The 115,343-nt window shown below is 56.5% G+C and carries 104 protein-coding genes and 2 pseudogenes (2 of these 106 only partly in view); 44 read left to right on the forward strand and 62 right to left on the reverse strand.

The annotated features are described in order from the left end of the window. Positions 1-691: the 5' end (the start) of an aldehyde dehydrogenase family protein gene (locus E4T21_RS09605; RefSeq protein ID WP_205423483.1), read on the reverse strand. The gene continues 776 nt to the left of window position 1, outside the view; 691 of the gene's 1,467 nt are visible here — the first part of the coding sequence; it begins with the start codon at positions 689-691; the stop codon falls past the left edge of the window. 264 nt (positions 692-955) lie between these two features. Here E4T21_RS09605 and E4T21_RS09610 point away from each other — a divergent pair, with 264 nt between their 5' ends. Both E4T21_RS09610 and E4T21_RS09615 read left to right on the forward strand, forming a co-directional pair. Beyond that, positions 956-1,657: an FCD domain-containing protein gene (locus E4T21_RS09610; protein ID WP_205423484.1), complete on the forward strand. Its 702-nt coding sequence runs from the start codon at positions 956-958 to the stop codon at positions 1,655-1,657. Positions 1,658-1,673: 16 nt separating this feature from the next. Next, complete coding sequence (locus tag E4T21_RS09615; RefSeq protein ID WP_149284784.1) at positions 1,674-3,371, forward strand: GMC family oxidoreductase; 1,698 nt, start codon at positions 1,674-1,676, stop codon at positions 3,369-3,371. 5 nt (positions 3,372-3,376) lie between these two features. On the opposite strand, the gene E4T21_RS09620 is transcribed toward E4T21_RS09615, so the two are convergent. Further along, complete coding sequence (locus E4T21_RS09620; RefSeq protein ID WP_149284785.1) at positions 3,377-4,006, reverse strand: TetR/AcrR family transcriptional regulator; 630 nt, start codon at positions 4,004-4,006, stop codon at positions 3,377-3,379. 134 nt (positions 4,007-4,140) lie between these two features. On the opposite strand from E4T21_RS09620, the gene E4T21_RS09625 reads away from it, so the two are divergent. After that, complete coding sequence (locus tag E4T21_RS09625) at positions 4,141-4,881, forward strand: SDR family NAD(P)-dependent oxidoreductase (RefSeq protein WP_149284786.1); 741 nt, start codon at positions 4,141-4,143, stop codon at positions 4,879-4,881. 87 nt (positions 4,882-4,968) lie between these two features. On the opposite strand, the gene E4T21_RS09630 is transcribed toward E4T21_RS09625, so the two are convergent. Continuing rightward, complete coding sequence (locus E4T21_RS09630; RefSeq protein WP_149284787.1) at positions 4,969-6,585, reverse strand: acyl-CoA dehydrogenase family protein; 1,617 nt, start codon at positions 6,583-6,585, stop codon at positions 4,969-4,971. 222 nt (positions 6,586-6,807) lie between these two features. Between E4T21_RS09630 and E4T21_RS09635 the strand changes: the two genes are divergently transcribed. The 6 genes from E4T21_RS09635 (at position 6,808) to E4T21_RS09660 (ending at position 13,812) form a co-directional block, all read left to right on the forward strand. After that, positions 6,808-8,484 carry a GMC family oxidoreductase gene (locus tag E4T21_RS09635; RefSeq protein WP_149284788.1) on the forward strand — a complete coding sequence of 559 codons (1,677 nt, stop codon included), beginning with the start codon at positions 6,808-6,810 and terminating at the stop codon, positions 8,482-8,484. Next, the gene (locus tag E4T21_RS09640) at positions 8,469-10,097 is read left to right on the forward strand and encodes a long-chain fatty acid--CoA ligase (protein WP_149284789.1); all 1,629 of its coding nucleotides are present in this window, start codon (positions 8,469-8,471) and stop codon (positions 10,095-10,097) included. The genes E4T21_RS09635 and E4T21_RS09640 overlap by 16 nt, the downstream gene beginning before the upstream one ends. Continuing rightward, positions 10,094-11,830, forward strand: a complete 1,737-nt coding sequence (locus E4T21_RS09645; RefSeq protein WP_205423485.1) for an aldehyde dehydrogenase family protein — start codon at positions 10,094-10,096, stop codon at positions 11,828-11,830. The genes E4T21_RS09640 and E4T21_RS09645 overlap by 4 nt, the downstream gene beginning before the upstream one ends. Before the next feature lie 71 nt (positions 11,831-11,901). Beyond that, on the forward strand, positions 11,902-12,555 hold the full coding sequence (locus E4T21_RS09650; protein ID WP_149284790.1) for a TetR/AcrR family transcriptional regulator: 654 nt from the start codon (positions 11,902-11,904) through the stop codon (positions 12,553-12,555). Between the two features lie 178 nt (positions 12,556-12,733). Continuing rightward, positions 12,734-13,162, forward strand: a complete 429-nt coding sequence (locus tag E4T21_RS09655) for a SufE family protein (RefSeq protein WP_149284791.1) — start codon at positions 12,734-12,736, stop codon at positions 13,160-13,162. A 77-nt stretch (positions 13,163-13,239) separates the two neighbouring features. Beyond that, complete coding sequence (locus E4T21_RS09660; RefSeq protein WP_149284792.1) at positions 13,240-13,812, forward strand: GNAT family N-acetyltransferase; 573 nt, start codon at positions 13,240-13,242, stop codon at positions 13,810-13,812. Between the two features lie 5 nt (positions 13,813-13,817). Here E4T21_RS09660 and yidD read toward each other — a convergent pair whose 3' ends face one another. The 7 genes from yidD to E4T21_RS09690 form a co-directional block, all read right to left on the reverse strand. After that, positions 13,818-14,231, reverse strand: a complete 414-nt coding sequence (yidD, locus tag E4T21_RS09665) for a membrane protein insertion efficiency factor YidD (RefSeq protein WP_149284793.1) — start codon at positions 14,229-14,231, stop codon at positions 13,818-13,820. A gap of 19 nt (positions 14,232-14,250) precedes the next feature. Further along, positions 14,251-14,463, reverse strand: coding sequence for a pentapeptide repeat-containing protein (locus E4T21_RS21650; protein WP_149284794.1), 213 nt, complete (start codon positions 14,461-14,463; stop codon positions 14,251-14,253). Then, the gene (hisI, locus tag E4T21_RS09670; RefSeq protein ID WP_149284795.1) at positions 14,399-14,872 is read right to left on the reverse strand and encodes a phosphoribosyl-AMP cyclohydrolase; all 474 of its coding nucleotides are present in this window, start codon (positions 14,870-14,872) and stop codon (positions 14,399-14,401) included. Before hisI ends, E4T21_RS21650 begins: the two co-directional genes overlap by 65 nt. A 96-nt stretch (positions 14,873-14,968) precedes the next feature. Then, positions 14,969-15,415: a transcriptional repressor gene (locus tag E4T21_RS09675; protein ID WP_149284796.1), complete on the reverse strand. Its 447-nt coding sequence runs from the start codon at positions 15,413-15,415 to the stop codon at positions 14,969-14,971. A gap of 64 nt (positions 15,416-15,479) precedes the next feature. Continuing rightward, positions 15,480-16,466, reverse strand: coding sequence for an alpha-L-glutamate ligase-like protein (locus tag E4T21_RS09680; RefSeq protein ID WP_149284797.1), 987 nt, complete (start codon positions 16,464-16,466; stop codon positions 15,480-15,482). Positions 16,467-16,491: 25 nt separating this feature from the next. Beyond that, the gene (locus E4T21_RS09685) at positions 16,492-18,006 is read right to left on the reverse strand and encodes a UUP1 family membrane protein (protein WP_149284798.1); all 1,515 of its coding nucleotides are present in this window, start codon (positions 18,004-18,006) and stop codon (positions 16,492-16,494) included. A gap of 61 nt (positions 18,007-18,067) precedes the next feature. Next, positions 18,068-18,922, reverse strand: coding sequence for an ATP-dependent zinc protease family protein (locus E4T21_RS09690; protein WP_149284799.1), 855 nt, complete (start codon positions 18,920-18,922; stop codon positions 18,068-18,070). 503 nt (positions 18,923-19,425) lie between these two features. Here E4T21_RS09690 and E4T21_RS09695 point away from each other — a divergent pair. From E4T21_RS09695 to E4T21_RS09710, 4 genes are all read left to right on the forward strand, one after another. Then, positions 19,426-20,310: a sugar phosphate isomerase/epimerase family protein gene (locus E4T21_RS09695; RefSeq protein ID WP_149284800.1), complete on the forward strand. Its 885-nt coding sequence runs from the start codon at positions 19,426-19,428 to the stop codon at positions 20,308-20,310. A 63-nt stretch (positions 20,311-20,373) separates the two neighbouring features. Next, positions 20,374-22,059 (forward strand): GMC oxidoreductase, encoded by a 1,686-nt coding sequence (locus E4T21_RS09700; RefSeq protein ID WP_149284801.1) that lies wholly within the window; start codon positions 20,374-20,376, stop codon positions 22,057-22,059. Beyond that, positions 22,059-22,640 (forward strand): gluconate 2-dehydrogenase subunit 3 family protein, encoded by a 582-nt coding sequence (locus E4T21_RS09705; protein WP_149284802.1) that lies wholly within the window; start codon positions 22,059-22,061, stop codon positions 22,638-22,640. Before E4T21_RS09700 ends, E4T21_RS09705 begins: the two co-directional genes overlap by 1 nt. Positions 22,641-22,830: 190 nt before the next feature. Continuing rightward, positions 22,831-23,595: a 3-keto-disaccharide hydrolase gene (locus tag E4T21_RS09710; RefSeq protein WP_149284803.1), complete on the forward strand. Its 765-nt coding sequence runs from the start codon at positions 22,831-22,833 to the stop codon at positions 23,593-23,595. Between the two features lie 91 nt (positions 23,596-23,686). Here the strand turns inward: E4T21_RS09710 and nhaC are convergent, their stop codons facing one another. Next, complete coding sequence (nhaC, locus tag E4T21_RS09715) at positions 23,687-25,180, reverse strand: Na+/H+ antiporter NhaC (protein ID WP_149284804.1); 1,494 nt, start codon at positions 25,178-25,180, stop codon at positions 23,687-23,689. Positions 25,181-25,200: 20 nt separating this feature from the next. Beyond that, a complete protein-coding gene (locus tag E4T21_RS09720; RefSeq protein WP_149284805.1) occupies positions 25,201-26,340 on the reverse strand; it encodes a trans-sulfuration enzyme family protein in 1,140 nt (379 codons plus the stop codon). 159 nt (positions 26,341-26,499) lie between these two features. On the opposite strand from E4T21_RS09720, the gene E4T21_RS09725 reads away from it, so the two are divergent. Continuing rightward, the gene (locus E4T21_RS09725) at positions 26,500-27,174 is read left to right on the forward strand and encodes a FadR/GntR family transcriptional regulator (RefSeq protein WP_187775141.1); all 675 of its coding nucleotides are present in this window, start codon (positions 26,500-26,502) and stop codon (positions 27,172-27,174) included. Positions 27,175-27,323: 149 nt separating this feature from the next. Here E4T21_RS09725 and fabF read toward each other — a convergent pair whose 3' ends face one another. Further along, the gene (fabF, locus tag E4T21_RS09730) at positions 27,324-28,592 is read right to left on the reverse strand and encodes a beta-ketoacyl-ACP synthase II (RefSeq protein ID WP_149284807.1); all 1,269 of its coding nucleotides are present in this window, start codon (positions 28,590-28,592) and stop codon (positions 27,324-27,326) included. Positions 28,593-28,741: 149 nt separating this feature from the next. Here fabF and E4T21_RS09735 point away from each other — a divergent pair, with 149 nt between their 5' ends. From E4T21_RS09735 to E4T21_RS09770, 8 genes and pseudogenes are all read left to right on the forward strand, one after another. Continuing rightward, positions 28,742-29,389, forward strand: a complete 648-nt coding sequence (locus E4T21_RS09735; RefSeq protein WP_149284808.1) for a TetR/AcrR family transcriptional regulator — start codon at positions 28,742-28,744, stop codon at positions 29,387-29,389. Positions 29,390-29,480: 91 nt separating this feature from the next. Further along, a pseudogene (locus E4T21_RS09740) lies at positions 29,481-29,947 on the forward strand (GFA family protein). 49 nt (positions 29,948-29,996) lie between these two features. Further along, positions 29,997-30,551 (forward strand): nucleotidyltransferase family protein, encoded by a 555-nt coding sequence (locus E4T21_RS09745; protein WP_240349348.1) that lies wholly within the window; start codon positions 29,997-29,999, stop codon positions 30,549-30,551. Positions 30,552-30,686: 135 nt separating this feature from the next. Beyond that, positions 30,687-31,199 carry a hypothetical protein gene (locus E4T21_RS09750; RefSeq protein ID WP_149284810.1) on the forward strand — a complete coding sequence of 171 codons (513 nt, stop codon included), beginning with the start codon at positions 30,687-30,689 and terminating at the stop codon, positions 31,197-31,199. 57 nt (positions 31,200-31,256) lie between these two features. Beyond that, positions 31,257-31,901: an OmpA family protein gene (locus E4T21_RS09755; RefSeq protein WP_187775142.1), complete on the forward strand. Its 645-nt coding sequence runs from the start codon at positions 31,257-31,259 to the stop codon at positions 31,899-31,901. A 25-nt stretch (positions 31,902-31,926) separates the two neighbouring features. After that, positions 31,927-32,229 (forward strand): antibiotic biosynthesis monooxygenase family protein, encoded by a 303-nt coding sequence (locus tag E4T21_RS09760; protein ID WP_149284812.1) that lies wholly within the window; start codon positions 31,927-31,929, stop codon positions 32,227-32,229. Continuing rightward, on the forward strand, positions 32,226-32,618 hold the full coding sequence (locus E4T21_RS09765) for a TfoX/Sxy family protein (RefSeq protein WP_149284813.1): 393 nt from the start codon (positions 32,226-32,228) through the stop codon (positions 32,616-32,618). Before E4T21_RS09760 ends, E4T21_RS09765 begins: the two co-directional genes overlap by 4 nt. 3 nt (positions 32,619-32,621) lie before the next feature. Continuing rightward, positions 32,622-33,350, forward strand: coding sequence for a class I SAM-dependent methyltransferase (locus E4T21_RS09770; protein WP_149284814.1), 729 nt, complete (start codon positions 32,622-32,624; stop codon positions 33,348-33,350). 41 nt (positions 33,351-33,391) lie between these two features. Here E4T21_RS09770 and E4T21_RS09775 read toward each other — a convergent pair whose 3' ends face one another. Next, complete coding sequence (locus E4T21_RS09775; RefSeq protein ID WP_205423486.1) at positions 33,392-35,530, reverse strand: protein-disulfide reductase DsbD family protein; 2,139 nt, start codon at positions 35,528-35,530, stop codon at positions 33,392-33,394. Between the two features lie 91 nt (positions 35,531-35,621). Next, the gene (locus E4T21_RS09780) at positions 35,622-36,722 is read right to left on the reverse strand and encodes a TlpA family protein disulfide reductase (RefSeq protein ID WP_187775143.1); all 1,101 of its coding nucleotides are present in this window, start codon (positions 36,720-36,722) and stop codon (positions 35,622-35,624) included. A gap of 194 nt (positions 36,723-36,916) precedes the next feature. On the opposite strand from E4T21_RS09780, the gene pdxR reads away from it, so the two are divergent. After that, positions 36,917-38,344 (forward strand): MocR-like pyridoxine biosynthesis transcription factor PdxR, encoded by a 1,428-nt coding sequence (pdxR, locus tag E4T21_RS09785; protein ID WP_149284816.1) that lies wholly within the window; start codon positions 36,917-36,919, stop codon positions 38,342-38,344. A 37-nt stretch (positions 38,345-38,381) separates the two neighbouring features. Next, entirely contained in the window at positions 38,382-38,918 is a 537-nt protein-coding gene (locus tag E4T21_RS09790; RefSeq protein WP_149284817.1) for a GNAT family N-acetyltransferase, read from the forward strand. Between the two features lie 236 nt (positions 38,919-39,154). Here the strand turns inward: E4T21_RS09790 and E4T21_RS09795 are convergent, their stop codons facing one another. Both E4T21_RS09795 and yefM read right to left on the reverse strand, forming a co-directional pair. Then, complete coding sequence (locus E4T21_RS09795; protein ID WP_149284818.1) at positions 39,155-39,409, reverse strand: Txe/YoeB family addiction module toxin; 255 nt, start codon at positions 39,407-39,409, stop codon at positions 39,155-39,157. Continuing rightward, entirely contained in the window at positions 39,406-39,657 is a 252-nt protein-coding gene (gene yefM / locus E4T21_RS09800) for a YoeB-YefM toxin-antitoxin system antitoxin YefM (protein WP_149284819.1), read from the reverse strand. Before yefM ends, E4T21_RS09795 begins: the two co-directional genes overlap by 4 nt. 137 nt (positions 39,658-39,794) lie before the next feature. Here yefM and E4T21_RS21545 point away from each other — a divergent pair, with 137 nt between their 5' ends. Next, on the forward strand, positions 39,795-39,923 hold the full coding sequence (locus E4T21_RS21545) for a hypothetical protein (RefSeq protein ID WP_275898223.1): 129 nt from the start codon (positions 39,795-39,797) through the stop codon (positions 39,921-39,923). A gap of 60 nt (positions 39,924-39,983) precedes the next feature. On the opposite strand, the gene E4T21_RS09805 is transcribed toward E4T21_RS21545, so the two are convergent. Further along, a complete protein-coding gene (locus E4T21_RS09805; RefSeq protein ID WP_205423487.1) occupies positions 39,984-41,324 on the reverse strand; it encodes an aspartate aminotransferase family protein in 1,341 nt (446 codons plus the stop codon). A gap of 273 nt (positions 41,325-41,597) precedes the next feature. On the opposite strand from E4T21_RS09805, the gene E4T21_RS09810 reads away from it, so the two are divergent. Continuing rightward, positions 41,598-43,010 carry an APC family permease gene (locus E4T21_RS09810; RefSeq protein ID WP_149284821.1) on the forward strand — a complete coding sequence of 471 codons (1,413 nt, stop codon included), beginning with the start codon at positions 41,598-41,600 and terminating at the stop codon, positions 43,008-43,010. Between the two features lie 114 nt (positions 43,011-43,124). Continuing rightward, positions 43,125-44,579, forward strand: a complete 1,455-nt coding sequence (locus E4T21_RS09815; protein ID WP_149284822.1) for a benzaldehyde dehydrogenase — start codon at positions 43,125-43,127, stop codon at positions 44,577-44,579. 108 nt (positions 44,580-44,687) lie between these two features. Here E4T21_RS09815 and E4T21_RS09820 read toward each other — a convergent pair whose 3' ends face one another. Together E4T21_RS09820 and E4T21_RS09825 are read right to left on the reverse strand one after the other, a co-directional pair. Further along, entirely contained in the window at positions 44,688-45,857 is a 1,170-nt protein-coding gene (locus E4T21_RS09820) for a class II histone deacetylase (RefSeq protein WP_240349349.1), read from the reverse strand. Positions 45,858-46,248: 391 nt separating this feature from the next. Next, positions 46,249-47,175 (reverse strand): LysR family transcriptional regulator, encoded by a 927-nt coding sequence (locus E4T21_RS09825; protein WP_205423488.1) that lies wholly within the window; start codon positions 47,173-47,175, stop codon positions 46,249-46,251. Positions 47,176-47,649: 474 nt separating this feature from the next. Here E4T21_RS09825 and E4T21_RS09830 point away from each other — a divergent pair, with 474 nt between their 5' ends. Continuing rightward, positions 47,650-48,120 carry a GNAT family N-acetyltransferase gene (locus tag E4T21_RS09830; RefSeq protein WP_149284824.1) on the forward strand — a complete coding sequence of 157 codons (471 nt, stop codon included), beginning with the start codon at positions 47,650-47,652 and terminating at the stop codon, positions 48,118-48,120. A 16-nt stretch (positions 48,121-48,136) separates the two neighbouring features. On the opposite strand, the gene E4T21_RS09835 is transcribed toward E4T21_RS09830, so the two are convergent. After that, complete coding sequence (locus E4T21_RS09835) at positions 48,137-49,387, reverse strand: DUF1835 domain-containing protein (RefSeq protein WP_187775144.1); 1,251 nt, start codon at positions 49,385-49,387, stop codon at positions 48,137-48,139. Positions 49,388-49,507: 120 nt separating this feature from the next. On the opposite strand from E4T21_RS09835, the gene E4T21_RS09840 reads away from it, so the two are divergent. Beyond that, on the forward strand, positions 49,508-50,680 hold the full coding sequence (locus tag E4T21_RS09840) for an MFS transporter (protein WP_149284826.1): 1,173 nt from the start codon (positions 49,508-49,510) through the stop codon (positions 50,678-50,680). A gap of 30 nt (positions 50,681-50,710) precedes the next feature. On the opposite strand, the gene E4T21_RS09845 is transcribed toward E4T21_RS09840, so the two are convergent. From E4T21_RS09845 to gorA, 10 genes are all read right to left on the reverse strand, one after another. Further along, a complete protein-coding gene (locus E4T21_RS09845; protein WP_205423489.1) occupies positions 50,711-53,683 on the reverse strand; it encodes an autotransporter outer membrane beta-barrel domain-containing protein in 2,973 nt (990 codons plus the stop codon). A 593-nt stretch (positions 53,684-54,276) separates the two neighbouring features. Then, the gene (locus E4T21_RS09850) at positions 54,277-55,035 is read right to left on the reverse strand and encodes a FadR/GntR family transcriptional regulator (RefSeq protein ID WP_149284827.1); all 759 of its coding nucleotides are present in this window, start codon (positions 55,033-55,035) and stop codon (positions 54,277-54,279) included. Between the two features lie 137 nt (positions 55,036-55,172). Then, positions 55,173-55,973 carry an NAD-dependent epimerase/dehydratase family protein gene (locus E4T21_RS09855; protein WP_149284828.1) on the reverse strand — a complete coding sequence of 267 codons (801 nt, stop codon included), beginning with the start codon at positions 55,971-55,973 and terminating at the stop codon, positions 55,173-55,175. 59 nt (positions 55,974-56,032) lie between these two features. After that, complete coding sequence (locus E4T21_RS09860; protein WP_149284829.1) at positions 56,033-57,313, reverse strand: TRAP transporter large permease; 1,281 nt, start codon at positions 57,311-57,313, stop codon at positions 56,033-56,035. Positions 57,314-57,315: 2 nt separating this feature from the next. Next, the gene (locus E4T21_RS09865; RefSeq protein WP_240349350.1) at positions 57,316-57,936 is read right to left on the reverse strand and encodes a TRAP transporter small permease; all 621 of its coding nucleotides are present in this window, start codon (positions 57,934-57,936) and stop codon (positions 57,316-57,318) included. A gap of 63 nt (positions 57,937-57,999) precedes the next feature. Then, positions 58,000-58,932, reverse strand: coding sequence for a TRAP transporter substrate-binding protein (locus E4T21_RS09870; protein WP_240349351.1), 933 nt, complete (start codon positions 58,930-58,932; stop codon positions 58,000-58,002). 413 nt (positions 58,933-59,345) lie between these two features. Next, positions 59,346-59,738, reverse strand: coding sequence for an ectoine synthase (locus E4T21_RS09875; RefSeq protein ID WP_149284831.1), 393 nt, complete (start codon positions 59,736-59,738; stop codon positions 59,346-59,348). 38 nt (positions 59,739-59,776) lie between these two features. Further along, positions 59,777-61,042, reverse strand: coding sequence for a diaminobutyrate--2-oxoglutarate transaminase (ectB, locus tag E4T21_RS09880; protein WP_149284832.1), 1,266 nt, complete (start codon positions 61,040-61,042; stop codon positions 59,777-59,779). A gap of 152 nt (positions 61,043-61,194) precedes the next feature. Further along, on the reverse strand, positions 61,195-61,782 hold the full coding sequence (gene ectA / locus E4T21_RS09885) for a diaminobutyrate acetyltransferase (RefSeq protein WP_149284833.1): 588 nt from the start codon (positions 61,780-61,782) through the stop codon (positions 61,195-61,197). A 256-nt stretch (positions 61,783-62,038) separates the two neighbouring features. After that, positions 62,039-63,418, reverse strand: a complete 1,380-nt coding sequence (gorA, locus tag E4T21_RS09890) for a glutathione-disulfide reductase (RefSeq protein ID WP_149284834.1) — start codon at positions 63,416-63,418, stop codon at positions 62,039-62,041. A gap of 209 nt (positions 63,419-63,627) precedes the next feature. On the opposite strand from gorA, the gene can reads away from it, so the two are divergent. The 8 genes from can to E4T21_RS09930 all read left to right on the forward strand — a co-directional run bounded on the left by can (position 63,628) and on the right by E4T21_RS09930 (position 72,495). Next, on the forward strand, positions 63,628-64,275 hold the full coding sequence (gene can, locus E4T21_RS09895; protein WP_149284835.1) for a carbonate dehydratase: 648 nt from the start codon (positions 63,628-63,630) through the stop codon (positions 64,273-64,275). Between the two features lie 241 nt (positions 64,276-64,516). Then, a complete protein-coding gene (locus E4T21_RS09900) occupies positions 64,517-66,085 on the forward strand; it encodes an ABC transporter substrate-binding protein (protein WP_149284836.1) in 1,569 nt (522 codons plus the stop codon). Between the two features lie 105 nt (positions 66,086-66,190). Further along, entirely contained in the window at positions 66,191-67,237 is a 1,047-nt protein-coding gene (locus tag E4T21_RS09905) for an ABC transporter permease (protein WP_149284837.1), read from the forward strand. Next, positions 67,234-68,199 carry an ABC transporter permease gene (locus E4T21_RS09910; protein ID WP_149284838.1) on the forward strand — a complete coding sequence of 322 codons (966 nt, stop codon included), beginning with the start codon at positions 67,234-67,236 and terminating at the stop codon, positions 68,197-68,199. Before E4T21_RS09905 ends, E4T21_RS09910 begins: the two co-directional genes overlap by 4 nt. 19 nt (positions 68,200-68,218) lie before the next feature. Further along, complete coding sequence (locus tag E4T21_RS09915; protein ID WP_149284839.1) at positions 68,219-69,241, forward strand: ABC transporter ATP-binding protein; 1,023 nt, start codon at positions 68,219-68,221, stop codon at positions 69,239-69,241. After that, complete coding sequence (locus E4T21_RS09920; RefSeq protein ID WP_149284840.1) at positions 69,238-70,317, forward strand: ABC transporter ATP-binding protein; 1,080 nt, start codon at positions 69,238-69,240, stop codon at positions 70,315-70,317. The genes E4T21_RS09915 and E4T21_RS09920 overlap by 4 nt, the downstream gene beginning before the upstream one ends. 135 nt (positions 70,318-70,452) lie before the next feature. Next, positions 70,453-71,385, forward strand: a complete 933-nt coding sequence (locus E4T21_RS09925; RefSeq protein WP_149284841.1) for a LysR family transcriptional regulator — start codon at positions 70,453-70,455, stop codon at positions 71,383-71,385. Between the two features lie 138 nt (positions 71,386-71,523). Then, a complete protein-coding gene (locus tag E4T21_RS09930; protein WP_149284842.1) occupies positions 71,524-72,495 on the forward strand; it encodes a GlxA family transcriptional regulator in 972 nt (323 codons plus the stop codon). 42 nt (positions 72,496-72,537) lie between these two features. Here the strand turns inward: E4T21_RS09930 and E4T21_RS09935 are convergent, their stop codons facing one another. The 6 genes from E4T21_RS09935 to E4T21_RS09960 form a co-directional block, all read right to left on the reverse strand. Continuing rightward, positions 72,538-74,097 (reverse strand): BCCT family transporter, encoded by a 1,560-nt coding sequence (locus E4T21_RS09935; protein ID WP_240349352.1) that lies wholly within the window; start codon positions 74,095-74,097, stop codon positions 72,538-72,540. A 286-nt stretch (positions 74,098-74,383) separates the two neighbouring features. Next, complete coding sequence (locus tag E4T21_RS09940) at positions 74,384-75,793, reverse strand: BCCT family transporter (protein ID WP_149284844.1); 1,410 nt, start codon at positions 75,791-75,793, stop codon at positions 74,384-74,386. A 179-nt stretch (positions 75,794-75,972) separates the two neighbouring features. Continuing rightward, positions 75,973-76,887 (reverse strand): alpha/beta hydrolase fold domain-containing protein, encoded by a 915-nt coding sequence (locus E4T21_RS09945; protein WP_149284845.1) that lies wholly within the window; start codon positions 76,885-76,887, stop codon positions 75,973-75,975. Between the two features lie 88 nt (positions 76,888-76,975). Then, on the reverse strand, positions 76,976-77,431 hold the full coding sequence (locus E4T21_RS09950; RefSeq protein WP_149284846.1) for a thioesterase family protein: 456 nt from the start codon (positions 77,429-77,431) through the stop codon (positions 76,976-76,978). Further along, on the reverse strand, positions 77,431-78,384 hold the full coding sequence (locus tag E4T21_RS09955; RefSeq protein WP_149284847.1) for an L-carnitine dehydrogenase: 954 nt from the start codon (positions 78,382-78,384) through the stop codon (positions 77,431-77,433). The genes E4T21_RS09950 and E4T21_RS09955 overlap by 1 nt, the downstream gene beginning before the upstream one ends. Beyond that, entirely contained in the window at positions 78,381-79,289 is a 909-nt protein-coding gene (locus E4T21_RS09960; protein ID WP_149284848.1) for a beta-keto acid cleavage family enzyme, read from the reverse strand. The genes E4T21_RS09955 and E4T21_RS09960 overlap by 4 nt, the downstream gene beginning before the upstream one ends. 186 nt (positions 79,290-79,475) lie before the next feature. Here E4T21_RS09960 and E4T21_RS09965 point away from each other — a divergent pair, with 186 nt between their 5' ends. After that, on the forward strand, positions 79,476-80,084 hold the full coding sequence (locus tag E4T21_RS09965; RefSeq protein WP_149284849.1) for a hypothetical protein: 609 nt from the start codon (positions 79,476-79,478) through the stop codon (positions 80,082-80,084). A gap of 462 nt (positions 80,085-80,546) precedes the next feature. On the opposite strand, the gene E4T21_RS09970 is transcribed toward E4T21_RS09965, so the two are convergent. Next, positions 80,547-81,233: a dihydrofolate reductase family protein gene (locus tag E4T21_RS09970; RefSeq protein WP_149284850.1), complete on the reverse strand. Its 687-nt coding sequence runs from the start codon at positions 81,231-81,233 to the stop codon at positions 80,547-80,549. A 797-nt stretch (positions 81,234-82,030) separates the two neighbouring features. On the opposite strand from E4T21_RS09970, the gene E4T21_RS09975 reads away from it, so the two are divergent. Next, a complete protein-coding gene (locus tag E4T21_RS09975; RefSeq protein WP_149284851.1) occupies positions 82,031-82,471 on the forward strand; it encodes a DUF302 domain-containing protein in 441 nt (146 codons plus the stop codon). 138 nt (positions 82,472-82,609) lie between these two features. Here the strand turns inward: E4T21_RS09975 and E4T21_RS09980 are convergent, their stop codons facing one another. The 7 genes from E4T21_RS09980 to rhmD all read right to left on the reverse strand — a co-directional run bounded on the left by E4T21_RS09980 (position 82,610) and on the right by rhmD (position 89,897). After that, entirely contained in the window at positions 82,610-83,965 is a 1,356-nt protein-coding gene (locus E4T21_RS09980) for a GntP family permease (RefSeq protein WP_240349353.1), read from the reverse strand. A 174-nt stretch (positions 83,966-84,139) separates the two neighbouring features. Then, positions 84,140-85,576, reverse strand: a complete 1,437-nt coding sequence (gene aldA, locus E4T21_RS09985; protein WP_149284853.1) for an aldehyde dehydrogenase — start codon at positions 85,574-85,576, stop codon at positions 84,140-84,142. Positions 85,577-85,643: 67 nt separating this feature from the next. Further along, positions 85,644-86,447 carry an aldolase/citrate lyase family protein gene (locus E4T21_RS09990; RefSeq protein ID WP_149284854.1) on the reverse strand — a complete coding sequence of 268 codons (804 nt, stop codon included), beginning with the start codon at positions 86,445-86,447 and terminating at the stop codon, positions 85,644-85,646. A gap of 68 nt (positions 86,448-86,515) precedes the next feature. After that, positions 86,516-87,286, reverse strand: a complete 771-nt coding sequence (locus E4T21_RS09995) for an L-rhamnose 1-dehydrogenase Lra1 (RefSeq protein WP_149284855.1) — start codon at positions 87,284-87,286, stop codon at positions 86,516-86,518. A gap of 38 nt (positions 87,287-87,324) precedes the next feature. Then, positions 87,325-88,224 carry an amidohydrolase family protein gene (locus tag E4T21_RS10000; protein ID WP_149284856.1) on the reverse strand — a complete coding sequence of 300 codons (900 nt, stop codon included), beginning with the start codon at positions 88,222-88,224 and terminating at the stop codon, positions 87,325-87,327. Next, positions 88,221-88,550 carry an L-rhamnose mutarotase gene (rhaM, locus tag E4T21_RS10005; RefSeq protein WP_149284857.1) on the reverse strand — a complete coding sequence of 110 codons (330 nt, stop codon included), beginning with the start codon at positions 88,548-88,550 and terminating at the stop codon, positions 88,221-88,223. The genes E4T21_RS10000 and rhaM overlap by 4 nt, the downstream gene beginning before the upstream one ends. A gap of 162 nt (positions 88,551-88,712) precedes the next feature. Next, a complete protein-coding gene (rhmD, locus tag E4T21_RS10010; RefSeq protein ID WP_149284858.1) occupies positions 88,713-89,897 on the reverse strand; it encodes an L-rhamnonate dehydratase in 1,185 nt (394 codons plus the stop codon). A 277-nt stretch (positions 89,898-90,174) separates the two neighbouring features. Here rhmD and E4T21_RS10015 point away from each other — a divergent pair, with 277 nt between their 5' ends. Continuing rightward, the gene (locus E4T21_RS10015; protein ID WP_149284859.1) at positions 90,175-91,122 is read left to right on the forward strand and encodes a LysR substrate-binding domain-containing protein; all 948 of its coding nucleotides are present in this window, start codon (positions 90,175-90,177) and stop codon (positions 91,120-91,122) included. Positions 91,123-91,412: 290 nt separating this feature from the next. Here the strand turns inward: E4T21_RS10015 and tamB are convergent, their stop codons facing one another. The 3 genes from tamB to E4T21_RS10030 all read right to left on the reverse strand — a co-directional run bounded on the left by tamB (position 91,413) and on the right by E4T21_RS10030 (position 98,356). Beyond that, positions 91,413-95,498, reverse strand: a complete 4,086-nt coding sequence (gene tamB, locus E4T21_RS10020) for an autotransporter assembly complex protein TamB (protein WP_149284860.1) — start codon at positions 95,496-95,498, stop codon at positions 91,413-91,415. Positions 95,499-95,550: 52 nt separating this feature from the next. After that, a complete protein-coding gene (tamA, locus tag E4T21_RS10025; protein ID WP_149284861.1) occupies positions 95,551-97,419 on the reverse strand; it encodes an autotransporter assembly complex protein TamA in 1,869 nt (622 codons plus the stop codon). 88 nt (positions 97,420-97,507) lie between these two features. Continuing rightward, entirely contained in the window at positions 97,508-98,356 is an 849-nt protein-coding gene (locus tag E4T21_RS10030; protein WP_149284862.1) for a hypothetical protein, read from the reverse strand. A 131-nt stretch (positions 98,357-98,487) separates the two neighbouring features. Here E4T21_RS10030 and E4T21_RS10035 point away from each other — a divergent pair, with 131 nt between their 5' ends. Beyond that, positions 98,488-99,066: a superoxide dismutase gene (locus tag E4T21_RS10035; RefSeq protein ID WP_149284863.1), complete on the forward strand. Its 579-nt coding sequence runs from the start codon at positions 98,488-98,490 to the stop codon at positions 99,064-99,066. A gap of 101 nt (positions 99,067-99,167) precedes the next feature. Here E4T21_RS10035 and E4T21_RS10040 read toward each other — a convergent pair whose 3' ends face one another. Both E4T21_RS10040 and galU read right to left on the reverse strand, forming a co-directional pair. Then, positions 99,168-100,457, reverse strand: coding sequence for a nucleotide sugar dehydrogenase (locus E4T21_RS10040; RefSeq protein WP_149284864.1), 1,290 nt, complete (start codon positions 100,455-100,457; stop codon positions 99,168-99,170). Between the two features lie 4 nt (positions 100,458-100,461). Next, complete coding sequence (galU, locus tag E4T21_RS10045) at positions 100,462-101,352, reverse strand: UTP--glucose-1-phosphate uridylyltransferase GalU (protein WP_149284865.1); 891 nt, start codon at positions 101,350-101,352, stop codon at positions 100,462-100,464. 151 nt (positions 101,353-101,503) lie between these two features. Between galU and ubiG the strand changes: the two genes are divergently transcribed. Then, positions 101,504-102,229, forward strand: a complete 726-nt coding sequence (ubiG, locus tag E4T21_RS10050; protein ID WP_149284866.1) for a bifunctional 2-polyprenyl-6-hydroxyphenol methylase/3-demethylubiquinol 3-O-methyltransferase UbiG — start codon at positions 101,504-101,506, stop codon at positions 102,227-102,229. Between the two features lie 5 nt (positions 102,230-102,234). After that, positions 102,235-102,888 (forward strand): HAD-IA family hydrolase, encoded by a 654-nt coding sequence (locus E4T21_RS10055; RefSeq protein ID WP_149287136.1) that lies wholly within the window; start codon positions 102,235-102,237, stop codon positions 102,886-102,888. A gap of 182 nt (positions 102,889-103,070) precedes the next feature. On the opposite strand, the gene E4T21_RS10060 is transcribed toward E4T21_RS10055, so the two are convergent. The 10 genes and pseudogenes from E4T21_RS10060 to ruvC all read right to left on the reverse strand — a co-directional run bounded on the left by E4T21_RS10060 (position 103,071) and on the right by ruvC (position 111,484). Continuing rightward, the gene (locus tag E4T21_RS10060) at positions 103,071-103,835 is read right to left on the reverse strand and encodes a YciK family oxidoreductase (protein WP_149284867.1); all 765 of its coding nucleotides are present in this window, start codon (positions 103,833-103,835) and stop codon (positions 103,071-103,073) included. 112 nt (positions 103,836-103,947) lie between these two features. Further along, a complete protein-coding gene (gene ybgF, locus E4T21_RS10065) occupies positions 103,948-104,730 on the reverse strand; it encodes a tol-pal system protein YbgF (protein ID WP_149284868.1) in 783 nt (260 codons plus the stop codon). Positions 104,731-104,817: 87 nt separating this feature from the next. Further along, on the reverse strand, positions 104,818-105,354 hold the full coding sequence (gene pal / locus E4T21_RS10070; protein ID WP_149287137.1) for a peptidoglycan-associated lipoprotein Pal: 537 nt from the start codon (positions 105,352-105,354) through the stop codon (positions 104,818-104,820). 42 nt (positions 105,355-105,396) lie between these two features. Next, a pseudogene (gene tolB, locus E4T21_RS10075) lies at positions 105,397-106,566 on the reverse strand (Tol-Pal system beta propeller repeat protein TolB). Between the two features lie 62 nt (positions 106,567-106,628). Continuing rightward, positions 106,629-107,873 (reverse strand): cell envelope integrity protein TolA, encoded by a 1,245-nt coding sequence (tolA, locus tag E4T21_RS10080; RefSeq protein ID WP_240349354.1) that lies wholly within the window; start codon positions 107,871-107,873, stop codon positions 106,629-106,631. An 8-nt stretch (positions 107,874-107,881) separates the two neighbouring features. After that, positions 107,882-108,322 carry a protein TolR gene (tolR, locus tag E4T21_RS10085; protein ID WP_149284869.1) on the reverse strand — a complete coding sequence of 147 codons (441 nt, stop codon included), beginning with the start codon at positions 108,320-108,322 and terminating at the stop codon, positions 107,882-107,884. A gap of 14 nt (positions 108,323-108,336) precedes the next feature. Further along, entirely contained in the window at positions 108,337-109,014 is a 678-nt protein-coding gene (tolQ, locus tag E4T21_RS10090) for a protein TolQ (RefSeq protein WP_187775145.1), read from the reverse strand. Between the two features lie 32 nt (positions 109,015-109,046). After that, positions 109,047-110,075 carry a Holliday junction branch migration DNA helicase RuvB gene (gene ruvB, locus E4T21_RS10095; RefSeq protein WP_149284871.1) on the reverse strand — a complete coding sequence of 343 codons (1,029 nt, stop codon included), beginning with the start codon at positions 110,073-110,075 and terminating at the stop codon, positions 109,047-109,049. 4 nt (positions 110,076-110,079) lie between these two features. After that, positions 110,080-110,691, reverse strand: a complete 612-nt coding sequence (ruvA, locus tag E4T21_RS10100; RefSeq protein ID WP_149284872.1) for a Holliday junction branch migration protein RuvA — start codon at positions 110,689-110,691, stop codon at positions 110,080-110,082. Positions 110,692-110,944: 253 nt separating this feature from the next. After that, positions 110,945-111,484, reverse strand: coding sequence for a crossover junction endodeoxyribonuclease RuvC (gene ruvC / locus E4T21_RS10105; protein ID WP_149284873.1), 540 nt, complete (start codon positions 111,482-111,484; stop codon positions 110,945-110,947). Between the two features lie 399 nt (positions 111,485-111,883). Between ruvC and ubiM the strand changes: the two genes are divergently transcribed. Continuing rightward, the gene (ubiM, locus tag E4T21_RS10110; RefSeq protein WP_149284874.1) at positions 111,884-113,122 is read left to right on the forward strand and encodes a 5-demethoxyubiquinol-8 5-hydroxylase UbiM; all 1,239 of its coding nucleotides are present in this window, start codon (positions 111,884-111,886) and stop codon (positions 113,120-113,122) included. 128 nt (positions 113,123-113,250) lie between these two features. Here ubiM and aspS read toward each other — a convergent pair whose 3' ends face one another. Beyond that, positions 113,251-115,029, reverse strand: a complete 1,779-nt coding sequence (aspS, locus tag E4T21_RS10115; protein WP_149284875.1) for an aspartate--tRNA ligase — start codon at positions 115,027-115,029, stop codon at positions 113,251-113,253. Positions 115,030-115,127: 98 nt separating this feature from the next. After that, a protein-coding gene (locus E4T21_RS10120; protein ID WP_149284876.1) for an FmdB family zinc ribbon protein crosses the window boundary here: on the reverse strand, positions 115,128-115,343 show its 3' portion. 42 nt of this gene lie beyond the right edge of the window; only the last 216 of its 258 coding nucleotides appear in the window; its start codon lies off the right edge, out of view — the gene reads right to left on this strand; the stop codon is at positions 115,128-115,130.

Raw genomic sequence — 115,343 nt, forward strand, 5'->3', positions numbered from 1 at the left:
TGATCAGGTCCGAACGCGGATCCTCGACCAGAGCGCGTCCAAGCTGTGCACCGCGCCCGGTGACCACATTGATGACGCCAGGCGGAAACCCCACGCGTTCCGCCAGGGCGGCGATGAACAGCCCTGAAAAAGGGGTGATCTCGTGGGAAAGCAGCACCACCGTATTACCTGCCACCAGCGCAGGTCCCAGCTTGCGGGCGGCAAGCGCTGCGGGATAGTTCCAGGCGGTGAGCGCAACGACGACGCCCACCGGGAGGGAACGGATCTGAATCTCTTCGCGGGGGTTGTCCGAGGCGACGATCTCACCTTCAATGCGCCGCGCCCAATGGGAGGCGTAGTCGAGAAAATTGTGGGTGGCCTCGACTTCTCCTTGTGCCTGGGCCAGGGGTTTGCCCTGTTCGAGACAGATGATGTGGGCGAGCTGCTCACTGTGACCGGCGACTTCGGCGGCAAGGCGTGCTACCAGCCTGCCACGTTCGATGGCCGGGCGGCGTCCCCAATCACGCTGGGCGCGAGTGGCAGCGGCCAGTGCAGCATCGGCGATGGTTTCATCACCTTCGCCAATGGTGCCGAGCAGTGATTCATTGGCCGGGTTGTCGACTTCAATTCGCGGATGAGTGCAGGAATGCCAGCGTCCATCGATGAACATGTCGGCATTCAGTGCATTTTTACCGAGCTGCGAGAAATCCATACGGCGACCCTATCTGAAGTTTGGTATGACCATAATTGTTAGAAAGAGTGGCTATGGTCAGTCAACTGTTATTAGGGCGATTTATGGTGACTGGTTAAAAAAGTCATAAAAAACAAAAGATAGTGTGACATATACTTTTGTTTAAGATCGTATTTATTGATATTTTTGTACGACCAAACTAGATTCGACATCATCAAGAAGGGCACCAGGGGCCGTACCTGAGGCCATTGGGGAAGACCCGTATCTTCCGGGGGAGTCATGGGTATGGATACAAGAACCGCCGAACATATCAGTGACGATATCGAGGTTCGCATCGTCAATGGTGATCTGGTCGAAGGCAAACCGCTGCCGGCCGAGCGCAGCCTGATGGAGGAGTACGGAGCCAGCCGTACGGTCATTCGTGAGGTGATCACGGCGCTGACGGCAAAGGGCTTTCTGCGCAGCCGTCCCCGTTTCCGTCCGATCGTCTGCCGCCCTGACGCCAGCGCCGCCATGCATGCTGCCGGGGGCGTCATCAAGCACCTGCTGGCCAGCTCACAGAGCGTCCATGACCTCTATCAGGTCCGTGTGTTGTGTGAGCGCATGCTGGTACGGGATGCCGCGGTGGGCGCGAAACGTGAGGATATCCAGCGCCTGCGTCGGGCACTGGATGACAACGAACAGGCCATCGATGATTCGGCGCAGTTCTATGCCACGGATGTTGCCTTTCACCGCCAGTTGTATGTGATTTCCGGCAATTCAGTGTTTCCGGCGATTCATCAGGCCTTTGTCGAGTGGCTGGCGCCACAGTGGTCGCAGATGCCACGCAGCCCGGAACGTAACCGCACCAACTTTCTTGCCCACCAGGCGATCTTCGAGGCGATTCTCAGCCGTGATCCGGATCTGGCCGAGAAGGCATTGATCTCGCACCTGGACAGCTCCTGGCAGTTCGTCAGTTCAACGTTTTTTGCCGAGGAAACACCATGAGCCCGAGGATATTTCCATGAAGGAGTTTGATCATATCGTTGTTGGCGGTGGTGCTGCCGGTTGTGTGGCGGCGGCGCGTCTTGTCTCCGAGCAGGGCGCTCGGGTGTTGTTGCTCGAGGCTGGACATTCCAATCGCCATCCATTGCTGGACATGCCGCCGGGCATCTTCAAGATGATCAACGGCTCGAAGTTCATGCGCTATCACCAGACTCTGCCACAGCCTCAACTGGATGGCCGTGTGCAGGACATTCCCCAGGGCAATGTGCTGGGGGGCGGGTCATCGGTCAATGCCCAGGTATACATGCGCGGCAGGCCAGATGACTATGATGAGTGGGAACGTGAGCTGAGTGGTAATGCCGATCATGTCGGCTGGGGCTGGAGAGATGTGCTGCCGCACTTCCGGGGCATGGAAGACAACAACCGGTTATCCAATGCCTATCACGGCCAGGGTGGGCCGCTACTGGTGTCGGACCCCGGTCACATTGATTCGGTGTCGCGCTGGTTCGTGCAGGCCGTGCAGCAACTGGGCGAGCCGTACAACCACGACTTCAATGGTGATTCCCAGCGCGGTGTGGGGTTCTATCAATTCATGAACCGTGCTGGGCGCCGCAGTTCCTCGGCCTACGCCTTCATCAGTCCGTTGAAGCGCGACCCGCGGCTCGAGGTGCAACTGCATTGTGAAGTGCAGCGGGTGATGATCGAGAATAGCCGCGCCGTGGGGGTGGTCTACCGCGACAAGGCCGGCAAGGAGCAGGTTGCCCGAGCGCGAGGAGAGGTCATTCTGGCTGCAGGTGCACTGGTGACGCCCAAGCTGCTGATGCTGTCGGGTATCGGCCCGGCGGATCACCTGCAGGAACATGGTATCGAGGTGCAGGTGGACCTGCCGGGAGTCGGGCAGAACCTGATCGACCATCCCGAAGTGCCGATTACCGCTTATGCCAAACAGCCCTGTGGCTATTATCGCCAGGGCGATGGCTGGCGCATGCTGCGCAACGGCCTGCAGTTCAAGTTGTTCGGCAGTGGCCCAGTAACATCAGCAGGGGTAGAAGCCGGGGCATTCGTCAATCCGCTTGATCCCACTGCACCACCCAGCATCCAGGCCTTCTGCGTGCCTATCGTCTATCTGGATCGCGACGCCCGTGATTCAATGCAGGATGGCTACGGCATGACGGTCACCACAGTAGTGGTCAAGCCGCGCTCGCGTGGCAGCGTGCGCCTGCGCTCCAGCGATCCAGCCGATATGCCTCTGGTGTCACCTAACCTGTTGCAGGATCCTGCGGATATGGATGACATGGTTGCCGGGCAGCGTTTTTTCCTCAAGGCCTTCCGACAGGGGCCATTGAAGGAACGCATGCGTGAAGTGGCGCTGCCGCAATCCGCCATCGATCCGACGGATGAGGAACTGCGTGCCCATTGCCGGCGCCATGTCAAGACCAACTACCATCCTGCTTCCACCGCGCGAATGGGGGCGGATGATGACCCCATGGCGGTGCTCGACAGTCATATGAGAGTGCGTGGTATCAAGGGGCTGAGAGTCTGCGACATGTCCGCGGTACCCAATATCAACGCCGGGAATACCGCTGCACCAGCGATGATGTTAGGCAGTCGGTGCGCCGAGTTGATCAGCCTGCCCAGTAGCGCTGCCAGGCCAGGTGTTACGGCGGAAGATCGCTCGCAGCCTGTGCCTCAGGAGATGGGATCGCCCTCTGCGTAGGCACCTCATTCCTTGTTGTGGCAGACTCCTGGCCCGCCAGTCAATGACGCCCATGCCGCCATGGCGCAGTTCGCGACATCCAGCAATTCCTGTCGTGTTGCGCCATCGCGGGCCAGGATCGACATGCCGTGCTGTACGGTGGCGTAGTAATTGGCAATGGCTCGGCAATCCATGGACGCTGCCAGCTCGCCTTCCTTGACGGCACGCTGCAGGCGCTGCTCGATGGCACAACGGTTATGATTGCGATGTTGCTCCAGCTCTTCGCCGATCTCCGGGTTGCCTCCTTGTGATTGCGGGCTGGCCAGGACAATCAGACAGCCCCTTGAAGGGGAGTGCTGGCTGAAGGTCAGCGCCGTTGCGTGGAGTACGTGGCTGATGGCATCACGTGCACAGTCAATGCTGTCCAGCGGTCCCCAGATACCGCCGCCGCCTGCGCTCATGTATAGCTGTACCGCTTCGCGAAACAGGGCTTCCTTGCTGCCGAAAGCGGCATACAGGCTTGGTGAGTTGATGCCCATGGCTCGGGTCAACTCGCTCATCGAGGCATTGTCGAAACCCCTTTCCCAGAATACTTCCATCGCCTGTTGCAGGGCCTTTTGTCGATCAAAAGTACGTGGTCGTCCACGTGGCGCCATGGCTCACCTCATTTATATGCCGATCGATACAAAAATACCTTGACAGTGGGGGCGGAGTCCAGTCAGTGTTAATTATGTGCTGATCGATACATAAATCATTTGACGGAATTTCTGTCTGGAACAGGAGCACAACCATGAGCGATCTGAACGGAAAAGTGGCATTGGTGACTGGCGGCAGCCGCGGTATCGGGGCTGCGATTGCCAGACGCTTGGCAGCCGATGGTGCAGCGGTGGCCATCACCTACGCCAGTCGAGAGGACGATGCGTTCCAGGTGGTGTCGGACATCGAAGCCTCAGGCGGTAATGCCATTGCCATTCAAGCGGATAGCCGTAATCAGCAAGCGATTGAAAGGGCGGTGGAAAGCGTTGTCGAAAGCTATTCAGGCCTGGATATTCTGGTCAACAATGCTGGTGTATTCGTTGTCGGGGATTTCATGGAATTCAGTCTTGATGAGCTTGATGATTCCCTGGCGATCAATTTGCGAGCCCCTTTCATTGCCATGCAGGTCGCGGGTAAGCATCTGCGTGAAGGCGGACGCATCATCAATATCGGCAGTAATCTGGCATCACGCGTGCCATGGCCGGGCATCAGCCTGTATGCCATGACCAAATCGGGCCTGGTGGGGTTGACCAAAGGGGCAGCAAGGGATTTCGGGACACGCGGGATCACCGTCAATGTGGTTCACCCTGGCTCGACCGACACGGACATGAACCCTGCTGGCGGGGATCATTCCGACATGCAGCGTGGCGCGATGGCTATTCCCCGCTACAACGAGGCAAGTGATGTTGCCGGGCTCGTACGCTGGCTGGCGGGGCCGGAAGGGCGTTCGGTCACGGGGGCGGAGTTGACCATAGATGGTGGATCGAACGCATGATCACGCGACGTTGATCCAGCCACAAGGCTGAACGCGGTGAGGATGCAGCATGTCATGCTGCATCCTTCTGGTCTCCAGACCCTGTTTTCAGATTCGGTCCAGCAGTTGCGACGATATTCCGTCGCCGAGTGCTCCGATGACGTGTCCACGTTCGTTGGCAATGCGAGTGGTGACGAAGGCGTCGGAAACGGCAGCAACGCCTGCACGAATCAGCACTGAAGCGGTGAGCAGCAACGCAGTGCGTTCTGCAAACCAGCGTGCCTCGCTTTCCCCAGGTAGCTTCGGCCAACGTTCGATATGGGTACTAAGTGCCGCATCGTAGCGGCGGTCGCTACCCTGAGCGGCGAGCAGTTCCTGGCGGAGCACTTCCGCAGCCAGGGGCTCCTTTGCCAAGGTACGCAGGATGTCGAGGCAGATGACATTGCCCGAACCTTCCCAGATGCCATTCAGCGGTGCTTCTCGATAGTAAAGGGGCATGCCTGTTTCCTCGATGTAACCCATGCCGCCGAGCATCTCCATGGCTTCATAGGTGACAATCGGGCAGCGCTTGTTGCCAAGGAATTTGGCCAATGCCACTCCGATTCGGGCAAAGGCGCGGTCCTCGTCGCTGGTGCCATCAAAGGATCTTGCCACCCGTAGTCCCAGCGCGAGGGCTCCTTCGACATCCAGTGTCAAATCACCAAGCACAGCCTGCATCAAGGGCTGGTCAATCAGAGTGCGGTTGAAGGTGCTGCGATGACTTATCCAGTGATGAGCCGTGCTCAGGGCTCCACGCATCAGGCCTGCAGGAGCGAGTGCAGTATCCAGGCGGGTGTGGTGCACCATCTCGATAATGGTGCGTACGCCTGCGCCTTCGTCACCCAGTCGCCAGGCCAGGGCTCCGTGGTACTCGATTTCCGAGGAGGCGTTGGAGCGGTTGCCCAGCTTGTCCTTGAGGCGCTGGATATGGATGGCATTGCGTTCATCCTCCAGCCAGCGAGGTACCAGAAAGCAGGTCAGCCCACCGGGAGCCTGGGCGAGGGTCAGGAAGCCATCCGACATGGGGGCGGAGCAGAACCACTTATGACCGAACAAGCGGTAGGCGTCACCTTCCGCCTCGGCGCGGGTGGTGTTGCTGCGCAGGTCCGAACCACCCTGTTTTTCAGTCATTGCCATGCCCAAGGTGGCGGAGGTCTTCTGCTCGATAGGACGGAGGGATGGATCGTAATGGTTGGCTGTCAGGCGGGGCCGCCATAGTTCGGAGAGGACGGGGTTGGCGGCCAGCGCCGGAACGGCGGCATAGGTCATGGTCAGAGGGCAGCAGTGGCCCGGCTCGGTCTGGCTGGCGAGATAGACCATGGCGGCATGGGTAACATGGCCTCCGGGATTGCCCTGCCATGCAACGCTGGCGTAGCCGGCGGCCTGAGAGGTTTCCATCATTCGATGCCAGGCTGGGTGATAGTGCACTTCATCCAGGCGTCGCCCACCTTGGTCAAATAGTACCAGCTCTGGTGAATGGCGATTGGCTTCCATTCCCGCTTCACGCATTTCCTGACTCCCCATCTTCCGGGCGTAGTCAGTGATGGCAGCAACCTGCCCACCTTCACGCTCCATGGCCTCGCGCAGGGCAATGTCGGTCGACCAGAGGTCAACGTCGCCGCGCACCGGCGGCTGGTTGACTACCTCATGTGTGGTGAGGGTTGAGCGTGGCATTGAATCCGTCATGGGGCCTCCCCTGTGTTGATGCATTAGTGTCGATATTGTCGTTATTGACGCTTGTGCTCATTGCACTGGCCATGTCTTGAAGCGTTGCACAGATGTCTGTGAATTCCACTTGGACTAAAGTTTGTACATATTTATTGGTCAAGTGTACGAATTTTTTCTAGAGTTCAACAAAGTTCAGACCAACACGCCAGAAAAACAACAAGTACAACCTGAGAGGTGATCATGGAGTACGACTACGTCATCGTCGGCGGAGGCTCCGCCGGCGCCACACTTGCCAACCGGCTCAGTGCAGACCCTGACAATCGGGTATGCCTGCTTGAAGCCGGGAAGAATGGTTCCAGCCTGCTGGTGAGAGCTCCTGTATGTGTGGTGGCCATGATGCCAGGCTATGGCAAGATCAATAACTGGGCCTTCAGGACGGTACCGCAGCCAGGCATGAATGATCGCTGTGGCTACCAGCCCCGTGGTCGCTGTCTGGGAGGTTCCTCGGCGATCAATGCCATGCTGTATGTACGCGGCCACCGTGCTGACTATGACGACTGGGCCGAGCTAGGCAATGAAGGCTGGGATTGGGACTCGGTGCTGCCATATTTCCGCAAGGCTGAAAACAACGTGCGCGGTGCCAGCCATGCCCATGGCGGTGATGGTCCGCTCCAGGTCAGCGATCAAGAGCAGCCGCGTCCGATTACCCGGGCTTTCATCGATGCGGCTGCATCATTGCAGATCCCCGAGACCCATGACTTCAATGCCGGTGACAATGAGGGGGTTGGATACTTTCAGGTGACTCAGTTTCACCAAGGAAAGCACAAGGGCGAACGTTGCTCGACAGCACATGGATATCTGCATCCCATCATCGGGGAGCGCCCCAACCTGACGGTGATCACCCAGGCACATGCCACACGGATACAGTTCGATGGCAAGCGTGCCACTGGCATCCGCTATACAAAGGATGACACTGAACATCACGTCAAGGCCCGTCGCGAGGTCATTCTGGCTGGTGGTGCCTTCGGTTCCCCACAACTGTTGCAGTTGTCGGGTGTCGGGCGGCCGGAAGATATCCAGCCGCATGGTATCGAGATGGTCCACGAATTGCCGGGGGTAGGGCAGAACCTGCAGGATCATTTTGATTACATTCAGGCCTACAAGACAAAAGACACCAATCTGTTTGGCTTTGGCGTCAAGGGTGGATTACGTCTGCTGGGTCAGGCGCCACGTTGGCGCAAGCATGGCAATGGCATGATCGCTTCGCCTATCGGTGAAGCCGGAGCATTTCTCAAGACCGACCCTGCACTTGACCGTCCTGATATCCAGCTTCACTTCGTTGCGGCAATTGTCGATGACCATGCTCGCAAACTGCATTGGGGCTACGGCTATTCCGTACATGTCTGCCAATTGCGCCCCTGGTCGCGAGGTTCCGTGTTCCTGACATCTGGCGACCCTCACGCCGCACCGGGCATTGATCCCAATTTTCTCAGTGATCCCCGTGATCTAGAGGTCATGATCAAGGGAGCGAAGCTCACACGCGAGATCATGCATGCTTCACCATTGGTGGAGTACAAGCACAAGGAGCTGTTCGGTATTCACGACAACATGAGTGATGCCGAGTGGGAGGCAAGCATTCGTGCACGTGGCGACACTATCTATCACCCGATCGGCACCTGTCGCATGGGGCACGATGACCTGGCGGTCGTAGATACTGAATTGAGGGTGAAGGGACTTGAAGGGCTCAGAGTCGTGGATGCTTCGGTGATGCCCAAACTGGTCAGCGGTAATACCAATGCACCCACCATCATGATCGCTGAAAAGGCGGCGGACATGATTCTCGGCAGGACATGCGCAGACGGGGCAGTGTCTCGGCAGGCAATCACACAGGAGGGCCTGGCATGCGTGGACAAATGATGTATCAGGCGCTGACCACTGGCTCCCTGATCGATCATGCAGCGCGTTATCACGCTGGCACAGAAATCGTTTCTGTTGCCACCAAAGGAGGCGTCGAACGTACCTGCTGGGCAGACATCTCGGCAAATGCCCGTCGCCTGGCATCGGCGCTTGATCATCTTGACGTCCCGGCTGGAGCACGTTGTGGCACCATTGCCTGGAACAACCGCCGTCACCTCGAAATCTATTTTGGTGTCGGTGCGGGAGGGCGTGTCACTCATACCATCAATCCACGATTGTCGCCGGAACACCTTATCTACATCATCAATGATGCCGCCGATGAAGTGCTGTTCTTCGACCACACCTTCCTGCCGTCTATCCACCAGCTTCAGCCCCACCTGAAAACAGTGAAGCACTTTGTGTTGATGGATCCCCGCGATGAGGAAGCGCTGAGCACTCTGGGCTCCCTGAAATTCTTCGATGAACTGGTTGCTCATGGCGATGCGCAACACGCTTGGCCCGAGCTCGATGAAACCACGCCAGCGGCACTGTGCTACACCTCAGGTACCACTGGTAAGCCCAAGGGCGTGCTCAATTCTCACCGTTCACTGGTCTTGCATGCCCTGGGAGGCAACCAGCCTGATGGCACCTGTATCTCGGCTCGCGACTCGCTGTTGCCTGTGGTGCCAATGTTTCACGTCAATGCCTGGGGCATTCCCTTCATTGCTGCCATGGCTGGTGCACGCCTGGTGTTACCCGGCCCGAACTTGGATGGCGACAGCCTGCTCAAGCTGTTGACCGAGGAAAAGGTCAATGTGGCCTTTGGTGTGCCGACCATCTGGATGGGGTTGATGGCAGCATTGAAGAGCTCTGGTGCTCAACTGCCGGATCTGGAACGGTCCTTTGTTGGTGGCACAGCCTTGCCGCCCTCGATGATCAATACCTTCCGCGACGATTATGGCGTCGAACTGATTCACGCCTGGGGCATGACCGAGACCACGCCTATCGGCACCATCAACATGCCTTTGCGTAAGCATAGCGAGCTGCCCTTGGAGCAGCAGCGTGAAATACGTCATGCCCAGGGGCGTCCGATCTTCGGCGTCGAACTCAGAGTGGTGGATGCCGAGGGCAACACGCTACCCAATGATGGCGAGAGTCAAGGCAGCCTCCAGGTGCGGGGTCATTGGGTCGTCGAATGTTATTACGGCAGCAAGGAACATGCCTTGACTGACGATGGTTGGTTCGATACCGGAGATATCGCCACGCTCGATGAGAATGGATATCTGGTCATCCGTGATCGCGCCAAGGACATCATCAAGTCGGGGGGCGAATGGATCTCCACCGTGGATCTGGAGAATATCGCCATTGCCCATCCGGGAATTGCCAATGCAGCAGCCATTGCCGCCAGGCACCCCAGATGGGATGAGCGGCCGATACTGCTCTGCGTGCGTGCACAAGGCTCCAGTGTCGAGGAGTCGGAGCTGCTGGCCAATTACGAGGGCAAGGTGGCGAAGTGGCAGATTCCTGATCGGGCGGTCTTCGTCGATACGCTGCCCATGAGTGCCACTGGCAAGGTACTGAAGAACCGACTGCGGGATGAATATGGCCAAATCTTGGCGGAGGACAGGGAATGACAACGGCAGAGCAGGACATGGCGACAACGGCTTCCCTGTACCCCCAGCATGAGGCGGCACTGAAGTCGTTGTTCAGAGCCAGACATCGATGGGCACGAACGTCGGTGGAAGAACGGCTGGCTATCCTCCAACAGATCAAGGATGCATTGCTTGAGGTGGCCGAAGGCTGGGTGCTGGCAGCGGCCAGGGCCAAGGGCTTGAGTCCTGACAGCCCTCTGGTAGGTGAAGAATGGTTGGCGGGTCCTGGAGCAATGATGGCCGGGTGCAATGGCTTGATGGACACCTTTGAGCAATGGGAGAGGAAGGCCTTTCTCATGCGCCTTCCACGACGCACCATGCCAGGCGGTCGCTTGTCGTTGCGTGTGACGCCTGCCAATATCTGGGATCGGCTACTGTTGTCCGGCGTTTCGGCAGATGTATGGATGCAGCCCGAAGTTACCGAGGCCAATCTGGCGGAGCATGCGGCGTTAGCCTATGACGTGTCGATGGAGCAGCGCGAGGGTAAGGTGGCCTTGATCCTGGGAGCTGGCAACGTGGCATCCATTGCTCCGCTTGATGTATTCCATAAGCTCTTCGTCGAAAATCAGGTATGTCTGCTCAAGCTGAATCCTGTCAACGACTATCTGTTGCCATTCCTTGAAAAGGCGCTGGCAGCGCTGATCGACCGTAATGCATTGCATATCGTCAAGGGCGATGGTGCTGTAGGCGCCTGGCTGACTGATCATCCGTATGTTGAGGAGATGCATATCACCGGCTCCCAGGCGACTCATGACGCCATCGTATGGGGCACAGGCGAGGAAGCCAGGCGTAACCGCAAGGCTGGCACGCCACGCAATCGCAAGCGATTCACCTCGGAGCTGGGTGCTGTGTGCCCGACCATCGTAGTACCCGGCCCATGGAGCAAGGCAGATATTGCCTTCCAGGCCGAGCAGCTGGCCACTCAGAAACTACAGAACTCGGGTTTCAATTGTGTCGCCTGCCAGGTGCTGGTCATGCCCCGAGGCTGGGAGCATGGTGCAGAGTTGCTGGAGCAGTTGAAGGCGGTCATGGCGAGTTCGACACGTCCGGCCTATTACCCGGGCGCCGAGGATCGACTGGCGGCCTTTCGTGCAACGGCGATCGATCCTGTGGAAGTGGCGCGGGGAGAAGCCCCTCCGCTGATCATGGCCAATACCAGTGACTGTGACGACTTCCGTCAGAATGAAGTCTTTGGTCCGGCCATGTCGGTCACGGAGCTTTATGCTTCGGATGCTGAAAGTTATCTGCGCTCGGCAATCGATTATGCCAACCAGCAGTTACATGGCACCTTGGGCGCCAACATCGTCATCCATCCCAACACCATGGAGGCCATAGGGCGCGATCGTTTCAACGAGCTCATCTGTGAACTGCATTATGGCACTATCGCCATCAACACCTGGTCGGGGATAGGTTTCCTGTTGCCAACATGTCCTTGGGGAGCCTTCCCGGGACATACGCTGGAAGATGTACAGAGTGGTATCGGGGTTGTGCATAACAGTCTGATGCTGGAGAAGACCGAACGCACCATCGTCGAGGCACCGTTTCGGCCATTCCCTCGGACCCTGCTGAGTGGTCGACCAACATTGCTACCCAGGCCACCATGGTTCATCACCAACCAGCGCCAGGACCGAGTAGCGAAGCTGTTGGTTGATTTTTACCATGCCCCGGGTTGGTGGAAACTGCCACGATTGTTCTTCCACTCGTTGCTGGGCTAGTTTCGCCACTTCTACATACATATATCGATCTCCATCGGGAGATACGGACAGACAGCAAAGCAGATGGACATATGAATCAACAACTGTCGCACCCGGAACCATCGCACTCAGAAACCAAGCTCGAGGAACGCGCACGGCGCAAAGCGGCAAAGCGTGAGGCAAAGAAGACCGAGATTGCGGTCAGCACTCTGGATGCACTGAAACGTCTGGGATACGCCAATACCACCATGCGCGACATTGCCGAGCACTCCGGCATGTCGCTGGGCAGCCTGACCTATTACTTTACCGACAAGTCGGAGCTGATCACCTATTGCGTACGTCTTTACAAGGCTGAGTTCATAGGTCGTATCGAGAGTGCCGTAAGCGGCCATACCATGCCCGACAGGATTCTCGATAGCCTGGCCGCTGAGCTGGCGAGGTCGATCACTGATGACTTATCCACCCATCGGCTGTGGTATGACATTCGCAGCCAGGCGATGTTCGACCCGAGCTTTCGTCCAGTGGTGGCGGAGATCGAGGACAAACTCAAGCAAACGTTGGGCGCTGCACTACGGGCGGCAGGCATGAAAGGGGAGAAAGGTCTGCCATTGGGGTATGCCATGCTCGACGGTGTCTTTCGCTTGCTGCTGCAGAATACATCAGCCGATCATCAGCCCTGCGATGAGTTGAAACGTCAGTTTCGAATGGCGCTGGAAGGTATTGTCCAGATGACACACTCGTCCTGATCCGCGACTTTCTTGTGGAGAATCCGACTTGTAAAGAGTCCGACCTTGAGATTCTCCGTTGCTCGGGAGCGACCTGGCGAGAACTGCAACCGATCGTTATTGCCATGGGGTGAGCGCTCGACGGGACGACGCCAGGATTCTGTGAGGGTATAATTGATGCAACGATTCCGGAGGCATCATGACCAGCATTACCACTGCAGAACAAGCTCAGCAGGAACTGCTCGAAGAGTTCCAACTGTTCGACAACTGGATGGACCGCTATCAGTACATCATTGATATGGGCAAGGCATTGCCGTCCTTTCCTGACGACTGGAAACTGGATGAACTGAAAATTCAGGGGTGCCAGTCGAATGTCTGGATGCGCCACGAGCGTCGTGGTGATGCTCTGCACTTCGATGCCATCTCTGATGCTGCCATCGTATCTGGGCTCATCGCGGTACTGATGCGTATCTACAATGACCGCATGCCGTCGGATATTGTCGCTACCAGCCCCCACTTCCTCAAGGACCTGGGACTGGACAAGCATCTCTCGCCTACGCGCAGCAATGGCCTCAACAGCATGCTGGAGCGCATCTATCAGGTCGCCCATCAGGAAGCAGCGGCATAACCTGAAATAGATGACCTGAATATAGATGGCCCGAATATAGATAGGACTGAGCATGCGGGGTAACCCGGACAGGAGGAATGAACGTGGTGGGTGGTGTTGACACAGCCTCTGGTCATCAACCTCTTCTGGTGCGTGATGCCAATGATTCAGACATGGCTACGGTGCAGAGCATCTATGCGCACCATGTCCTGCATGGGCTGGCCACTTTCGAGGAAGTCCCTCCTGCTGTCGATGAACTGATGGCACGGCGCAAGGTCATTCTCGACGCAGGGTTGCCATTCCTGGTGGCAGAGCATTGTGGCGACATCGTCGGCTATGCCTATGCAGCAAGCTACCGACCGCGTGCAGCCTACCGGTTCAGTGTCGAGAATTCTGTGTATGTTGCCGAAGGTTGTGGTGGCAATGGCGTCGGTAGTGCTCTGCTGGAAGCGTTGATCAAACGCTGCGAAAAGGGGCCGTGGCGGCAGATGCTGGCAGTGATCGGCAACAGTGAGAACGCGGCATCCATTGCATTGCACCAGCGAATGGGGTTCGCGATGACTGGGACATTTAGTGCTGTTGGCTTCAAGCATGGCCGGTGGGTGGATACCGTCCTGATGCAGCGCGCCCTGGGTAAAGGGGCTGAGTCACGTCCCGATGTTTCTTCCTAGGTTATTTATCCTTGGGATTGAGAGCTTCTGCCGGATTGGAAGCTTCTGTCGGATTGCTGATGTGGTACAGGAGTGGCCGAGGGAGCAATGGGACGAAACTGTGCATCTAGCTCCGGGTCTTCCTGACACATGGTCTCGCTCGGCCCGCCGGGCACCGGGTCTATACCACTGCCTCCGCCAGGGCGGCAGCGCATGATGCGCTTGAAGGTCAGCCAGCCACCCTTGAGTGGCCCATGCACCTGGATGGCCTCCTTGCCGTAATGAGAACAGCTTGGCCAGTAGCGGCAACGAGGTCCGAGAATGGGGCTGAGCAATAGCTGATAGGCTTTGATCAACACCACGGCAGGCAGGGCGAGACAGCGCCGCAGCAGGGAGGCCTGCGCGCCGGAAGCGGCATCTTTTCTTTTCTCGTTGCACATGGTGTTGTCCTCGCTGGCTTCAGGCCCTGATAAGCCCGAGTTGCCAGTCAGTTCCTGGGCGCTTGTTGCTCGGAAGCTTCACCCTCGAAAACCAGCCCCTTGAAAACGGTGGTCTTGAATGTCTGGTTCTTTGAGACCTGGCTCCTTGAAACCTGGCTCCTTGAAACCTAGCTCTTTGAAACTTGGCTCTTTGAAACCTGGCTCTTGGTAGAATAGAGCGTATCAGGATCAATCAGCGGCGAGCTGGTAATGCGAGCCTGATTCCCCTCCAGGCCGACATAGAAGCAGCTCTTGCGTCCAGTGTGGCAAGCAGGGCCTGTTTGATCGACCTGCAGCAACAGGGTATCCCCATCACAGTCCAGGGCGGCGCTCTTCAAATGCTGCTGCTGCCCTGAGGATTCCCCTTTTCGCCACAGCTTCTGGCGCGAACGTGAATAGTAGCAGACACGGCCAGTATTCAAGGTTTCTTCCAGCGCCTCGCGATTCATCCAGGCCATCATCAGTATTTCTCCGCTGTCATGCTGCTGAGCAATGGCGGGCAATAGCCCATCACCATTGAAGCGGATGGCATCCAGAACTTCACTAATGGGGAGGAGAGTGTCGGGGGCGGCGCGTTCAAGACGCTTGAATGTGTCACTCATGACTAGGGTCCAGTAAAAAGGGGCTTTTTATGTCGCTAACGCAGAGGGCTTTTTTTATCGCTGAAGGCTCTTTCTAGCGCTGAAGGCTCTTTGTCGCTAACGCTGAAGGCTCTGACGACAATCCTGGCACAAACCAAGCAACTCAATGGTCTGGCGCTGGACCTGGAAGCCTAGTTCATGGGCCCGGGATGCCAGTTGATCGTTGATCTCGTCCAGGTGCAGTTCTTCGACTCTGCCGCAGTCGCGGCAGATCAGCAGTTGAAAGCGATGTGTATGCTCTGGACAGTGGCAGGCGACATAAGCATTGAGTGATTCAATGCGATGCACCAGCCCCTGGTCAATCAGGAACTCCAGTGCGCGGTACACCGTTGGAGGACGGGCCGCGGCATGTTCGGTGGCAAGCCGATCCAGCAGGTCGTAGGCTTTCAGGCCTCCGCTGGTGTCTGCGATCAGTTCGAGCACGCGGCGCCGAATCGGAGTGAAACGGACACCACGGCGTGCACAATGCTGTTCAGCCTGGTGGAGCAATGCTGTATCGGTCATGTTGTCCAGGTATCGATTCTCGAATCACCAGTCTACGCTGCTGCCGCGGTGCGGGCCAGCAGGCTTAGACAGCGGCAGGAACATCCGTTTCCACCTGTAGCTCACCCTGGCGGGCGAAATGCTGCTGGGAGAATGCCACCCGTTCTTCGACAGGGACACCTTCCGGCTGACGCTCGATCAGGTCCAGGCGGCTACGCAGCCCTTCACCATTGGCCATCTGGATGGCCAGGCCCGGGCGCGCATTGAGCTCGAGCAGCATGGGGCCATGATCACGATCGAGGACCATGTCGGTTCCCAGATAGCCGAGCCCTGTCATTTCATAGCACCCCGAGGCCAGCTCCAGCAGTTTGGTCCAGCCGTTGATGCGCAGGCTGGAAAGTTCGTGCCCGGTATCCGGATGATCCGTACGTGAACGATCGAACTGTACTCCACGAACGGCACGTCCACTGGCGATATCGATGCCAACCCCGACTGCGCCCTGGTGGAGGTTGGCCTTGCCGTCCGAGGCCGCAGTGGACAGACGCATCATGGCCATTACCGGGTAGCCCTTGAAGACGATGACGCGAATGTCCGGCACGCCTTCATAAGTGTATTCGGCGAAACTGGTATCGAAGTTGATCAGCGCCTCGACAAGAGCAACGTCCGGAGAGCCGCCAAGGGAGTACAAGCCGGACAGGATGTTCGAGACATGGCGTTCCACATCTTCGATATCCAGTTCGGCCCCGCTGGGCTTGAGGAAGTGCTTGCCAACGACCTTCTCGATCACCAGGATGCCCTTGCCGCCGCTCCCCTTGGCGGGCTTGATCACAAAGCCGTTGTGGCCGGCAAGCATCTCGGCAATATGCTGGACACCAAACTGAGTGGTGACAGTGCCAATCAGTCCCGGCGTAGTAATGCCGTACTCTTGAGCCAGCAATTTGGTCTTTAGCTTGTCATCAACCAGAGGATACAGCCTGCGGTCGTTGTAGCGACCGATGTAGCGGATGTTCCTTCGGTTCATGCCAATGATGCCCTTGGCCTTCAGCTTGCTTGGGCTGGTCCAGTTACGCATGGCCTGGTCCTCCGTGACACATGACTTAGTCCTCCGTGACCGGCTTGAAGCGTCGCAGCTCCAGCAGGCGGTAACCGGTGTAGTTGCCAAGCAGCAGGATCATTGCCATAAGGATCAACTGAACCCCGAGGAAATTGAAGGTGATATGGCGGATCCAGGGGTTGTTCATCGCCAGGTAGGCCAGAACAGCAGTGATCAGGCTACCGCCACCCTGCTTGAGCACTTCCTTGGGGCCTTCTTCCTCCCACAGGATCGACATCCGCTCGATGGTCCAGGAAAGAATGATCATCGGGAAGAAGGTGATGGTCAGGCCGGCATTGAGGCCCATGCGGTAGGACACTACCGTGAAGATCGAGATGATCGCGATGACGGTTATGATCACCGCCGTGACGCGTGCCACCAGAAGTAGATTGAGATGGGAAAGATAACTTCGGATCACCAGGCCGGTGGCGACTACCAGCAGGAAGCCCACCAGGCCTGTCAGCAGCGAGGTCTGGATGAAGGCCAGGGCAATCAGTACGGGCATGAAGGTACCCGAGGTCTTGAGGCCGACCAGCACCCGCAGGAGCACCACCACCAGAGCGCCGATGGGGATCAGTAGAATGGTCTGGAACAACGCCTGCTCTTCCAGCGGCAGGCTATGAATGGAGAAGTTCAGCAGGGTGTCATTGTCTTCGGCCAGCTGGCTGCGTACAGCGGCGGCAGCCGGCTGGTTGCGGGACAGCATGGAGAAGGAAATACGAGAATTGCTGCCGCCTTCGACTTCAAGCACGGCCTGTCCGGCATTTTCCCACATCAACAGGTTGTCAGGGCGCCCCTGGACTCCGGTGGTCGGGTCGAACAGCATCTGCCGGCCATCATCATAGATCTGCAACCATGAGGTCAGGCTCTGGCGACGACGGCCATCTTCCAGCATCAGACCACTGACTTCCTGGGCAGGCACGCCAGCCTGGTTGAGCAAACGTACCAGCAGAGGGACACGGTCGAACTGGGTCAGCAACAGGCGAGCATTTTCTCCCTGGCGCTCGTCTGTGAATTCGGAGATCAACTCGCGAGTGAAGGTGGAAGCATCCGAAGAGTGGGACCAGGCATCGGAGATGACCTGCTCGGCAGCGGTGTCATAGGGGCGTTCCCAGGCCACTTCCTGAAGTTTCGTGACAGCAGGTGCTTCTGACGCCTTGCGCAGGTCATCAGTGACCAGCACCTGGGCGCTGTAGTACAGGCGCTGGTCGCCGGTGGCCTCACGCGTAGACCATTCGGCACGACGGGCGCCTGCTTCCTGCAGGAAGGACAGTCCATAACCGGGTGAGGCCGTGTGTTCGGTCAGAACACGAAAACCAGGTTGCGATGAAGGCAATGCCATATCCACCTTGGCCGGACCGCCATTGCCATCAAAAATTACCTGGGCCTCGATTTCCCATACCTGGCGCTGTTCACCTGGTGTCCAGGGAACTTCGAATTGCACATGCCGATGAATGCTCATGGCAATGCCCGCCACCATCAACAGGGCGACGATCAGATAAAAGGGGAGTCTGGACATGATTCTTCCTTGCTAGGGACGTAATGCCGGGATGAGAGACCCGGCATACTGGCATTGGGTCTCAGAGAGATTCCTGGTCGTCTTGCTTGGTGTCGGTGGCTTCTTCATCGGCAGAGTCACTGGCAGGTTCGCCGCCAGGGAACTCGGGGCGAGCGTGGAGATAATGCTCTGCTACATCGATGATAGCGATATCCATCAGGAACCGACGGCCCAACAGTACCGGGTAATTGAGTTCGGTACGGTCGGCAAGCGTAAATTCCACCTGTTCCCGAATAGGGCCCAGGGTCATCAAAAGACTGACAACAGGACGGCTTTGCGAGCCATTGGCCTGTGCCACCTTTACCTCTCTCTCTATCGGGGCTTCGATCCACTTGTCCCGAACACTATCAATGACGACATCGTCGTCAGTGAGGCCGAGCTTGAAGCGTACCCAGGAATCACCGTCGCGCTCAAAGGTGCGGATATCCTGGGCACTCAGAGAAGAGGTGTTGGCTCCGGAATCGATGCGGGCCTTGAGGTACGTGCCGACACTGGGCAAGCCGATCCATTCGTTGCGCCCGACCAGTTCCTTGTCGCTGACTCCGTCAATATCGACATGGCGACATTCACTGGCCGCTGGTGCTGGAGTAGATCCGCTAGCGGCATTAGCCAATTCAGATCGCAGGCTGCGCAGTTGGCCATTGATGGCACGGACATCGGAGTTGATCACCTGATCGCGTACAGCACCTTCACTCAGCATGCTCTGAGTCAAGTTGCACTGGCTGGCCAACTGGGCCTCGAGCCGTGCAAGACCCGCATCGAACTGGGCAGGGGAAACAGGAACAGGAGGAGGCGTGCGATCGACCGGCGCCAGGGCACAACCGCCCAACAGCAGGGCGCCCATCAGGGGAAAGACATAAATCGGTCGAAGTGGCATGACGCTAGCGTCCTTGTATCGGCAATACATGAAAATGATTGTGAAAGATCGAGCCGTTGCGCCGCCCATTCAGGGCGGCGTTCAATTCGATAAATGAAGCGATGATAAGGAGCGGTGCCGGTCATGTCCACGGTCTGCCGTCGATAGTCGAGGCATTCTTGTGTGTGAAAGCGTCAATGATGCAGTGCTATCTGCCGATCGCAACTGTGTTGAACCAGAGCTTCGTCGTGGCTCACCAGAAATAACGCGCAGTGTCTTTCCTGGGCCAGTTCCACCAGCAAGGCAACGGTTTTTGATCACTACCATCGTCGATGCTACCAATGTCTTAGCAATTGGGGATACCTCAAACCGTGCGGAATGAGCTACTAATGATAAGCTCATGTAACCGGTTACATGAGCTTATCATTCAAGTTGGCTTGCCATTCAAGACAGCCACGCTGGAACGGCTGCATGAATGCAGCTTGATACGTCATCAGTTCAAAACAACAAGGAGTCGTTGCGCCATGACTGTCACGTCAAACAATCTTGTTCATCGCCATTTGCTCAAGGGAGTGCTGCTGTCTGGCATGGGCCTGCTGTGTGCCTCGCCAGCAGGGGCTCAGGATAGCGGTCAAGAAACCGCATTGCCCATTGCCGTGCAGATGTACACATTGCGGCACCTGGGCTCCCTGGATGATCAGTTCGCCGCCGTGGAACAAGCCGGTGTCGATGCCGTGGAACTGGTAGGTGACCAGGATGTCAGCGCTGAAGAAATGACAACGTTGCTCGACAAGCATGGCCTTGAGGTCATCTCCAGCCATGTGCAGTTGAACAAGCTGCGCAGCGACCTGGATGAGGTGGTCGCTTTCCACAAGGCCATTGGTAACGACACCATCGTCATCCCATATCTGGAAGAAGAGGCTCGGCCCACAGACAAGGCTGGCTGGCAGGCATTGGGCGAAGAAATAGGGGAACTCGCCGATGACCTGGCTCAGCAGGATCTGCATTTGGCCTATCACAATCACGATTTCGAAATGCAGTCCTATGACGGAGAAACTGCGCTGGAAATATTGCTGGATGCAGCAGGCCCTGAAGTGATGGCAGAGGTCGATGTGGCCTGGGTTGCTCGTGCAGGTCTGGATCCAGCAGATTACCTGGCCAATTTCGAGGACCGTCTGTTCGCCATTCATGCCAAGGACAATGCGCCTGAAGGCACGGCTGAGGACGAAAAAGGCTTTGCCGCCCTGGATCAAGGTGTTCTCGATTGGGCAGCGATTCTGCCTGCTGCCGAGGCTGAAGGTAATCCCTGGTACATCATCGAACACGATCAGCCGGCAGACGCACAAGCTGTCATCGAGCAGGGGGCCAGCTTCCTCAAGTCCACCCTGGTGGATGTGGTCAAGCGTTAAGGAACGACCTTTTGGGTACGCGGTTCAGAGACAACAAGAAGACCGGAACAAGGAGGAGGAAGCATGGCGAACCAGCATTATGATGCCATCGTCGTAGGCTCTGGCATCAGTGGAGGATGGGCGGCCAAGGAGCTGACAGAAAAGGGCCTCAAGGTGTTGATGCTTGAGCGGGGGCGCAACATCGAGCATGTCAAGGATTACCACAACGCTCACAAGGAAGCCTGGGACTATCCTCATCGAGGCGAAGCCACCCAGCAGATGAAAGATGATTACCCGGTTCTCAGTCGAGACTACCCGCTCAATGAGCAGACTCAGGGCATGTGGGCCAACGAGAAGGACTGCCCCTATGTCGAGGAAAAGCGCTTCGACTGGTTTCGAGGCTATCACGTGGGTGGCCGTTCCCTGATGTGGGGGCGCCATAGCTACCGTTGGTCGGACCTGGATTTTGAAGCCAATCAGCGCGATGGCATCGCGATTGACTGGCCGATCCGCTATGCCGACCTGCAACCCTGGTACGACCATGTAGAGCGCTTTGCTGGCATTTCCGGTTCCCGGGAAGGCCTGGACGTGCTGCCGGATGGTCAGTTCCTTCCGCCTATCCCACTGAATGTCGTGGAAAAGGACATGGCTGAACGACTGAAGAAGTCATTCGGTGGAACCCGGCATCTGATTCATAGCCGCGTGGCCAATATCACTGAGCCCAAGCCTGAACAAGGGCGTGCCAACTGTCAGTTCCGCGACAAATGCTGGCTGGGGTGTCCGTACGGTGCGTACTTCAGTACTCAATCGTCGACTCTGCCCGCGGCCATGGCCACCGGCAACCTGACCCTGCGGCCTTTCTCCATTGTCACCCAGGTGCTGTACGACAAGGACAAGAAGAAGGCGCGTGGTGTCGAGGTCCTGGATGCAGAAACCAACCAGACCTACGAATACACTGCGGATGTAGTGTTCCTCAATGCCTCTGCGTTCAACTCGACCTGGATCCTGATGAACTCGGCCACGGACATCTGGCCGGATGGCCTTGGCAGCAGCAGCGGTGAGCTGGGCCACAATGTCATGGATCACCATTTCCGTCGTGGTGCGGCAGGTACCATCGAAGGTTATGACGACCGTTACTACTACGGGCGCCGTCCTGCGGGCTTCTATATCCCTCGTTTCCGCAATCTCGGCGATGAACAACGTGATTATCTGCGTGGCTTCGGTTACCAGGGCTCGGCCAGTCGCCAGGGTTGGGAGCGCAACATTGCGGAATTGAGCCCAGGAGCTGCCTTCAAGCAGGCGCTAAGCGAGCCAGGCGGCTGGACGGTTGGCATGACAGGCTTTGGCGAAATGCTGCCATACCACGACAACCGCATCTCCCTGAATCACAGTGTGACCGACAAATGGGGCCTGCCAGTACTGGCCATGAACGTGGAGCTCAAGGAAAACGAGCAGGCCATGCGCAAGGACATGACCCAGGACGCCATGGACATTCTTGAAGCCGCCGGCGTGAAGAATGTAAGAGCGGTAGAGAAAGACTATGGTCCTGGCATGGGCATCCATGAGATGGGAAGCGCGCGCATGGGCCGTGATCCAGCCACTTCGGTACTCAATGCCCATAACCAGGTGTGGGATGCACCCAATGTATTCATCACCGATGGGGCTTGCATGACGTCGGCTTCCTGCGTGAACCCGTCGCTGACATACATGGCACTGACTGCGCGGGCCGTGGATTTCGCCGTATCCGAACTGAAGAAGGGGAATCTGTGATGCAGCGTCGAGAACTGCTGAAGATGATTACCGTGGCGACTGGCGCCGCCATGGTGGGCGGCAATGCCATGTTTACCTGGGCTGCGGGCGATGCTGAAAAGGTGCTGTTCAATGCTGAACAGCGTGGCATCCTGGAAGAAGTCTCGGAGACCATCCTGCCCCGTACGCAAACCCCAGGCGCCAAGGACGCCAAGGTGGCCGAGTTCATGGAAGTGTTCGTACGTGATTGCTACACCGAGCAACAGCGCGCCATCTTCTTGCAGGGTGTCAGTGACATTCAAGCACGTAGTGACGAGAAGTATGGGCGCAGTTTCATGGAGATGGATGCCAATGAGCGTGAAGAGCTCATCGCTGTCCTCGACAAAGAGGCATTGGCCGAACTCCAGGAAAAGGGGATCGAACCAAGCATCGATGATGAGACCGGCGTGACCAATGGCTTTACCCTGATCAAGCAGCTCACGCTGTTCGGCTTCTTTACCTCGAAGGTCGGTGCCACAGAAGTACTGAGCTATGTGGCGGTGCCCGGGCGTTACGATGGCGATCTGACCTACCAGCCTGGAGAGCCAGCCTGGGCGACGTGATCCGTTTTTCCTTCGGCACAATCTATAGCCGTATGCGCTATGCCGTATGTGTCGTCATGCATTGTTCAACTTGATTCTCGATGTGTCATTCATTGAAAGCGGCCTCTGTGACAGAGGCCGCTGACAGGGAGGTGTTGTCATGCCGCAGAGCTCGTCTCTTCGTGGGTTTTCCCGTTTGGGAGCCGCCTGCATGCTGTTATGCGTATCTGGTGGTACCGTGCTGGCGTCTGATGAACTGTCAGCGCAAGAGTTGACACCGGAAGAGCAGCAGGCCGCCAAGACAGAAGTATGGGAGCCTGTGCCAGAGAAAGTCTCGGCGGAACCGGGCCAGGCTCCCTCTGATGCTGTCGTGCTGTTTGATGGAACAAACCTCGATGCCTGGGAAGGCGAAGAGGGTGGCAGCGCGCCATGGAAAATCGAAGATGGGGCTGTCAGCGTTGCCCGGGGACAAGGTGGCATCCGTACCAAGGACGCATTCTGCGACATGCAATTGCATGTCGAATGGCGCGCACCTGCCGACACGCAAGGCTACGATGGCCAGGATCGTGGCAACAGCGGCATCTTCCTGCAGGAGCGTTATGAAGTGCAGGTACTGGATTCCTGGGACAATCCCACCTACGCCAATGGCCAGGCTGCATCGGTCTACAAGCAGCATATCCCGTTGGTGAATGCTTCACGGGCACCGGGAGAGTGGCAGAACTACGATATCATCTTCACTGCGCCACGCTTCGATACCAACGGTGAGCTTGAATCACCGGCCTATGTCAGTGTGCTGCACAACGGCGTGCTGGTGCAGAACCATGTCGAGATCCAGGGCAATACGGAATGGATAGGAGAGCCTGAGTACACGGCACATGACTGTGCTCCGTTGTATCTCCAGGATCACGACGCTGATGTAAGCTATCGCAATATCTGGGTCAGGCCATTGAGTGGCGAGCCCGATAGCGAGAGCTGATGAGGCGGAAATTGGAAGGCTGACACTGCATGAATGGCCCCGACAGCAGGGATGCTGCCGGGGCCTTGTATGTCCAGCGTAGGGAAGGCGGCTAGCGGGCGATCGGCTCTGCCACTTGTTCTCCGACGCCATTCTCGGTGACGTCGCCCTCCACGGCAATGCGTCGCACCCCGAACCAGCCCGTCCACGGGCCAGCTACTGCAAGCACTATCGAGAAGAGCAGGCCGAGATAGTTGAACAGGGCCCAGGGAGCATACTCTATGGTTGCTACGCCCAGGGTGGCGGCCATGTACACCGCCGATACTGTCCAGGGGGCCAGTGGTTCCGGGATCATGCCGCCGTCCTCGAGGCTGCGTGACAGATTCAGGGGGTGCAGACCGCGCTTGCGATACTGTTCGGCGAACAACTCGCGAGTCAGGAAGAAGGTCACGTAACTGTTGCCCGTCGCGAGGATGATCGCCATTCCCGCTGCCAGCGAGGCAAGGATGGTGCCGGTAGCGGAGCGTACGTAGGCAAGGGTCCTGTTCAGGACGACCTGCAGAACGCCGGAGGCTTCCAATGCCGAGGCAAAGAAGAAGGCGCAGAACACGAAGAGTACCGCGCCATGCATGCTGTAGAGCCCACCACGATTGAGCAGAGTCAGCAGCGCCGGCAGGAGACTGTCCACATCGATTTCCGGGTGGATCATGCTCAGCAACTCGACATTGAAACCTGACACTGCGGCTGAGGCCACGGCTGATAGCGGTGCCTGTTGCACGATAAGGGCCAGCACGATGGCGCATAGCGTAGCAAGGAACAGCACTACTAGAGTGGGCTTCTTGCGGATGGAGCCGGTCAGCACGATGACCACCGGTAGCATCAACCACAGATTGAGATCGAAGAGAGAGCGAATCTGCTCGGCACCTTCCGCAATGGCAGCAGGCGTTGCTGTGCTATCTCCCATATTCAGGCCCAGCAACAGATAGACGGCAGCAGCAAGTACTGCGGCCGGCAACGAAGTGAACATCAGATGGCGGATATGTCGATAGAGATCTACGCCGACGACCATGGAGGCCATGATAGTGGTATCGGAAAGTGGTGACAGCTTGTCACCGAAATAAGCCCCGGAAAGCACTGCACCAGCGGTAATGGCGAGATTGACGTCCATGGCCGTGGCGATGCCCATGATGGCCACTCCCAATGTACCGGCGGAACCCCAGGACGTGCCGGTAAAGGTCGACACGATTGCTGTTCCGAAGAAGGCCATCACATACAGGTAACGTGGATCCACCAGTTCCAGGCCGTGGTAGATGAAGTAAGGGATGGTGCCGGAGATCATCCAGGTACCGATGATCATGCCGATGCTGTAAAGCACGAGGATAGCGGTCAGGGCTGTCTTGATCTTGTGGCCCATGATGTCCATTACCGATTGCCAGGTGCCGCCATGAAGGATAGTGAAAAGCGTTGCCACCGCACCGCAACTGATCAGCACCAGTTCAGTGTGCAGACCTGAGATGACGATGCCATAGGTAATCGCGACAGCAATGGCGGTTACCAGTAATAGCGATGGTACGAAACCCGGTTGTAATTGTTGCTGAGCTGGCATGTGGAATCCTCCTGAAGCGCTCAGTGATCGAGGGCGTTCAACCCCCTGGCAAGATCGGCAAGGATGTCGTCGATGTCCTCCAGACCAATGGCAAGACGAATAAGTGGCTGTCCACTGCCATCGGGACGCATGGGAGACACCGCGAGACTTTCATAACCGCCCCAGCTCACCCCGATGCGGAACAGCTGAAGCGCATCGATGAATCTGGCGATCCGGGAATAGGTCGGCTGCTGGATTCGGAAGCTCAATAGTCCCGTGTGACCACTGAGCTGCTTTTCTGCCCAATTGGCGACCTGGCCTGATGCGAGACTGGGATGATGGACTTCCAGCACCTGAGGCTGGGCAGCGAGGAACCTGACGACGTGCAGTGCGTTGCGCTGATGTTCTGCCATGCGCAATGGCAGCGTACGCAGACCTCGTAGAACCAGCGCGGCATTCTGTGGGGCCAGGGCGGCACCAAGCAGTTGATGGCCGACAGCGAACAACCGGTCAACCATCTCGGAGGAGCCGATGACGGCGCCTCCGACGACGTCGCTGTGCCCCCCGATGTACTTGGATAAGGAATGAATGACGAGATCGAAGCCGTGTTGCAGTGGTTTCTGGAACAGCGGTGTGGCCCAGGTGTTATCAATGACCGTGATGATGTTGCGGGTACTGGCCAGACGAGCGATGGCATCCAGGTCTGCCAGCTCCATCAGCATGGATGAAGGGCTTTCCACGTAGATGAGGCGGGTAGTGGGACGTAGCGCGGCCTCGATATCATCGTCGCCGCGAATGCCGTCATGCGCGATGCCATAGGCACCAAGCTGGTCGAGCAGCTCGACCGTCGGGCCATAAGTCTGGTTGATGCGCAGTACATGGTCACCCTGACGCAGTAGCGAGAACAGTGTGGCTGCGATGGCTCCCATGCCCGAGGCAAATGCCTTGCAGGCTTCACCACGTTCAAGAGCCGCAAGCTTGTGCTCCACCAGCTTGATGCCGGGGTTGAGTCCACGGCTATAGATGTAGTGTTCGCGTTCCTTCAACTGAGCGCGACTGAAAGTTTCCAGATCAGGAAAGGTGAAGATGCTGGTCTGGTAGACTGGCGGAGTGACCGCACCATGGTGGCCCGCGTCTTCTTCAAAGGCATGATGGCAGATGTAGCGATCCTGGCTGTCCAATTGCGTACCTCGTCATACGATTTATGTTAGTAGCTGTCAGCCTGTCTGATAGGTCAAGCTAGCATGGAGCGCTACTTGCATCAATTGAACCGGCGAAGGTATACGATTACGTTCGACCAGGTGAGTTGCCAACCAATAACGGGGTGCTTGTTCAAGATAATGAAACGGCTCTATTTATCCGATACCGTTGCCGGTGAGATCAGCACCTGGATCAACGAGAAACAGCTCAAGGCGGGTGATCAGTTGCCTTCGGCATCTGAATGGATGGTACGCCTGGGAGTAGGGCGCTCAACGCTGCGAGAGGGCCTCAAGAAACTCGAGGCTGAGGGCATCATCGAGATCATCAACGGCAAAGGCATATTCGTCAGTGAACAGAAGACCTTTCAGCTGTTGGAAACACTCGGACTGAGTGATGCCAAAGAGCACCTGCTGGAGATGCTGGATGTACGCCAGGCGCTGGAAGAACGTGCCATTGTGCTGGCAACGCAGCGTGGATCAGAGGCAGCTTTCGCGGAAATGGCCACGCATCTCGAGGCCTATGAACGGGCGAGAGAAAAAGAGGACTTTCTTGGCATCAGCGAGGCCGATGCGGCGTTTCATCTGGCCATCTACGAGGCCTGCGGCAACAGTGTGCTGGTAGGCCTGATCAGGCTGATGCATGACGATCTGTATGTTTCCTGGGACAGCCTGGAAGATCGCCTGCAGGTATTTGACGCCAGCTTCGATCATCACGTCGAACTGCTTGATGCCATGCGCCAGCGTAACGAGTCCGCTGCTGTCAGCGCCTTCGGCGCTCTGATCGAGGCGACTCGGCGCACTGTCGAAGAGATGTAGCCGACAGCTCTTCGTAACGACTGCTCTGTATAACGACTGCTCTGGGCAAGGCATGCACGCACCATAAAAGGCCGAGGTTACTGCCTCGGCCTTTTATGGTGTTATTTCAACATGGTGTTATTTCTTCATGCTTCGCATCCGCCCTGGCGTTACTCGAAGCGACTGACGATCAGAGCTGCATTGACCCCACCAAAGCCAAAGCCGTTGCATAGTACATGCTGGGTCGCCTGTTCCCGGGCAACGCCTGGTACAAAGTCCAGGTCCTGCATGTCTGCATCAGCGCTATCCATGTTCAGTGTTGGCGGCAATCGATTGGTCATCGTGGCCATGGCACTGAACAGGCTCTCCACGCCACCGGCAGCTCCCAGCAGGTGCCCGGTCGCGGATTTGGTGGAAGAAATCGGGATATTGGGCAAGTCATCACCAAAGACACGCCGGAGCGAAGCAACTTCGGCCCTGTCACCCACCGGAGTGGATGTGGCGTGGGCGTTGATATAGCTGATATCCCTGGGCTCCAGCTCAGCCATGCGCAACGCAGTGTGGATAGCATCGGCGGCACCTGCACCGTCTTCCGGGCCCGCCGTGATGTGGTAGGCATCAGCGCTGGTGCCATAACCTCTGACAATGGCCAATGGCGTGGCGCCACGCTTCAAGGCGTGCTCCAGGGTCTCGATGACCATCAATCCCGCGCCTTCTCCCATGACGAAACCATTGCGTGACTGATCAAAAGGGCGAGAAGCACTGGCTGGCGCCTGCTGCTCGGTCGACAGCGCCTTGAGTGCATGAAATCCCGCCAGGGAAAGAGGGTCGACACAGGCCTCGGCGCCACCGACCAGGGCAACGTCAGCTTCTCCACTGCGTATCATGCGCATGCCATCGCCGATGGCTTGCAGGCCTGCTGCACAAGCCGTGACAGGGCAACCCAAGGGACCACGGAAGCCATAGCGAATCGACAGCTGGCTGGCTGCCATGTTGGCAAGAAAGGCTGGCACCGTAAAAGGTGACAAGCGTCGATGACCTTGCTGAGTCAGGGTATTCTGCGCTTGGGTGATGGTCGGAAACCCACCGATTCCCGTTGCGATGATGGTTGCCGTGGCGCGTTGCCCTTGCGGATCTTCCGGGAACCAGTTCGCCTGGGACAAAGCCTGCTCCGCGGCAGCCAGAGCATACAAGGAGAACAGATCCTGCTTGCGGCGTTCCTTGGGGCTGACGACCTGGTCCAGGTCGAGTCCGGCCTCGTCATCGTCAGCAATCTCCGGAACCAGGCCCGCTATCTTGATGGGCAGAGCACTGGTATCGAAGCGTGAAATGAGGCCGATTCCTGAGCGCCCTGACACCAGGCGTTCCCAAACGGCCTTGACGCCGCAACCCAATGGGCTGACCATGCCCATGCCGGTGATGACAATAGGTGATTTCATACGACCTCCTGAAAACTGCTCCTGAAACCAAATGTCATCGTGACGCTATCACTGGGCTTTATATGATCAAGATAATATTCAGATAGCACGATGATATTGTTGGAGGATTTCGCGAGTGTTTTCCCAGATTCAATGATGGCGAGGACGTCATGCCATATTCCGCTACTCACAAGGCAAGTTCCAGAGAACGTATTCTGACTTCAGCCACTGAATTGTTCTGTCGCTACGGCTTCAACAAGGTCTCGATCGGACAGATCATGAAGCTGGCAAAGATGACGCATGGTGCCTTCTATGCCCATTTTGAGTCCAAGGAAGCGCTGTACCGTGCTTCCATCAGTGAAACCTTGAAGCACAGTCGTGCCGCGCGCCTCGTCAAGGGGCCGTTATCGGTCAAGCACTTGACGGCACTCGTGGCCAACTACTGCAACCTTCGGGAATTGGAGCGCAAGAGCAAGCCTGGTCCTGAAAACGTACTGTTCAACGAGCTAGGCAACGACAACGCCGAGATCAAGGTGCTGTTCGAAGCTTCATATCTGCGTATGAAAAAGATGCTCGAGACTCGCTTGATTGCTCTGAGCCGGCTGAAAAAGCTTCCATTCGAGCCGAACCGAGAAGCGATCGCGGAGAAATCTCGCGCCATTCTCGCCTCACTGGTTGGCGCGGTCGCCATCGCCAGAAGCCTGCCTGACGAGCAGGAACGCATGAGTGTACTGGAGGCCGCCCAGAAGCAGATTCTGCTGACACTTGGAGTTGATGATCGCGAAGTGAATCAGTTGTTCGAGAGTGCCGTAAGGTAAGAATGCAGTGGGTAGTTTGCCCGAGGTGGTTATTCGTAAGAGCCGCTATCCGCTACGCTGATAGCCACCATCCTTACCCTGGAGGCAAACCATGTTGCTGCAAGGCTCCTGTCACTGCGGTGCGGTGACATTCAGCGTCGAGTCCCCACATCCCTATCCCTACCAACGCTGCTATTGCTCGATATGTCGCAAGACGGCGGGCGGTGGTGGCTATGCCATCAACCTGAGCGGCCAGGCCGAGACCCTTCAGGTCGATGGAAGTCAACATAAAGGCATCTACCATGCCGTCATTGATGGTGAACCCAGCTCGGGGGAGCGTCATTTCTGCGGCATTGTGCCACGGCATTATGGGTCTATGATCCTCATTGGCCGGAGCTTGTGCACCCCTTTGCCTCGGCTATCGACACTGAATTGCCAGTACCGCCAGAAAATGTGCATCTGATGCTGGCAAGCAAACCTGATTGGGTCCAGGTAGCACCTCATGAGCACGACAAGTTCTTTGCTGAGTATCCTGAGGAGAGCATTGCAGAATGGCACCAGCGCCTAGGTTTTGCCTGAAAGTGCCTGTGCTTGTTCGTGCTGCATGATAGAGATATGGAAGGATAACTTGGAAGAACAGCTTCTCATGTGGCTGAAGGCGGATGCCCAGAGGCTCGCGGCTCTTGAACGGGCAAGTGAGCTCGGGCTCCAGGACTGGTGCCTGGCGGCCGGGTTTGTGCGTAACCTGGTGTGGGACAGGTTGCACGAATATGCGCAGTCGACACCGCTCGACGACATCGATTTAGTCTATTTTGATCCCCAGGACTCAAGCCCTGAGCGTGATTGGATTCTGGAAACCAGGCTGCGTGAAGTCTCGGACTTGCCATGGTCGGTCAAGAACCAGGCCAGAATGCACGTCAGAAATGCTGACGCCCCATACGTATCCACTGCCGATGCCATGAGTTATTGGGTCGAAATGGAAACGGCCATTGGGGTACGCCTGGTGAGTGACGGACGGGAGCTTGAGTTGGTTGCGCCATTGGGTCTGGAGGCCTTGTTTGCTGGTAGCGTGACTCTGAACTGGAAACGACCGAAACCAGATGCCTTCAAGGCCCGCATTGAAACGAAGGGCTGGCTGGAGAAATGGCCTCGGCTGGTCATTGTCTCGAGCCTGGACGGCTAGGTGATGCCAAACGGTGATACCAAACAGAGCCAAGTGATGTGAAGGCCGCTCATGCGGACCTATCATTTTCTACCTTGATTGATATGCTATTTTGGCCAATCAGGTATTTATCCTGCTTTATAAGGAGTGAGCTGGATGTCTGTCCCCGATCGCGCGAGGGCGCTATTGGTAATATCTATCCTGGCCTGTCATGCGGGGGTGGCAATCTCTCAGGAAAGCACGCCAGAGCAGCAGGCGGAGGCCTCTGCAGGACAAAGGAAAGTGCTGGCTGTCGGTATGCATAACAGTGGCAAGGCTCTGGCGGAAGTCAGTGCTGCCATTCGGGATGGTACGCAAGTAACGATCAAGGTGCGTTTCCGGCCAGTAGGTAACGGGTTGGAGGAACCGATCGAGCTTTACGACAATCTGACAGAGCGTGCGTATCAGACGGATTTCTACCTGCTGGCGGGCAATCGGAAATATCTGTTGTTGAAAGATACCGAAGACCGTCCCCTGGCACCGTCGACTGCGACCATCAATGCCGGTGATGCCATGTACGCTGGCTCCTGGTATGGCGTTTTTCCTGCTCCTCCGGTTGACGAAAACGTCATGCTGTTCCTGCAGGATGTGGAACCGCTGGGTCCCTTCCTGATTCCTGCACAAGACTGATTGCCCATGTTCACTATCCACTCCTTTCCTTCGGTCCATTCTGGGCTCGCATCTCGTATGCGCAAGCCTGTCATTCGCTCTGCAAGCGCGGTGCTTTTGTCTCTCGGATTGGCAGGTAGCGTACTGGGGAGCGGCAATGACCCCTATATTCTCGAGGTGACACCGGAAGTACGGGAGCTGGTGGCGAATGTGGAGGAGTATGAGCGTGACCCGGTGGAGCTGTCGCAACTGGTGCAGGACGTTGTGGCCCATAATGATGGCTTGATGCTGCATGAGCCTGAGACAGATGCTTCCGATGGGGAGCATGAGCGCTTTGTACTGTCTGCTACCAGCGATACCTTGTTCGGCAGCGATGGGAAGACACTTTCCGAAGGCGGTCAGGCCATACTGGGGCATCTCGTCGAATTGCTCAGCGAGCTTCCCGAAGTGCTGGTGGATGTCATGGGATATACCGACTCCACGGGAACCAAGGAACAGAACCAGGAAGTTTCCGATGCCAGAGCTGAGGCTGTCACCAGCTACCTTGTGGACAATGGCATCAATGGGGCACGTATCCTATCCAAGGGGCTTGGTGAAAGTCAGCCTGTCGCGCCAAATGAAATCGACGGGAATGACAATCCCGAAGGGCGTGCCGAGAACCGCCGCGTAGAGATTATTTTATCTTCTCCTCAAGAGGAAGCGCCGCAGGAGAAGGTGCAATGACAAGGCTCGAGAGGAAGCACGTAACGTGTATAGCTACCTGATTGAGTTCAATGTAAAGGAAGGAGAGGAGGCGGCTTTCGTGGAGCATTGGAGCCGTCTCACAGAGTATATACACCAGGAATTCGACGGGCTTGGTTCAAGGCTGCACAAGACGGCTGATGGCCAATATATTGCCTATGCTCAATGGCCCGATGGCGATTCCAGGGACGCAGAACACGCCTGGACCACAGAAGGCAGGGAGCTGCAGAACAAGATGAGAAATACGCTGCTGAATAGTCGTGTGCTTTATAAGTTTGCAGTGGTGAAGGATCTTCTGAAAGATCCATGAAGCAAGTAAAACACGTTGTCTTGTACGGGGTATCCTGTGCGATGAGTGTCTCACACGAATTGCTCGACTTTCTGCTTGATCAACTTGCTCCCCTGGGCAACGTCTCTGCTCGACGTATGTTCGGAAGCATGGGCGTGTTTCTCGATGGGCGCATGTTTGGCATTCTCAGCAGAGAAAATCGCTTTTACATCAAGACTGATGCGAACAATCTCGAGAAATTCGTGGAACAAGGGTGCGAACCATTCAGTTATTGGGTCTCGCAGCCTTCCGGGGAACGCAAGCAAAAACGGCTGTCGTATTACGAAGTGCCCGATTCAGCCCTGGAGGATCAGGATGAACTGATGTTCTGGGCAAGACTCGGGGTTTCAGCATCAATGCCTTCAGGTTGATTCATGTCCCAGAATATCTACGATGACCCGGTATTCTTCGATGGATATGCCCAGCTTCCGCGCTCTCAGTTCGGTTTGGACGGAGCGCCCGAGTGGGCTTCCATTCACGCTATGCTGCCAGAGCTTCGCGGCAAGAATGTCATTGATCTTGGTTGTGGCTATGGTTGGTTCTGTCGCAGTGCTCGCCAAGCGGGAGCCGCTGACGTGCTCGGTGTCGACTTGTCTGAAAAAATGCTGGCGCGGGCGCGCGAACTGACGGACGATCCTGGCATTCGCTATCAGCGAGAAGACCTTGAGCAACTGACACTGCCAGAGCAGGCATTCGACCTGGCCTACAGTGCATTGGCACTGCATTACCTGCCGGATCTCAAACCTTTCCTGGCGACCATCCATCAGGCCCTGAAACCGGGCGGTTGGATGGTCTTCACCACTGAGCACCCGATCTATACCTGTGCGAAGAGCAAGGAGTGGGTGATCGATGCTGAAGGCCAGCGCTCATGGCCGGTCAATAACTACCAGAACGAAGGCCCGCGAGTCAGCAACTGGCTGGCAGATGGCGTCATCAAGTACCACCGGACTCTGGGCACCACTCTGAATGCACTGATTGCTGCAGGCTTTGAGCTGCGCCACGTCGAGGAGTGGGGGCCGAGCGCAGAACAGGTCGCAGCAGTTCCTGACTTGGCGGAAGAAGCCGAACGTCCGATGATGGTCCTGATCGCGGCGCAGCGATGAAGGTTTCTGGTATGTATTTCTGACTAGGGCACCATGTTGGATTAATGGGCTTTATCAACTAACGCTAGAAAACTATCCGGCTCAAGAATCTGTGGAAGCACCTCGGGCTCGCTTTCTCCTGGTGCATACCACAGGTAGAGCGGCACTCCAGAGCGGCCATGTTCTTGCAGGAAAGCGGTGATAGCAGGGTCGCCGTTGGTCCAGTCTCCCTTCATGGTGACCACACCCGCCTGTTCCAAAGCCTGCTGCGTTGTGGAAGTGTTGATTACCCGCTGTTCGTTTATCTGGCAAGTGATGCACCAGTCTGCGGAAAAGTAGACAAAGACCGTCTTTTCCTGCTGTTGAAGTTCAGCCAGCCGCTTTTTATCGAAGGGGAGCATCGTTGCTTCCGAAGCGTTTGCTACCCCGTTGGTGACGGGGTCTTCACGCCCAGGAAAGGAGTGGGGAACCACAATGCTGCCTGCCAACGCGAGCACGACAGCCAGTCCTGCTGGCAGCCAAGCCAGCCGCTTGCCATTGCGTTGGCGCATACCGGTAAACCAAAGCCCAACCGCCAGCAACATGATCAGAGAAAAGCTCGCTATCAAGCCGTCGTTGCTGAGCTGTCGGCCCAGCACCCAGGCCAGGGCCAGGGCCGTCAGAAACATGGGGATAGCCATGAGATGTCGGAAGCTTTCCATCCACGGGCCAGGGCGGGGCAGCCAGCGGCTAAGCGCGGGTATGAAACCCAGCAGCAGAAACGGCAGGGCGATGCCCAGCCCCAGGCCGGCAAAGACAGCCAGCGCGGCAAACGGAGGTAATACCAGCGCTGCGCCGAGAGCCGTGGCCATGAAAGGGCCAGAGCAGGGCGTCGCCACAAAGGCGGCAAGCACACCGGTCCAGAAAGCACCCGCCATGCCTCCCTGATCAGCCAATCTTGCGCCTTTGCTGATGGAGCCCAGTTCGAATAATCCGGCCAGATTGAAGCCGATAGCAGCGGTCAACAGGGCAAGCACCACGATAACTCGTGGATCCTGCAGTTGGAACGCCCAACCTATCTGAGTACCGGCAGCACGCAGTGCGAGGATAACCGCGCCCAGCATGAGGCAAACGATCACGACGCCTGCGGTGTAGGCCAGTGCTTCACGCCGAGCTTCGCGTTTACCACCGGACAGGCGCGCCAGGCTAAGCACCTTGAGACTGAGGATCGGGAACACGCAGGGCATGATATTAAGAAGAACACCGCCCAGCAGAGCACCGAGCAATGCCGTCAGCAGCAGGGTAGTGGTGTTGCCCTGCTCAGCTGGCATGCCAGCTTCCGGCAAATTCCGGGGGCTATCGTCGCCCGGCGCTGGTGCATTCTCATTGTGGCCACGCAATGCCAGGCCGGTGCCGTTGCCCAATGACAGCAGTGCCTCCAACTCAGCAGGCGGGCCAGATGTCTGCCGAGACTTGTCCAGCAGCATCTCGACGGTCAGCACATCTCCTTCGCGGCTGAAAACCTGTTCTGCTGCGGGGTCGATTATCTTGTCGGTGGCGACAAACAAGTGCGGATTGTCCAGCTCTACACTGGCGGGGAGGGGGATGCTCAGGCGCAGTCGAGCATCATCCGTCACAGTGAAGCTGGCCGATGAACCCAGCGGTCTCGGAAGCTCTTGCCGCCATTCGTCGAAACGCGCCTTGCGCTCCGACGGGACCTCGCCATTTCCAGCAACCAGCGTAATAGCCAGCGACGCTTCTTCAGGGACGCAAGCATCCGCTCGGCAGGCAAGGTATTTGATATCAGCAGTGATGGGAAGCGAGGTTCCCTGCGCTACCGAGTCGTCTATTTCAAAAGGCACCAGTAGCGCATAAGGGTGCTCGTAGACATGATTCATCAGATCGCCAGTCATCAGCGTCTGCGGTACCGGATAGGCTGGTTCGCCAACACTGACGCCTTCCGGCAACTGCCAATCGAACTGCGGTGGCAAGCCAATGTTGCCCGGCTGTTTCCAATATCCGTGCCAGCCTGATTGCGGTTCCATGAGCACGGCCAAGGTACTTGATGTACCTGGTGCGGGCCGGTCTGTTTCCGCGATTAGCGAGTTCTTGATCAGCACCTCGTCAGAGGCACCGGGCATTCCCTGGGCGGCGGCTGTCTGCAGGAACAACGCGGAAGACAGGCAGCAGAGAAGCAGGCAGCGGAACAGGAATGTCGTCATTGGCTCCAACCCCCGCGCGGCGGGCTATTTCATCAGAAGATAACCGCTCCGTCTCCGGAGCGGAAAAGAGGATAGAAGAGAAGGGGGCTGCCTATTGGCTGAGACGCTCCACCGCCTCGGTCAGTTTGGTGTCTTGCGGTCCAAGCTTCTCTGTTATCTGCCCGTCAGCACTGATCAGCACGACAGAAGGTATCTGTCGAATGTCGAAGGCTCGATGTAGCTCACCCTCGGCATCGAGCACCACGGGAATATCCGTCTCGGTGCTGGCAAGATAGCTTTCGACATCGGATTCCTTGGTCCACAGGCCAGACATGATACCTACCCACTGTACCTCTTCGTCTTCGCTCAGTTGATTGACGGTTTCGCGTACACGACGGCAGGCAGTGGCGGTTTCCGGCTTGCTCTCCGCAAGATAGGACTCACACCAGGTGGCAAAGAACACCACACCCAGTGGCTTGTCTGAATCTGCTCGAGATAGATCAATGGTACTGCCGTCCCACGTGGTGACAGAGAGATCCTTGACCGTTTGGCCCACCTTCAGCGTATCGGCGCCCGTGTCTGTGACTTCCTCTTCCTCGGAGGCAGCGGATTGCTTGCCATCTTCCTCGAGTACTGCCTGCAGCGCCTGCTCCAGTTCCTGATCATCTCGATGACCGATGTAGGCGATATGACCACTGCGATCAATCAGCACGTGCTGTGGGGTCACGCGCAGGTTCAGGGCTTCGCCTAGCGTGCCATCATCCACCGTGATCGGCATGGTCAATCCCATTTCTTCGCGATAGGCTCTCGCCGCCTCGGCAGTATCGGCGTAACCCGTGTTCACGGCGATGACTTGAATATCATCGCCGTGCTCCTCTTGGAACTTCTGGAAGCCAGGCATCTGCTGGCGACACGGTACACACCAGGTCGCCCAGAATTTTATGTAGACCGGTTTATTGCCGTACAGACTGGCGAGATCAATGGTTTCACCGTCCAGAGTGGTCAAACTCATCTCCGGACCGGGTTGGCCGATCAGCGATTCGCCTGCCGCCTTGGCACGCTGCTCGCCGTCGGCATCCATATCATAGGCCTCATCCTGATCGGCTTGGTCCTGCTCAACGCTGTCCTGATCGGCAGCCTGGATTGGGCCAATGTGGCCGAGCAATAGGGCGAACAGTATGGCAACTGAAAGCCAGGATTTTTTGGTCTGCATCAATCTCATCCTGTTGGACGGTGGAGTGGCAGTACAACGGGCCAAATACGGACCATATGCGGGCCATATACAACAGGCCAATAAAGTAGCCGTATAAGTAGCCGTATTAATAGGGCGCTAGGTAGTCATTCTGAAGCTGATCATGATCCAATAAAAAGTACCAAGATTGATAGTTTTTTATGTACCATGGGCCGATGAGCAAGCTTCACTTTTCACTTGATCGCCACGGCAAGCGCTCCTTGGCTGAGCAGATACGCTCGAATATCTCTGACGCCATTCGGCAGGGGCATTTATACGAGGGCGCGCGGCTGCCTTCCTGGCGTGATCTCGCCGTACAGCTGGGCGTTTCACGGGGTACCGTTAAAACAGCCTATGACAGGCTGAGTGATGATCAGTTGGTCATCTCGAAGGGAGCCGCCGGTACTTTCGTGGCCTCGGTGCTGCCAGCGCTACCAGAGATGACCGACCAAGCCTCGCGGCTGCCGTTACCCGATCTCTATCAGGACCTGGAAAGCGCCCCTAAACCCTTTCAAGTGGGCGTGCCCGCGCAAGACGCTTTTCCCCACAAGCTCTGGTCTCGAATCATGCTGCGCTGCTCGCGCCAGGCAGTGGCGGAAACATTGCGTTATCCCGACCCGCGCGGAGAGCTGGCATTGCGCAAGGAAATTGCTGCCTACCTGGCCGTGTCCCGTGGACTGCAATGTTCTCCTGATCAAGTCATCATCACCAATGGCTATGCTGGTGCACTGGGTTTGGCACTGCACCTGCTGCGCCTGGATTCGCAACGTGTCTGGGTTGAGGATCCCTGTTATCCACTGGCTCGCCATGCCTTGGCATTGGCAGGATTTACCTCTGTTCCAATTCCAGTGGATGAGCAGGGGATCTGTGTTGATCAGGGAGTGGGGCTAGCGCCAGACGCTCAGTTGGCGATTGTGACGCCCAGTCAACAAGCGCCATTGGGAATGCAGCTGTCGCTGGCTCGCCGCCAGGCACTGCTGATCTGGGCCCGGGAAAACGCGGGCTGGGTGATCGAAGATGATTACCTGAGCGAGTTGCAACTAAACGGCCGGGCATCGCCGGCACTGGCGTCGCTGGATCATGATGGCAGAGTGATTCATATCGGCACTTTCAGCAAAACCATCAGCCCAAGGTTGCGACTCGGCTTCATGGTGGTGCCGCCCATGTTGGCAAGCCGTGCCGGGGATACTGCAGCAGCATTGTCGCCAGCGTCTGCGCTGCCCAGCCAATTAGCCGTGGCAGAATTCTTGCGAGACGGCCATTACCTTCGCCACATTCGGCGCATGAAGCGACTGTATACCCAACGGCGAAATGCATTGCTTGAGCTGATGGAAGGAGCGCCTTGCGTGAGAAAAATGGCCGGTTTGTCGCTACTGGTCGAGCTGCCTGATGACGTTGACGATGTGCACATCGCGGATATGGCGCACAGGATTGGGCTGGCTCCGGCACCGCTGTCTCCCTGGTTTGCGAATCGCAGCTTGGCAACTCGAGGCTCTTCGACTCAAGGTAATGCTCGCAAGGGATTGCTCCTGGGCGTGACCAATCTCTCGAGCCAGGTCCTGGAAGAAGGGTATCGGCACCTGGCTGAGCAGCTCAGATGGTGAACAGGCCGGCTGCCTGCTGCCAGATCGAGGAAGATATATGTTTCGCATTGAAACACCACGCCTGAGAATACGTTTGTTCTCCAGTGATGATGTTGCGCCTTTGGCCAGAATTATTGGCGATCCTGAGGTAATGAAGTATTCGTTGCACGGGGTCTACGACGAAAACGCCACACGACAATTCATGGCGTGGTGTCACAATTGCCAGGCCGCGCATGGTTATAGTCCATGGGCGGTAGAAGACAAGGTGTCAGGTGAGCTGATGGGATTCAGTGGTATTTATCCTGAAACCGTCAATGGCCAAGAGGAAGCCGGCCTAGGTTATCGCTTTGCAAGACATCGCTGGAATCGAGGATTCGCGACAGAGGCGAATCTGGCCGTGTTGGAATACGTATTTACGCAACGGCAAGTACCAACTGTCATCGCACTGATTGAGCCAGAAAATGCTGCTTCAGTTAGAGTTGCGGAGAAAACCGGCTTTCGGGATTTCGTGGAGACCAGGTTCGAGAATCGCAACGTGCGAGCATATCGAATATCTCGTGATCGATGGCTGGAAACTCGTCAGGCATTAGAGTAAATCGTTCTATCTCTTGAATATCATGCTAGTTCGCATAATGTATATTATGTTAAATAACGTCTGAAGAACATACCCGGTCTCCGCCTTGCATTACTAGGCTCGTCCAGTTGGCCTGGACTTCGCTCTAGACATTCCGCAGGTTGTTTGTGGTGCCCATAGCAAGGCTATGTCTTGTACCATCCATGATGGGATTCCAGTGGTTACCACCCTGAGTTTAGATACTTTTTCATGCAATATTAGTAATGGTACCGACAAGACACGATGTATAGGGACTCACCTTCGACTTCATAGACAAGTCTGTGCTCGTTATCGATTCGCCTGGACCACGTTCCCGTCAAGTGGTGTTTTAATGGTTCCGGCTTCCCGATACCCTCGAAAGGGTCTCGCTTGATCGCTTTCACTAACTCGTTGACTCGCTTAAGAACCTTCTTGTTTGTGCCTTGCCAGTATAGATAGTCTTCCCAGGACTGATCAGAGAATACGATCTTCACTCGATCAGCTCCCTCTCTCTACCTTTTCCCTCTCTCAGCTGCTTCAAGGACTGCTGAAGACGCTCCGCATTGTTAGGTGACCTGAGCAGATACGCCGTCTCTTCAAGAGCATCGTATTCTTCGAGAGATATGAGTACACACGGCTCACCATTCTGACGTGTGATAAGCGTCGGTGCATGGTCGTTAACTGTCTCATCGAGCACAGCAGAAAAATTTTGTCTTGCTTTTGAATAAGTTATGGTTCTCATCTAGAAGCACTCCTTAAGAATTTGTACGTATTTTTGTACAATGCCTTTGCTGAGTCAATCCTTGGTGGTCTACAACAACTATCGAACAAGGGTAATCCCTCATTTTTAACGGGGCTCAGGAGTAGAGTCAGGTCTCTATGGCCTACTTCTGTGCGGCCCGGCGCTACGCCAATGCACCTGACCAGATCGGCGATGATGTGATTTCGGGGCTATCCGATCCGGAAGCCTGTGGTCAGATGGTTTTGGCTAACATCATCGAAAAATAAAAAGCGGCTGTCGAACCACTACGACAACCGCAAGAACGTTATAAGAGGCAACAAGGAGCGTTAGCAATGATAGATGGCGCTGACGATATCCTTCGTTGTTTCGATATAGCCAGTGATATCTTCGCTGGTCATGGGCAGCATCAATCCGATCTGACCGCGGTGGACCGGATAGTAACCTCGGGTCGCCATTTCCAACGCATAGATGGACATCTTTTTCTCATCTATCTTATGCCAGTAGTCGCGATGCGTGGTGATATTCTGGCCGGCTTCTCGTGTCAAGGCATAGCCGAGAATCGAGAACGAGCCATAAACGATAAAGGGAATGTTATTTGCTTCCGCCCATGAGTTAAGCTCGGTCTTGATACGCTCGGCCATGCCATTGATCTTGTCGAATGCAGCTTCGTCCATGACGTTGAGACAGGCAATCCCAGCCGCGCAAGCCATCGGATGACCGTGATGCGTTCCGGATACCATGACCTGATTGGCTTCGACAACGCTGAAGACCTCCCTCGATCCGCCGATAGCACCAATCGGCAGGCCGCCACCGATCATCTTGCCCATGACGGTCAGATCGGGCTTGACCTCGTAAAGTTTCTGTAAGCCGCCAGTCGATGCACGCAGAGACATGGTCTCGTCGACGATCAGCACCATGCCCAGCTCGTGGGTCAATTCTCGGATTTTGGCAACAAATGTCTTGTCGAGACTCACAACGCCGCCGGCACCAGACTGAAGCTCCATGATGACGCAGGCGGTATCCTGGGAATGGCTACGCAGAATCTTTTCACAGGCTTCGAAATCGTTCTGTACCAGGGTGACGATGTTGTCCACCTTGTATGAAGGGATGCCGTCGGAATCCGGTAGCGAGCGCGGTTTTTTATCTGGTCCGGGGAAATTGCTTGGGTTTGGATGTGCGGAAACCGCAAGATCGTCAGCAAAACCGTGATAACCGCCCTCAAACTTGGCGATTTTCGTCTTGCCGGTGTAGGCTCTCGCGATACGAATAGCCCCCAGGCACGCTTCACTGGCGGAACAGAAGAACTTAACCTGCTCGACCGATTCGATTCGATCACTCAGCAGGTTGGCCAGCTCCAGTTCGTGATCCGTCGGATTCCCAAAGGAAAACCCCTTATCCATCATGTCAGTAATGGCGTTAACGATATCGGGATGATTATGGCCAACAATATTAGTTGAAAAGTTGTTATTCAAGTCCAGAAGACGGTGCCCTTCGATGGTTTTAACATACTGTCCATCCCCTCTCTCGACAAAAACAGCGTGTGGTCCATAGTTGAAAGTTCGCCGGCTGAATCCACCTGGTATTAGATCACGCCCTGTCAAGGTTTTCGCCTTGGAAGCATGAAATTTTTCCGAAAAATTATTAAGCGCCTGTTCGTAGGTCAGCATTACTTTCGACTCCGATAATTGTTTTTCAAACGCCATTATGAAAGTGGCCTATTGATTCTAGGTTTAGCCATTTTTCGATCAATAGCGAAATCTATATAAATCAATCTATTTTAGTGATCGAGCAGTGAAGCTGCCGGAATATTGATCTACTTCCGGCCATGATCATTCGTCGCGATCAAATGATCATTAATTCAGTATTGTTTCCTTCAGCCTTTCTGGTGATGCTGCCAACAATAAAAAATCCAATGAATGCAGTCGGAGGAAAGCCCCCCCATGCCTTGCGAATCGTCCGCGCATCAGCTCAAGCCCGCTTCACTGGGGGTTGCTGATATCGTCTTCTTCGTCGTTGCCGCTGCTGCCCCTCTGGGGGCAACCTTGGGGGCAGCTCCTGTCGTGTTTGCCATCGGTGGCGCTGGTGCCCCAGGGCTCTATCTCATTGCCTCGATCGTCTTGCTGCTTTTCGCCATCGGCTTTGCAGCCATGAGCCGCTACGTCGTAAGCGCGGGGGGGGTTGCCGATCTCGTGAGTCGTGGACTTGGCAAGAAGGCGGGGCACATGGCTGCTGGCGTTGCTCTGCTAGCCTATGTGTGCTTACTCTCCGGTGTTTATGGCCAGTTTGCCGCATTTGGAGCCGATCTCGTCGCCTCAATTTTCAGTGTTGAGATAGATTGGCGCATCCTCGCTTTCGCTATCGCTGCCCTGGTCGCTTTGTTCGGCTATCTCAATATCGACCTTTCTGCACGTGTACTCGGCGTACTCATGGTCCTGGAAGTTCTGATCCTCCTGTTATTCGATATCGCTGTGTTGATGCAGTCCGAATTCGAGAAAGGCTTTCTACAAGGCTTCATGCCGTCTCAGATCGTCTCGCCGGGAATGGGGGTGGCACTCATGTTTGCCTTTGCCTGCTTCGTAGGTTTCGAGTCGACGACGCTATATGGAGAAGAGGCCAAGAATCCGAAGCGGACCGTCCCACGAGCCACCTACATTGCCATTCTCATGATAGGCGGATTCTATACACTGACGACCTGGTGTATCGGTCTGGCCTATCAGACTGGTGATGTCCAAGCTGCTGCTTCCGATAACTACGTTAACTTTATTTTCGCCGTGAATACGGAGTATGTCGGTGCCTGGTCGACCTTTACGATGAAAATTCTCGCTGTCACCAGTATCTTTGCTGTGCTGCTGTCATTTCATAATGCTCTTTGCCGTTACCTTTTCTCGCTCGCTCGCGAACGCTTTCTTCCTGTCGCCTTGAGCTTCGTTCATCCGCATCAATCGAGCCCGTACATTGCCAGTGTCGTGCTTTCTTGCTCCACGGCTCTCATTCTCCTGGCATTCATGCTCGGGAATGCCGACCCCGTCGACAATCTGTACCTCTGGATGGTCGCGCTCGGCACCCTATCCGTCCTGACGCTACAGACGCTGGGTGGCTTTGCCGTGGTCGCCTTCTTCTGGAGGATTGAGGAAAGAAAATGGTGGAAGCATCAGATTCTTCCCAGCATCGGTGCCGTCGGTTTGTTGCTCATCTCTATCCTGGCCTACGCAAATTTTTCCGAACTCAGCGGCGTAGAGCGTGGCATCGTCACTCTGCTTCCCTGGTGTATTCCCGCAGTTGCTCTGCTCGGGGCACTCAACAGCCGGCGGGTCGTCGCCCAACATGGTGCGATCGGCTCCCCAACCAGCTGATACAACTACAACAACCTGCTCGACGCTTCGTTTCGACCGCCCTGCCCTACGCCGAGCGAAGCTTTAGCTTTCTAGTGGTAAATGACAGGCCAAAATGACAAGAGTGAGTAGTGTATGAAAATGCTTTCTGATGACATCTTGAACGGTAAATACTTCAACGGCCAATGGGTTGCGGGTACGGAGATTTCTCCTGCAATTGAGCCGGCCACTGGGGAGGTATTGGGGCAGTTTGCCATGGCGGATGCCGCCGGGATGGCCTCATCTGCCGCAACAGCGCGCAACGCTCAACGTAATTGGGCGGCTCAGCCCGGAGAGACGCGTTCGGCGATCATGTACAAGGCGGCCATGTTAATGGAGGAACATCGGGAGGAAATTTGCGAATGGCTGATCAGGGAGTCCGGCTCCACTAAGCTCAAGGCGGCCTTCGAAGTCGAGGTTTCCATCAAGGCCCTGAGAGAGAGCGCCGGTCTACCGGGCCAGACCCAAGGTGATGTCCTGCCTTCCGAATCAGGCCATCTGAGCCTGGCTCGTCGGCGTCCGTTGGGCGTGGTCGGGGTCATCTCTCCATTTAATTTTCCGCTCTATCTGGCCATGCGTGCAGTCGCACCGGCCCTGGCCGTCGGTAATGGCGTCGTGCTCAAGCCGGACCCTCGCACGGCCATTTGCGGGGGACTGGTCATCGGAAGATTGCTCGAGCTGGCCGGTGTTCCCCAGGGCACTCTTCATGTCCTGCCGGGCGGAGGTGAGACCGGTGCAGCCCTGGTTGCCGACCCCAATGTGGCGATGATTCAGTTTACCGGCTCCACCAACGCCGGCCGCAAGGTTGGAGAAGCCGCGGGGCGCCATTTGAAAAAGGTATCTCTCGAACTCGGTGGCAAGAATTCTCTGATAATACTCGACGATGCCGACCTCGATACCGCCATCGCCAACGCAACCTGGGGCAGCTTCCTCCACCAGGGCCAGATCTGCATGGCAACGGGGCGAATCCTCGTTCATCGCAAGATCCATGACGAGTTCGTCAAGCGCATGGCCGCCAAGGCCAAATGCCTCAAGGTAGGCGACCCGCTCCGGAATGAAGTAGCTCTCGGCCCCATCATCAATGAGCAACAACGTGATCATATTCACGCGTTAGTCCGGTCTGCTGTCGATGCCGGGGCGACGTTAGAAACCGGGGGCAGCCATGAGGGCCTGTTCTTCGAGCCCACCGTACTCAGCAATGTAACACCGGACAACCCTGCCTACCTGGAAGAGATCTTCGGCCCGGTAGCGGTCATCGTGCCATTCGATGATGATGAAATGGCCGTGCGACTAGCGAACGATACTGACTATGGCCTGTCAGCCGGTATCATTACCCGGGATGTCGGTCGCGCACTTCGGTTGAGCGAGCAACTCGACGTCGGACTGCTCCACATCAACGATCAGACCGTGAACGACGAAGTCTGCAACCCCTTCGGCGGCACTGGGCAATCGGGTAATGGCACGAGTATCGGTGGGCCGGCCAACTGGGAAGAGTTCACCCAATGGCAATGGCTTACCATCAAGCCGGAAGCTCAGGCTTATCCTATTTGAAGCGCCCTTCCCAGCATCTATGTTGGATAGCCAGGTAGACAAGCGGCGGGCTCATTGCCCGCCGCTGATGTCACAGGAGAGGTGAACAACACCCTTTATTTGATGGCTTTACTGAGCCAATCCGTGAGTCTTGGCGACGTTTGCTATGACATCCTTCTGCAACTCCAGATGTCTTTCGGGAGATTGTTGTGCCTTGATGAAGTTCAGCCCTGGATCTGTGACATCGGTACGCCAGCCACAAAGCTCCTCCATGATGGCAAGTCCACAATAGGGAGTATAGGCTTCCGCATAGCCACCTTCATGGACAACAGCAAGCCGCCCCCCACAGATACGTTCCGCCGTTTCTCGCATAATGCGAGTCATGGACCGGTAATCGTCGCTATGCAACATCATCCTCGCCAGTGGATCGACGCCATTCGCATCGACACCATTGGCAATAATGATCAACTCGGGCTCGAAGCGCTCCAATGCAGGTACAACAACCTTTTCCAAGGCCTCCAGGTAAGCAGCCCCGCCACTTCCTGGCATCAAGGGAATATTAATGTTAGTTCCTACCGCATCACCCTCCCCTGTATCTTCCAGCCCGCTATACCCGGGAGGGAAACAACCGTCCTGATGAATGGAAATAGTCAGGACATCCGGCCGTCCGTAATAGATGGCCTGAGTTCCATTGCCATGATGGACATCCCAATCCACCACCGCGACCTTTCCAACCCCCAGATGTTTCTTGGCAGACTCGATTGCGATTGGGATATTGGCCAGACAGCATGCCCCCATTGCCTCATCTGGGAGACAGTGATGGCCAGGGGGGCGCGAAAGAGAGTAGGCATTATCTACCTCTCGCTTGTATACCGCCTCAACGGCAGCTTTCGCCAATCCGGCGGATAATAATGCTATTTCATAGGACCGAGGACCAACAGGAGATGTTTCAGACATGAACCCTCCCCCATTATCGCTCAGTGTTTTCAAGCAATCCAAGTAATGGGCAGGATGAACTGCTAGTGCCTCTTCTCTAGAAGCGGATGGAGCGCTACGCACCTCAACTTTACCGATTAACCCCGAAACATCCATTAAGTTTTTTATGCGTCGCTTAGATTCGGGAGACTCGACGTTAGGAGAGCTAGGCATGGGCTGCACCCATTGCCCCACTGGAAAAATTAGCGCAGTTTGTCCAGGATTATGCCACATTGTCCTTTCATCATAGAAAAGTACGCTTTTTCGCATTTCAGACCCCTTTATTTTTGAAATATCAATATCACCAGGATGTTTTAAATTCATTCAACCTGGTTAGCGGAAAAAACAGAAAGCTAATTTATTTCACCAAGGATAATATAAGTAAAAAATCAACCTGCTTTTAAAGCTGAGCAGGCTCGGCCATACGGAAGAGATAGAAAAAGAGGAATTGCAGAAAATAATCAAGCGACACATTTTCCGAATCCCTGTAGTGCTTGACCAGCGTCTCCTGAGAGATTGGCAAACACCCAAAAGTGGCGCAACAACCAGTTCAGATTATTCAATCGAAATCGGTGATCATGGCATCGACAGTGAACACCCCTCAATCGACCGAATCCATACGACCATTAACACGTTACCCACGTGGCTAAAGACCACAGTGACTTTATAAAAAGTTCAACGGGATGGCGTCGGAAAAAGAATAAAACAACGAAGCTTAACGCCGGTGAGCTCCGAAGAGACAAGAGATATCTTCTTGAAGCGATTTCCTCACGCATTCCTTGAGCGCGAGAACAGCAGGACTTCGGTTACCCTTGACCGTTACCAACGCCAGCTCGCTTCTTGTGGCATCCTGAAGTGGGATATAGCGTACTCCGGGGTGCTGAAACATGCGTGCCGCTGATAGCGGATAGGTGTCGAAAGCTCCTTGGTAAGCAATGGCTGCCAGGCTTTCCGGGATCGATTTGACAAAAGCCCCGACATGACAAGGGTCGACAGAATCGGACCTTAATGACCAATACGACGCCCAATCAGATGGAGCTCCCTCCCCGGCAACGGCAAAGGGCTTATCCAATAGTTGCTCTATATTCAAGTGGCTGGCACTTGCCAGTGGGTGAGCAGTGGGAACGGCAGCAACTCGCGGTTCATCAAACATAACCTCATATTCTAACCGTGAGTCATCGACCGGCAGCCTCATGAAGGTGGCATCCACACTGCCTGAAACAAGACTCTGAACTTGATTGGTCATGGTCAACTCCGTCACGATCAGCCGGATATCGGGGTTGGCCTGGCGAAAGCGGGAGAAGATGGTATGCGTCAATTCTCCTGCACCATCACCAAAAAAGCCGACAGTAAAGGTGTGACGGCTCTGCTCGGCAATGGCGCGGCACTCTGCGATAGTACCTTCCAGACTCACCATCATCAGGTGTGCCTGTTCAATGAACCTCTCACCTGCATCGGAAAGGGAAACCCGGCGATTGGTCCGCTCGAAGACCTTGAAGCCCAGTTCATTCTCAAGCTTGGCGATCTGGGCACTCAGTCCTGATTGAGCAATATTTTCAATCTCCGCAGCTTTTCCAAAATGAAGGGTCTCGGCAAGGCGAAACATGAGTGAAAGTTGTTTTGTGTCCATATGGATAGCCACCCAGGACGCCTATTTCAGGCGTTGAAGCTCAAGGGGAATTTGTTATTCGACTGAACATACCACGGCACCGGCCATGCAAAACAGTGGCACTCCTGCGACACAAGAAATGAGGCCGGGAGTCTGAAAGGCTCTCCAACGAATCTCCGGGAAAGCCGGTGAGGCACGAAGCCTATGATGAGAGGCGAATCGCCGCCAATAATACACTGAACTTTACCCAACCCTGGGGCCTGTATCGAGGCATTCGTTGCAGCATGGTCAAGGTGGAAAGGCTGAGGGTCGAACTCGGAAGCAAAACCGATTACCCAGCGTTGTCCGAAGCTATCTCACAGTAAGTGTAGCCACAGTAAGCACGGGTCCACTCTGCAAGAGAGCGGACCTGTGGTATTTTCTCCGCCTTCGAGCCCGGTATCTGATGGATTTCATTCAAGTCAGCCGCTACCCTCGTGACATCATGACGTTCAATGGTATTCAGCAATGACACTACCGAAGACATCGACAGAGCACTGTATCCAGCTCATCCGAGCCAGTGATGCCGACCTGCCCTTCGCACGTGACCTGACTCGCAAGAACATGGCTTCCTATCACCAGGAGGCTGGCCTGAACTGGGATGATGAGCGCTTCGAGCACTATTGGGAGCGGACGTTAAATACTCTGGTGGTGATCAAGGATACCGGGCGTCGTCATATTGCCGGTCTGCTACGCCTGCACCTGGGAAATAGCAGCGCCGCACTGTGGGATCTACAGTTGCTTCCCCATTTTCACGGCCAAGGCATTGGTACGCAGTTGATGGAACGCATTCTCGACATCTGTAGGAAGCGAGGCGTCGGCAGTATTTCCCTGCAGGTGTACAAGACAAATCCGGCCATGCGCCTCTACCAGCGCTTTGGTTTCAGTGTCGATCAGCAGACACCTCATATGGTGAAGATGTCTCGTCGCCTGCCTTGAGTCGGGAACCCTCGGATCAGTTGACATCAATTGCTGTATACGCCGACTGGCCAGGAGCAATGCGAATACCCCCCACCCAGCGTTCGCTGGCAACATGATTCAGCCAACACGCGTTGCCTTCCACAACGCTTTGACCTAGCGCTGTCAGCACGAGTTGGCGATGTGGCCAGTCCAGTTGAGTGTCACTGATTTCCAGGACTGTCTGAGGAGCCGTTATCAATGGCTGCAGTAGCCACCAGAACATCAAGTCGCCAAGGTACGGCAGAGGCTCGCGTTCAGCCATCAAATAGGCGAATGTCTTGCCTACAGGCAGAGGACCATGATCGCGCACGATTTCCAGGATCAGGCGCTCGGTCAAACCAAGCCCTGAATCTTTTTCGGGTAGTTCCTGCAGATGACGTGCCAGGGCCTTTGCCATCATTGGCAAGGCTGGCGTACTGCTGTTCACCAAAGCCTTCAAAGCTTGAGGGTTGTCGGAGGTCAATGCTGTCCAGGCCTGGCTGCCCAGCTGCATCAAGGAAGTGGTAACCGGACGCCGCTGCAGCCACAGCCAGGCCAGTACATCGGGTGCGAGTTGGCCAATGCCCACGAAGCGCTTGACCCCTGGAATCGACTCCACGGCGATCAGTTCAATAATGGCTGGGACTGGCCGCAAATACAGGCGATGCAGCAGGTATGCCAACAGTAGTTGGTCGTAGCTATCGTGTTCGAACCACAGTACGACACGCTCGTAGTTGTCCAGTGTCTCCAGGCCGGCATAGCTTTGGCGCAAACGCTCCTTAATATCTGCCACTTTCATGCCCGCCTTTTTGGATATGGCCGACAGATAGCTGGCCCGTAGCTGCATCAGCTCATCAGGTGCCACATCTTGCAATGGCCCCATGCAGAAAGGGTCGGAAAATTCGAGGAAATCACCCTGAAAGCCAGCGGTCTCGAGGCTGTCCTTGATGTCCGAACCACAGCGAATATGTAGCGTGGACCTGTCCCGATCACCCTGCTCTGCCACCAGCTTTCGTGCCATGTCCAAGGCTTCAACATGAGCCTCGAGTCGGGCCCAGTCAGGGAAACCTGATTCCTGGGCGACAACCCATTTAGCCTCAGCAAGTCTCAGTGGTGTTTGGCGTTCAGGAATATAGGCCAAGGCGCGATCCAGGGCGTCTGGTTCATCGGCCTGCCACGCCTCAAGCAGTGCTTCAGCACGTGTGTATTGTTGTGCGAGATTGAAGCGCCCGTGATGCAAGGGATCATTCTGGGAACGCGTTGTCATGAGATTCCTTCCATGGGCAGGACTGGTCATCAGACAGAGAATTATATGTAATGGGGCGTTTTCATTGCCATAAAGCCGGGGTCCCAAGGTCTTTGGCCCTGGTCAGGGAAGTCGAGAAAAATGACGACACTGCAATGTGAGTTGGATGGCGTCCAGCAAAGGCGTGAGCGTGCGACGCGTATCACCTTCCTGATTGCCGGTATTGCGATAGCGGCCTGGGCGCCTCTGGTGCCTTATCTCAAGAACAGCCTGGCGATAGATGACGGCGGCCTGGGCTTGTTGCTGCTGTGCCTGGGGCTGGGATCGCTGGTAGCCATGCCGGTGACTAGTGCCCTGGTCGTGCGTATGGGGGCTCGTCGGGTCATCGTGATGAGTGCCCTGGTGTGCCTGAGCTGTTTGCCATTGTTGGCGGGAGTGAGCAGTTTTCTTGCGGCCTTCTTCACTCTGCTGCTGTTCGGGGCCAGCATCGGCATGCTCGATGTGGCCATGAACCTGCAGGCGGTGGCCGTGGAACGCACCAGCGGGCGCAGCCTGATGTCTGGCTTTCACGGCCTGTTCAGCCTTGGTTCCATTGTCGGCGTCAGTGCCATGATGGGGCTTCTTACCCTTGGCCTGCCCCCGACATGGGCGACAGGCATGGTCGTGATGGCTGCGCTGCTGGGCCTGGCCATGGCCTGGGGCGGCCTGTTGAATGAAGTCTCTGCGGACCGTAGTGCGCCAACATTCGCCCTTCCCCGAGGCATCGTTCTGTTACTCGGAGCCATCTGTGCCATCAGCTTTCTGGTCGAGGGTGCCATGCTCGACTGGATTGGGGTGCTGTTGCATGAATATCGAGATGTCAGTACTGCATGGGCGGGGCTCGGCTACGCGTTGTTCTCCGTCAGCATGACCGTGGGACGCTTGAGCGGCGATCAACTGATTGGACGCTTTGGCCATGTGCCACTGGTCACGCTGGGCACTGCGCTGGCAGCCTTCGGGATGCTGCTGATCAGCCTGGTGCCGCACTGGCTGGTGGCCGGACTGGGCGCCATGCTGGTAGGGCTGGGGTGCTCCAACCTGGTGCCGATCATGTTCTCGTTGGCAGGCCGCCAGACATTGATGCCCGAACGTGTCGCTCTGCCAGCTGTGGTGACCCTGGGCTACGCCGGCCTGCTCGCAGGCCCTGCTGCCATTGGTCACGTGGCCAACATGACCAGCCTGGTGATGGCATTGGTCATGCTGGCTCTTTTACTGGTAGCAGCAACCGTGATGGGAGCACGGTTGCCACGCTCTCGCTATCTCAAGCTCGATTGAATTTCTTCGGGGTGATAAGACACCGGAGCTTCAGAAGCGCCATTTGACGCTGGCATTGACACTGTTGTCCTGGTAATCCTCGGACCATAAGCCGCCATAGGACAAGGATAATGTCGTGTCATCGCGGATGGAGACATCCGTTCCAAGTTTCATGACCGCGCCGTCTCGCGAGGCTGGAACGGTATCAACCGTGAACGATTCGCTGCTGCCGGTGAACATTAGTTCCTTGCCCCGCTCTAGGTCATCAAGCTGATGCTGCCAGCCCAGCTCTCCGCGTAGTGCCACGGATGCCGTCGGACTGACTTTCCATTGTGTGTCCGCACGCAGGCCCAACGTTGACATGGTGGTATCCATGACCTGCTCATCGCCATGTAGTGCCGTAGCACCGCCCTTCTCGTCAATCTCGTTACTGTCGAAATTGACATAGGCCAGGTTGGCAAAAGGCTCGAGATTCACGCTGCCGGTAGTAAAGCGGGAGGCCGCCTCGGCAAATACCTGTGCGGTGCGCCCGCTGTATTTGTCGCTAGCACTGGCGGATTGGTCGCCATAACGCATCGAACGGCTGGTCTCGATTCGGTTCCAGGTATATGCGCTGCCCCCGCGCAGGAAGATGTCGCCGAACCGTTTTCCGGCATAGATGCCGAGATGGTAGTTATCGCTGTCGGCACTGGCATCATGACCACCGTCAAGGTCTGTTCTGGTATAGCCACCGGCAATGCCAAGGTCCCAACCGCTGCCAACCGTAGTATCCCAACCCAGCAGGAAGCCATAGGTGGAGGCATCATAGCCTGTAGCATTACCATCACTGGATGCATGGTCCCAGGCACCCAGAATCTGTCCCCACGAGCCCCCCTTGGTGGACTGGATATCCGTGGCGCTGGTCAAGCCTTCCGCTTGGCGCATACGACCGTTCATGGCATCGCGCAGGTAACGGCTGTCGTTCAATTGAGCGGAAGCGATATCGGCATGAACCTGACCGGATAATTGGCTGAAAGCGCTGCGTGCCTGCATCGCGGAGTCGGATTCCAGGAGGCTTTCATATACAGCGTTGCCTGCCCCCAGCGCTTCGATGGCGGCAGCGACTTCACGCTGATTGTCGCTGTCTGCCACATCAGTGAAGGCGGTGGCATTACGGGTGACATCCAATGTCACGCTGTTATCGGCATAGTCTAGTTGGGTGCCGACAAACAGGTAGCTCGGTTGCACGTTGTCGAAGGTCCCGCTGATACCCTGCTCTGCTGTCAGGATCGAATATTCCTGCCCAAGCAGACTGTGGACTTCCTCTGCACTCAGCAGATTGCCGCGATCTTCCAGTGAGACATTGACCTGTCCCCCGTTGAGTACGGCCGAGCCAGATGCCTGAATGAGATCACTGTTACCTTTGCTGTCTACTTCTACGGCATAGATGGAGTCGGGGTTGAAAGTGACGTCACCATTGACGCTCATGGTGCCGATGGAATTCCCCGGCGCAATCAGGGCACCTGAATTGCTGGTCAGCGTGCCTACGGTGCCGGACCCCCCTAGCATGGCGCCCTTATCTACCGTAACGGCAGAATCGCCATGGTAACCGTTGATGATGAGCCCGCCACCGGCAATCGTGGTGGTACCGGTAAAGCTATTGTTGCCAGTGAATTCCAGGATTCCCGAGCCTGATTTGACGAAGCGGCCCTCCCCTGCAATGTCATTGTTCCAGCTATCGTAGGCGTTGAATCCGCCACGGCTGGCATCCATGCTGACATGGACATCACCGTGAAAGGCGCCGTAACCGTCAGCAGCATCGTACAGGTTGAGCCGGGCCCAGCCTGAGCCATCATCCAGGGCATGGCCGGATTCGATCTCGGTGGTGGCCAGCACTTCGCGGCGCTGCTCGGCCGTCAGATACGGGAAGCGAGTGGCTATCAGCACTTCTGCTCCCTCCGGCACGACCGGGGCCAGGTTGGTGGGGCCAACAGGATCGAAGCCATAAGTCAGGCTGTGGCGATAGGCTTCTTTGCGGCGTGCCATCTCTTCCGTGCTCGGCTTGTCGGCTGCGGCGCATGTCGTGATGGACTCACCACATCCCTGTTCCAGCAACTGACGCAGGTCGGCTTGTGCACTCAGCAGCAGGCGTTGGAAATCATCGGTCGTGGTGGTTGGCGTACCCAGTGGCGCGAGTGTTCTGTTCAGGTACTCGGGATGGTTGTTGAGGATCTGTGCCAAGGTATAGGTGGTCATGATGCGGGCACCGATCACATCGAGTGGATGGTGGGCACCAACCACAACACGACTATTGCCGTATTCTGCACCACGCAGCAGCATTTCCTGATAGCGCTCAGGAATCATCTGCGCAAACAGAGAAGTAGCGGAATAACCGAAAGCAGTATGTCCGCTGGGAAATGCAGCATTGCCCTTGAGGGTCGGAATGATGTCGACTGCTGTATCCGTCTCGACACCAAAGAAATCCTCGGCTGTGAACGTTTGAATCTGGTCTGGCCATACTTGTGGAGGCCGTGAATTGCCGATGTCATTTTTATCGGCTTCCGAAGGCTGATACGCAAGATCGTAAATATTGAATTGACCACCTTCGGGTAAGGCAATACCTTCTGCCTGTTCTGCCGGGTCACCATGCACACTGCCATTGGCATAGAAATTCTTGGCGAAGGCGGACTCTTCCAGGATCAGGGCATTCACTTGAGTGAACAGTGCCTCGACTTGCGGAGAGAACGTCGAAGCCGAGTAGCTGGCAGCATCAATGCTGTTATTGGCGGCGTAGATGCCACCCATCTTCGAGCCCAGGGCATTGGACACAAGCAGGCCGTTGGAGATCGACCCCACCAGGGCTGCAATCGTATTGTCCTTGATCCCCCTTTCTCTCAATGCTGGGTCAGCATTGTTGTTGATGCCGATTGCCGTCTCCATATTCTGTTCGAGAACCGTCTTTCCCGCTTCACTGTTATAAAGCAGGCTGAACCCTTTTATCAGCTCCGTTGCTTTTATGGTTGTTGCATCCTGAGCGTACGTCATGTTGGCAGATGCTATTGCTGCCACCAGGATGGCGGTCCATACCTTGAAGAAGGTCCACTCTCACATGCCTTCATGGGCGCAATATGATGGGGTGATCTTGATGACATTTTGATGTCGATCTTGATGATATATAAGGATTATTTTCCATGCCGACAGAGCATGGGAGGGATATTGACTTGGTATGGAAGGTCGTGATCTTCGATGCGAGTGAGGGATTTTCTGGAAGGGAAGTGTTTGGCTCAAGCGGATGACATGGCCTTTTAAATCTCTCGAATGAACGTTTTCGAATGCAGAGTACTTAGATAAGAAGAATGCGGCCCGATAGCAATTTTCAGCCTTGATTGTCTGTCCTGATTGTCAACTTTTCCCATCAGAACAGTCAGCGCACTCTTGTGATGCTCTAGAGACATTCTTGAAGCGTTCTTGAGGCGTTCTTGAGGTGTTCTTGAGATAGAAGCTTGAACATGTTTCAAGCCAATAGGCTGCATGCAAAGCCGGCCAACTTGACCAGCTTGTGCAGATGCTTTCGGGTAGGTGCTGCAGGAGAGAATGGCGAACTCTGTTTTCTTCAGTAATACAGAGAGCCAGGAGAATCAGCTTTTCTCGCGGAATTGTTGATAGGTTTCCTGTGCACGGGTCAGGTGGCGGCGCATGGCGTCGTATGCTGCTTCTGCATCACGCGCAAAGATGGCATCGACGATGGCCTGGTGCTCAGCTTCAACCCGCTGAAGATAGACATCGGCCGTAGCGGTATTGACTTCACTGCTGACGAGTTTTGAACGTGGAATGGCACTCAAGTTGAGCTGTTCGAAAAACAGGCCAAAGAAAGGATTGTGCGTGGCCTTGGCGATGGCGTGGTGGAACTCGAAATCCTCATTGCGTGCCAGTGTCTGCTCGCGGCGGGCAGCAATGAAAGCCACATGCTTGGCTTCGATAAGTGCCCGGTCCTCCGCATCATGGCGTTCAGCAGCCAGTGCCGCGGCGGCAGGCTCCATGTTCAGACGCAACTCCAGCACATGAAGAATGTCCTGCACGGTGGTCGGGCGAATGCGCTTGGCGGGCATGGCCTCTGCCGGCATGGCACGGATCACGGTGGTACCGATACCGCGCCGGGCTTCCACCAGGCCCAGGGATTTCAAATGCGCGACGGCTTCGCGAATCACCGTTCGACTGACGCCAAACGACTCGCACAGCCCGCTCTCTGTCGGCAGTTTGTCACCGACGGCAATGCTGCCATTGGTGATCAAGCCTTCCAATTGATCGGCCACGTGCATCGACAGATTGCCCTCGCGGGTCAGTTTCTGCACATTGAGTGGGGCCGCTTCAGTGCGCGGCTGGGGCTTGGCTACCATGGGCAAGCTTCCTCTTCACTACATCGTTCCCTGGGCGCAGAGGCCAACTCAAGGCCTCTGCGTTCCGCCAGTCTATCAGGACGGGTGTTATAGATCCCTATGTCATTCACTTATGCCATTTACCTGCAGTTATTCCGTCAGGTTTCATCTGGATGTCCCTGCGCAACAAACTTCCCTCCTTGATACATGACGGCAGGATCCATCGGGTCCAGTCGCCCATCCTTTGTTTCAGTTTCTTCACGCCAGGGCTCGGAACTGTCCTTGGGTACCCAGCCGAGAAAGCTGGCTTCGCGATTATCCCACCATTGCTCACTGTTGTTGGAAGCACCGTAAATGACAGTGTTTCCAAGCTTCGGAGTGATAAAGGCACGCTCCAGCAAAGCCATGAAGTCGGCGACACTCAGCCAGGTCGCCATCATGCGCGTATCTGCCGGTTTCTCGAAACAGGAGCCAATCCGCACGCTGAGAGTCTCCAGGCCAAACTTATCGTGATAGAGGCTGGCCAGGTCTTCGCCAAAGCACTTGGACAGGCCATATAACGAATCGGGACGACGCGGGACCTTGTTGTCCAGGCGCTGGCTGCGTGGATAGAAACCAATGGTGTGATTGGAACTGGCGAAGACGATGCGTGGTTTGCCGATGCGACGAGCGGCCTCGTATACATGATAAGTGCCGGCAATATTGGCTGGCAGGATCTGGTGCCAGGAGCGCTCGACCGATACACCGCCAAGATGAATGATGCCATCGCAGCCCTGAACCAGCTTGTTCACCGCCTCGGCATCGGCCAGGTCACAGGTGATGATTTCTGCTCCATCGCTACCCTGTTCCACTTCTTCGATGTCCGACAGGCGAATTTCCCTGGCCAGGCGTGACAGGTAAGGGCGAATGGCTTTCCCTACCCCACCTGCCGCACCGGTGACCAGCAGTCGATTCAACATATTACATTTCTCCTTTCTGATATCGGTTCACTCAGAGATCGGTTCATTCAGATATCGTGTCAGCGCATCAATTCAGGCAGTGCCATGGACAAGGCCGGGACATAAGTGACCAGCATCAATGCTGCAAACAGGGCAAGATAGAATGGCCATATGGTACGCACTGCCTGCTCGATCTTTATCTTGCCGATGACACTGCCGACAAACAGGCAGGCCCCTACAGGCGGTGTGCATAGCCCGAGCCCCAGGTTGATCATCATGATGATGCCGAACTGGATCGGATCCATGCCGAATTGTGTAGCGACAGGCAGGAAGATGGGGGTACAGATCAGGATCAAGGCTGCCATGTCCATGATCATGCCGAGAGCCAGCAGGATCAGATTGAGCAACAACAGGATGACGTAAGGATTGTCGGTGATCCCGAGCAATGCTGTCGAAAGCAGTTCTGGCACATTGTATAACGCCAGAAGATAGGAAAAGGCTGAAGCACAGGCGACCAGGATCATGACCAGTGCGGTGGTGCGCACGGCTTGATAGACTGCCTGCTTGAAGGCGTTCCAGCTCAGTTCACGGTAGACCAGCCCGGTGATGAGAATGGCGTAGATGGCGCCGAAGGCACCGGACTCGGTGACCGTAAGAATGCCTGACAGCACTCCGCCGACAATAATCACGGCAGTCAGCAGTCCGGGAGTGGCGACGACAAAGCTGATGGCCAGGGCCCGCCAGCCGGGAAAGGTTTCACCGCGATAGCCCCGCTTGACTGCCACGATGTAGGCGGCGATGGCCAGCAGTCCACACATCAGTACGCCGGGAACGATGCCTGCCACGAACAATTGCGTGATGGAAATGCCCCCACCTGCGGCCACGGCATACAGAATCATATTGTGGCTTGGCGGAATGACCACCCCCGCAATCGATGACGTGACCGTGACATTCACCGAGTAATCGGCGTCGTAGCCCTTCTCCTTCATTACCGGGATCAGGATGGAACCCAGCGCAGAGGTATCTGCCACGGCGGACCCCGAGATGCCACCGAACAGCATCGAGGAACTGACATTGACCATGCCAAGTCCTCCGCGCACCCGCCCTACCGCTGCGGAAGCCAGGCGTACCAGACGCTGGGAGATGCCCCCGTGCAGCATCAGCTCGCCTGCGAAGATGAAGAACGGAATGGCCAGCAATGAGAACACCGAGATGCCGGACAGAATGCGCTGAAAGGCGACAAACAGTGGTAACCCCTCATACATGAAGGTGACAACGGCAGCCAGACCGACAGCAAAGGCAACCGGGGCACCGACGACCAGCCCAAGAAAGAAGACGCCGAACAAGATCGTGAGGCCCATGATCAATCCTCCATCCCGGTTGAGCGCCCTGCCTGGGTGATGGAACCCGTCAGTCGGCGCAGAATATTGTTGATGGTAAACACCACCATCAGTACGCCGCAGATGACCAGCGGCAAGGCTCTCCAGCTTTCGGAGATACCGAGGATCGGTACCGGGCGATCGAGGTTGTCGAGTACCAGCAGGTAGCCCTGCCAGGCCATGAAGACACCAAAGGTTGCGGTGAACAGGTCTGCCATTTGACGCATGGCATTGCGAAAACGAGTTGGCATGGCTTCCTGAATCATATCGATCTTCAGGTGCATGTCATGCCTGACACCGGCGGCAGCGCCGAGACAGGTGATGTAGACAACGCACAGCAGAGCCGACTGTTCGACCCAGGTTGGCGTATCGTTGAGTACATAACGGCCGAAGACCAGCCAGCCGAAGGAGATGATCAGGAACACCAGCAATATGCCGGCAGAGACAAGACATAGATGCGCAATACCATCGAGCGTCTTGTCTATGGTGTCGGGTTTCGTCATGCCAGGGTCAGTCATGCCGGTTTTTTTCAAGTCCAGGTTCGTCACATCGGGCTCATCAGCAATATCAGCCGACGAGGAAGAAGCGTCGATGGGTAGCGTCACGGGGAAACAGCCTCTCGCTCAGCCCGGGAAGAAGATACTTCCCGGGTCTGTATCGGGTGCGAATCAGTCTTTCTGGGCGGCGCGGATATCCTCGACCAATGACGCAAGATCGGGATGCTCGGAGTTGAAGGATTCGTAGACCGGCTGCATGGCCTCCTGGAATGCTGCCTTGTCCGCCACATCATTGATCTGGTCGCCGGCCTCGATGACCTTCTCACGACTGGCTGCGGCACCCTCTTCCCATAGCTTGCGCTGTTCGATCGCGGCATTGACGGCCGCCTGGCGCACAATCTCCTGGTCCTCTGCACTCATGTCATCCCAGGTGCGCTTGGCGACGCAGAGGCATTCCGGAAGGATCAGATGGTCAGTATTGGAGTAATACTTGGCGACTTCGTAGTGACCGCTGGATTCATAGGAGGGATAGTTGTTCTCTGCCCCGTCGATGACCCCAGTCTTGAGCGACTGATAGACTTCGCTATAGGCCATCGGCGTCGCATTTCCCCCCAGGGCATTGATCATGTCCACATAGAGGTCATTGTTCATCACCCGCAGCTTGAGACCCTTGACATCATCCGGGGTCTCGATGGGATGCTGGGTGTTGTACATGCTGCGCGCGCCGGAGCCGAACCAGGAAAGTGCCACCAGCCCCTTCTCTTCCAGGGCATCGGCGAAGCGCTGGCCGATGTCTCCGTCCATCAAGCGATACATATCCTCTTCACTGTTGAACAGGAAGGGCAGTGACAGCACGTTGGTGGCGGGCACGATCGGCCCCATCGGTCCCATGTTGAAGTTGGCAAAGTCGAGAGCGCCATTGCGGGTCTGCTCAATGGCATCGGGCTGATCGCCCAGCACCCCGTTGTGATACACCTTGGGCTCAATACGCCCTTCGGTCTTTTCGGCGACCTCGGTCTTTTCGGCGAAGCTATGGGCGACGCTGTCCGGTGTGGACGTACCGGTTCGCTTGTACCTGCGTTGCGCCCAATAGCGCAATGGCAATAGCGCCTGCCAAGGCTGTGGAGCGTAGAACCGGGCGCAGAACGAGAGAGTTGTCGTTAGGCATGTCAGGGGCCTCGTATTGGAGTTATTGGCTGGGTTGCTGATCCTTCATCCCTACTGCAAAGAGGGATCGCTAATAGGACATAATATGTATGACAAAATAGGGGTGCGAGATCATACGCTGCAAGTCTGAAAGCCTGGATTTCGACTAATTGCCTATCAAATAGCGTTCGTCACGCTTGATCTCGACCCGCCATATACAATGGCTCGGTATCGATCATTCGATACCGAGCCATCATGGCCACATCTGCAGCACGACTTGTGCTACTGACGCGGCGTGTCATGCCGCTGGCATGACGTGCGGCTACAGGGGGTGCAACCGCTTATCTTTCTCCGCTTTCCACTTCGCCTTATTACGCTTCCACAGGCGCATAGGAACCATCTTCGCGATGCACTTCCTTGCCTGTCAGGCCGGGAGTGAACACACAAGCCAGGTGCATGGTCTTGTGTGCACGCAGCAGATGTTCATCGTGCTGGTCGAGGATATAGATATCGCCGGGCTTGATCGGCCAGATCTTGCCGTCGGCCAAGGTCTCGACCTCACCCTCACCTTCGATGCAGTACACCGCTTCAAAGTGATGCTTGTAGTGAATATGCGTCTCGGTGCCTTCGAAAATACGGGTGATATGGAAGGAACACGCTCCCCCATCATCGACCAGGCTCAGGCGTGTGCTATCCCAGTTGCCGTTCTCGGCGGTCACCAGGCGGTCAGTTTTGCGTGCTTCTTCCAGGTTACGAACGATCATGATGGCTCCTTGATCTGTCAATAATGGTGACGACTGGCTCAGGCCAGCACTTCGTGAATGCTGCGTTCAAGAATGTCGAGACCTTCAAGCAGGTCCTCGTCGGGAATAGTCAACGGGCACAGGCACTTGACCACTTCCCCATCCTGGCCACTGGTCTCGATGACCAAGCCATTTTCGAAGGCCTTGCTGGTAATCTTGTCGGCCAATTCGCCGTTGCCGACATCGATACCACGCATCAGGCCGCGGCCACGTTCACTGGCAGGATGACCCTTGTCGCTGATCCAGCCGGCCAGTTGCGTGAAGCGCTCCTCGACGATGCCAGCCTTGCGCTGCACATCGCGCTCGAAGGTGTCGTCGCTCCAATACTTGCGCATGGCGGTGGCGGCTGTCACGAATGCCAGGTTGAAACCGCGGAACGTACCGTTGTATTGACCGGGTTTCCATTTATCCAGTTCAGGGCGCATCAGCACGTGGGCGAACGGCAATCCAAGGCCGGACAGAGACTTGGAGTTGGTCACAATGTCCGGTGTGATGCCAGCATGCTCGAAACTGAAGAACTTGCCGGTACGGCCGCAGCCTGCCTGGATGTCATCAATGATCAGCAGAATATCGTTGGCACGGCAGATACCTTCCAGGCGCTGGAGCCACTGGGTGCTGGCGACATTGATACCGCCCTCCCCCTGAACGGTCTCCACGATCACGGCAGCCGGCAGGTCAAGGCCACCGGACTTGTCGCCCAGCAGCTTTTCAAAGTAATCGAGGGTATCGGTGCCGTCGCCAAGGTAGCCATCGAAAGGCACGAAGGCAGCGCCTACCGTCGGCACGCCCCCAGTGGCTTCGCGGAACTTGCGGTTGCCTGTGGTCGCCAGTGCACCCATGGTCACGCCATGGAAGCCGTTGGTGAAGGACACGATGTTGTGCCGGCCCTTGGCCACCCGAGCCAGGCGAATGGCAGCTTCTACAGCGTTTGTCCCTGTCGGACCAGGCAAATGGATCTTGTAGTCCAGTCCACGCGGTTTGAGGATCACCTCTTCCAGCGTTTCCAGATAGTCGCGCTTGGCTGCGGTCCAGAAATCAAGGCCGTGGATGATGCCATCGCTGGAGAGGTATTCGACCAGCGCCTGTTTCAGTTCCGGGTTGTTGTGCCCATAGTTGAGCGTACCCGCTCCGGCCAGGAAATCGATGTACTCACGCCCATCTTCGTCTGTCAGGCGTGCATTCACCGCTTTGGTGAAGACCACCGGAAACGAGCGTGAGTAGGTGCGGACGTCCGATTCCATACGTTCGAGTGTCTGGGTCTGCATGTGCGACCTCCAGTAAGTAATTGAGAAAGGTGTCTTGGAAAACAAAACAAGGATGTGCATGTCCAGCGCTCAGGGCAGTGCCATGGCCCTTGGGGCATGGCAGCTGTTTTCCGGCTGACGCTGAACATGGGAGATAGTCAGATACGCGTTGTTTAGATACGCGAAGTATCGAAGGGACCGATGCGTACCAGATTTTCCGGATCGTGCTGACCGCCAAGCTGATCCGTGGAGAAGTATTCGCGGGAATTGAGCAGTGCCTGCCAGCGATCTGCCAGGCGCCGAAACAGACCCCAGGATGCCTGGTTGTCTGGAGTGATGGTGGTTTCCAGATGATGCACGGAATCCAGTTCCGGGCGAGTCAGTACGGCCTCGACCATGCGGCGAGCCAAACCGGTGCCACGCGCCTTTTCATTGACCGCGACTTGCCACAAGAAATACGTATCGGGCGAGTTGCTTTTCACATAGCCGGAAACGAAACCGCATATCGCGCCATCCGCATCGGTAGCAACCGCGCAGCTATCGCGAAACTGAGTGGCGAGTAGCAGGTAGGCATACGCAGAATTGACGTCCAGCGGAGGACAGGACTTGACCAGCTCGTAGATACCCCAGCCGTCATCAGGGTTGGGCTTGCGAATGAAAAGAGGTGAAGTTTCATGGCCCACCACCGCATCTGCCACGCTCGGCTTGGCAAGGTCAACGGAAGCAGTGAAGGGCTCGGTAATGGCACTGGGTGCAATCATAAAATGATGTTTCGCTGTTGCGATTGTGCCGAAAAGGATAACAGCCCCTCATGACTTTTTAAAGTCGGTGTTATGACGATACTGTTTTTCCATAACACAGAATTATAGTTTGTCCATCGAGCCTGGAGCTAAGCTGCTCCAAAATAAAAAGGCCGCTTGCAATAAGCGGCCTTGTTCGGTCTTTCGATGGTGCTTTATTCCATCACTACGTTAGTCATCACGTGTCATTAGTGACAGCACCGCCCCCTTCTCATCTTCACGCGTCGTTCTGCGGCCAGCGGCGTGACACGCTGCGCATGGTGACGAATTCTTCTGCGCCGGTGGGGTGAATACCGACGGTGGCGTCGAAGTCGGCCTTGGTCAGGCCGGCACGTACGGCGATGGCGATGCCCTGGATCAGCTCGCCGGCTTCTTCGCCCACCATATGGGCCCCTACCACCACATCCGAGGCGTCGTCGACGATCAGCTTCATCAGGCAGCGTTCTTCACTGCCGGACAGGGTGTGCTTCATGGGGCGGAAGTCGGTGCGGTAGACGCGGATGGCGTCGTAACGCTCGCGTGCGGCCTCTTCGGACAGGCCGACGGTGCCGATATTGGGGTGACAGAAGACTGCCGTGGCGATGTTGTCGTAATTCATCGGCCCCTTGGGCGGCTGGCCATAGTGGTGAGCGACCATATGCATGGCTTCTGCCAGGGCAACCGGGGTCAGTTCCGGGCCGCCAGTGACATCGCCGAGGGCCAGGATCGAAGGTTCAGAGGTCTCGAAACGGTCATTGACCTTGATATAACCGCCTTCATCGAGTTCGATGCCCAGGCTGTCCAGGCCGAGGCCTTGAAGGTGGGGCTTGCGTCCGGTGGCAGATAGCACGGCATCCACTTCCAGCACTTCGCCGCTGGTCAGGGTTACCTTGAGGCCGGTGTCGACTTTCTCGATGGACTCGATATTGGCACCAAAGTGCAGGTTGACGCCTTTCTTGGCCATTTCATCACGAGTGAACTCACGCACTTCTTGATCAAAGCCACGCAGGAACAGCTCACCGCGATAGACCAGGTGGGCATCAGCACCGAGACCATTGAAGATGCTGGCAAACTCGACCGCGATATAGCCGCCGCCCAGGACCAGGAAACGCTCGGGGAAGCGCTCCAGGTCAAAGACCTGATTGGAATTCAGGGCATACTCGTTGCCGGGGAAATCGGGAACCCAGGGCCAGCCTCCTACAGCGACGAGAATCTTCTCGGCACTGACCTGCTCGCCATCGACTTCCACGCTATGGGCATCGAGCACCTTGGCGCGCGCATTGATCAGGCGAACGCCGGCATTTTCCAGCAGCTTGCCGTAAATACCGTTGAGACGCTTGATCTCGCCGATCTTGTTGTCGCGCAGCATGGCCCAGTCGAACTCAGGAGCCTGTGGCAGCGTCCAACCAAAACCGTGGGCATCTTCAAAGGCATTGTGGAAATGCGCGGCATAGGAATAGAGTTTTTTCGGTACGCAGCCGACATTGACGCAGGTTCCGCCCAGGTAACGGTCTTCGGCGATGGCAACGCGTGCGCCGGTCGCGGCAGCAGTACGCGCTGCACGCACGCCGCCGGATCCTGCTCCGATGACGAACAGGTCGTAGTCAAATTGTGACACTAGCTTCTCCCTATATGGACGTGATGACCGCAAACGGTCTCAGGGTTTGGTTTTAGTCGCATGATACCAGTGTCACCTTACTGTCGGGAGGGTGCTTGGCTGTCGGGAGAGTGCTTGACCCATCGGGAAACGGCCGGTAAAAGAATGCCCGCACCTGCTTCTTTCATGTATTTTACATACGATGTTTTACATGCCATCCGGGGGATACGATGAACGATATTGAAAAGCTGCTCAGCAACAACCGCGAGTGGGCAGATCGCATGTGCGAGAGCGACCCGGAGTTCTTCAAGCGACTGGCCCAGCAGCAGACACCGGAATATCTATGGATCGGGTGTTCCGACAGCCGCGTTCCGGCCAACCAGATCATTGACCTGCCTCCCGGTGAAGTCTTCGTTCACCGTAATGTGGCCAACCTGATTTATCACAACGACATGAACGCCCTGTCAGTGGTCCAGTTTGCGGTCGACGTGCTCAAGGTGCGTCATATCATGATCGTTGGCCACTATGGTTGCGGTGGTGTGCGCGCTGCGGTGACCGGGGCCCAATGCGGGATGGTGGATTACTGGCTGCACAAGGTCCGCGAACTCTACAGCTTCCACAGCCACGAGATTGAGCACTTGAGCGTCGACGAGCAGGTCGATCGCATGTGCGAGATCAATGTGCGCTCCCAGGTCAACAACCTGTGCCGCACCAAGGTCATCCAGCGCGCCTGGCAACGCGGTCAGGAACTTTCGGTGCACGGCTGGGTGTATGGCCTCAGCGATGGCCGCGTCACCGATATGGAATGCAGCGTGCATGGCCTGGACCAGGTCAAGCAGTTGTATCGGATTGATCGGGTGAGCTCGAACGAAGACTGATAACGGGGCTGCTGACTTGTCAGGTCATTGCTCGCGACCTTTGTCAGCAGCCTCATCACGCCTCTTATCTCTTCTCTTTCCCTGCTTTTTCTTCTCTTTTCGGGCCTTATTCGCCCAATGCATGGCGCCTGTCACAATTTCGATTGTGCTACAGGCGCCATGCTCTCTATCTTGATAGCGCAATCTCTCATCGATTTCTGAACTACCGATATAACAACCCTAAAAGCAGGTAACCTATTCCATGTTCAAGAAAACTCTACTGGCCAGTGCCTTTGGTGCTGCCATGCTGACGGCTGCCCTGCCCCAGGCCGCTCTGGCCGACAACACTCTGCGCATGGCCTACGATGCCGACCCTGTGTCGCTGGATATCCACGAGCAACTGTCCGGCGGTATTCTGCAGCTATCGCATATGGTGTTCGACCCTTTGGTGCGCTGGACCAATGATTACCAGTTCGAACCGCGGCTGGCGACCGAGTGGGAACAGGTTGATGACACTACTCTGCGTATCAAGCTGCGCGAGGGTGTGAAGTTTCATTCCGGCAATGATTTCACCGCCAAGGATGTGGCCTGGACCATCGAGCGTCTCCAGCGCAGTGGGGACTTCAAGGCCATCTTCGAGACCATCGACAGTGTCAATGTCGTTGACGACCACACTGTCGAGATCGTCACCAAGCAACCGGATCCGCTGTTGCTCAACATCGCTACCTACATCTTCCCGATGGACAGCAAGTTCTACAGCGGAGAAACAGACAGTGGCAAGGCCAAGGACGAAATCGTCAAGAACGGCAACTCCTATGCTTCTACGCATGTCTCCGGTACCGGCCCATTCAAGGTGACTGGCCGCCAGCAAGGGGTAAAGGTCGAATTTGAGCGCTTCGCCGATTACTGGGATACCGAATCTCCTGGTAACGTCGATCACATCGTGCTGACGCCCATCAATGAGAATGCCACCCGCGTTTCCGCTCTGCTCTCTGGCGATGTGGACTTCATTGCTCCTGTTCCACCCAACGATCTGGAACGTGTCGAGGCCGATCCGGACGCCAAGCTGGTGACCATGTCCGGCACGCGCATCATCCTGCTGCACATGAATCAGGAGCGCGTCGAAGCCTTCAAGGATGCACGTGTCCGCCAGGCCTTCACCTATGCCATCAACCAGGAAGGCATTGCTTCACGGTTGATGAAAGGCTTTGCCACTCCCGCCGCGCAGCTATCGCCGGAAGGCTATGCCGGCCATAATCCCGATCTGACTCCTCGCTACGATCTGGAAAAAGCCAAGGAATTGATGGCTGAAGCGGGTTATGAAGATGGCTTCTCCATCACCATGATGGCGCCCAACAACCGTTACGTGAACGATGCCAAGATTGCTCAGGCAGTGGCGGCCATGCTGGCCAAGATCAACGTTCGCGTGGACCTGAAGACCCTGCCCAAGGCGCAGTACTGGGGGGAATACGACAATCGTGCGGCGGATATGATGCTGATCGGCTGGCATGCTGATACCGAAGACTCTGCCAACTTCTTCCAGTACATCACTGAGTGCCCCAATGCCGAAACGGGAGCAGGCCAGTACAACGCTGGCAATTACTGCAACCCGGAACTCGACAAGCTGCTTGAACAGGCCAACCTGGAGCTCGACAAGGACAAGCGTGCCGATATGCTCCAGCAGATCGAACAAGGTCTGTACGACGATGCGGCCTTCGTACCATTGCATTGGCAGGACCTGGCCTGGGCATCGGCTAACAATGCCGATATCGAACCGATTCTCAACGTGATGAACTTCCCCTATCTCGGGGACCTGGTCATAGAAGAATAAAGGTCCAGGGCCATCGTAGAGGCTGCTGACGGCAGCCTCGTATTTTCTGGCACAGAGCGGCGTCTCGGCAGGGACGACGCTTCCCCCTTATCAGGTATTTCCTCAATGATCGCATTTCTGATCAAGCGCCTGTTCCATGCGCTGCTGGTGATGTTTGTCATCAGCCTGATCGCTTTCGCCATCCAGGATAATCTCGGTGACCCCGTCCAGCAGATGGTTGGCCAGTCTGTTCCGGAAAGCGAGCGCGCTGCCCTGCGCGAAGAACTTGGCCTGAATGATCCGTTCCTGGTCCAGTATCTGCGCTTTGCGGTCAATGCAACGCAGTTCGACTTTGGCTATTCCTACGTCTTCCACGAACCGACTACCCAGGTCATTCTGCGTCACTTGCCGGCGACCCTGGAGCTGGTATTTGCTTCTACTTTGCTGATCATCCTGCTGTCGGTGCCCATTGGCGTGTATAGCGCGATCAAGCCTCGAGCCTGGTTGTCGCGTTTCTTCATGGGGGTGTCCATCGTCGGTATCTCTATTCCGGTGTTCCTGACCGCTATCGTGCTGATTCAGCTGTTTGCCATCGGTATGAGTTGGTCGCCCTTCCCCGCGGATACTTCCTGGGGAGCCTGGCTCAATGACCTGATTTCCACCGAAGGCGGCCTGCCAGCCTATGGACGTGGCAATCCCGAACATGTCTTTGGCACCTGGTATACCAATTTCACTTCGCTCAAGGGGCTGACTTACCTGATATTGCCCGCTATCTCCCTGGCATCGATCATGCTGCCGCTGTTCATTCGCCTGATCCGCGCCGAGATGCTTGAAGTGCTGCAGTCCGAGTACGTCAAGTTCGCCCGGGCCAAGGGCATCTCCATGCGTCGCATCTACTTCGTGCATGCCCTGAAGAACACCATGCTGCCGGTGATCACCGTCGGCGGTGTGCAGATCGGCACCCTGGTGGCCTATACCATTCTTACCGAGACCGTATTCCAGTGGCCGGGCATGGGGCTGATGTTCCTCGATGCCATCAACCGCTCGGACATTCCCTTGATCGTGACCTATCTGATGATCGTTGGTGTGATCTTTGTCGTTACCAACACCGTTGTTGACCTGATCTATGGCCTGGTCAATCCCACCGTCAAGCTCACAGGCAAGCCCGCATGACGATTTCCACTACATCATCATCCCGTGCGGCGTCTCCCAGGATGCCCAGCCGTTGGGAGCGTTTCCGCGACTCCTTCCTGCTTTATAGCTTCAAGCGTGACCTGGTCGCTCAACTGAGCCTGATCATCTTTATCCTCATGGTCGGCGCGGCGGTGCTGGCACCCTGGCTTGCGCCGACCAATCCTTATGATCTCGCCAGTATCGACCTGCTGGCCTCGGAACTGCCGCCGTTCTGGATCGAGGGAGCGGATCCGCTGTATTTCATGGGCACTGATGCCCAGGGGCGTGATCTGCTGTCGACCATCCTCTATGGCATGCGGGTCTCCCTGGTCATCGGCTTTGGTGCGGTGTTGCTGCAGGCTACCATTGGCGTGTGCTTTGGCCTGCTGGCCGGCTATCTCGGTGGCCGCATCGATGCCTTCCTGATGCGCCTGGCTGATATCCAGCTGTCCTTCTCCACCTTGATGGTGGCTATCGTGGTCGGCGCACTGTTCAAGTCGATCTTTGGCGGTGCCACCTACAGCGACTATGCCATGTGGCTGCTGGTGCTGATCATCGGCCTGGCCGAATGGCCACAGTATGCGCGTACCGTGCGAGCGTCAGTGCTGGCCGAGAAGGCCAAGGAATATGTCGATGCCGCTCGCGTCATGGGGCTGCGTCGTCGTCGGATCATGTTTCGCCATATCCTGCCCAACACGCTGTCGCCGATTTTCGTCATCTCCACGGTACAGGTGGCCAATGCCATCATTTCTGAAGCTGCGCTGTCTTTCCTTGGCCTTGGCATGCCCGAAACCCAGCCTTCCCTGGGCTCATTGATCAAGTCCGGTTTCGATTACCTGCAGTCCGGTTCATGGTGGATCACCTTGATTCCCGGCCTGGTGCTGGTGGTGCTGGTGCTGGTGATCAACCTGCTTGGTGACTGGCTGCGTGATGTGCTCAATCCACGGTTGTACAAGGGCTGAAGCGAGGAGAAACCAGATTATGGCACTGCTAGAAGTCAACCACCTGGATGTGCGCTTTGCCTTGCGCCAGGGCGATATCAAGGCCCTGCGCGATGTGTGCTTCAGCCTCGACCGTGGCGAGCGCCTGGGCATCGTAGGAGAGTCCGGTGCAGGCAAATCGGTTGCCGCCTTCAGTCTGCTCAACCTGATTGCCAAGCCCGGTTATATCGCGGGCGGCAGCATCAATTTCGATGGTCAGGAACTGACCTCGATGAGCGACCGGCAACTGCGCAAAGTACGTGGTCACCGAATCTCGATGATCTTCCAGGACCCGATGATGACGCTCAATCCTGTGTTGTCCATCGGCGAACAGATGGTCGAATGCCTCAAGGCCCATCGCCGCATCTCGACCAAGGAAGCCCGAAGTATCTCCTTGCGCAAGCTGGAGCAGGTGCAGATTCCCTCGCCGGAAAAGCGTTTGAGCCAGTATCCGCATGAGCTGTCCGGAGGTATGCGTCAGCGCATCATCATTGCTATCGCCCTGCTGCTGGACCCGGATATCATCATTGCCGATGAGCCGACCACCGCGCTGGATGTGACCATTCAAGCCGAGATCATGGCGCTGTTGCTGGAGTTATGCGAGAAGCACAATGTCGCGTTGATCCTCATCACCCATGACCTGGGCGTCGTCAGCCAGGTCACCCAGCGCATGTTGGTCATGTATGCCGGCCGCGTCATCGAACAGGGGCCAACCCGGGAAATCATCAATGATCCCCAGCACCCCTATACTCAGGGATTGATGAATGCCCTGCCGCAGATGGCGACTCCTGGCCAACGGCTCAATCAGATTCGCGGCAGCATGCCGTCGTTGAACAATCTACCGAGTGGCTGCACCTTTCATCCCCGTTGCGATTTCACTACCCGCCCCGATGGCAGCGAACGGGTTTCCTGCCACGAAGAAGTACCTGGCTTCGTGCGCTCGGGTAATTGTCAGGTGGCCTGTCACATGGTCGCCGAAATGCAAGATGCCAACCGCATTCCGGTCGAGGAGGTAACCCCATGACAGCCAGTGCAGCCCATGTGGCGCTTGCATCGCATGAACATGAATCTGAGCACCAGGATCAAGCGACACGAACTCTGCTTGAGATTCGAGGCCTGGAGAAGCGCTTCGACCTTTCCGGCGACTTCCTCGAACAACTGAAGTTCCGCCGTGGTCGTCTGGTACGTGAACAATCCCATGTCCACGCGATCAATGGTGTCGATCTAGACATTCACCGCGGTGAGGCATTGTGTGTCGTGGGCGAGTCTGGCTGTGGCAAGTCCACAGTAGCCCGTACTGTCATGGGGTTGCTGCGCCCATCTGCCGGTGAGATTCATTACGATGGAGAGCGCATCGACCATCTGGAAAGCAAGGCGCTGCTGCCCTTCCGCAAGCGCATGCAGATGATTTTTCAGAATCCCTATGCCTCGCTCAACCCACGCATGACGATCCAGCAGACACTGGAAGAACCGATTCGCCTGCATCAGCCAGGCTGGAATCGTGAACAGATTCGCGAAAAGGTTGCCGAAGTGATGACGTCAGTGGGCATCGCTCCGGACTGGGGCGTGCGCTATGGTCATGAGTTCTCCGGTGGCCAGCGCCAACGTATTGCCATTGCCAGGGCGCTGGCGGTGGATCCGGAGTTCATTGTTGCCGATGAGCCGATATCTGCCTTGGACGTATCCATCCAGGCCCAGGTGTTGAACCTGCTGATGGAAGCGCAGCGCGAACGTCACCTGACCTATCTGTTCATCACCCACGACCTGTCCGTGGTCGAGCACTTCGGTACTCGAGTCGCGGTAATGTATCTGGGGCGAGTATGCGAGGTCGCTACGACCAGGACGCTGTTCGCCCATCCCCGCCACCCCTATACCCAGGCATTGATGTCAGCCATTCCCAAGCTGGAAGATGACCGTCCGCAGCATATTCGCCTGCAAGGCGAAGTGCCGACACCGGTCAATCTGCCTTCAGGTTGTGTTTTCCATGCTCGTTGCCCGCATGTCAGCGAACGCTGTCGCCGGGAAATTCCCAGGCTGATTGCCACCAGTGATGGTGGCCAGGTGGCCTGCCATGCTGTCGAAGAAGGCCGCATCAGTTGAAGGATGTCACATTCATGGAGTTGAGAGGGCATATCAGGAAAGTCGATTTGTCCTCCTTCTGGCAGAATGCACCACCGCAGGGACTATGCTGTAACACGAAGTTAATTAAAAGCACCAAAAAAACACGAGATTCCCATGGAAATCCGCTGGCTGGAAGATTTTCTGGCCCTGGCCCGTACGCGACATTTCTCGCGTGCTGCCGAGGAGCAGAATGTCACTCAACCGACCTTCTCGCGCCGTATCAAGCTGCTTGAAGAGGAAATGGGGACGACGCTGATCAACCGTCAGACGCTGCCCTTGTCATTGACGCCCGCTGGCGAGACCTTTCTGGTCATGTGCCAGGACGTGACCTGGCGTGTGGGGGCCACTCGTCAGCGCCTGGCACAAATGGCTGAAGAACAGGCAGGTCAATTGCATCTTGGGGCATCGCAAAGCCTGTTGAGCCACTTTTTCCCGGAATGGTTGGAAAGCCTTGATTCGCCACCGCCTCTGGTTCCCCAGCTACGGGCAACATCATGGCTGCTTGCTGATTATTTTCAGGGCCTGGCATCCGGCGAGATCGATCTGGCGCTGTGCTATTGGCCCGTGAATGGCAATCCCCTCGAAGTGGCCGATGAAGAGACGGAGTATTGCGTGATTGGCCGGGAACGTTATTTTCCGGTATGCCTTCCGGATGAACAGGGAATGCCCAGCTTTCCTCTGGATGGCGACCGCGGTCGTTCCCTGCCTCTGATCGCTTATCATCCTCGCGGCATCATCGGTGCCTCCATCAGTGCTCACCTCGATAGCCAGCCGGGCTGTCCGACGCTCACTGTGCTCAACGAGAGCATCCAGAGCAGCAATATCCGAGAACTGGTCAGCCTAGGCTATGGCCTTGGCTGGCTGCCTGAGCGAGTTGCCAACTCTGCCCTGGAAAAGGGGGAACTGGTCCATGCAGGTGAATCACGCTGGACAGTGGAGTTCGAGATTCGACTCTATCGGCATCGCTGTGCCGGACGTGCCGCGCTGGAGCTGGTGTGGCCCATGCTGATGGGGATAAGTTCTCCTGCCAGGCAGGCTTCTTCATGAGCGTTACCCTCATGACCTTTCCTTCATGACCTTCCATCCTGGCAGGCTTCCACATATGGCGGCTCGCCGTTATGGTATCCCGCTATCTTCAGATTTGCTGTCTTCAGATTTGCTGTCGGCCCCTTGCAGAGCGTCCGTATGACCGAGTCCTCCAGTTTTGATACCGAGCATATCGGCTTCCTGTTATTGCCCGGATTCTCGATGATGGCGTTCTTTTCTGCCGTGGAGCCATTGCGTATTGCCAACCGCATTGCCGGCAGAAAACTCTACGACTGGACCCTGATCGGGCTTAGCGGAGAACCTGTGACTGCCAGTAACGGCATGACCCTGCTGGTCGATCATCCCATGCAGGAGGTTCGCCATCTTCCGGCACTGGCGGTATGCAGTGGTTTCGATCCCGAGATGTGGATTGGCCATGGCCTGAGGGGCTGGCTCAATCGTCTCGACCAGGGAGGCTGTCGCATTGGAGCCCTGGATACGGGGGCGGTGGTGTTGGCCGAAGCAGGGTTGCTGGCAGGTGAAACAGTGACGCTGCATTGGGAGTCGCTGCCAGCCTTCAATGAACGCTATCCGCAGATTCCCACCTGTGATGAGCTGTTCCTATTGGGCAAGCGGCGCTTTTTCTGTGCGGGAGGAGCGGCAGCCATGGATATGGCGCTGGAGATGATGGCTCGTCGGCATGGCACAACACTGGCCATCGATGTGTCGGAACAGTTGATCCATGACCGCATGCGTTCACGAGGCGACCATCAGCGGATGACATTGGCCCGACGTCTGGGCAGCCATCATCCGCGTCTGGTGGAAGCGGTGGCGTTGATGGAACGCCACCTGGAATCACCCCTGCCACTGCATGAGATAGCACTGCGCAGCGGCATTTCGGCCCGCCAGTTGCAACGCCTGTTTCAGGATACCCTGGATACTACCCCGGGCGCCTACTATCTAGGCTTGCGCTTGAAGCGTGCCGAACATTTGTTACGTGAGACAGACCTCAGCGTATTAGCCATCGGACTGGCCTGCGGTTTCGGGTCTGCCTCGACGTTTTCCCGGGCCTTTCAGCGCCATTTCGGCTTTCCGCCCGGGACGATGCGCAAGCGAAACCGCTCTTCCTGACAGGCTCTTTCTAACGCTCTTTGCTGACTCTAGCGCTCTTTGCTAACGGGTTTCGGTGGATCGCTCTGCCTTCTCGCTTCGCTCCTTGAACAAGGACACCAACACCCCTGCCGTCATCATCAGTATCACGACACTGAGCGGCAATGCTGTAGCAATCAAGGCGGTCTGCAGTGCCGTGAGGCCGCCTGCGACCAGTAACACGGCCGCGACCATACCGATCACCAGCCCCCAGAAGATACGGAAATGCTGGGGAGGCTCCGGGTTGCCAAGTGACAGTATGGTGGTCAGAACCAGAGTACTGGAATCGGCGCTGGTGACGAACCAGCTCATCAGCAAGAAGACCATCATTGCCGAGAGTATCCAGGCCAGAGTGCCATGGCCGGCAACACCATCTGCCGTGGCAAAAAGTGCCGCAGGCAGATTCCAGTCATTGACCAGGTCCATGATACCGGCACTGCCTACCCCGCCGGCGGCAGACAGCTCCTGATGTAGCGCCGTGCCGCCGAAGATGCCTAACCACACGAAGATGATGAAGGTGGGTACCAGCAGTACGCCGAGCACGAACTCTCGCAGAGTGCGGCCACGCGAAATGCGTGCGATGAACAGGCCAATGAACGGCGCCCAGGCCAGCCACCAGCCCCAGTAGAAGATAGTCCATGCCTGCAGCCACTCGGCTTCAGATGGTTCATCGGGATACCACAGCCCCATGGGAATGAAGTGAGTGACGTAATCGGTGAGGGTCTCTCCGAAGGATGTCAGCAACCACAGCGTCGGACCACCGATGACGAAGGCGCCGATGACCAGCACCGATACCCAGATATTGAGCTCGGAAATGAGCTTGATGCCGCGCTTGACCCCGGACATTGCCGACAAAATGGAAATCACGGTGATGACGGCGATCAGCAACAACTGGGTATCGAGACCGGCGCTGATGCCGACCAGGCGATTCAGGCCAACCGCCATCTGGCTGACGCCCAGTCCCAGCGACGTGGCAACACCGAAGACACAACCAAGCACCCCAAGGATATCGACGGTGTGCCCTATTGGGCCGTAGATGCGAGTGCCGATGAACGGGTACAAGGCTGAACGCAGTGCCAAGGGCAAGCCTTTGCGGTAAGCAAAATAGGCAAGCGCCATGCCGACGATGACATAGACCGCCCAGCCGTGCAGGCCCCAGTGGAAGAAAGTGACGCGCAGCGCATCGATGGCACGCTGATGGTTCAGCGCGGTATCTCCCGCCATGTCGGCATGGGGATTGTTGGGGTAACCAAAGCCCCCGCTATTGTCGAAGTAGAAAATCGGCTCAGCGACACCAAAGAACAGGATGCCAATGCCGATGCCTGCGGAAAACAGCATGGAAAACCAGGCAAAGCGGCTGAATTCTGGCTTTTCTCCGTCACGCCCCAGGCGCAGGCTGCCAAATGGCGACAGGGCAATGAAGAAGCACACGGCGATCAGCACGACGATTGTCACCAGGTAATAGCCGCCGAAAGTGGTCTCGATCCAATTCCGTGCAGCGCCGAACAGGGCGCCGGACAGTTCTGGGTTGGCACCAGTGGCAACAACAAAGGCCAGCACCAGAAGTGCCGCAGATAGCGTCATGCCCTTATGCATGTGACGGAACAGGCCGCGCTGGGCGAGTGCCGATTCAGGGTAACCATTTGATTGCAGGTCGTCCTCGAGGGATCGAGGGCCTTCTGGCTGTGGATGGCTTTCAGGGGAAGATGAGTGATGTGGTGATTGGATAACGACTCTCCTCTCACGGCCGGACAACGGGCCGGCGTTCCCGTGGCAGCACTCTGTCGCTGCCGTCAACGGGATACTTCTGATCAGGCAGTATCCATCAGGAAGTATCCCGCATCGGTAAGATGGTGCGGCTCTCGGCCAGTCAGCTGTCTGGACGATCGCTTGCCATGCTGCGCTGTGTGCTGGCAGGGCTTGATGAAGTACGCTTCAGGCGCAGGATGAAAGCCACCACCAGAGCGAAGATGCCGAAGGCAACCGGAATCGCTGCGACTGAAATCAGGGTCAGAATGACCTTGAAGATGTCGCCATCGAGCCAATTGATGACGATCGCCAGGGCCGCCATGGCGATGATCCAGAAGACACGAGAGCGCTGCACGGTCAGCATCTCGCAGACAAGACCGGCAGAATCGGCGCTGGTCACGAAGAACAACAGGATATTGAGTGCCAGGATCGCAGACAGGATGCCGTGACTGTCGAGGCTTTCCATCAGTGCGAAGACATCGGCGGATCCCGTGCTCAGCCCCCCGAGCCCGAAGACGGTGAACCAGAGACACGAAAACAGGCTGGGAACCAGCATGACACCGAGAACCAGCTGACGCAGTGTTCGCCCACGCGAAATGCGGGCGATGAAGACGCCGGTAAAGATGAACCAGCCATACCAGGCAGCCTCGAAGGCATACAACCAGTCAGCCAGCCAGGCCTTGTGCTCGGGGTCGGCATAGCCGATATCCGTTGCCATGGCCGGGTATTTTACCAGGTACTCCGGTACCAGTCGGGCAAAGGTGGTGAGGATGTCCTGCGGCAGCGTCAATGCGAACACACTGAGCATCAAGATGATGGCAAACAGGGTGTTGTAGTTGCTCAACCATTTGATGCCGCGGTTGAGCCCGGAAGTGCTGGAAGCAATCGCAAACAACGATAGTACGGCGATGATCACACTTGGCCCGACCTGAATACCGAAGAACTGCTGCAGGCTTTGCTGCAGCGGCTCTGCGGCATAGGTGAACGTCAGTGACAAGCCGATGACGGTCGATACCACCAGGCTGACAAGGTTGAGCTTGCTCAACCAGCCACCACCCAACAGTGCTTCGGCAGGTTTATCGATCTTCAAGTTGTACATGCAATGGGCAAAGATCACGCCGATGGCCAGATAGCCTGCCCAGGCCAGCAACCCCCAGTGGTTGAAAGCATACAGCAGCGCCTGGTCTGTGCTGTGGCCTGCCTCGACATGGTAGCGCGGCTCCAGCACTCCCCAGGTCACCAGGCCAATGCCCATTCCAGTGGCGAACAGCATGCCAAGCCAGGTAAGCGTGGAGAATTCGGGCTTTCCCTGGCCGAAGCGCAGGCGCCCCAGCGGGGTAAACATCAGCACAATGAAAACGATGGATGCTGCAAAGGCTGGATAGGTGAAGATAAAGCCGAAATTGCCGATGACGTGGGTCTTGATGACATCGAGCAGAGATTGGAAGGGCCCCGGCGCCATCGCCGCAAAGGCAATCAGGGCAATGACGGTGACGATGGTGGCAACGGAGGTGGAAATATGGGTTTTCATGTGCGTCTCGTTATCGTTGTCGTGGACGTACTTTCTTGCACTTGAATACGCTTTCGTCTGAACATTCCTTCGCTTCAATATCCTTCCAGTTGAATGCAGGCTTCCTCTTGTCGGGTGCTTCTCAGATCAGGGCCGGTTGTCAGGACTGGGAGCAAGACTGGTTGCTAGACCTGGGTGTCTCAAGACCGAGTTGCACAAGGTGTCTGGGCAAGGCGGTCATCCAGGGCAACGCAGAATCGTTGCCAGGCGATCTTCATCTCGGGTAGCTGTTCACGCGCATGCAAAGCGCCATGCAGCATGTTGGCAGCACAGCGATAACCGATGTCGGCTCCGCTGTCTCGCCACCCCTGGACCGCTCGCTCAAGGGGCCGAGTCAGTGGGTCGTGCTCGACAGCCAGCACCTCCATGCGAGGTGCTGGAACCTGATGGGTGTTATCGGGAGGAGCATGAGCACGAATCAGAGACCAGGCCTGCATGACATCGGCACGGCTGAGCAAGGGTGCATCGTCACCCAGGCTATCGAGATGAGGTGTTCCCACCAGGGGATAGATCAGGCCGACGACCGGCGTGACCTCCAACTGGGGCAACGTCAGGCTGGACAACGTATCGATGATCAGCCGGGCACCGGCGCTATCCCCTACCACGGCAACAGGCTTCAGGCTGTGAATCACGTTGCGGCAATCGGCAATAGCCTGGTCATATCGGGCTTCGGGCATCTTGCGGTAGCCAATGCTGACGACTTCACGTTGCAGTTCGCAGGCCAACCCTGCCGCAATACCCTGGTGGCTGTTCACGGAACCGAGACAGAAGCCTCCGCCATGCACGTAGACTACCCTGCCCCTGTCGCCATCTTTGTCGCCAACTTCCGGGCGCAGGTGACGTACAGGACAGCCATTGATGCGGTCATCATGTAGCTGCACGTTGGCCGGCAGCGGCGCAGCGAAGCTGGCACACAAGGTGTCGTAGTAGTCTCTGGCTGCACCGAGTGGCAATGTGGAGACAACATCGAGTCCTGACTGGAAACGTCTGGCGAAGGTGTCAATATTCCAGGCCTCAATACCCCAAGCCTCGATGTCCGAGCTATCAATGTCCATTGGCCGGATTTCCTCGGCCACCTCCCTCGGTGGCTCTTGATATTGCGTCAAGGAATTTCCCTGCACAGCGAAACTGTGCAGGGTATGGTCAACGATGCGGGATTCCGATACGGCGCCCCACTGGGGTCGATTCAGGATCCGCCAGTTCCGTCACCTGGCTCAGGGCTTGTGCCACGGAGTCGGGAAACGCTGCCGGTCGACCACTGGCCACATCGATTCCCATCAGCATCTGCTCGCTGGTGGCCAGGAGGTTGCCCTCCTCGTCGCGCATGTCGAACAACACATGCAGGCGCTTGGCATCACGATCCACCATCTGCACATCGACCATCAGCGCCTGTCCCTGATGGGCCTCCCGGCGGTAGCACAAATGGGTCTCGAGGGTATACAGGGTATAGCCATGCTGGCGGCGTCCCTCGACATCGAGACCGATGCGATCCATCAAGGCTTCGACACCAAGCGAGAACACCCGGGCATACTCGGCATCGTTCATATGGCCGTTGTAGTCGACCCACTGGGGAGCGACCTGGGTTGTCATCAGGCTCATCAGATACGTCCCTCGAGACCTTCGGCCTCCGGCCAGTAGTTCTCGACCAGGGCCAGCAGTTCGACGAGAAAGTCGTCACGGCGACGATCCAGCGTGGCCACGGAGCGCCCTGCCGCCTGGAACTCACAACCCTCGACGACACGATCGATCAGCTCGTCCGTCAGTTCCGGGGCTTCGAGCTTGGTCCAGGGCAGCTTCAGTGCCGGGCCAAACTGCTCCAGCATATGGCGCATGCCCTGCTCGCCTCCGGCCAGGTGGAAGGTCAGGAAGGTGCCCATCAAGGACCAGCGCAGACCACAGCCGTAGACCACCGCGGCATCCACTTCCTCGGTGGTGGCCACACCATCGTTGACCAGGTGCAAGGCTTCTCGCCACAGGGCTTCCATGAGCCTGTCGGCAATGTGGCCTTCGATTTCGCGACGCACGACCAATGGGCGCATACCAAGCGCCTTGTAGTCATCGTGCGCCGTAGCAAGATGCTCGGGAGTGGTTGCCTTGCCGCCAACCAGCTCGACCAGTGGCAGCAGGTAAACAGGGTTGAAGGGGTGAGCGACAATCACTCTTCCCGGTGCCTGGGTACATTTGAGCTGCAGGTCGCTGGGCTTGAAGCCAGATGTCGATGAACCAATCAGAACATTGGCAGGCGCTGTCGCATCGAGCTGTGCCAGGATTTCCTGCTTGAGTTCGAGGCGTTCCGGGACGTTTTCCTGAATCAGGTCGGCACCGACAACGGCTTCATTGATATCGCTGACAAAGCGCAGGCGCTCTGGGCTGGCTCCCTCGGCCAGTCCAAGACGGGTCAGCGATGGCCAGGCATTGTCGACGAAGGCACGGGTACGTTCCTGCGCCTCTGGTGCAGGGTCGAAGGCCACCACATCCCAGCCTGCCGCCAGGGCGCGGGCGATCCAGCCATTGCCAATGACACCGGTGCCGATGACGCTCAACTGGCTCATGCGTCACCTTCCATGGTCTGACCGGTTGCTGGATGGCGCAGCTTGAGGTGAGCGCGCGTTTCGGCTGGGGTCATGACACGCCCACCCAGGTGGTTGATGATGCTGGCCGCCTTTTCGACCAACTGACCGTTACTGGCCAGAACCCCCTTGTCGAGATAGAGATTGTCTTCCAGACCGACGCGGGCATGACCTCCGAGCAGCATGGCCTGAGCTACCATAGGCATCTGGTGACGGCCAATACCAAACGCCGCCCAGTTGGCATTGACTGGCAGCTTGTTGCGCATGGTTGTCATGGTTTCGGTGTCGGCTTCAGCACCCCACGGGATTCCCAGGCATAGTTGATACAGCGGATCACCGTCGATCAGCCCTTCTTCCTGCAACTGACGGGCAAACCATACATGGCCAAGATCGAAACACTCGAGCTCAGGCTTGACGCCGGCTGCCTGGACCAGACGTGCATGCTCGCGCAGCCAGTCGGCCGGGTTGATGTAGACCATGTCGCCAAAATTGAGGCTGCCGCAGTCCAGGGTGCATAGTTCAGGCAGCAGCTCGGCCACCGGAGCATGGCGCTCGGCGGGTGTCTGAATGTCGCTGCCAGGGCCACCACGAGTCGGGTCATTGGCATCAGGAATCCAGTCACCGCCACCACCGGCGGTAATGTTCATGACGATGTCAGTGTCGGCCTCACGAACGCGTTCCATGACCTCACGAAAGTGCGCCAGATCGTGGCTGATGCCGCCGGTCTCCGGGTCTCGCACGTGAATATGCGCGACGCTGGCGCCTGCCTTGGCCGCCTCGATGCAGGCCTCGGCAATCTGCTTGGGCGTCACCGGTACGCCAGGATGCTTGGCGGTTGTATCTCCAGCGCCGGTGACAGCGCAGGTCAGGATGACATTGTGATTCATGTGGACCTCCAGGTGATCGATACAAGGAGTGTCCTCAAGTTGACGGCACATCAGTTGACGTCATACGACATATCTTTGATCTATTGCGACGTAAATCTGATGGCATGCAATATTTGGACATTGTGAAATCCACCGGCTTGTCTAGGCTTTCTTCATGGCGTGGAAGCCGCAATAACAGGCAGGGACATGAACGAGCTGCCGCATACCTTTTCCAGTGGGGAAGTCTTCACCCATGTCCGTATCATCATCGGCATGGTGATGGGGCTGAGCGTCAGTCGGTTGATCACCGGGCTGACACGGTTTGTTCAGCACCCTGGACGTGAGCAACTGTATCTGCCACACATTGGCTGGGTGCTGTTTCTGCTGCTGTTCATCATCCATTTCTGGTGGTTTGAATTCGCCCTAACACGTCGAACGAACTGGTATTTCGCCATCTATTTCTTCCTGCTCTTCTATACCGGGATGTTCGTGGCGCTTTCAGCCGTACTGTTCCCCGATCGCATGGACGAGTACCAGGGCTTTAGAGACTATTTCCGCAAGCGGCGAAACGCTTTCTATGTGCTGCTGCTCATCCTGCTGATAGTCGATGTCATCGATACCGTGCTCAAAGGCAATACCTATTACGTGACCTATTACTACGACGGTTGGTTTTATCCCGCCCGGCAGGGATTGCTGATCGTGGGAGCTTTGCTGGGCCTGGTGTGGCAGTCGGAACGCTACCAGGTCGCTTTTGCCGTCTTTGCCCTGACCTTCCAGGTCCTCTGGATCGTAAGCCTGTTCGAGGTGCTTCGCTGACAAGTACTTCGTTGACAAATGCCTCGTTGACAATTGCCCATAACCCCACGTACTAGAGCCTGACGGCGATACGCTGGCACGTGGAAGCATATTTTTACTTTGTCATGGCGGATGACAATGTTGTCTTTCATATGCAGTACGGAGATTCTGATACGCATTCCCGCAGGCTGATGGGGGGCTTGCTGAGAATCTTGCAGTAGCCGCAGTATTCCTGGCTTTCCTGGCTTTCCTGGCTTTCCTGGCTTTCCTGGCTTTCCTGGCTTCAGGCTATGTGCATGGGCACACTCTGGCTGTCGATGGAGGGTGGCTGGCCCGCTGACAGTTCTGCATCTTGGGTCCTGCACTATGCTCGCCCCTACGCATCGCGAATTTCAGCAACGTGTAAGTTCTCAGAAAAAAAGTGCGGCCTCTGAGCCGCACTTTTCACGACAAACTTGATCTTGAATCTGAGCTTCACGTTGTTCAACTGCAGTTCTTGCGTCGCTCAAGCTCGGCTTCGCTTGGGGGATCCAAGGCAAAGGAACCGATCTGGATCTCGCCTGCACGCTTGTAGGTAGCAATCAGCACGCCGTTTGGTGATGCCGTCGATTTTACCAGTTCGAAGGCCGCAGGCATGGTGCCGGAGTCGAACAGGCGCTTGCCCTTACCGAGTACCAATGGATAGAACAGCAGCTGAAACTCGTCGATGAGGTCGGCGGCGAGCAGTGTCTGGATCAGGCGGCTGGAGCCCCAGATCCACAAGTCCGGACCTTCCTCTTTCTTCAAGTCGCGTAACGTGGCAACGACATCCTCACCTAGCCACTGGCTGTTTTGCCAGGACAGTGTATTCGGCGAATGCGTGGCGACGTATTTTGTCACGCGGTTGAATAGCTCGGCGATGGAGGCATCCTGCTCGCTGAAACCCTCGGCCGAAGGATCGGTTTCAACATAGGGCCAGTGGGCAGCAAAGATGTCATAGGTGTTGCGACCAAGCAGCAGGTCGAAAGGCCTTGCGAAGCTTTCGTCTATGGCGGCACCGATTACCTCATCAGCATAATGGGTGGTCCAGCCTCCATAGTCGAACCCACCACTCGGATCTTCGTTCGGGCCGCCCGGTGCCTGTACGACGCCATCGAGACTGATAAATGCACTGACGGTAAAATTTCGCATTTCATTTCCTCCCTTTCGTTTCACGCTTGAACAGGCATTTCATGCAAGAAGGACGAACGAAGAAGATGAACATCGACATGTCAGCGGATATTTTTCTGGCCTTAGCCAGAAAGCGCAGACGTCGCCCTTGAGAATTCATAGTCGTGGTAACCGAGGCCCTTGGAAATTTCTTCTCCTGCTGCCTGCGTGCAACATCTGTACGTACGCATCCCGCTTTTGTGCATCGTAGCGCACCATGGGGAAGGATAGGCTCAGTGCCGCCACTGCGCTGCCGAAACGATCAGAAAATGGGGCCTGCAAGGCAGCGTAGGCCAAGCTTTGCCTCTACGCGGTCCTGTAATGCCCTGCTCGGCCAGGCTTTCAAGGATCGCGAACACTTTCATGACTGCAGCCACATTATCGGGCTTTTGTGCTGCTGCCATATCTCTGCATACCTCGTTTCAGAATTTTTGGAATCCTGGCCTGAATTTACTCAAAAATATTCTGTTCTGTTACTCCTTTATGGATTGCCTGGCTATCTAAACAAGCGCCAGAATAAAATTACTCATTTTTCAGAATGTTTTCCGCATTTTTAGCATGGTTCACGGGCCAAATAGCTGGCATCCAGATAAAGTAAGTAGCATCCTATACTAATCTCTTATTCATCTTTGCCATTGAGATAATAATTTAAATAAAAAAGTGGAGTCTTATGATGTTAAATGACTTTATTATTTCTATAAATAACAACTTTTAAAATATCTTGTATGATGTTCTCCATGCATATGTTTTTGTCAAATTTTATTGAATAGGATAGAAAAATGGAAGATCAGAATTTTAATAAATCCGAGCTATTAAAGAAAGCACAAGCCAATCACTGGAAATGGAAAAGCCCATATTCCGTGAGGGTCACAGTCGATAGGCTGCTGGCTGTGGTTGATCGATATCCTGAGGTGTTGAAATATGATCGTATCGATCAACAAGCTGTTGCCAAGATCTCAGGGCACAGTATTCTTCCGGCGGAGACAGTCTTCTTCCAGAATAGTAAACTGGTTGGGAAGTTGCTGAGTACCAATATCATGGCGATGGAGCAACTGCCGATAAAGACGATCATTTGGGAAGATGAGTCTGGGAAAGTCTGGCTAAAGACAGTCGATATTGATTACATGAACGAGCATTACAACCTGAATGGCGGCGATGGTGCTATTCAGGCTATTTATGATCTTCTTCCCGGTTGGGTTGAAGAAGCTGTGCAAGAGTAAATATATCTATTTTGGTACAGTAAGTGTTCAACGGGTATCCATTATGGATACCCGTTTGGTTTGGTATCTGATCAGACAGAAATTGGTGCTCTTGATGACTTCAAACCAGCATTCTGATCGCATGACAACCAGGCAGTGTCAGGGCCAGAAAGTGGCCCCCAGCAGCGCAATAGTCAGAATCACCAGCGATACCAGGGCCTCGCCCAGCGTGTAGGTCTTGAAGCCGCCACGTATGCTGAAACCTGCCAGTTGCGATGTGATCCAGAACCCGCTGTCGTTGACATGGCCAATGCTGATGCCTCCGGAAAGCGCAGCCAGTGCAATCCATAGCGGATCGACGACACCAATGTTGGCAGCGCCGGCCATGATGGTCATGGCGGTGATGCCGGCGACGGTGCCTGACCCCTGGGCAATCCGAAAAACGGCGGCCAAGCCATAGGCCAGCAGGACCATGCCAATGGCAGACTGACTCTCATGGAACAGGCTTTCGACCAGGCGGGTGCCGATCTCGGTATCCTGGATCACCTTGCCCAGAGAACCTCCGGCACCAGTCACCAGCAGGACCAGCCCCGCCGTCTGCAGGCCCCGGGTGGCGCTCTCGTCACGCTGGGTGCGGTCCATTTCACGCGATGCAACAGCATATGCTGCAAGAGCTCCTGCCATCAGGGCAACAATGCGATCACTGAAAAAAGCAACAGAATCAGGCAGTTCATCACCGGCCAATACGCCAAGCTGCTGACAGTAACCATAGAGCGTTCCCGATAGAATCAGCAGGATGGGAAGCAGCACTGGCAACAAGGCCATCCACAGCGGTATGCGCTGCGAAGGAGCTTCCGCAGAGGCATCATCTGCAACAGAAACGCCGGCAATCTGATCCTTTTCCGGCTGCCACAGCCCCATATCCAGAATGGTGAAATAGATTTTCATGACCACCACGGCAGTGACCAGGCCGACCGCCAGGCCGGCAAAGGTCATCACCCCAATATCGAATCCCAGAATGGATGCCGCGGCCAATGGATTGGGCGTGGGAGGCACGATGGTATGGGAGGTGGCGGCCCCGATGACGAGAGCTCCAACAGCATAAGGCAGTGGTTTGCCCAATGTCCGTGCCAGGGCGACGCCCAATGGAATCAGAATCACGAAGGTGACATCGAAAAACACAGGGATCGACAGCAAAAACCCTGTCAACCCTAATACATAAAGCCCACTACCCCTAGGGGCCATGGCGACCAGGCTATGAGCAATTCGGTGGGCGGCTCTGGAGTCGCTCATCAGTTGGCCAATGATGACGCCGAACCCGATCGGCAAGCCGATGGCTGCCATGATATTGCCAAAGCCGCTGCCAATGGCTGACACCGTTTCGGATAGTCCGAGATGCATGGCAAGCCCCAGATACAGGCTGCCCATGACCAGGCTGATGGCAGGATTGAGCTTGAAATAGAGAATCAGGCCGAGAATTAGCCCAATCGCGATGGTGAGATGCATGATTTCCATGGAAAGCTCCCCGGACTTGTCCATTCAAGAACATGCCCATGCAGGAAAATAGGGGCAACAGCTCTCCCGGACACAGCCTTGGGCTGCGCCTCTCTCGCCTGCCACGTCAGTTATGTGTCAGGAGAATAACGGAACGGAAGAACTGCTGACTGGTGGAGATCGTCTGAGTTGAATTCAGGCTTCCAGATACACGACCTGAGTGTGGGTATATTCGTACAGGCCGTGCTTGCCATCGGCACCGCCGATGCCGGACTTTCGCACCCCTGCATGGAAGCCTTGCATGGCCTCGAAGTTTTCGCGATTGATGTAAGTTTCGCCGTAATCAATTTCCCGACAGGCGCGCATGGCACTGGCCAGGCTGCGGGTATAGATGGAAGATGTCAGGCCGTATTCCGAGTCGTTGGCCAGTGCAATGGCTTCATCAAGGTCATCGATCACTTGAATGGGAAGCACTGGACCAAAGATTTCCCTGCGCATGATGTCCATGTCAGCACGGCAGCCTGACAAGACGGTGGGCTGATAGTGGAAGCCCTTACCCCGTTCAGCCACCCTTCCTCCGGTGATCAGCTCCGCCCCCTCTTCCATCGCGGTCTTCACCATCTGTTCCACTTTGTCGAGTCCACCTTGGTTGATCAATGGACCCATCTCGACGTCAGGTTCCGCCAGAGGGTCGCCAAAGGTCGTGGCGGCCATGGCGCTTGCCATGTGGTCGATAAAGTCTCCTGCGATGGAACGGTGCACGTACACTCTTTCCGCGCAGTTGCATACTTGCCCGGTGTTGATGATTCGGGAGGCACGTATGGCGTTGACGGCCAGATCAAGGTCCGCATCATCAAGCACAATGGCGGGCGCCTTGCCCCCAAGCTCCAGGTTCAGTTTGGTCAGATTGGGGGCCGCCTGGGCCATGATGCGCGACCCTGTCGCTACGCTCCCGGTGAAGCTGATCATGTCGACACGGGAACTGCCTGTCAGTGCTTCTCCAGCACCCCGGCCTGCCCCGCTGACCACATTGAAGACACCTTTCGGCAAGCCGATTTCATGCACGATGCGAGCAAAGGCAAAACAGTTGTTGGGAGTCTCTTCGCTGGGCTTGATAACAATGGTATTGCCAGTGACCAAGGCAGGAGCCATCTTCCGGGCAATGAGGAAGAACGGAAAATTCCATGGCAGGATGCCCGCAATAACACCCAATGGCTTGCGCAGCATCATGATGGTTTCATTGGGACGATCGCTTTCTATCACCTCACCTTCGATGCGTCGCGCCCACTCCGCCATGTAGTCCAGGTAGTCCGCTGTGAAATTGACCTCTACTTCCGCAAGGCCTGTCACCTTGCCTTGCTCAGCACTGATCATCCTGGCCAGTCCAGAGACATCCTGGCGAATACGGGCCGCAATCTTGCGTAGATAGCCGGCACGCTCGATGGCTGGCAGTGCTGCCCAGGCTTTCTTTGCGCTATGCGCAGCATCAATGGCGGCTTCAACGTCACTGGCACGGGATTCAGGCACCAGAGACAGCAGGTCGCCATTGGCAGGGTTACGGACTTCGAGATGTTCGTCAGTGTCGACGAAGGCTGCGTTGATGTAGTTCTGGTACCTGGTCGGAGAACTCATGGCGTGACTCCTTTCATTGTCATTGTGTGTTGGATGGCGTGGGCCTGTCGGTTCAATACAATTCGATTCAATACAGTGCCGAAGGAGTTTCAGGGGGTAATGCGCCACTTGAGAAACGTGCCAAGGCTTCGCGGGCGGCCTGGCGCAGCAGGCTGATGTCGATGGCAACGGCGACGAAGGTGCAGCCAAGGTCGATGTAGCGGTGCGCGTCATCTTCCTGAGGCGCCAGGATGCCCACCTGCTTGCCCGCAGCCTTGACGGTGGCAATGGTCGAAGCAATGGCTTGTTGAACATCCGGGTGCCCAGGATTGCCGGGATTACCCAATGCCGATGACAGATCGGCGGGGCCGATAAATACCGCATCGACCCCTTCTACCGCCGCAATGGCGGCGGCATTCTCGACACCTGCTGCCGATTCCACTTGAACGATCAAACATAGCTCCTGATGAGCAATGGCAAGATAGTCGTTGATGTCATCCCAGCGTGTTGCCCGAACCAGCCCTCCGCCAACGCCACGTCGGCCGTGCGGGGGATAGCGCATGGCCGACACCAGAGCCTCTGCCTGTTCAGCAGTTTCCACCATGGGAACCATCAGGGTCTGGGCGCCAATATCCAGTAATTGCTTGATCAGTGCAGGATCATGATTGACACAACGCACCACAGGAGAGCTGGGGTAAGGTGCCAGGGCCTGCAACTGGGCCAGGATGGTGGCCACGTTGTTAGGCGCATGCTCACCATCGATCAGCAACCAGTCATAACCCAGGCCAGCTTCGATTTCTGCGGCATAGCCACTGGCGAAGCCGACCCACATGCCATATTGCACTCGCTCCTCGACAAGTCCGGCGCGAAAGGTGTTGACGGAAAGTTTCATGACGCGGAATCCTCTTTTCTGCCTTGCAGAAAATACTGGAAAGGCAGCCAGATGAGTGAAAGGACGAGTTACTGAAGGTTGACGTACATGCCACCGTCGACAAGCAGTGAAGCTCCCGTGACATAGCGGGCCATGTCAGACGCGAGGAATACAATGGGACCTGCGAGATCCTCGGGGTTACCCAGGCGTCCCAGCGGGGTGCGCTGCTCCATGTAGCGACGCTTTTCGCTATCGCTGAGGTCATCCTTGTTGATGTCGGTCTCAATGGTTCCTGGCAGCACGGCATTGCAGCGGATTCCGTATGGCCCCAGTGCAATGGCGCATGACTGCATGAGCGAGAGCAATCCGGCCTTGGTTGGCGTGTAATGGGTCTGCATGCCGCCACCAACCAAGGCACTGATGGAACTCACTGCAATGATGGCGCCGCCTCTACCCTGCCGCTGCATCTGCCGAGCGGCTGCCTGAACGGCAAAGTAGGCACCATTCAAGTTGGTATCCACGGTCTTCAGGTAGGTTTCCCGGGGCATGTCGAGAAAACTATGGAAAGGACAGATGCCCGCGTTGTTGACGAAGACGTCAACGCCACCGAAGTGCTCCACTGCTGCTGCTACCAGCTTGTCTCCGGTTTCTGCATCCTCTGCAGGCGCACCAACGGCCACGGCTGACCGCCCTAGCTGTTCGATTTCACGAATCAATTCGTCCACCTGTGACTTGCTTGACGCACTGCCGCTGTATCCGATGACGACATTGGCTCCCTGGCGTGCACATTCCAGGGCTGCAGCACGGCCGATGCCGCGTGAAGCTCCCGTGATCACGACACTCTTGTCATTCAGCAACATGTCATTTCTCCTGTATTCCGTGGAATCTGATGTGATGTCTACAAGCAATAGAGGCTGCGGGCGTTATCGCGGAAAAGCCGGGCGAATTCATGCTTCGAGACACCCGAGACAATGTCGGCATATGCCTGCCAAAGCTGGGTATAGCTGGCGTAAAGTCCATCCACTGGAAAGTTGGAAGCGAACAAGGCCCGCTCCACCCCAAAGACATCGATCGCTTCCCAGATCAGGGGGCGTATCGATTCCGGGGTCCAATGATGATCCAGCATGCCAAAACCGCTGAGTTTGATGCTGACATTGGGACATTGTCCCAGCAGACGGAGGCCATCACGCCAATCCTGCCAACCGGCCAATGTCGTGCGATCCACGTACATGCCTGCGTGATTCAGCACGAATTGGGTGTCTGCATGCTGACGAGCCAGTGTCGCGGCTTCTGCCATCTGGCTGGGGTAAATCTGCAGGTCAAAGGACAGGTTCCTGTCAGCCAGCAGTGCGAAATGGTCTTTCCAAAGCTTCTCATGCATGTAATGCCGGCCGACATAGTCGAACAGCGGATTCGCGTGCACATTGAGGATCTGCCGTACGCCACGTACGCTGGTGCTCAGTGACATGTGCTCGTCGAGAACGGCTTCGGCATCATCCCGGGAAAGATCGACACCCACGACCAGAGCACTGGGAGCCAGTCTTTCCCCTGTCTCCATCAGGCGGCTCAACCAGCGTGTTTCAGCGATAGGGTCAGTGGCGTCTGCTTCAACATGAACGGTAGCCAGAACCTCGATTTCACCACTTGCCTGCACAAGGTCCTGGGGCAGGTGGTCATGCGCCATGGGGGAATAGTCTCCCAGCAGGTTGGGCTGGGGATCCGCCAACCAGGGTTGGTTGTTCTCCTTCAGCGACCAGAAATGCACATGGGGATCGATGATTTGAAAGGGGCTGCTCATGTTGACTCCACAGGCAGGAAGGTGAACACCTCCTCGAGCGGCACGGTGACCGGCGAATGATCGTCATGGGTGGCCATGATATCTGCCATGTAATCCCACCAACGCTGCATCACTTCTCGCTCGGCCAGCCTGTCGACCTGGTGATCATCACGTAACTGCATGACGGCAAACAAGGCGAGACTTTCCCGATCGAGAAAGATCCGGTAGTCCAGAATGCCCGCCCTTCTCAATGCTTCACTGAGCTCCGGCCATATCTGGTCATGTCGACGCTGGTATTCAGCCTCTTGCCCTGGATGCAAGGTCATGCGAAAAGTACGAATCAGCATGGTGTAGTCCTTTCCCTGATGACAAATCTACTATTCATCCCTCTACTACCCACCCATCTACTATCCATCCAGGCCTGCTTCTGCTCGGAAGAGAATCAATGGCGATAAGTGTTAATGGCGATATGAGTATCAGTGCCATATAAGAGCCAATACATATAAGTATCAGTGAATATATGGGCGATGTAGAGCGCACTCAGGGTTGAGGCGAACACCGAAGCCTGGCCTGTCGAGTGCAGAAACCTTCATGCGCCCTTGCTCTGGGATGGGTTCGTCCAGCAGCAAGGGATTGAACATGGGAACCACTTCATCGGCCTTGGGAGCCATCATCAGGAATTCGGCAAATGGGCTGTTGTGCCGGGTGATGACGAAGTGATAGCTGTACACCGATGATCCGTGTGGAACGACGAGCTTGTTATGGGCATCGGCGAGCGCCGAGATCTTGATCAGTTCGGTGACACCGCCGCACCAACCCACATCGGGTTGGATGACATCACAGCAGTCCATTTCCATCAACAGACGGAAGCCCCAGCGTGTCGCTTCATGCTCCCCGGTATTGACCAGCATGCCTTTGGGCACATTGCGCTTGAGCTCGGCATATCCCCAATAGTCATCCGGTGGCAGAGCTTCCTCGATCCACTTGAGGCCAAATTCCTGGGCGCCCTGGGCAAGTCGGGTCGCATAATTGACATCCAGGCTCATCCAGCAGTCATACATCAGCCAGAAGTCTTCCCCGACCTTGGTACGCATATCCGCTAACTGTGCGAGATTGCGAGCAAGTCCCTCGTCACCTTCTGCCGGGCCGTGCACCAGGGGCATCTTGCCGCCGATGAAGCCCATGTCCTTGGCCAGGTCCGGTCTTGCTCCAGTGGCGTAGAACTGCAGCTCATCACGCACGGCCCCTCCCAGCAACTCATGTACGGGCTCACCTCGGACCTTGCCGAGCAGGTCCCATAGCGCCAGGTCGACACCCGAAAGGGTATTGATCACCACGCCCTTGCGCCCATAGAACAGAGTGGCGTTGAACATCTGGTCCCAGATCTTTTCGATCTCGGTGACCTTGCGCCCTTCAATGAAGCGGGCCAGATGTTTCTCGACGATGAAGGCACCAATTTCACCCGCTGTGGTAACGGCAAATCCCACATTGCCGTCGCTGGCTTCTACTTCCACCACTAGCGTACCGAGTACATTGAGACCAAAACTGCTGCGGTTCATACGGTACTCGGGATACTTGCTCATGGGTGTCGAGATCTGGCCATCGATCCAGTGTCCTTCTCCTTGATCATGATAATCAGCACCACCGCCGCGTACGGTATAGGCACGGACCTCCTTGATGCGAACCTCGCTCATGGCGTTCTCCCGCTTGTATTTAATGACTGTGTATTGAGTGGTCGTTGAAATAACGAAAAGGCTGTAGAGGTTGTAGCCGACATGGCACCTCGAAAACCAATGACAATGTCGGCACTAGTGATACCTTTTGGTTATCACTTGGATGAAAGGCGCGTATCTGCCCAACATGCGAGATAGGAGACTATTCCTCTGAATGTCTGGTGTTATACCAATGTCTAGGAAAGGGGCATGCATTCGCTGCCATAAAATTTAGTTATCAATAGACGGATAAGAATGCATGGAGACCTACCACAATCTGTTGCGGCGCCTGCGCTACAAACATTTGCTGATGCTGTCGACTCTCGGGCGGCACCGAAATCTGCACCAGACCGCCATCGGTCTGCATATGTCGCAACCTGCAGCAACACGCATGCTCGGAGAAATTGAGCGAGCCTTCGATTGCCAGTTATTCGAGCGCACCTCCCGGGGCATGATTCCGACCACGCTGGGAGAAATGGTCGTCGACTTTGCCGACAATGCCCTGGCTCGTCTTGATCGTTTCTCGGAAGAAGTGCATCGCCATCGTCTTGGCGGTCGCGGACAGCTCACCGTAGGTACCATCATGGGGGCCGCCCCAGATCTGGTCGCTGATGCGGTGATCCGTCTCAAGCGCGATCGCCCTTTGCTGCAGATCCGCGTGATGGGCGAAACCAGTGATCAACTTGCCGAGCAGCTCGAACAGGGCAAGATCGATCTGGCTATCGCGCGCTATGCCAGTGCATTGCAGCACAATCAGTTTGACTTCGAGCCACTAGGTAACGAGACACTGCTGACCGTAGTGCGCAAGGATCATCCTCTACTGGCGTCCGGCGACCTTCCCGCCCTGGCTGACTTGCTCGATAACTGGCCCTGGTTGTTGCAGCCGGTAAGTACACCTGCACGCCAGGCACTGGAGAAGGAACTGGAAGATTCCGGGCTGGTGTCGCCTCGGGATGTGATCGAGTGTGGTTCGATCTTTGCCGCCTTGCAGCTGGTCCAGAAGAGTGATTGCTTGATGGTGATGTCGCGCAGTGTATTGCGAGAGCATCTGGCCATGGGCGGTATTGTTTCCCTCCCCCTGAAACTTGGCCGTGCCCTGGCGCCATTTGGCCTTCTGACACGCAAGGATTCCCCGCTCAGCGAACCTGCACGAGCATTTTGCCAACTGCTCAGGCTGCAGCAATCCCGCCAGCGGCAGATCACCTGATGGCTGTTCTCAAAAGATTTCTGAAAGCATGGTTCGATACAAATGCGAGGCTGCTGACAAAAGTCACGAGCGATGGTCAGGCAAGGCAAAATCCAGCGAGAAAGCGCAGTTTACAAGGTGTAAATGAGCATTTTGAGATGGTTTGACTCGCTTCGCTCGCCCTTCGGGTCAGCCTTTGGCTGTTGACTCCGCTTCGCTCCGGCTCACGCCGCAGGGCCGAGCGCAGTAGTTTGTCAGCAGTCTCAGGCCCGGCCAGGAAGCCTGGCCGGGCCTGTCAGTCAATCAATGATTCACTCCAGCCTGGGAGGATGTCCCGGTATGCTGAAGGTGTAGATCAGGTCTACTGCCTGTGCAGCGCCGGAGACAGCTTGCAGATACAGGTTGCGCCACAGCTGGTAGGTCAATGTCAGCTCGGCAATCGGCGAGAACACACCTACGCCATAACCGACTTCCAGACGATCGGTCACCTTGCCGCTGACCACCACCTGACTGTCTTCTCCACTTCCGGCAGTATCAAGACTGAGATCCTCGATACCAAAGGCTTCTCCCACTGCGCCCACGGCACCACCGGTCTTGCCCAGCGTCATGCCGATCAATGCCGTTGTCACTGCACTGCCGGCACCACCGTCTTCCGGCGCACGACCGCGCAGGACATAGGACAGCGCCCTTGACTCTTCCATGGAAGGTTCAGAGAAGATTTCGAGTTTCGGCGATGAAGCCAGGCCGGTAACCCGCAGGCCAGCAATCACCCCATCTTCCGTATTGGCCGGGTTGCGGATAGCTTCGAAATCGAGCAGTGGCTGGCTTGATGGTCCACTGAAGATGATCTTGCCTTCGCGAATCTGCAGATCCTGGCCGTAGGCCTTGAACTGGCCGTCAACCAGATTGACATCACCGAACAGCTGCAGCGGCCCATTGACCTGGCGCACATCGAGTTTTCCTTCCAGGCCTGTTTCCAACCCGTAGGCCTCCAGGAGCATGTCGGGTCCAAGCAGCAGACTGATACGAATATCAATCGCCATGCCGGCCTTGGCCATGGATTGCGCGGTAGGTTCACCCGATGCCCTTGCTTTCCTGGCCTCTTCTTCCGCCGCCTTGGCAGCTTCATCCATCTCTTTGGTAATGATGATTTCATCACTGCTGGGTGTCACCGCTGAAGGCGGAACCTTGCCGACTTCCAGGCGTGCCCAGGGCACGCGAACGTCACCACGTACTTGCAGGCGCTCCGGATTGGCACGAATGGTCAGGTTAGGGGCAACCTTCAAGCGACCATAGGCGGGCATGGACAGCAACAGAGGATCCTGTTCGGCATTCAATGCTACTTGGGCCTTCCAACTGCCGCCTGGCCAGGATGCGGTGCCATCAATATTCAGGCGCCCTTCCTCGGCATCGACGTAACCGGAAATCCTGGCATTGTCATTATTTAGGGCGATGGAGACATCCCCATCGGTGACCACCAGCGGGATATCTGCACCGTGAACGCGCAGCCCGGAGAGGTTGAGGTTACCGTTGAGCTGGGGGTTGGCACGATTGCCGGAGATGGCAATCTGGCCATTGAGGCTGCCTTCCAGTTCATCGAGCCCCGTCGCCAGCGGACGATAAGGTGCCAGGCGCACTTCATTGATCGCCAGGCGACCATCCAGGGCACCTGTTCCCATGGGATCCTGGATAGCAAGATCCAGTTTGAGGGAGCCGCTGTTGGCCAGGCCAAGCTCGAGAGCGCTGGTGATACGCGACTGACTGGCATCCAGGTCAAGCGTCAGTGTGGTCGCAGGCACACTCCATTCCTGCCCGTAGGCATCGCGGCCAGCAATCTCGACCTCGCTGTCGAGATCCGCCTGGGCCTGCCAGCGGCTACCGCCAGCCGACCAGCTTGCGACCACCTTGGCCTCAGTGCTGCCATCAACGCGCCAACCTTCCGGCAGGCCACCATTGATCAGGTCCATGGGGGTCTCATCGACTTCGACAACCACTCGACCGCGATCCGGTGATGCTTCCACGCCTTCGTTGAAGCACACTGCACCGCCCTGCTGTCGACGCAGGCAGAAGGGTTCTGTACTCACGGAGGACTGCGTCAGGTTGGCATCGAAGGCCAGTGCATCGTCCAGGGCAATATTGCCTTGGGGAAGATCCACTTCCAACGGAGACAGAGTGCCACGATAGCGATCTCGAGCCTTGTTCATGGCACCGTCAAGCACCAGGGCAAGACGGTTCAACGGCCCATCTTCACTGCCATCGACGTTGAGTTCCAGGCGATGCTTGGACAACAGTCCCTTTAAACTTAGATCAATATCGGCAAAGCTCTGGCCTCCTGCCTCGACATTCTGCGCATTGAGCACGATATCCAGCCGGGGATCGTCAATACCGGCCACTTGCCCATCCAGAGACAGCTTGGCGACACGGTTATCCTGGAAAGCCACGCCATCACCGGCCAGGGTCACATCCAGTTCTGGAGCCTTGAGACTGCCATTGGCCGCAATGTCACCCTGGAGACGACCATCAAGTCCTGGGTAGAGGCTGGCCATGTCAGGCAAGTCCAGCTTGGCAGCAATATCCATGGCTGACTGGCTGACCAGCCCCTGGGCAGTGATACGGTTGCTGCCCTGGCGGAAATCCAGAGATTCAATGTTCCAGCGCATGTTGCTGTCGCCGGACACTTTGGCATTGAGTGTCAGCGGACGTTCATCCAGTTCGCCCTTGATGTTCAACTCTGAGACAGCGACCCGCCAGCCTTCATCTGTCTGATTGAAATTGAGCTGTGCCTGGCCATCGAGATCACCCTTGAGCCCTTCGACAAAGGGTTCAGGATTGATGCCATTGAAGTCCAGACTGGCCTCAACATCCAGACCTTCAGCCCAGTTGACGCCGCCTTCTGTTTTCAGATGACCTGCATCCATGGTCACTTCCAGCGGTTTCCAGCGATAGTGCTTGAGGTCACCCTGGCCATCCAGGTTGAGGTGCGTTGTCGGCAGGCTCGGGCCTTCGGCATCCAGTTCCAGTTGTGTCTGGTAATCCATCAACGACCCTTTGGCAGAAAGGGTAATATCCGTGGCTACCCAAGGCGTGAGTTCTTCAGCCGTCTTTTTCAGCCCTTCCTCTGGCGCCTGCTGCTCTTCGCCTGCGTCCTGTTGTCCTTCGCTGTCTGCGTCTTGTTGTCCTTCGCTGTTGGCACTTTGTCCGTCAAGCTCCATGCCTGGCAGTGGCCACTGCAGTTTCGGGCTCTTGAAGGTCGATTCGAATGGCAATGTGGGGTCCAGGGCATCCAATTGCGCATCGAGCTGGGCTTCGACCGGTCCGGTCAGGTCCAGGTCTACCTTGAGCTCTGCCAGGTTGCCATCCAGGGCCAGCTTGACTCTTTCGCCATCAAGTGCAGGAAAGCGCTCGGGCAGGTACAGGTCTGCATCCAGGCGCGCCATCAGCGGATAGTTGTCACTCAAGGTCACTTCGGCCTGCAGGTTGGCATCTGCGTCTATCGTGTTCACCGAGAGTGGCTCGATGGTGACAGTCTGCCCACTGGCATGAAGGTTCAGGTCCAAGCGCTTCACGCCATAGTCCATCGCACCATTGATGGCGACGTCCTCGACCAGTAGTTCAGGAACTTCCACGGCCACTGGCAGAGTAATCTCCGGCAGCTCGATACGTGGTCGCTTGTCGAGAGGAAGCGCAGCAACACCCTGTGCTTCGGCAGCCACCTTGCTGGGCAGAGGCGAACGTACAACAATGGCCGCATCGATAGCTTCGGCCGTCAGGATGTCATCTTCCTGCTCAGCAGCGCTGAGGGCCAGCATGGCACCCGGTGTCAACGGCAGCGTCAGGCGTAGTCCTGTCAGGTGGGTAGGCAGCACATTCACCGTATTGCCTTCTGCTTCTACGCCGGTAGTGAAGTTCTTCCAGGCCAGCTGCGTGCCATCGGCCATATGCACAGCGACATCGTTCACCTTGATATCACGCAGCTCGACAGGGAACGGCAACTGCACCTGAGCCATGTCTCCGGCCGGTTGCTCAGCTACTGGCTCGGCTTCCTCTTCAGCCTGGCCTTTGCCAATACGCACTTGCGCGCCATCGACATACAGCTGGTCAAGACACAGGCGCCCTTTCAGCAGACAATCCTCTGCCCAAGACAAGTGGAGGTCGTCAATTGCCACTCTCAGACTGCCCTGTTTCAGGCGAAAACCCTTCAGGTCGAAGGTATCCAGAGGAGCGCCTTCAACGCTTTCGTATGACAGCAAATCCATTCGGGCCGCTTGTTCCAGGGCCAGCTTGGTGCCCCAGGGACTGAGCACAAGGCCCACCAGCAGCAGTACCAGCCCGGCCAGCGTCAAAGGCAAGAAAATTGCCAACCGGGTCAGGGCCCAAAGTAGTCGTCCTGTTCTCATTTGGGGCTCTCGTCAGGCAAAAAGGGAAAGTCTTGTGAGCATTCATTCAGCATCAGAATTCCGGCCCGATGGCGAAGTGAATGCGGAAGCTATCATCCGGGTCATCAAAGGGATGCGCTACGTCCAGGCGAATTGGCCCGACGGGAGAAATCCAACGTACCCCCAGACCGGCCGCCTTCTTGAGCTCATCTGGCCACCAATCATTGAAGGCATCACCGGCATCATAGAAAGCAGCTCCCCACCACTTCCCTGTAATACGGCGTTGGGCTTCGATGCTGGCAGTGAACAATTGCTGGCCACCCGTCAGCTTGCCGTCGGAATCCTCGGGGGACAGTGACTCATAGCTATAGCCGCGCACTGTGGTATCACCACCGGTGAAGAAACGTAGCGATGGTGGAATCTGGGCAAAATCATCGGTTTCGATGGTGCCGGCTCCAAGCCGTCCGATGAAACGGTAGTTGTCGCCCAGCGAACGGATCCAGGCAGTATCCCCTGTCGCACGGAAGAACTCCGCATCGGAGCCCCAGGATTCACTCGAATATTGCAGCGTCAGGTTCTGGCGGTCACCCCAGGAAGGGAACTGAGGGTTGCGCGTGCGCGTCCGTGTCCAGTTCACGCCAGGATAGAGCAACAGCACCTCGTTGGATTCGTTACCCTGGGTAAAGTCTTCATAGGTGGCGCGCAGGTATATGGTCTGCTCCCAACCGTTGTCGAAGACCCAGCGGCGACCAAAGTCCACCGTGCTTTCGAAACTCTGCGTGTCCTCGATGTCCTGGTTACGCAGACCATATTGCAGGCGATAACTGTCCCGCAGCGGATCATCCAGGGGAATGTTGTAATTGCCGCTGAATTGCTGGTCCGGGCCGGACAGGTACAGCTTGTTGTCCCAGCTATGACCGTAACGATTTACCCATGGTTGATCCCAGGAGAACTGCAGGCGTGGACCTACATCGGTGGCGAAACCAATACCAGTCTCGAATTGGTGACGGTCGGCCGGCGTCAGCGACACATCAATGGGCATGCTGGGGTTTTTCGGCGGATACAGTGCTGCTGCTGATATCAAGGCATCACTTGAAATCCGAGGCCCTCGTACAGGCGTTGGTATGCCGTCATCGTCAACTGCGTAGTACCAGCCTTTCTGTTCAGGCAGAGCCAGGACACCTTTCTGTATATCCAGGCGTGGGCGTACGCTGATCGAGCCGAACCACTCGGTCTGGCCGAGCTGATTGGTGAACTCGGCCACTTGGCTGGAGAGATAAGGGTCGCCTGTTTCGAACGGGATCAGATTGCGCAGGCGATCCTCAACGATGTGGTTGCCGGAGATAGTCACATCGCCAAAGCGATAACGAGGGCCACTGTCGATGCCTAGATACAGCCTGGCACTATGTGCCCAAGGCCGGACTTCCATGCGCTGATCGGTGAAGTGCCAATCGAAATAACCACGTTCGATGGTCAATCCCTGAAGCTTGCCTTTGAGACTGTCATAGGGCTGATGGCGAAGGACATCGCCCTTTTTCTGCGGATAATCAGCAATCGCCTGCTTGAATGGCTTATCTTCGGCGGCATCCCCCTGCAGGGTGAAGTCAATCACTTCGAGCTTGACCGGTTCGCCCTTGTCGATGGTCAGGAAAACCTCTTCCGGTTTTTCTTCGTTATCGAAACGAATGTCGATCTGTGGTTCGTAGTAGCCGTATACCCGTATCGCTTCCTGAGTCAGGCGGGCGACTTCGGCACGCAAGCGATTGATGTTGTACTGACTGCCATCGAGGCTATCGAGATAGATCTTGACGTTATCCGCCATCTTGTCGTTGACACCTTCGATGGTGGCGTCAAGGGCCCACACTGGAGCCGGAAGCACGAGTATCGCCAAGGCGGAGCCCCAGGAAAGCGCGACTGATCGAAAGGGACTGTGATTTTCCATGTCCTGATAATTTCCCCGGAACTGATGATTTCCCAGAGCGGCTAGTTTTCCGGAGCTGATGACTTTCCGGAACAACGTGATATCCGCTTTAGCGCAGGGCTTCGAGCTGCGCTGAGAGCGACAGTTGCGTTTGACGCAGCTCTGTCATGTCCAATTCAAGCTCAGCAAGGCGCGCTGAAAGGCTTTCTTGCTTTGAGCGGTCATCTTCTCCTGATTGGCTTACTGCTTCAATGTCTGCGACAAGCTCCTGCTGTTGCTGCTCGATATTGTCCAGTCGGATGTTCAATGAGCCCAGGGTTTCATCGAGCTTCTGTTCCAGGTTGTTCATGTCGCTATCCACACGCTCGCTCAGAGTCGCGACGCGCTTGTCCTGGTTTTCCCGGCTGTCATCGAGACGTGCCAAGCGTGCCTCAAGGGCTCCACGTCCCTCGTCACCCGCACGCTCCACTGCACTCAAGGAGCGTCCTGTAGCTTCCAGTGTCTGTTCCTGAGTCTCGATACGCTGGACCAAAGACTCGAAACGCTTGGCATGATTCCCGCTGCTGCCTTCGAACTGATTCAGTCGTTCTTCCAGGGCACGGGACTTTTCAGCGATGTCGTCCTGCCATTGGCCGGAAAGGCGGTCCAGGGAGGACTGCAATTCCTTTTCCTGAATGGCCAGCTTGTCCAACTGTTGCTGGAACAACTCGAGGATATCGCCTTGGTCACGCTCCGAATCGAAGCGTGCATGCATGTTGGACAAGTCCTTGGTCAGTCGGGTGATTTCCTGCGACATTTTCTGCTGTGTCTGCCAGGCGTACCAGCCTCCAGTGCCGGCCGCCAGGATCAGTAGCAACACGATGCTCCACAAGGGCCATAGCCTCGGTCTGGGTGAGCGTCGATAACGCACGGTTGAATGACTTTCCCCCGGATCCGGCACAATGGGGTGCTGCGCCATGTTGAACTCCTTGCTGTTTGACAATGCATCACTTGATGATGCATCGGCCATGCTATCAGTTGCCTGATAGTGTATGTTTTTTTGACCTAAGATCGCACGGCCGTTGGCGTATTGATGATGAGGACAAGACCATGACTTTCGAGCTTCCTGCTCTCCCCTATGACAAGCATGCGCTGGAGCCGTATTTATCCGCAGAGACACTGGAGTATCACTATGGAAAGCACCACAAGGCGTACATCGATAAACTCAATGAGTTGATTGCTGGCACCGAATACGCCGATCGCTCGCTGGAAGATATCATTCGTTCCTCTTCTGGTCCGCTATTCAATCAGGCAGCTCAGGTCTGGAACCATACCTTCTACTGGCACTGTCTCTCCCCACAAGGAGGTGGTGAACCTCAGGGTGAGCTGCGCCAGGCCATCGATGAGCACTTCGGCTCATTCAGCGCATTTCGAGAAGCTTTCAACAGCAAGGCCCTGGCCAATTTTGGCGCTGGCTGGACCTGGCTGATCAAGACTTCGGATGGAGAGCTGTCCATTCTCAATACCGACAATGCTGAAACTCCTGTTGCCGAAGACTTCACGCCGCTGATGACCGTCGATGTGTGGGAACATGCCTATTACATCGACTATCGCAATGGCCGAGCCAAGTATCTGGAAAATATCTGGAACATTCTGAACTGGGACTTTGTGGCTCAAAACTATTCCTGACAAATTCTGACAAGAACTTTGCCTGACACAAATTCGCCTCGACCTGACACAAGAAAAGGCACGCCTCTCAAGGAGTCGTGCCTTTTCTCGTACCCGATAGCTTATTGTGGATCAGCGCGTCGACCAATACCGCGATAAACGAACCCCTGAGAGGCTACATAATCAGGATCATAGATATTACGACCATCTAGGATCAGCCTTCCGCTGACTCCTGTCTTCAGGGCTTCCCAATCCGGGTTCCAATACGCTTTCCATTCGGTCACCAGCATCAGGGCGTCTACCTGCTGACAAGCTTCGATCGGCTCACCCTGACAAAGTGTCAGCAGCGGATGATCGCCAACTACCTCGCGGACGGCTGGCAAAGCAACGGGGTCATGCAGATATACATGCACTCCCTGAGCCCATAGAGCACGTAGCAGAGGCAGAACCGGTGCCTGGTCGATCCGAGCAGTACCTGGCTTGAAGGCAGCGCCCCAGATAGCCACCTTCAATCCCTCAAGGCGCCCGTGATGATAGGCCCAGAGCTTGCGGAAGAGAGTCTCTTTCTTGCGCTCGTTGATTTCCAGCACCTGATCCAGCAGATCGGAATGGCGGCCACTGGCAGATTGCACATCGGCAAGCCCGACCAGATCACGACTGAAGTTAGGGCCACCGAAACCACAACCGGGATACAGATACTCATATCCGATGCGGGGATCCGCTCCCATGCCCTGGCGTACATATTCCACATCGACCCCAAGGGTATCGGCCAGTCCCGCCATCTCGTTCATGTAACTGATTCGCGTCGCCAGCATGCCATTGATGGCCAACTTGGTCAGTTCGGCAGCACGCTTTGGCATCCGCTGAAAGACTTCATGACGACGATTGAAGGCCCGCATCAGTTCGCGGACCTGGTGTTCAGCACGCTGATCATCACAGCCGAGCAGCCATCGGCGTGCCCGAGTGAAAGTTTCCCAGGCACGTCCTTCTTCGAGGATATCAGGCAAGGCCACAGCCGCTACGCCGCGGTCGGCCAGTAGCGCTTCCAGGCGCTCGGTATCGCCAACCGGGAAGGTGGCATTGTTGATCAGGATGGCACCCTCGGACAGGCATTCGGCCTCCGCCTCCACCAACGACGGCGCTTCGTCGCGCTGACGAGGAGACAACGCCAGCCACAAGACATCCACGGATGCTTTGGGCAGAGGGCCATTTTCATCAATCTTCAGATGGCCACTGGCTAGCGCCTCATCAAGACGCTGGCCAACCATGGGCTCACCTTGAAGCCAGCCACTGTGCCGCAACTCCTGCCAACGGCTGCCGAGTGGCCGCCAAATGACGTGGTGGCCGACCCAAGCCAGGGCTGCCGCGGCGGTAGCGGCAGACAGCTCACTTCCATGTATCACCACGCGCATGGCATCAGTCCTCTACGGCATAGCGTTGGAGCAGTTCACTGAAATCCTTGCCATATTTTGGATGACGACGGCCATAGGCGAGGATCGCCTCGAGATAGCCGAGTTGGTGACCACAGTCGAAAGTCTTGCCTTGCATGCGGTAGGCATCGACGCCCTGCTCATCGCGAAGCTGAGCAATGGCGTCCGTCAATTGAATCTCGTTGCCTGCGCCTGGCTTTGTCTGTGCCAGCAGCGCGAAGATGCGGCCAGGGAGCAGATAGCGCCCGATGACAGACAGGTTGGAGGGGGCGTCCTCGACGGCCGGCTTTTCGACCAGACCGCTCAGCTCACAAGATTCGCCAGGTGCAGGGGCTTCGCCCTTGGGTGCGACGATGCCGTACTTGTAGACCAGCTCACGCGGAACCTCCTCGACCATCAATTGAGCACGACCTGTGTTGTCGAAAGCTTCGATCATGCCGGCCAGGTCATTGCGCTCCAGGCCTTCATCATCGACCAACACGTCGGGGAGCAGTACAGCAAAGGCTTCGTTATCTCCCACCACCGGGCGGGCGCATAATACTGCATGGCCGAGGCCCAGGGGCTCAGGCTGGCGCACACTGATGATATTCACGTCCTCTGGGACGATAGCACGTAGTTCCTCGAGCAGTTCGGTCTTGCCCTTGGCCTCGAGGCCAGCTTCAAGTTCGAAGTGCTTGTCGAAATGGTTCTCGATGGCGCTCTTGGTCCCATGTGTGACCAGAACGATATCGCGGATCCCGGCTGCGACAGCTTCTTGCACCACGTACTGAATCACGGGCCGATCGACAATTGTGATCATTTCCTTGGGAATCGCCTTGGAGGCTGGCAGGCAGCGGGTACCAAATCCGGCGACGGGGAGAACGGCCTTGCGAATCATAGTCACTTCCTTAAGTTGCTTGTTCTGGCGGTCGCATATCCATCCATGTGCATCTGATCATGGGAATCCATCCAGAGGAATGCGTAGAATACCTCATGATACCGAACTCGAGCCGACCTGACAGTTGGTTCGGAACGCCCTGGAGACACAGATGACCGTATCGAACACGCCTACCGGCAACGTTGACCACAACGAGATCAGTAAGTTCTCGGCCATTGCCGATCGCTGGTGGGATACCCAAGGCGAATTTAAGCCATTGCACGACATCAATCCTCTTCGCCTGGATTTCATCGACAACCGTGCTGGCCTTGCAGGGCACCAGGTGCTGGATGTCGGTTGCGGCGGCGGCATCCTGTCTGAATCCATGGCCCGTCGTGGCGCCTTGGTGACCGGCATTGACCTGTCCGAAGCCGCTTTGGAGGCAGGGCGGCGTCATGCAGACGAGCAAGGTGTCGAGCTCGACTACCGCTTGATCAGCGTTGAACAATTGGCCGAGGAAGCACCGGAAAGCTTCGATCTGGTCACGTGTCTGGAAATGCTCGAGCATGTGCCCGATCCCGAATCGGTGATACGGGCCTGTACTCGCTTGGTAAAACCCGGTGGCCATGTCGTGCTGTCCACCATCAATCGCAACCCGAAAGCCTACGCACTGATGATTCTTGCGGCGGAATATGCCTTGCGCATGGTTCCCAAGGGCACCCATGACTATGCCCGCTTCATTCGTCCCTCGGAGTTGGCCCGCTGGTGCCGGGATGCGGGCCTCAAGGTCAATGAGCAGAGCGGTCTGGTCTATCAGCCGCTGACGCGGCGTTTCAAGCTGTCGCCCACGGATGTTTCCGTCAATTATCTGATGCATTGCCGCAAGGAGATGCAATGAGTCCGATGAACGGGACAACTCCCCAAGCGCTGCTGTTCGATCTCGATGGCACTCTAGTGGATACAGCACCCGATCTGGCCAGGGCAACCAATGCACTGCGTCATCACCATGGCTTGGCCGACCTGCCCTATCCGCTGATTCGGTCACAGGTGTCCAACGGAGGCAGTGCTCTGGTCAAGCTAGCGCTGGGCCTGGATCTGCAGCACCCCGATCATGGCCAGGCCCGGCAGTTTCTGCTCGATCGTTATGGCGAAGGACTGGCCGTGCACAGCAAGGTCTTTCCTCCTCTGGATGAGCTGCTGCAGCGCTGGGAGGCGGCCAGGCGTCCCTGGGGAATAGTCACCAACAAGCCCCGGGTCTATGCAGCCCCCTTGATTGAAAGCCTGGGGCTTCGCCCTGGCGCCTTGCTCTGCGCAGACGACCTGCCAGTGCGCAAGCCTCATCCGGAGCCTTTGCTGGAAGCTGCCCGCCGATTGGGTGTGGAGGCCCGCGAATGCTGGTACATCGGTGATCACTTGCGCGACATGGAAGCCGCCAGGGCGGCCGGCATGAAGGCCATTGCCGTAGGATATGGCTATATCGCCGATGATGATGACTACCGACAATGGCCCGCCGACGACTGGTTCGAGACTGCTGAGTCCTTGGTCCAGGCTCTCTAATTCAGGATCGCAGCCAGGAACACAGAAGCCACCCGAGATTCTCAGGTGGCTTCTTTTACTCTGTGATTTGCCTGGTTAGCGACTGACAGGGCGGCCATTCACAAAGGCAACCATGCTGAAGAGCCATCACGTTCAAGGACGCTCAAGCTTTCAAGGTCAGATCGGACAGTATTCGCCATGGCTCATGTCCGTGGCGGCTGGGCATCGAACTTCTTGCCGTTATGTCCTTTGCTGTCAGGTCCCATCAGCCACAGGTAGGTCGGCATGATGTCTTCCGCAGTACGCAAGGTCATGGGATCTTCTGCCGGATAGGCGGATGCACGCATACTGGTGCGTGTTGCGCCAGGGTTGAGCGTGTTGACCCGAAGACTGCCCAGATGCTCCATCTCTTCAGCCAGCACTTCCATGAAGCCTTCTGTGGCGAACTTTGATACCGAATAGGCTCCCCAGTATGCCCTGCCCTTGCGGCCTACGCTGGAGGACGTGAAGATCAATGAGGCATCTTCGGAACGCGCGAGCAAAGGTAACAGGGCCTGGGTCATCCATACTGGACCATTGATATTGACCTGCATGACCTGATCCCAAAGCTCCGGAGCATATTGCTCGAAAGGCGTGATCGTTCCCAGCAGGCTGGCGTTATGCAGAATCCCATCGAGGCGGCCGAACTCCTTGTTCAAGGCTTCAACCATGTCGTGGTAGTCCTTCAGCGTGGCGCCTTCGAAATTCAATGGAAAGATCGCAGGCTGGGGGCCCCCGGCAGCTTCTATCTCGTCATAGACCTTTTCCAGCTTGGATATGGTACGGCCGAGCAGAATCACCGTCGCCCCATATCGAGCATATTGGATAGCAGCCGTTCGCCCGATGCCATCTCCCGCGCCGGTCACCAGGATGACGCGCCCCTTCAGTAAATCATCCGGAGCCTGATAGTCGATCATGCATTGACTCATGGGTGATCTCCTTGTGCTGAAAGCCTCGGGCTTGTTCAGGGAAGCGCTGAAGTATTCAGTGCTTCTTCAGTATGCTGCAAAAATGGCAGCTCACCACATCTTGTCCAGTGGATCAGCCGGACTGACGCAGGTAATCGCTGGCCAGGGACGCAGCATTGCTGTCGGGATAATCCTTGCTCACAGCCTGGAGCAAGGCCTTGCCACCTTCCGCATCCCCCTGCCGAGACTTCAGCAGACCAAGCTTGTACATGGCATCAGGCACCTTGCTACTGTCCGGAAACTGCTCCAGTACAGTGGAAAATGCCTTTTCCGAGTCGCCAAAGGAGGACTTGGCAGAATACAGTTCACCCAACCAGTACCAGGCATTGGCTGTCAGTGAGGTATCAGGGTATTTCTTGACGAAGTCATTGAACTCAGTGATGGCCTGGTCGAAGTTACGCGACTGAACCTTGGCAAAGGCGGACTGATAGGCATTCTTCGCATCACCACTGGCAGGCGATGTGTTGCTGCTGCCCTGGTTATTGCTGCCTTGGTTGCTGTTGCCGGATTTCTCCCCGTCGTCACGGGTAGTGGTGCTGCTGGCCTCCCCCTGCTGCCCGCCGCTACTCAGGCGGCTGTCGAGATCCATGTATTGCGCGCGGGTCTGTTTCTGGAGCTGTTCAAGCTGGTAGCGCAACTCGTCAATCTGCCCCCGCAGCTCACGAATTTCCTGCTTTTGCTGCTCGACATCATTGAACAACTGAAGGCTGCCGCCGGCCTGGGACTGGGTGGTTGTCTGTCCATAGAAACCATTGGACTGCTGGGCCAGGGCCGGAGAAAGTACCGCAGGGACCATGACAGACAACGGGAGCACCAGGGCTCCCGCGCCGCACAGTCCTTTCAGGCTGTGTTTCATAGATGACTCCAATCGGAATCGCAGGTAGCGCTGGCCTGGCTGGCCAGCGCTACCTTCGTTTCAGCTATCGTTGTTCGATAGCGTTGATCAATAGGCGAAGACCACGCGGCGGTTCTGAGCAAAGGAATCCTCATTGCTGCCACGTACCGCAGGGCGCTCTTCCCCGTAGCTGACCACTTCCACCTGGGAAGGCGATACGCCACGCAGGCTCAGGTAACGCTGGACCGCTCCGGCACGACGCTCACCCAGGGCCAGGTTGTACTCACGGGTACCACGCTCGTCGGTATGACCTTGGAGTATCACTCGGGCGTTGGGGTTCCCGGCCAGGTATGACGCGTGGGCATTGACCACGGACTCGAACTCGGGACGAATCGCATCGCTGTCGTAGTCGAAGTAGATGGTGCGTACTTCAGGAATGCCAGTAGACGCCATCTGGCCTGCGCCATTGCCTCCCATGCCAGTACCACTCACCTGCCCGCTGCCAGCGGTACCTGTGCCCACGCCACCAGCCGCGCCGGTACCATCCATGCTGCCATCCTGAGTGCCGCCGGTGCTGGAACAACCCGCAAGTACGGCGAGAGAAGCAGCAACTGCCAGCGAACGCATATAGGGCTTGAAAAACATCATAAGACTCCTTGCATGATCCATCTAAGGTGATAAATCGAATCAATTCAGAAACGGTGACCACGCGGGTTCACGTACATCACCTTGGGCCGAGGGGAGACGGAATTGTGCCCGTCCGTCCGCGGTGACAGCGCCCAGCACCCCAGTGCCGCCTTGCTGGGTGGCGAAGATTACCATGGTGCCATTGGGTGCGACACTAGGTGATTCCGCCTGCTGTGCATTGCTGATTTCCACCAGGCGACCATTTTGCAGGTCCTGCTTGGCAACCTGAAAGCCGTTATTGCCGCGGTGGATCAGGAATAGGGATTTGCCGTCTGGAGACAGACGGCCACGCGCATTGTAGTGCGAGTGCCAGTGCCACGGTCGGACCAGCGGTTGAAGATCAGGCTCTGTCCATCCGGTGACCAATCCGGCTCCGTCTCGATGATCTGTCGGATTGCCGTCACGCGACAACGCCATGGCCAGGCGGCGACCATCCGGCGACCACACGGGTGCGCTGTTGAGGCCTTCGAAGTCTGTCAACTTGGCCCTTTGCCCGGAAGCCAGGTTCTGCACGTAGATTGCCGGGCGCTTGCTTTCGAAGGACACGTAGGCCAGCTTGCCGGCATCGGGCGACCAGGCTGGTGACATGATCGGCTCGTCGGAGGTCAATACCTGCTGACTGTTGTGGCCATCGGAATCCGCCACATACAGGGAATATTGCGTGTTGTCGCCTACACCCTGGGAAGTGACATAGGCCAGACGGGTGGAGAAAGCACCACGGATACCGGTGATTTCCTCAAAGATCTGATCGGCAATGTAGTGGCCAGCACGACGCAGATCATTGGTGCTGGAAGTCACGGTCTCCCCAAGCAGACGAGACTCGCCATTGACGTCCATCAGCTCGTAGCGGATGGACACCTGTCCGCCCTGCTGTGTTGCGCTGCCGACCACTAGGTAACGGGTGTCCAGCGAACGCCACTCGCCAAACTTCACTTCTTCGGACGACGTCGGCTTGGCGAACATGGAGGAACGCGGCAACGGTTCGAAATAACCGCTACGGCCAAGATCGTCGGACACCACCTGGGCAACATCTGTCGGCAGTCCTTCGCCGGCAAAGGGAACCACGGCGATGGGCGTGGCGCGTTCGTTGCCACGCGTAATATCGATGGTCAGCTCCGCCTGTGCCATGGGCATCACCAGCAGCGCCACCAGGCCAAGACAGGTCGCCATGAACCTTGCGGCTGGCATCCTTGTCCGCCCTTTATTGGTCCAAATGTTTATCAAGGTTCTCATCAGTGCACACCTCCCGGGTCGAAGCGCAGATTGAATTGACGGTAGTCATTCCGAACATTTCCAGGTAGCTCAAGCAGCTCAGAGAATGGTGCTGCCGCTTGAACCGCCTGAATGGCCGTATTATCAAAGCCCGCATTGCCACTGGATTCTGCCACACTTGGTGGGACGAGCAGTTCTCCAGAGGGGCCTAGGCGAACACTGATTCTTGCAGACAAGCCTTCACTGTTCGGCGGAATATTCCAAGTTTGCTCTACGGCTTTACGTACCATCTGAATAAAACCATTGGCAGCTTCTTCGCCCTGTTCAGCATTGGATACGGCATCCGTATCCCCCTGGATCAGCCGTTGCAGTGCGGCTTCCGCCTCCTCACGTGAACGTCGATCCGCTTCTTCTTTGGCCTTGCGCTCGGCTTCTTCTTTGGCCTTGCGTTCAGCCTCTTCTTTGGCGGCCTGCTCCTGGGCCTGGCGTTCGGCTTCTGCCTTGGCCTTCTGTTCAGCTTCCTCTTTGGCCTTGCGCTCAGCTTCCTCTTTGGCCTTGCGCTCGGCTTCTTCCTGAGCTTTACGTTCTGCTTCCTCGCGCGCCTGACGCTCTGCCTCTTCCTGGGCCTTCTGTTCAGCTTCCTCTCTGGCCTTGCGCTCGGCTTCTTCCTGAGCTTTACGTTCTGCTTCTTCGCGTGCCTGACGCTCTGCCTCTTCCTGGGCCTTCTGTTCAGCTTCGGCTTGAGCCTCCTGACGGCGAGCTTCTTCCGCTGCACGTTGCTTGGCCGCAGCTTCTGCTTCGGCAGCACGGCGGTCTGCCTCGGCCTGGGCTTGTTCAGCAGCCTGTTGGCGCTCTGCCTCGGCTTGCTGCTCAGCTTCTTCGCGAGCCTGCTGTTCTGCTGCTTGTTCCTGAGCCTGACGCTCGGCCTCAGCCTGGGCCGCTTCTTGCTGTGCCTGCTGTTCGGCTTGCGCTTCTTGTTCCTTGGCAGCAGCTTCCTCAGCCGCCGATTTTTCCTCGGCAGCCCGTTGAGCGGCACGCGTACGTGCTTCCGCAGCCTGCTGTGCCTGATCAGTGGTCGTGGCAGTACTGATCAGCGTAGCCTGCACAATGGCATTATTTGGTGCTTCCGGCTCGGAAAACGGCCACTTGACGACACTGAGAATCAGAATTCCCAAGTGCAGGCCTACCGCCAGAATCGTTGGCAGTCCATATCCCACGCGCCCTTCTCGCAGACGGCGTCGTGGCTTTGGCATTTGCTTCGCCATGGACACTCCTAACCGTCAGAGGGAGGCGGTTCTGAAATCAGACCGACGTTGGCAACACCTGCCAGCTGCAGGGTGCTCATCAGGGTGACGATCTGCCCATAAGGCACGTTACGGTCGCCGCGCACCATCACCGGTGTACCCGGCTTGCGCTCCAGCAGGATGATCACCCGATCACTGATTTCATCGAGGTCAACCTGGCTCTCGTCACCGCCAAGACTGATGTAATACTGACCATCACGATCGACCGACACGATGATCGGCTCATTCTGCTCGTCGACGTCGATAGGCTCGGATGAGACCTGGGGCAAGTCAACATCGACCCCTTGCGTGAGCATGGGTGCAGTGATCATGAAGATCACCAGCAGCACCAGCATCACATCGATGAAGGGGACAACGTTGATCTCTCCCATGGGCTTGCTGCGCCCACGACGATGAAAGGGTCCAAGCATGGCATCTTCTCCCTTTAGGCGGCGCTGGAGTCGGATCTGCCCTGCAGATTGCGGTGCAGGATGGAATGGAACTCCTCGGCGAAGTCTTCATACTTGCCAAGCAAGCGGGAAGACTCGGCAGACAGCCGGTTGTAGAAGATGACCGCCGGGATAGCGGCAAACAGACCCATGGCCGTGGCGACCAGAGCTTCAGCAATCCACGGGGCGACGGTGGCCAGCGTGGCCTGCTGCGCCATGGACAAGGACTGGAAGGAGCCCATGATGCCCCACACGGTTCCGAACAGGCCGATGTAGGGGCTGGCAGAAGCCACGGTGGCAAGGAAAACCAGGTGCAGGTTGAGGCGTTCCTCCTCGCGGGACCAGGCCACACGCATGCTACGCTGGACACCCTCGAGAATGGCTTGGGCACTGCGGGTCTTAGGCATCAGGCGATTGAACTCCCGAAAGCCGGAACGGAAGATGTGTTCAGCCCCTTCGCTTTCCTGCTCGGAAGGAATTTCACGATACAGCTCATTGAGGTCGACGCCGGACCAGAATTGGTCTTCGAAGGTACGATAGGCACGCTTGGCCTTGCGCATGACGAAGGTACGCTGGAACACCACCACCCAGGACAGGATGGAAGCGACCAGCAATAGCAGCATGACCAGCTGGACGACACCGCTGGCATTCATGATCAAATGTGGGATGGACATGGAGTCGTTCACGGCAAACCTCGTGTCTCGGGTCAGTCAGAGTCAGTGTCGATCGCCCGTTCATTGGGAGCGATTCCAAAATGGTGCCAGGCCTGGCGAGTGACCACCCGACCACGGGCGGTTCGCATCATCAGGCCCTGTTGAATCAGGTAAGGTTCAATGACATCTTCGATGGTGTCCCGCTCTTCACTAATGGCAGCGGACAGCGAATCGACCCCTACGGGGCCGCCATCGAATTTCTCGATCATGGCCAGCAGCAGACGACGATCCATATGGTCGAGACCATGATGATCCACGTGCAGCATGTTCAAGGCCTGATCGGCAACTTCAGCAGTGATCTGCCCCTCTGCGCGCACCTCAGCGAAGTCCCTCACCCGACGCAGCAGGCGATTGGCGATACGCGGAGTCCCTCGCGAACGGCGTGCCACTTCCCGGGCACCCGCTTCATCCGTCTCTACTCCCAGCAATCTCGCCGAACGACTGACGATTTCCGTCAGTTCATCGATGGCATAGAACTCCAGACGCTGGACGATGCCGAAGCGATCGCGCAGAGGGGATGTCAGACGTCCTGCTCGGGTGGTAGCGCCCACCAGAGTAAAAGGTGGTAGATCAAGCTTGATGGAGCGTGCAGCCGGTCCTTCGCCGATGACGATATCCAGCTGAAAATCTTCCATGGCGGGATAGAGAATTTCTTCCACCACCGGCGACAGGCGATGAATTTCATCGATGAACAACACATCGCCCGACTTGAGATTGGTGAGCATGGCGGCAAGGTCGCCAGCACGCTCCAGCACCGGCCCGGAAGTCGATGTCAGATTGACACCCATCTCCGCGGCGATGATGTTGGCCAGCGTCGTCTTGCCCAGTCCCGGGGGGCCAAACACCAGGGTATGGTCAAGACTCTCGTCCCGCGCTCGAGCCGCATGGATAAAGATTTCCAGTTGCTCACGCACCCGGGGCTGGCCGATATAGTCAGCCAGACGTTTCGGGCGGATAGCATGGTCAACCCGAATATCGCTCTCTTGAGCACTGGCTGCGATCAGACGATCGTTCTCTATCATGGCATCATCCTGCCATGCGGCGAGCCAAGGCCGCCTTGATCATGGCTTCCGTACTTCCTTCGCCTTCCAGGCCGGAAAGCATGCGACTGGCTTCAGCCGGCTTGTACCCCAGGCTGACCAATGCGGCTTCGGCGTCGGCCAGAGGATCCTGGGCCGGGCGCGAGGCATTGGGCAAGCTGCCACCATCAAGCGGCAGGCTGTCGGGATGCTGCCAATGCGGAAAACGGTCACGCATTTCGATGATCAGGCGCTCGGCGGTCTTCTTGCCAACCCCCGGAAGACGGGTCAGTGATTTGACGTCATCTTCCATCACGCAGCGTACAAAGGCGTTTTCATCCATGCCAGACAGGATCGCCAGGGCCAGCTTGGGACCAATGCCATTGACCTTGATCAGAGCACGAAACAGCGCCCTTTCCTGTTCCCTGGCAAAGCCGAACAACAGATGCGCATCATCGCGAATGGTCAGATGAGTGTAGAGAGACACTTTTTCCCCTACACCAGGCAATGCCACCAGCGTCGTCATGGAGGCTTCCAGCTCGTAGCCGACGCCACCCACATCGACGACCAGCCCCGGGGGGTGAGTTTCCAGCAATGTGCCCGTGATGCGTCCGATCATGGCGCGATGGTTTCCTTGATCCTGCGTGTTTTAAGAATGCACTGAACATGCAATGCTTCTCGATGATCTGATCTGCGTACTTCTGGTGCTGTGTGCTTCGGGTGTATAGACATACATACCCTCTTTGGCTCCCCACTATACTGATGGGTTAGGGTGTATGCCAGATGAATCAAACACCGTTCGACAACTCTTGATGTCGGCCCCAGGCGACATCCATTGCCTGGCGGAGATCCGCATCATGCCGCTTTGCCGCTCAAGGCCGAAAATGGCGCCAGGACGTCGATCTGGAGCGCTTCTGTCTTCCACCATAACTGCCTTCCTTGACAAGTCCGCGAGAAGCATAGATGTGGGTCAGGGCAATGGCCAGCGCATCGGCGGCATCTGCCTGCGGAGTCCCGGAAAGGCCTAGTGCCGCAGTCACCATATGCTGCACCTGGGGCTTTTCCGCGGCTCCGCTACCCGTGACAGCCTGCTTGATCTGACGTGCCGCATACTCGCTGACCGATAGACCATGGTTGGCTGCACAGACAATGGCCACTCCGCGTGCCTGGCCAAGCTTCAATGCAGAATCTGCATTCTTCGACATGAACACTTTTTCGATGGCCAGTGCATCTGGGCGATGTACCGCAATCAACTCGCTGATTCCGGCATAGATCTGAGCCAAGCGCTGGGCCAGGTCATCATCCTTGAGCCGAATGCAACCACTCGCCACGTAGCGCGGAGTGCGCTCACCAGCATCCACTACGCCGTAACCGGTAATACGCGAACCAGGATCGATTCCTAGAATCAGCACTGATTGCCCCTGTTGTCGTATGTCCTGCAAATCCCTGTCGCCATGGCAGGCTTCCTCTCTCTATATAAGCCAGACCACTCTATCGCGTTGGAGAAAAAACGTCTTGTACATCATTGAGATCCAGGCGCCAATCAGAGGAGCAATGAATTCTTGGCATTTCCCTGATCTTCCAAGATGTTGCCATGCATGTCGCCCGATGCAGACAGGAATAACAAAATCAGCAAGACAAAGCTCGATGGAGAACCCGGGCTGTGCCGGATATTGATCAAGATCAGGGCATGGATCAAGCCAGTCGATATGTGATGCAGATAACATGCTCTTCATGTATTAGCATCTGCCATCAGCGTGAAATACCACCTCAACCACCCATGACAAGCATGGCCCGCAGGAGGATAAAACGTGAGGGATGTAGCCATCATCGGCGCTGGCCCGGTCGGGCTCTGCCTGGCCAGCACACTTGCCGCTTCGGGAATGAAAGTTTCTCTGATCGAGCGACAACCACGCTCGGAGCTGGCCCAGCCTGCCCCTGACGGTCGCGAGATCGCCTTGACCCACGCTTCGCGCCGCCTGCTCTGTGACATGAACATCTGGCAACACCTGAACAGTAGCGATATCTCTCCACTGCGCCAAGCACGTGTCTTCAATGGTCAGTCGACCTGGTTCATGGGCTTTGGTGATCCATCTTCGGACGAGCAACCATTGGGATTCATGGTGCCCAATCATGCCATTCGCCATGCCGCCCATGAAGCAGCAGCGACATGGGACAATATCAAATGGCATCATGCGGGCCTTGCCTCGATAGCCAGCAGCGCTCACTGCGCCACTCTGGATCTCGATAATGGGGAGCGCCTGCACGCGCGTCTGGCTGTGGCCGCAGATAGCCGCTTCTCGACATCGCGTCGGCAAATGGGGATCGCGGCTGAAATGCGCGACAATGGCCGCTCGATGATGGTCTGTCGAGTCAGTCATGAGCATGCCCATGACCAGTCCGCCTGGGAGTGGTTCGACTACGGCCAGACATTGGCCCTGCTGCCTATCTCCCCTCACCTTTCATCTGCCGTCGTGACCTTGCCTCATCAGCAGATGGAGGCATTGATGGCACTGGATAGCGAGGCCTTCAGCGCCCAGTTGACTCAACGCTATGGCGGACGTCTCGGCCGCATGAGTTTGATCGATCAAGCTTATGCATACCCTTTGATCAGCACTTATGCCGAACGCTTCCATGCCCAGCGATTTGCTCTGGTCGGTGATGCCGCGGTGGGCATGCACCCCGTGACTGCCCATGGCTTCAATTTTGGTGTGCACAGCACGCATCGTCTTGCTCGTCGTGTGATCAAGGCATTTCAGCGTGGCCAGGACATCGCCGCACCACGCCTGTTGTCTGCCTATGAACGCGAGCACCGCCTGGCAACGCGTCCGTTGTATCTTGCAACGCAGGCGATTGTCAGTCTCTACACTGACGAACGTCGGCCTGCTCGCCTACTGCGTCATCTTGGATTGCAACTCGGCGAACGCATGGAGCCCGCTCGTGCCCTCATCAGTAGACACCTACAGGGGGAAGCATTAATGCCAGGCCTGACCGACCTGCCTCCACTTCCTGCTCTACCCCGCCTCCCTTTCATGAACCAGACATCATGACCGGGCAATAAAAAAGCAGCCTCGCTCTGGGCGAGGCTGCTTGTAACAAGCGACTGTGCCTGGATGTGACTTTCAGCCGGAACCAGGACAGGAAGGAGCGGGAAACACACCGCTCCTTCACAGAGGCCTTATTCGCTGTCTTCGGCCTTGGCTTTCTGACGCAGGCGGATATTGAGTTCCTTGAGCTGCTCGGGACTCACTTCACCAGGCGCTTCGGTCATCAGACAGGCAGCACTTTGTGTCTTCGGGAAGGCAATCACTTCACGGATGGTCTTGGCTCCAGTCATCAGCATGACCAGACGGTCGAGGCCAAAGGCCAGGCCACCATGGGGAGGCGCACCGTATTGCAAAGCATCCAGCAGGAAGCCAAATTTCTCGTTGGCCTCTTCATCACCAATGCCAAGAATCTCGAATACGACCTTCTGCATGGCTTGATCATGAATACGGATGGAACCGCCACCCAGCTCGGTACCATTGAGCACCATGTCGTAGGCACGAGACAGCGCTTCGGCCGGGTTAGCCTTGAGCTCTTCCGGGCTGCAGGCAGGCGAAGTGAACGGGTGATGCAATGGGCTCAAGCGGCCATTGTCATCCGCCTCGAACATCGGGAAGTCCACCACCCAGAGAGGCGCCCACTCGCAGGTATAGAGGTTCAGGTCTTCACCCAGCTTGACGCGCAGTGCGCCCAGCGCCTCATTGACGATGCGCGCCTTGTCAGCACCGAAGAAGACGATGTCTCCATCCTGGGCACCGACACGGTCCAGCAGCGTCTCGATGACGTCTTCCATGAACTTGACGATGGGTGACTGCAGCCCTTCGATGCCCTTGGCACGTTCGTTGACCTTGATCCAGGCCAGACCACGGGCACCATAGATTCCGACGAACTTGGTGTATTCATCGATTTCCTTGCGTGAGAGCTTGGCGCCTCCGCTGACCTTGAGCGCAGCAACGCGTCCGTCTTCTGCATTGGCTGGACCGGAAAACACCTTGAAATCGACATCCTTCATCAAGTCGTCGACATCGACCAGTTCCAGCGGAATACGCAGATCCGGCTTGTCCGAGCCGAAGCGCTGCATGGCCTCGTGCCAGGTCATGCTCGGGAACTCTCCCAGATCCACATTCAGCACGTCGCTGAACAGGCTGCAGATCATGGCTTCGGTGATCGCCATGATATCGGCTTCCTCTACAAAGGAAGCCTCAAGGTCGATCTGAGTGAACTCAGGCTGACGGTCGGCACGCAGGTCTTCGTCGCGGAAGCACTTGGCGATCTGATAGTAACGATCGAAACCCGCCACCATCAGCAGTTGCTTGAACAGCTGCGGAGACTGAGGCAAAGCGAAGAAGCTGCCAGCATGAGTACGGCTTGGTACCAGATAGTCGCGGGCACCTTCCGGGGTCGCGCGAGTCAATACAGGCGTCTCGATATCCAGGAAGCCCTCGCCTTCAAGGAAGGCACGCACACTGTGAGAGATGCGTGAACGCAGACGCAGCTTCTCGATCATCTCTGGACGACGCAGGTCGATATAACGATGCTTGAGGCGAGTTTCCTCACCCACCTTGCCATGCTCGTCGAGCTGGAACGGAGGCGTCGCTGCGCTGTTGAGCACCACGACTTCCTTGGCCAGAACTTCAATCAAGCCAGTCGGCATGTTCGGGTTCTGGGTGCCCTCGGGACGCAGGCGAACGCGGCCCTGAATGCGCAGCACGTACTCGCTGCGGGCGCGGTCGGCATTAGCGAAAGCCTCGGCGGTATCGGGGTCAACCACAACCTGAGCGACACCATCACGATCGCGAAGGTCGAGGAAGATCACCCCACCGTGGTCACGGCGGCGATGAACCCAGCCGCACAGGGTGACCGTCTGGTCCACCAGAGTTTCGTTGAGCTGGCCGCAATAATGGCTGCGCATGTTGGATCCTGTCTTGTTGCGTGAAGAAAAAAAGGCGCTAAGGAGGCACTGAATAAATGTCTGCGCGACGATTTATTTAGCACTTCCTCAATAGCACATCAGGCTGCGGCATCGCCGCCTGAGGAAGAACTATTGGAAGAGCTAGAATCACCAGCGAGGTTCTTCTTGCTACCACCTGTCTTGAAGTCGGTTTCGTACCAGCCACCACCTGCCAGACGAAAGCCTGCCGCAGAGACCAGACGATTAAGTTCCGGCGCTTCGCAGGATGGGCAATCAGTCAGCGGATCGGCACTGATTTTCTGCAGTTTTTCCAG

Source organism: Halomonas binhaiensis (assembly GCF_008329985.2).
In the GTDB taxonomy this organism is placed as follows: Bacteria; Pseudomonadota; Gammaproteobacteria; order Pseudomonadales; family Halomonadaceae; genus Halomonas; species Halomonas binhaiensis.

Excerpts from the sequence above, each read along its gene's own strand:
- E4T21_RS09900 (WP_149284836.1), top strand. The coding sequence starts at position 64,517 with ATGTTCAAGAAAACTCTACTGGCCAGTGCCTTTGGTGCTGCCATGCTG.
- E4T21_RS09620 (WP_149284785.1), bottom strand. The coding sequence starts at position 4,006 with ATGGCGCCACGTGGACGACCACGTACTTTTGATCGACAAAAGGCCCTG.
- E4T21_RS10055 (WP_149287136.1), top strand. The coding sequence starts at position 102,235 with ATGAACGGGACAACTCCCCAAGCGCTGCTGTTCGATCTCGATGGCACT.
- ruvA (WP_149284872.1), bottom strand. The coding sequence starts at position 110,691 with ATGATCGGACGCATCACGGGCACATTGCTGGAAACTCACCCCCCGGGG.
- E4T21_RS09640 (WP_149284789.1), top strand. The coding sequence starts at position 8,469 with ATGCGTGGACAAATGATGTATCAGGCGCTGACCACTGGCTCCCTGATC.
- E4T21_RS09835 (WP_187775144.1), bottom strand. The coding sequence starts at position 49,387 with ATGACAACGCGTTCCCAGAATGATCCCTTGCATCACGGGCGCTTCAAT.
- tolA (WP_240349354.1), bottom strand. The coding sequence starts at position 107,873 with ATGGCGAAGCAAATGCCAAAGCCACGACGCCGTCTGCGAGAAGGGCGC.
- E4T21_RS09750 (WP_149284810.1), top strand. The coding sequence starts at position 30,687 with ATGTCTGTCCCCGATCGCGCGAGGGCGCTATTGGTAATATCTATCCTG.
- E4T21_RS09940 (WP_149284844.1), bottom strand. The coding sequence starts at position 75,793 with ATGAAAACCCATATTTCCACCTCCGTTGCCACCATCGTCACCGTCATT.
- E4T21_RS10000 (WP_149284856.1), bottom strand. The coding sequence starts at position 88,224 with ATGAGCAGCCCCTTTCAAATCATCGATCCCCATGTGCATTTCTGGTCG.
- ruvB (WP_149284871.1), bottom strand. The coding sequence starts at position 110,075 with ATGATAGAGAACGATCGTCTGATCGCAGCCAGTGCTCAAGAGAGCGAT.
- ybgF (WP_149284868.1), bottom strand. The coding sequence starts at position 104,730 with ATGAAACACAGCCTGAAAGGACTGTGCGGCGCGGGAGCCCTGGTGCTC.
- E4T21_RS09845 (WP_205423489.1), bottom strand. The coding sequence starts at position 53,683 with ATGACGTACGCTCAGGATGCAACAACCATAAAAGCAACGGAGCTGATA.
- galU (WP_149284865.1), bottom strand. The coding sequence starts at position 101,352 with ATGATTCGCAAGGCCGTTCTCCCCGTCGCCGGATTTGGTACCCGCTGC.
- E4T21_RS09955 (WP_149284847.1), bottom strand. The coding sequence starts at position 78,384 with ATGAGCCAGTTGAGCGTCATCGGCACCGGTGTCATTGGCAATGGCTGG.
- E4T21_RS09610 (WP_205423484.1), top strand. The coding sequence starts at position 956 with ATGGATACAAGAACCGCCGAACATATCAGTGACGATATCGAGGTTCGC.
- E4T21_RS09615 (WP_149284784.1), top strand. The coding sequence starts at position 1,674 with ATGAAGGAGTTTGATCATATCGTTGTTGGCGGTGGTGCTGCCGGTTGT.
- E4T21_RS09775 (WP_205423486.1), bottom strand. The coding sequence starts at position 35,530 with ATGACGACATTCCTGTTCCGCTGCCTGCTTCTCTGCTGCCTGTCTTCC.
- E4T21_RS09735 (WP_149284808.1), top strand. The coding sequence starts at position 28,742 with ATGCCATATTCCGCTACTCACAAGGCAAGTTCCAGAGAACGTATTCTG.
- E4T21_RS09855 (WP_149284828.1), bottom strand. The coding sequence starts at position 55,973 with ATGTTGAATCGACTGCTGGTCACCGGTGCGGCAGGTGGGGTAGGGAAA.
- E4T21_RS09975 (WP_149284851.1), top strand. The coding sequence starts at position 82,031 with ATGGAAGATCAGAATTTTAATAAATCCGAGCTATTAAAGAAAGCACAA.
- E4T21_RS09910 (WP_149284838.1), top strand. The coding sequence starts at position 67,234 with ATGACGATTTCCACTACATCATCATCCCGTGCGGCGTCTCCCAGGATG.
- E4T21_RS09930 (WP_149284842.1), top strand. The coding sequence starts at position 71,524 with ATGACCGAGTCCTCCAGTTTTGATACCGAGCATATCGGCTTCCTGTTA.
- E4T21_RS09840 (WP_149284826.1), top strand. The coding sequence starts at position 49,508 with ATGACGACACTGCAATGTGAGTTGGATGGCGTCCAGCAAAGGCGTGAG.
- pdxR (WP_149284816.1), top strand. The coding sequence starts at position 36,917 with ATGAGCAAGCTTCACTTTTCACTTGATCGCCACGGCAAGCGCTCCTTG.
- E4T21_RS09625 (WP_149284786.1), top strand. The coding sequence starts at position 4,141 with ATGAGCGATCTGAACGGAAAAGTGGCATTGGTGACTGGCGGCAGCCGC.
- aspS (WP_149284875.1), bottom strand. The coding sequence starts at position 115,029 with ATGCGCAGCCATTATTGCGGCCAGCTCAACGAAACTCTGGTGGACCAG.
- E4T21_RS09920 (WP_149284840.1), top strand. The coding sequence starts at position 69,238 with ATGACAGCCAGTGCAGCCCATGTGGCGCTTGCATCGCATGAACATGAA.
- E4T21_RS09695 (WP_149284800.1), top strand. The coding sequence starts at position 19,426 with ATGACTGTCACGTCAAACAATCTTGTTCATCGCCATTTGCTCAAGGGA.
- E4T21_RS09790 (WP_149284817.1), top strand. The coding sequence starts at position 38,382 with ATGTTTCGCATTGAAACACCACGCCTGAGAATACGTTTGTTCTCCAGT.
- nhaC (WP_149284804.1), bottom strand. The coding sequence starts at position 25,180 with ATGCCAGCTCAGCAACAATTACAACCGGGTTTCGTACCATCGCTATTA.
- E4T21_RS09860 (WP_149284829.1), bottom strand. The coding sequence starts at position 57,313 with ATGGGCCTCACGATCTTGTTCGGCGTCTTCTTTCTTGGGCTGGTCGTC.
- yidD (WP_149284793.1), bottom strand. The coding sequence starts at position 14,231 with ATGTGCAACGAGAAAAGAAAAGATGCCGCTTCCGGCGCGCAGGCCTCC.
- E4T21_RS09645 (WP_205423485.1), top strand. The coding sequence starts at position 10,094 with ATGACAACGGCAGAGCAGGACATGGCGACAACGGCTTCCCTGTACCCC.
- E4T21_RS09675 (WP_149284796.1), bottom strand. The coding sequence starts at position 15,415 with ATGACCGATACAGCATTGCTCCACCAGGCTGAACAGCATTGTGCACGC.
- E4T21_RS09815 (WP_149284822.1), top strand. The coding sequence starts at position 43,125 with ATGAAAATGCTTTCTGATGACATCTTGAACGGTAAATACTTCAACGGC.
- E4T21_RS09780 (WP_187775143.1), bottom strand. The coding sequence starts at position 36,722 with ATGCAGACCAAAAAATCCTGGCTTTCAGTTGCCATACTGTTCGCCCTA.
- tamA (WP_149284861.1), bottom strand. The coding sequence starts at position 97,419 with ATGGAAAATCACAGTCCCTTTCGATCAGTCGCGCTTTCCTGGGGCTCC.
- E4T21_RS10030 (WP_149284862.1), bottom strand. The coding sequence starts at position 98,356 with ATGGCGCAGCACCCCATTGTGCCGGATCCGGGGGAAAGTCATTCAACC.
- pal (WP_149287137.1), bottom strand. The coding sequence starts at position 105,354 with ATGTTTTTCAAGCCCTATATGCGTTCGCTGGCAGTTGCTGCTTCTCTC.
- can (WP_149284835.1), top strand. The coding sequence starts at position 63,628 with ATGAACGATATTGAAAAGCTGCTCAGCAACAACCGCGAGTGGGCAGAT.
- E4T21_RS09820 (WP_240349349.1), bottom strand. The coding sequence starts at position 45,857 with ATGAATTTAAAACATCCTGGTGATATTGATATTTCAAAAATAAAGGGG.
- E4T21_RS09660 (WP_149284792.1), top strand. The coding sequence starts at position 13,240 with ATGAACGTGGTGGGTGGTGTTGACACAGCCTCTGGTCATCAACCTCTT.
- ectB (WP_149284832.1), bottom strand. The coding sequence starts at position 61,042 with ATGCAGACCCAGACACTCGAACGTATGGAATCGGACGTCCGCACCTAC.
- E4T21_RS09970 (WP_149284850.1), bottom strand. The coding sequence starts at position 81,233 with ATGCGAAATTTTACCGTCAGTGCATTTATCAGTCTCGATGGCGTCGTA.
- E4T21_RS09830 (WP_149284824.1), top strand. The coding sequence starts at position 47,650 with ATGACACTACCGAAGACATCGACAGAGCACTGTATCCAGCTCATCCGA.
- rhaM (WP_149284857.1), bottom strand. The coding sequence starts at position 88,550 with ATGCTGATTCGTACTTTTCGCATGACCTTGCATCCAGGGCAAGAGGCT.
- E4T21_RS09770 (WP_149284814.1), top strand. The coding sequence starts at position 32,622 with ATGTCCCAGAATATCTACGATGACCCGGTATTCTTCGATGGATATGCC.
- E4T21_RS09700 (WP_149284801.1), top strand. The coding sequence starts at position 20,374 with ATGGCGAACCAGCATTATGATGCCATCGTCGTAGGCTCTGGCATCAGT.
- E4T21_RS09705 (WP_149284802.1), top strand. The coding sequence starts at position 22,059 with ATGCAGCGTCGAGAACTGCTGAAGATGATTACCGTGGCGACTGGCGCC.
- tolQ (WP_187775145.1), bottom strand. The coding sequence starts at position 109,014 with ATGTCCATCCCACATTTGATCATGAATGCCAGCGGTGTCGTCCAGCTG.
- E4T21_RS09725 (WP_187775141.1), top strand. The coding sequence starts at position 26,500 with ATGAAACGGCTCTATTTATCCGATACCGTTGCCGGTGAGATCAGCACC.
- E4T21_RS09710 (WP_149284803.1), top strand. The coding sequence starts at position 22,831 with ATGCTGTTATGCGTATCTGGTGGTACCGTGCTGGCGTCTGATGAACTG.
- ectA (WP_149284833.1), bottom strand. The coding sequence starts at position 61,782 with ATGATTGCACCCAGTGCCATTACCGAGCCCTTCACTGCTTCCGTTGAC.
- E4T21_RS09680 (WP_149284797.1), bottom strand. The coding sequence starts at position 16,466 with ATGCGTAACTGGACCAGCCCAAGCAAGCTGAAGGCCAAGGGCATCATT.
- E4T21_RS09810 (WP_149284821.1), top strand. The coding sequence starts at position 41,598 with ATGCCTTGCGAATCGTCCGCGCATCAGCTCAAGCCCGCTTCACTGGGG.
- E4T21_RS09935 (WP_240349352.1), bottom strand. The coding sequence starts at position 74,097 with ATGACGCTATCTGCGGCACTTCTGGTGCTGGCCTTTGTTGTTGCCACT.
- E4T21_RS09995 (WP_149284855.1), bottom strand. The coding sequence starts at position 87,286 with ATGTTGCTGAATGACAAGAGTGTCGTGATCACGGGAGCTTCACGCGGC.
- E4T21_RS09655 (WP_149284791.1), top strand. The coding sequence starts at position 12,734 with ATGACCAGCATTACCACTGCAGAACAAGCTCAGCAGGAACTGCTCGAA.
- E4T21_RS09765 (WP_149284813.1), top strand. The coding sequence starts at position 32,226 with ATGAAGCAAGTAAAACACGTTGTCTTGTACGGGGTATCCTGTGCGATG.
- tolR (WP_149284869.1), bottom strand. The coding sequence starts at position 108,322 with ATGCTTGGACCCTTTCATCGTCGTGGGCGCAGCAAGCCCATGGGAGAG.
- E4T21_RS09945 (WP_149284845.1), bottom strand. The coding sequence starts at position 76,887 with ATGGACATTGATAGCTCGGACATCGAGGCTTGGGGTATTGAGGCCTGG.
- E4T21_RS09980 (WP_240349353.1), bottom strand. The coding sequence starts at position 83,965 with ATGGAAATCATGCATCTCACCATCGCGATTGGGCTAATTCTCGGCCTG.
- E4T21_RS09960 (WP_149284848.1), bottom strand. The coding sequence starts at position 79,289 with ATGAATCACAATGTCATCCTGACCTGCGCTGTCACCGGCGCTGGAGAT.
- E4T21_RS21545 (WP_275898223.1), top strand. The coding sequence starts at position 39,795 with ATGGCCTACTTCTGTGCGGCCCGGCGCTACGCCAATGCACCTGACCAG.
- E4T21_RS10040 (WP_149284864.1), bottom strand. The coding sequence starts at position 100,457 with ATGCGCGTGGTGATACATGGAAGTGAGCTGTCTGCCGCTACCGCCGCG.
- aldA (WP_149284853.1), bottom strand. The coding sequence starts at position 85,576 with ATGAGTTCTCCGACCAGGTACCAGAACTACATCAACGCAGCCTTCGTC.
- E4T21_RS10060 (WP_149284867.1), bottom strand. The coding sequence starts at position 103,835 with ATGAGTCAATGCATGATCGACTATCAGGCTCCGGATGATTTACTGAAG.
- E4T21_RS09875 (WP_149284831.1), bottom strand. The coding sequence starts at position 59,738 with ATGATCGTTCGTAACCTGGAAGAAGCACGCAAAACTGACCGCCTGGTG.
- E4T21_RS09630 (WP_149284787.1), bottom strand. The coding sequence starts at position 6,585 with ATGACGGATTCAATGCCACGCTCAACCCTCACCACACATGAGGTAGTC.
- ubiG (WP_149284866.1), top strand. The coding sequence starts at position 101,504 with ATGACCGTATCGAACACGCCTACCGGCAACGTTGACCACAACGAGATC.
- E4T21_RS09685 (WP_149284798.1), bottom strand. The coding sequence starts at position 18,006 with ATGTCCAGACTCCCCTTTTATCTGATCGTCGCCCTGTTGATGGTGGCG.
- E4T21_RS09905 (WP_149284837.1), top strand. The coding sequence starts at position 66,191 with ATGATCGCATTTCTGATCAAGCGCCTGTTCCATGCGCTGCTGGTGATG.
- E4T21_RS09915 (WP_149284839.1), top strand. The coding sequence starts at position 68,219 with ATGGCACTGCTAGAAGTCAACCACCTGGATGTGCGCTTTGCCTTGCGC.
- E4T21_RS09925 (WP_149284841.1), top strand. The coding sequence starts at position 70,453 with ATGGAAATCCGCTGGCTGGAAGATTTTCTGGCCCTGGCCCGTACGCGA.
- E4T21_RS09635 (WP_149284788.1), top strand. The coding sequence starts at position 6,808 with ATGGAGTACGACTACGTCATCGTCGGCGGAGGCTCCGCCGGCGCCACA.
- E4T21_RS09850 (WP_149284827.1), bottom strand. The coding sequence starts at position 55,035 with ATGGTAGCCAAGCCCCAGCCGCGCACTGAAGCGGCCCCACTCAATGTG.
- tamB (WP_149284860.1), bottom strand. The coding sequence starts at position 95,498 with ATGAGAACAGGACGACTACTTTGGGCCCTGACCCGGTTGGCAATTTTC.
- E4T21_RS09690 (WP_149284799.1), bottom strand. The coding sequence starts at position 18,922 with ATGCCACTTCGACCGATTTATGTCTTTCCCCTGATGGGCGCCCTGCTG.
- hisI (WP_149284795.1), bottom strand. The coding sequence starts at position 14,872 with ATGAGTGACACATTCAAGCGTCTTGAACGCGCCGCCCCCGACACTCTC.
- E4T21_RS09805 (WP_205423487.1), bottom strand. The coding sequence starts at position 41,324 with ATGCTGACCTACGAACAGGCGCTTAATAATTTTTCGGAAAAATTTCAT.
- E4T21_RS09950 (WP_149284846.1), bottom strand. The coding sequence starts at position 77,431 with ATGAGCCTGATGACAACCCAGGTCGCTCCCCAGTGGGTCGACTACAAC.
- E4T21_RS09650 (WP_149284790.1), top strand. The coding sequence starts at position 11,902 with ATGAATCAACAACTGTCGCACCCGGAACCATCGCACTCAGAAACCAAG.
- E4T21_RS09755 (WP_187775142.1), top strand. The coding sequence starts at position 31,257 with ATGCGCAAGCCTGTCATTCGCTCTGCAAGCGCGGTGCTTTTGTCTCTC.
- yefM (WP_149284819.1), bottom strand. The coding sequence starts at position 39,657 with ATGAGAACCATAACTTATTCAAAAGCAAGACAAAATTTTTCTGCTGTG.
- E4T21_RS09990 (WP_149284854.1), bottom strand. The coding sequence starts at position 86,447 with ATGAAACTTTCCGTCAACACCTTTCGCGCCGGACTTGTCGAGGAGCGA.
- E4T21_RS10015 (WP_149284859.1), top strand. The coding sequence starts at position 90,175 with ATGGAGACCTACCACAATCTGTTGCGGCGCCTGCGCTACAAACATTTG.
- rhmD (WP_149284858.1), bottom strand. The coding sequence starts at position 89,897 with ATGAGCGAGGTTCGCATCAAGGAGGTCCGTGCCTATACCGTACGCGGC.
- E4T21_RS10035 (WP_149284863.1), top strand. The coding sequence starts at position 98,488 with ATGACTTTCGAGCTTCCTGCTCTCCCCTATGACAAGCATGCGCTGGAG.
- E4T21_RS09965 (WP_149284849.1), top strand. The coding sequence starts at position 79,476 with ATGAACGAGCTGCCGCATACCTTTTCCAGTGGGGAAGTCTTCACCCAT.
- fabF (WP_149284807.1), bottom strand. The coding sequence starts at position 28,592 with ATGAAATCACCTATTGTCATCACCGGCATGGGCATGGTCAGCCCATTG.